This window comes from Zhenhengia sp. (genome assembly GCF_046966505.1).
Lineage (GTDB): Bacteria > Bacillota > Clostridia > Lachnospirales > Cellulosilyticaceae > Zhenhengia > Zhenhengia yiwuensis.
Map to the genome: position 1 here is coordinate 1 of NZ_JBKVCH010000014.1, position 95,291 is coordinate 95,291.

The window sequence follows — 95,291 nt, forward strand, 5'->3', positions numbered from 1 at the left end:
CCGGACCCACGCCTTAGAAGGGCGTTGCTCTATCCAGCTGAGCTATGGATACACAGAGCGGGTGATGGGAATCGAACCCACGTGGCCAGCTTGGAAGGCTGGTGTTCTACCATTGAACTACACCCGCATAACTTTTGGATTTTAATGCGTCGGCCTCAACCGACAAAATGTATTATATATAAATTCCTTCCATACGTCAACACCTTTTTTACATTTTTTTATAATTTCCTATGAATCTCTCCATTCCCAAGGGTTTGCATCAATCCTATATCTACAATTTCACCCTTTTTAATCTCGATAATTGCAAAGGATGGAAGGTTTTCATCCTTAGGTAGTGTCATACTTCCAGGGTTTAACAAAATAATGTCATCTTTACGCTCTAAGTAAGCAATGTGCGTATGCCCAAACACAGCAAGCTTAGCTTCATGTGCTATAGCATCAATCCACATCTCTTCATAGCTTTCTTTTACATGTTGCCTATGTCCATGAGTAATCATAATAGGTACATCATCTATATATTCTAAGATAGTACCTCCTGCCCCATAACCATCGCAATTACCAGCTACTTTATACATAACAAGTTCTGGATACAGATGCTCTATATATTTAGCATCTTCTATACAGTCACCACAATGAATAATATGAGTAAGACCATGCATTTTAAGACGTTCAATAAGTTGACACACATGGCTTGTACGGCCATGTGTATCACTGATAACAAGTACTTTCATCTCATTCACCTATTATTTCTTTTAACTTTTCTTTCATAGCATTTAAAGCTTTAGCACGGTGACTGATAGCATTTTTCTCATCTGGTGTAAGTTCTGCTGTAGATGTACTAGTCCCTTCCACATAGAAAATAGGATCGTAACCAAAGCCATTTGCACCTCTTGCCTCATGACCAATATAGCCTTCTATAGTCCCAAGTGTAGTCATAGTTTCCATATCTTTGCCTGCTGCTGCAATAGCACATACGAATCTAGCCGTACGATTCTCTTGCTCTACGTCTTTTAACCTATCTAAGATAATTTGATTCTTTACTTCATATGGTGTATCTTTCCCTAAATATCTAGCAGAATATACGCCTGGTTCTTTATTTAAACAGTCAATTTCAAGTCCTGAATCATCAGCTAAAATAATAGCATCTGTATAAACTTTTAACGCCTCTGCCTTAATGACTGCATTTTCTTCAAAAGTTTTTCCGTTCTCTTCAATCTCTATATCAATTCCAGCCTCATCCATTGTAAGAACTTCTACTGGCATACCTTCTAATATTTTTTTAATTTCTTTTACTTTACCTTGATTCTGTGTTGCAAATATTATTTTTTTCATCAATAGTACCCTCATCTTGTTCTGATAGTTTTGGTAAAATAAATGTCTCATAGTCCTCTCTCATATAAAGTGTATACACTCCTCCTTCTGGGAACCGATTCATCTCTCCTTCAATTAGAAGTGTTATATAATCTGCATTTGTTCTTTGAAATCCCCAGTCAAGTAGTGTATAAGCTACATAAGCTTCTGCAGCATTGCCACCCTTATACGCTGTAAGTTCTTGTGATAAATCTATTGTTAAGACATTCTCTTCATATTTTAAGTCTAAAATTTTAATTTGTGAAGAGTAGTTTAATGCTTCTTCTATCTCTCTAAGTTTTTCTTCTAGCCCCTGCTCTAAAATCTTATCAAAAACTTCTTCCTTATTCTCTAACTCAACATTGACTGTATAACTAGGTACATTTAAACCGCCTATAGCTACGCATAACATTACAAAAGACACACTTAGAGCTTTTAACATTTTTTACCAATCCCCCTTTCTTTTATTGTATTTTCATTTAGGAGGCTTGGCAAGAAAATCTGTTCAACAAAAAAAGTAGTAAGTCTCCACACTTACTACTTTTTATTTATAATTTTTATCTAAATGACATAGTTTCAAACATTTCGATAATAGCATCACCTACTGCTCTTGCATAATTCTGCGTAAATACAGATGATTTTAATAAAGCTGCTTCTGTAGGATTTGAAATAAAAGCCCCTTCAAGTAAAATAGCTGGCATCTTACTTGTATTGAGAACAACTAGTTCTGGTCTTGCCTTAATCCCTCTATTATAGGTGCCGCATTCTTTAACAATATAATCTTGGGCAATTTGAGCCATTTGTTTACTTCTTATATCTGTTGTACTTGGGTAGTAAAGTACTTCTGTTCCCTTACTTACTGCATTATGTGAATTGTTATGTACGCTTACAAATATATCTGCCTCAATTTCATTAGCTAAATCTGTTCTGCCAGTAAGACTTGGATAAGTATCTTCTTCTCTTGTTAGATAGATTTTAATATCTGAATGGGTATTTAAATAATCTGCTATAGCAAGTGTTTGTCTTAAGTTTACTTCTTTTTCTACAACACCATTTCCACTTGATCCACTATCATGGGCACCATGACCTGCATCCAGCACAAGAATCTTATCATATTTTTCTCTTGGCTTTACAAGCTCAATAATAAGACTTCCATTACGTTCATTTACATTTACAGCACGCACAATTTGCTCTTTAATTTTAAGATGTGTCGTCACACCATTTTCTACGGTAATCGATTCTACAATACCATCACCAATTGTCATGGTTCCATTACTAAAGACATCTGAGTAATCATCTCCAAGGTCCACAAGAATGGTCTTATCTCTATATACATCTGTTACAGTAATATCTGCTAATGAGAAATCTGATGGCATTTCCAGTTTAATAGTATTGCCAAACGTCCCATTATACTCCATAAATTCAAAGAGTGGCTTGCCAAAACGCACAAGTGTATTCCCATTTACATTCTCTGTCGTATGCATAAATTTCATATCTTCTTGTACTCTAATCACAATCTCGCTATCATTACCTGACTCTCTTGTAGTGACTGCATCAATATAAGTACCTCTTATACGGTTCCACTCTACCATTTCAGAAATAGTTGTATTGAAGAGCGTAATAATAATTTCATTATTATCTTTATCTTCTTCTACATACATTTGGTCCGGTGTAATTCCTTCAATAGCCACATATTCACCCTTGTAATCTTCTCCTAAAGCTAAAGCAGATAATTCTTCTTGTGTAAACTGAACAACTATTTCACGTCTATCTTCACCTAATGATACAAAGGCCTCTGCTCCTGACTTTAGGTCAAATACAACACGAGTTGTATCTGATGCAAATTGACTTGTACGAATTTGTTTGATAAAAGTATTATTTGGTACTGTAATGGTAGAACTTAATCTATTTTTACTGTTTTTAATATCAATAACGAGCTTGCCATTATACTTACTTACCTCAATATCTGTAATAGGTGTACTTGCTTCAATAAGAGCTGTTGCATCTATACGTCCTGGCAATACTGTAACACCATCTACTGTTGTCATATTGAAATTTTGCATAGAGCTATCTACCATTAAACTTATGCTATCCCCTTGATAGAATTTTAAAATACCATTTAACACATTTTCTAACTTATTTTCTTCACTTGGTAAAACTGGTATTGGATTAGATTCTGGCACATCTTCAATATCTGGTTTTTCTTCTGGTTTTTCTTCTGGTTTTTCTTCTACATCTGGTAGCTCTTCTGTTTTCTCTTCCGGAAGTGGCTCTGGAGTTGGCACGTCAGGTGTTGATTCCCCTTCTGTAATATGTACGGAACGATCTTCGCCCTTCCATTCTACCCCTAATCCTATATTTTCCCCTATAAAACGTAGTGGCACCATAATTTTGTCATTAATAATCTTAGCTGGTACATCTAATGTTACAGTATTTCCATCTAACCAGACTTCTTGCTTATCTGGCTCTAAAATCATAAGTGAGTCTTTATAGCTCACATAAATTTTCTTTTCATAACTTTTCCATTCTACAGCTGCCCCCAATGGTTCAAAGACTTCTCTTGCAGGTACAAGTACACGGCTATCAATTTGTACAGGTGGCATAATTTTTGTTTCTACTACTTCTTCATTTACATATAAAGTAATAGGCGCTAGTGTATAGTCATGCTTTTTCCCATCATAGACAAGTTCCATAGAGTACGCATATATTGGATTCACGCTCATTAAAGCTATGCATGTACTTACTAATAACTTCTTTGTAGTTTTGCGCATAAATTCCTCCTAAATGTCATATTTTGCTTAATGTATATCCATATTATAACAAAATATTTAAGAGGCATTTTAATTCCTTATGTTTCTTAACAAACTTGTAATATTTGCTAATATATTTAATTTTCTTTAGGGATAATAAGAAGACGTATAAAAACCAGAAAAATTTACAACAGACATGGTTACCCATTTCTCTTTGATCCCCTCTATTAACCCTAATAGTAGAGCTATACCACTCATTCTCATAAAGGCACATCGCCATCCCACTAGGTCATTTAAAAGTACCAAAGGTGACATTGCTAAAATAGTACCTAGATTTCCTATAAAAGGCGCAAGCCCTAATATCGTACTAAACTTCTCTTCTTTTATCTACCTTACAGGCCTGCTCTAATAAGCATTCTTCTAAATCAAACTGAATATAGGCATTAATAACTTTATTCATACGCTTTGCTTTTTCTAAGTAATGCCTCGTAAGATCCACACTCTTTAAACTACCTTCATCTAGTCTACTACTTAATTTACTAATGGTCATATTTGATAGTATCATAATGCATCTCCCATCTTTCTAGTGGTTTAAACATTTCAAGTGTTTGATTAATCTCATTCTCAAAATAACTTAATTCTCTTTCAGTCAAATGCATTTTAGCCTGTTTTGAAATATCTATAAGCTGCTTTCTATCCAGTCTCATATTAAGTCTCCTATCAAAAAAGAGGGCTATACGCCCCCTATACTTCGTTAATTATATTTAAAAATTCATCTTCTGTAAGAATAGGTATACCTAATTCTTTTGCTTTCTTATTCTTACTAGAACCTGATGTATTATCGTTATTAATGAGGTAATCTGTCTTCTTACTTACAGACCCAGTCACCTTACCACCGAGTTCCTCAATTTTAGCACTTAACGCCTTACGATTATCAAAATGATGAACATCACCTGTAATAACAAAAGTTTTTCCTTCTAAGATAAGGCCTTCTTTATCTTTCTTCTCTGCTTTAACAAAGTTGACCTCACGAGTAAGACGTCCCAGCATCTCTCTATTTGCTGGTAGATGGAAATAGTTACTAAGTTCTCTTGCAATAACTGGTCCTACACCTTCTATAGTCACAAAATCTTCTACCTTAGCTTCCATAATACGTTCCAAGTCATCCTCAAAGTGTTTGCATATGAGTTTAGCATTCATAGGTCCTACTTGTAAAATACCTAAAGCATAAATAAATTGATGTAATGCCACTTGACGTGTGTTTTCAATAGCTTTAATCAATTTATCATAGGACTTCTGACCAAAGCCTTCCATAGCTTTAATTTCTTCTTCATAATCTTGTAAGTGATACAAAGAAACAAAGTCTACTAAAAAGCCTTTATTTAGAAATTTTTCTACTGTAGCCTCTGATAAACCTTCAATATTCATAGCATCACGGCTTGCATAATGCACAAATGCCTGGCTTCTCTGCGCTGGGCAGTTACCATTTGGACAGTAAAGTGTTTTAGCTGTTTTATCCTGCTTTACAACAGTCTCTGCCCCGCATACCTGACAAGTACAAGGTGTATCTATAGGCCCTGATTGGGTTAGATTTTCGGCTACTTGTGGAATAATCATATTAGCTTTAAATACTTTTACTGTGTCACCTATACCAATTTTAAGTTCTTCTACAATACTTAAGTTGTGAAGACTTGCACGTTCTACTGTAGTACCTTCTAACTCTACAGGCTCAAAAATGGCTACTGGATTAATAAGCCCTGTTCTTGAAGTATTCCACTCTACTCTTAAAATATGCGTCTCTCTTATTTCATCTTGCCATTTAAAAGCAATACCATCTTTTGGGAACTTAGCTGTAGTTCCTAAGCTTTTTGAATAAGGAATATCATCATATACAAGTACTAAGCCATCTGATGCAAAGTCGCGTTTAGTGATTTCTTCACTAAAGTACTGAACTGCTTCTTCTAGGTTATCTTTTGTAACAGCCTTATACTCTACTGTTTCAAACCCAAGTGTTTTAAGCCACTGCATTTTTTCCATTTTACTTGTTAGTTCATCATTCCCCTCTACTACTGCAAATGCATACAATCTTACATGTCTTTTAGATGTAATCTCTGAATTAAGTTGTCTTACACTGCCACTACATAAGTTACGTGGATTTTTATACTTTTCTTCTGCTGGTAACTTTTCATTAATACGCTCAAAATCGCTATAGTGAATAACAGCCTCTCCTCTTATAACAAGGCGCTCTTTATAAGGAATTGTAAGAGGTAAATTGATAAAGGTTTTAGCATTATTTGTAACATCTTCACCAATTTCACCATTGCCTCTTGTAACAGCTTGTGTAAGTCTACCATCTTCATAAGTACATACAATAGTAAGTCCATCCAATTTCCAAGAAAGCATACCAAACTGACTGCCTAGGAAGCTCTTGAGCTTTTCTACTTCTTTTGTCTTATCTAATGAAAGCATACGGGATGGATGTGTCACCTTTTTTAGGTTACTAGCTACTTCATAACCTACTTTTTGTGTTACACTTCCTGCTAGAACTGTACCTGTTTCTACCTCTAAGCCTAATAATTCATCATATAATTTATCATATTCAAAGTTACTCATAATTTCTCTGTCTTCCTGCTCATAGGCATAGGCAGCTTTTTTAAGTAGGTTTACGAGTTCCTGCATACGTCTCATTTTATCTTCGTAATTCATAATTTCTCCTTTGCAACCTTCTTTTCTTTCTATTGTAATAGTTTTTCCATCTTTGGTCAAAATCCATGCAAAAAAGAAGACTAAATACTGTATCCCCATACGTATTTAGTCTTCTTTTTTAGAAATAATTTATTTGTTCTTGTTGTTGCATTTTTGCCTTTTTTAGAAAGTCTTTTTTCATAAAGGTAAGTTCATCATATTCTTCTCTAGTAATCTTACCCGTGTTATATAGCTTGTCTGCCAATTTAATAAAATCTTCTGTAATGGTTACAAGCTCTGCTAAACTTAAATCATCCTGTATTTTTTCCACAATGCTACCCCCTCATTGCCCTAAACCTTTCTAATCACATTGTACCATTTCCATTAAATACCATCAAGTGCTTTTTAAAATTTTTTACATTTTTTGCAATTTAGCAAATCTAGCACTTAGTTTTTTTGTCATACCTTTATCAAAATCAATTGTTACAAATACATCATCCTCTGTATGTTCTACAGCTGTAATCATACCTGTGCCAAACATCTTATGTTTAATTTTATCACCTTGTTCATAAGTATCTTCAACTTTTGGAAGGTTCTCGATTTTTTTACCTGCTAGACCCGTATTAGGTTTGTAGGCCTCCGCCTTATTACTTCCTATCTTTTGACGATTAAACGGCGAAAGAGGATTAGTATAAGCTGTATTAAGTCGCATCGTACCATCTTTCTGAGTTTTAGCGGCTGGTGTAGGAATGCTCAGTCTACCAGCAAAATAATCTGCTGCTGATCCTCTCATCTGCCCACTTGTACCACGTGTCATTCCACTTGTAGATGTACCTTTTGATACTGGTTGCATAGTTGGTCTAAATGGCTGCTGTCTCTTCCTCTCAAGTGCTTCTAAGTTAGTTACTTCAATAGGAATCTCTTTAATAAACCTAGAGCATACAGCACCTTGTGTACGACCGAACACAGTTCTTTGCTGTGCATAAAGCATATAGAGCTTTTCTCTTGCACGGGTAATCCCTACATAACAAAGACGTCTTTCTTCTTCTACTTTATCGTCCCCTTCTGTCATACTCATATAGCTAGGGAATAAGCCTTCTTCTACCCCCGGGATAAATACCACTGGGAACTCTAAGCCTTTGGCACTATGAAGTGTCATAAGAACAATAGAGTTACTATTAGCATCATAGTTATCCACATCTGCCACTAAAGCAATATCTTCAAGGAAAGCTGCTAAGGATGGCTCTTCACTCGTTTCCATATAAGAAGCTGCTTTCGATACAAGCTCTTCGATATTGGCAATACGCTCTAAGTAGTCTTCCCCTTCTGTCTGACGAAGGTACTCTCTATAGCTTGTCTTCTCAATAATATTTTCAAGTAGTACTTTCACATCATCTTCCCTTGCAATCTCTTTAAGCTCTTCAACAAGATTTACAAATCCAAGTACTTTTGTAGCAGGTCCATTTCCTAAAATACTCATTTCTTTAGACAACTTAGCTGCTTCATAGAAATCCATGCCTTGTACATTGGCATAACGTGTAATAGTTTCTAAGCTTGATGCACCAATACCACGTCTTGGTACATTAATAATACGTTTCATAGAAATATCATCTTTTGTATTGGCTACTGTTCTAAGATATGCAAGCATGTCTTTAACTTCTTTACGTTCGTAGAAGCGTGTACCTCCAAGTAAACGATAAGGAATATCATGCTGCATCATTTTTTCCTCTAGTACACGAGACTGTGCGTTGGTACGATAAAGAATAGCATAGTCCTTATAGTCATAGTCGCCATTTTCAATACCATTTACAATAATTTCTGAAATAGCGTCAGCTTCACGGTATTCATTATCCATTTGAAGAATACTAATACGTTCACCTTTTTCATTTTCTGTCCAAAGTTTTTTCACTTTACGACCTTGGTTATGCGCTACGACTTTATTTGCTGCGTCCAAGATATTTTGTGTAGAGCGGTAATTCTGCTCAAGTCTGATAACTGCTGCATTGTCAAAATCGCGCTCGAAGTCTAAGATATTACTAATATCTGCACCACGCCATCCATAGATAGACTGGTCATCATCCCCTACTACACAAAGGTTTTTATACTTTTTAGCAAGAAGCTGTACAAGCTGATACTGTACACCATTTGTATCCTGATACTCATCTACTAAAATATATCTGAATTTATCTTGATAAAATTCTAAAACATCTTTATGGTCTCTAAAAAGAATACATGTGTTAAGAAGTAAATCATCAAAGTCCATCGCATCATTTTCTCTTAGTTTCTTTTGATACTGTGCATAGATTTTGGCAATCATTTTATTCTTATAATCATCCCCAGCAGAAGCTGCAAATTCTTCAGATGTAATGTACTGGTTTTTCTGACTGCTGATTGTCCCCAGTACAGATGATACAGGATAATTCTTTTCATTAAGATTAAGCATTTTCATAACTTCCTTAATAACAGCTTTCTGGTCTGCTGTATCATAAATCGTAAAGTATCTGCCATACCCTAACTTCTCACTATTACGTCGTAAAATACGTACACACATAGCATGAAATGTACTAATCCACATATCACGCACTGTATTTTCTCCAACTAAGTTTCCTACACGCTCACGCATCTCTGCAGCTGCTTTGTTCGTAAAGGTAATAGCTAAAATTGACCAAGGTGTTACCCTTTTATTTTCTATTAAGTGGGCAATACGGTGTGTTAGTACACGCGTCTTCCCAGAACCTGCCCCTGCTAAAACAAGAAGTGGACCTTCTGTATGCAGAACAGCTTCTTTTTGTCTATCATTCAATCCTGATGTAAAGTCCATTCACACTCTCTCCTTTTTCCTATGAGTATTCAAAAAATAAAACAGCTCCCTCAAGCTGTTTTATTTTTTAACTCTCTCTAAAATTAATTTATAACCATCCGAACCATAACTTAAACATCTATTCACACGACTAATAGTAGCTGTAGATGCACCTGTAATCTGCTGAATTTCTGTATATGTTCTTTTCTCCTCCAGCATTTTAGCTACTTCTAACCTTTGAGCCAGTGATTTGATTTCATTAATGGTACATATATCTTCAAAAAATGCATAACACTCTTCTATATTTCCAAGCTTTAAAATAGCTTCAAACAAACGATCTGTCATATCGTCTTTTAGTTTACTATTCATCTTGCAACTTCCCCCTCTCCTATATTCTTCACCATTTTATCCTATTCCATCTTCCATTTCAATTCTTTAGAGTAATAAAGTCCAGCAATCTTTCAGGATATAGGTTTAGAATAAGTTCTTTAGGAAAGTCTACTTCTTCAAAAAGTCTAATACTTTCTTCAAACTCACCTACAGCATACGCAGTATGCGCATCTGTATTTGCTATAACAGGTACACCATGTATTTTACAATATTTAAGAAGTTCTACAAGGTTCTCTCTCACACCTGGTCTAAAACCTCCTGGTCTTAAAGAAGCATTATTCACCTCAAGTAAAGTACCTGTACGCTTAGAAGCTAATACAACAGCTTCATGGTCAAACGGATAACGGTTATCCCCTGGGTGCCCTAAAATCTTCACATAAGGATTTTCCATAGCACCAATCATAGCACGAGTTACTTCTTCTTTATCACCAAAACGAATGCATGGTGGATGAAGACTTGCAATAGCAAAATCTAAAACATTAATATAGTCTTCGTTAATATCTACTTTACCATCAAAATCAACAATATTAGCCTCTATACCACGTACTACTGTCACACCATATAATACTCTTGGAATAGCACGCATATTATGGAAGTGGAAGTCATGAGGGCCACCTGGCATACCACTACTATGATCTGTCATCGCAATAACTTTCAATCCTTTTTCAGCTGCAAATCTTGCAATTTCATCTATTGTACTATAAGCATGCCCACTTGCTACTGTATGAATATGCATGTCTGTTAAAAATTTCATGTTCTATCACCTGCTTTTCTTATCTCTTCTTATCTTACACCCTAAGACTCATTTTGACAAAATGAATTTTAACTTTTTAGTTATAAAAGCTTTTCAATCCTCTCAAACTACCTTTATAATATAATTAAACTAAAAATTATAAAATATTTAGTTTATTTTAGAAAGGAGCTGTCCATGCCCAAATTAAAATTAGATATTCAACGTACTCTTTTTATTATTATAGGAACTTTCTTAATAGCTTTATCTACAAATGCTATTCTTATTCCTAATCATCTTTTAAGTGGAGGTATTAATGGCATAGCTACTTTCTTACACCTAACCTTAGACTGGAATGTAGGTCTAATGGTCATTGTTCTTAATATTCCTTTATTCATCATCGCTATATTTTTCCTAAAAAAGCACTTTATCATATTTAGTTTCTTCGGCATGCTCATGCTTTCTTTCTGGCTTGAGGTGACTCCTTCTATTACTATTTCTACAGAAAGCCCTCTTACTGTTATTGTTCTAGGTGGACTTTTAAACGGACTTGGAAGTGGTATTATTTTTAGAGGCGATGGCTCTACGGGTGGTTCTGATATTATCGCTAAAATCGTCAACAAACACTTCTCCATTAGTATGGCTAATGTCAACATGATGGTTAATACTGTCATCATTGTTCTTTCTATTTGTTTTTTTAGTATCGACCTTGCTACTTTGACTCTTGCTACTATGTTTGTTGCTAGCCGTGTCACACACTTTGTCGTAGATGGTGTCAACTATAAACGTACACTCTTTATTATTACAGACGAAACACATTATGAGCCCATGGCTAATCATATTATGTCTGAATTGCTTCGGGGGGTCACAATTATCCCTGCGCAAGGCGCCTATACCCAAGCTAACCGCTATATTCTCTATACCACTGTTAGTATTAGAGAACTCGCTAAAATCAAATCTATTGTTGCACATCATGATCTAGCAGCTTTTGTAACTGTAACTCCAACTGCACAAGTGTTTGGAAATGGACGAGGTTTTATGCATAATATTAGTGAGTAACTTCCTTATAAATGTTATTTTTTCACAAAAAAGATGTGAAAATGCTTGTAAATGCATCGTCACATCTTTTTATTTTTAAATTCTTAGCGCACAACCGGTGGGAATCCCACTTTTTTCTGTACCTTGCGAAGTGTTTTTGTTGCAAGATAGTTAGCTGTTTCAGCATTTTTCTTAATAATACTATCAATATATGTTTTATCGCTACTTAATTCTTTAAAGCGTGCTTGAAGCGGACGAAGCTCTTCTACTACAGCTTCTCCTACTCGCATTTTAAAATCACCATAGCCTTTACCTTCAAACTCAGATTGAATTTGCTCCATAGTTTGACCTGTAATAGCTCCATAAATACTCATTAAATTGCTAATACCTGGCTTCGTTTCTTGGTCGAAACGTACACAAGCATCTGAGTCTGTTACTGCACGTTTGAATTTACGCATAATTGCATCTGGATCATCCATAAGATAAATACTTGCATTAGTATCTTCATCTGATTTAGACATTTTACTTGTTGGCTCTTGAAGGCTCATAACTCTAGCACCTACTTTGCCAATATAAGGCTCTGGCACTTTGAATGTCTCTCCATATAAACCATTAAAACGCATAGCAATATCACGCGCAAGTTCTAAATGTTGTTTTTGGTCTGCACCAACCGGTACAAGGTCTGTTTGGAAAAGAAGAATATCTGCTGCCATAAGGGCTGGATAAGTAAATAATCCTGCATTGATATTTTCTCCATGCTTACTTGATTTTTCTTTAAACTGAGTCATACGACTTAATTCACCCATATAAGTATAACAATTTAAAATCCAAGCAAGTTCAGCATGTGCAGATACATGTGATTGATAGTAAATCACGTTTTTTTCTGGATCAAGACCGGCTGCTATATATTGCATAAGAAGGTTTCTTGCATTTTTTCTAAGTGTAGCTGGATCTTGTCTTACTGTAATGGCATGCATATCTACGATACAATATAAACAATTATATTCATCTTGTAAATTAGTCCAGTTTTTGAGTGCACCTAAATAATTTCCAAGTGTGATAACCCCTGAAGGCTGCATCCCACTAAAGATGACTTTTTTTTCATTTTCCATGATTGCACCTCTTTTTTCAATCGTTTTAGTGAATTAGATTTATCATATCATATTTTCATAGAAAGCAAAACGTCTTTCAGTGTATAATAAGATTAAACGTTTAAGAAAGGATTTTGATTATGAAAAAAATTGCAAGTTTTACAGTTAATCATTTAGACCTGTTAGCAGGTATTTATGTATCTAGAGTAGATTATGTAGGTGAGCATGCTGTGACAACTTATGATCTTCGCATGAAAATGCCTAATAAAGAACCTGTACTTCAAAATGCTGAAATGCATACAATTGAACATTTAGGTGCTACTTTCCTTCGTAACCATTCAAAATGGGAAAATGACGTTGTATACTTTGGACCAATGGGCTGTCGTACAGGCTTTTACCTCATTTTAAAAGGGGACCGTTCTTCAGCAGATATTGCAACTCTTATTACTGAACTCTTTGAGTTTGTTGCAACTTTTGAAGGCGAAGTACCTGGGGCATCAGCACGTGACTGCGGTAACTATTTAGATATGAACTTACCTATGGCACGCTTTGAAGCTAAGAAATATTTAGAGGTTCTTCACAATCTTACACCAGCTCACTTAACTTATCCAGAATAAACGAAAAGGTAGAGTCCTTCTGATTCTTCAGAAAGGCTCTACCTTTTTATATAGGCATCTTTTACTTTTATATAAGTAGCTCTTCTAAAATAGCTATACCTTCATCAACTTGCTTGGCTGTCATGATAAGTGGTGGTAATAGCCTTATCACTTTCTCACCTGCTCCAATAGCAAGAAGACCCTTAGCCATACATTTTTCTAGTAAAGGTTTGACAGGTTCATTTATTTCAATACCAATCATAAGCCCCATTCCCCTTACCTCTACTATTTTCTCACTTTTTGCTTGCATTTTTAAAAGCTTATCTTTCAAATACTTACTTACGCTCTGTACATGTTCCATAAGGCCATTTTCACATAATTCCTTAAGCACTACGCTAGCCGCTGTTGTAGCTAATAAATTCCCACCAAAAGTAGTACCATGATTACCTGGTGTAAAAACATTGGCTTTGTCTGTACATAAAATAGCACCAATAGGTAATCCTGCCCCTAAGCCCTTTGCAGTCGTTACAATATCAGGTTGAAGTCCAAATTGCGAGTAGGCAAATAAACTTCCTGTTCTCCCAATTCCTGTCTGAACTTCGTCTATAATAAGCAGTGCATCATACTGTACGCATAATTTTTCTACTGCTTTAAGGTAAACTTCATCTGCTAGAATGATACCACCTTCGCCTTGAATGACTTCTAATATAACTGCACAGGTATTTTCATTGATGCAGGCTTTTATATCTTCTATATCATTGAACTGGGCATAGTAGAAGTCTGACATTAAAGGCTTAAAATCCTTTTGGTACTGCTCTTTCGGTGTAGCACTTAAAGCTCCCAAAGTACGCCCATGAAATCCCCCTTTTAAACTAATAATCTGTGTCTTTGTAGGAGATTTTTGCTTACCATATTTTCTAGCAAGTTTAATAGCACCTTCATTAGCTTCTGTTCCACTGTTGCAGAAGAAAACTTTATCTAACGAACTATAGGTGACAAGTAACTGAGCTGCTTCTATCTGCGGCTTAGTATAATAATAATTTGATATATGAATAAGTTTATCCACCTGATTTTTAAGTGCTTCTGTCAGTACAGGGTGATGGTGCCCTAAACTGTTTACAGCAATCCCACTGCCCATATCCAGATACTTATGACCTTCTTCATCATAGACATAACATCCTTCTCCATTTTCTAGCACCAAGTTAAAGCGTCCATATGTAGGCATCATATATTGTTTTTCTAACTGGCTAAACATCTTTCTCCTCCTCACCTTTATAAAGCATAGTTCCTATTCCTTTATGAGTATAAATTTCAAGAATCAGTGCATGCTGTACTCTACCATCTAGGATATGAACCATTTCAACCCCTTTATCTATAGCTTCTAAACAACAAGTCACTTTCGGAATCATACCACCTTTTATAGTACCATCTTCTAGATACTCTACTGCTTCACGCTTACTTAAATAAGAAATAAGTGAAGAAGGGTCCTCCTTATCTTTTAACACACCTTCTACGTCTGTTAAGAAAACTAACTTCTGCGCATTTAATGCCCCAGCAACGGCTACTGCTACATAATCTGCATTAATGTTATACGTATGCCCTTCTTTATCTGTACCGATAGGTGCAATAACAGGTATAAAGTCACCTTCTATTAAAGTGTTAATGAGCTTAGTATGCACCTTTGTAATCTCGCCTACAAATCCTAAATCTATCCCCTCTTTTTCTAGCTTCTTAGCTTCTATCATCTGTCCATCTTTTCCAGTAAGTCCTACAGCACTTCCTCCTTGCTCATGAATCATAGAAACAATTTTCTTATTCACCTTGCCCGCAAGTACCATCTCTACTACTTCTACTGTTTCCTTAGTAGTTACTCGAAGTCCATCTATAAAGCTAGACTCTATAGCCATCTTATTTAACACCTGATTAATCTCAGGCCCTCCACCATGAACAATAACAGGCCTTAATCCTACTGATTTAAGCAAGACCATATCTTGAATAATGGTCTCGTTGATCTTAGGATCAAGCATAGCACTCCCGCCATACTTAATAACTACCACCTGATCTTTGAATGCCTGTATATAAGGGAGTGCTTCACTTAACACCTTCGCCTTTTCGATAATTTGATAATTCATTTCCCCTCCCCCTAACTTCTATATTCTCCATTTATTTTTACATAATCATAGCTTAGGTCACATCCCCATGCGGTTACTGTTTCACTACCTTCACTCATCTTTACAACAATTTTAATTTCAGCTTCCTCTAGAATATGCTTAGCTTTTATCTCATTAAATTTAAGTGGCGTACCTTGCTTAAATAGGTGAATAGAACCTGCTGCACTTTCTAAAGCAAGACTAACACCCTCCACATTAAAATCTACGCCTGCATACCCCATAGCGGCTAATATTCTCCCCCAGTTAGCATCTTCTCCAAAGAAAGCCGTTTTCACTAAACTAGATGTTAAAATACTTTTAGCAAGTGCTTTACCTGATGCAAAGTCTAAGGTATTTTGTATTTCTACTTCTAATAGCTTCGTTGCACCCTCTCCATCTTTTACAATAGAAATAGCTACATATTTAAGTGCCTCGAAAAGCATAGCCTTAAAGGCTTCATAATCTTCATTTTCCTCTGTGATACAAGAGTTCCCCCCTATCCCATTAGCTAATACGATAACACTATCATTGGTACTTGTATCTCCGTCTACTGTAATCATATTGAAGGAAGTCTCTACACACTCACTGAGTGCTTTCTGAAGCATGGTCTGTGAAATGTTAATATCTGTTGCAATAAAGGCAAGCATAGTAGCCATATTAGGATGAATCATGCCTGAGCCTTTTCCTATAGCTCCTAGCCTAATCTTGCACCCTCCAATAGTTTCTTCTAAGGCAATCTCCTTTGTAAAAGTATCTGTTGTTAAAATCGCTTCTGCTGCACTCTTTGCTGCTAAAGGTGTACGTTCCAACTTACCAGCTACCATATCTATTCCATCTAATATACAATCCATAGGAAGAGGCACCCCAATCACACCTGTAGAGCACACAAGTACTTCTTCTTTCTTAATACCTAATTGCTCTGCCGTACACTGGGCCATCTGCTCTGTATCCTGGTGTCCTTTTATACCTGTTACAGCATTAGCGTTACCGCTATTGATTACAATAGCATGAACTTTTTCCCCTGCCTTTAATACTTTTTGATCCCATATAACAGGTGCAGCTTTTACCTTGTTTTGAGTAAAAGCCCCTGCATACATACAAGGTGCTTTACTATATAACATAGCCATATCTTTTTTTTGTTTTTTTATTCCTATATGCTCTCCTACAGCTACAAAACCTTTTGCTGCTAGGATCCCTTGATTAATCAGTTTCATTTTATTCCCCCTTATTTTTATTAAGCTGGAAAAATAGGTGCATCCTCTAACCCTAAGTCTTCCTGCCATCCCATCATCAAATTCATATTCTGTACAGCCTGACCTGCTGCACCTTTTATCATATTGTCTAATGCACTCACGATAATGACTCTTCCTGTACGTTCATCTACTTTAAAACTTATATCACAGAAATTAGATCCTTTTACCCATCTTGTCTCTGCTACAGCTGTATCACCTAGCAACCTTATAAATTTTTCATCTTTATAGTATTTTTTATAAATATGCATAATGTGTTCATTTGTTACACCTGCTTTAAGCTTTCCATAAATAGTTGCTAAAATTCCTCTATTCATCGGAACTAGATGCGGTGTAAAGGTAAGTGTCACATTTTCTCCTCCAAAGCATAGAAGCTTCTCTTCTATTTCAGGTGTATGTCTATGAGTCGTGAGCCCATAAGCTTTGATACTCTCATTACATTCCGTATAATGACTTCCTATACTTAACCCTCTACCTGCACCAGTTACACCTGACTTAGCATCAATGATAATACTCTCTAAATCTATTACCTTTTCTTTAACTAATGGAATAAGACTTAGAAGACTACATGTTACATAACACCCTGGATTGGCAATAAGCTGTGCTGACTTAATCTTTTCTCTATTCCATTCACTTAATCCATAGATAGCTTCTTCTAGAAGCTCCTCACCAAAATGTTCTACCTGATACCAGTTATCATAAGCCTCCTTGCTAATACGAAAATCTGCACCCATATCAATGACCTTTGTTTTCTGCAGTAACGCCGGCGTTACAATCTTACTCGCAAAGCCATGTGGCAAAGCAATAAAGAGCACATCTGCATCTATTTTATTTAAATCATCTTCTATACATACTTCCTCTACTAATCCCTTAAAGTGCGGATAAACTTTGCTATATGATTCACTTTGATAACTATGTGAAGAAAGATGTGTAAGTTGTACTTTAGGATGTCTGTAAAGTAGCCGCACTAGCTCTGCCCCTACATATCCTGTTGCCCCTAATATTGCTACTTTCATCATTTTCATCCCCCTTAAACTATTTATCAACTTTTTAGAAAATTTATTTTATTAATTATTATACTTATATATAACTAATTATGCAACTTATTTTTAATATTTTTTTATTTTTTTGTATTTATATTCATATAACTTACAAAAAAACTGACCTCATTTTCTGTAAAACACAAAACTAAAGGTCAGTTTATTTATTATTCATTTTCCACTATATCCATAGAGGCATAGTAACTATATAACTCATCTAATTCCTCTAGAGTAAAATGCTCCTGTACCAATTGTTGTAACTTGGCACTATCTTCTTTGCTTACACCATCACTGATCATATTCCATATTTCGTTTATATTGATGTTTTGCACCTTTGACAGAATCATGTTCAGCAATTTAACTTGTTCCGCAAAAGATAAACTGCTAAACATCTCACTTATTACTGCTGCATAATCAACCTGCCCATTCTTTAAAGTATGTCCAATCTGGTCTAAAACATCTTCATCTAGCTGTAAAACATAGGAATCATACACAGTTACTTCTTCAAATTCTAAAGACTCTTCCCCTATTTCAGATGAAGGTTCTATACCACTTTCATCACTCGTATCAGCTGATACATCAGGTGCTATATCATCTTGTACTACTTCCATTGAATCTTCTAGTGGCTTTTCCTCTATTTTCTCTTCAGGTACTATAACAGAAGCTTCTATACTCTCATCTGTTATATCCGCTACCTCATTAGAAGAGCGCTTGGCCTCTTCTAGCCCTTCTCCCATACTACTTGCCTCTTGCTCTAAACTAAGAGGGGGATTCATCACTCTATCATCTTGTTCATATACACTAGGCTTTTCAGTTAGGAAGTATAAACCAAATGCTACGCATAAAAGTATAAATCCTGAACCAGCTAAAAGCCCTAATAAATGTAATAAGCAGCTATTAGTATGCTTCTTTCTCCTCATCATGCAAAGTCAAACTCCTCTCACTCATCTATCCTTTACATTTTTTAGAGTAATTGCCCTAATAGCTGCTTGTTATTCATCTATTTAAAACTTATTTCTCTACCCTAGAAAATAAGTTCTTTTAATACACGTCCATCTGCACCTGGCATTTCAAAACCTAAAAGTGCTGCACATGTTGGCGCAATATCTACATTGCTTGCTTTCTCAATAATACGACCTTTTGGAATACCAGGTCCACTTATTACAAGCGCTGGTTGAGAACCTCTTGTCGGAATATGTCCATGTGTTCCTACACTTGTACGGTAATCTTCATTAGCAACCTTTTTCTCAAATGGATCGCTTAAACGGAAGTTATAACCAACGCCTTCTTTTGCTTCTAATACATATACAAATTGACCATCTAAATTAAATTCATTTTTCACTTCATCCATTGTGAAGATACGATCGATTCTAAAACGTTCTTTATTTGCTTCTAAGTACTCACCTACTTCTTTGATAAGAGCAGGATCACTATCTTTTACATAAACTTGTGCTGAAGCTGCTGCTGAGTGTGCATAAACTTTCCAGTCTGTTACATTGAAGTCTTCATCTACTGTAATCCAGCCCTTTTTAATGAAATCTTGATTAATGTTGATGCTTTCATCGATGTTGACTTGACCGTGGTCTGAACAAATTACAAAGATTGTTTGATCATAAAGCCCTTTTTCTTTAAGTGCATCAAAAGTATAGCCAAGCATTTCATCAATAAATTTAATAGCATCTTTGATTTTTTCACTGTATACGCCATATACGTGTCTGTAATGATCAATAAGTGTCATATGCATAAAGATGACATCTGGAGTAGATTCTTCAATAAGGATTTTACTTGCAAGACCAGAGAATTTATCTGAATCATAATATTTATCTTCTTTCCATGCGTCACTGCAAAGTTCATACATTCTTTCCATAAGGCCCGGTGTAGAGTTGGCAATCATAGAAGCTTTTTTATCATCTGCAACTTGGTGAATACCTGCACGTTGAAGGTTCCAAGTTACATCAGCCCCTACCATTGTCGGCCAACTGTTAATAAGTACTTTAAGACCATGTTTTTCACATTCTTCTGGTAAGATATTCGCATGAATATCTGTACGATTTTCAAACCAATCACCAAATTTCATAAATGGATTAAAAATCTCATTATTTACAACACCATGTTTATCTGGATAAGTACCAGAAATCATAGAAGCATGTGCTGTATAAGTTAATGAAGGGTAGACTGTTTGAGAATTTTTTACAATAGATCCGTTATTTACGATAGGTCCTAAATTAGGGAGTGTTTTCATATATTCTAAGTCTTCAGAAATCATTGCATCAAGTGAAATAACTAGCATTCTTTTTTTCATAGCGTTTCTCCTTATTTTATATTTAATAGTTGATAAATGTATCAAACATTTAACTATACCATACTTATTTATAGCAACTCAAGTCTATTTATAGTTTTATCTTTTCTTAATTTTAATGTATAATAAGAATAGCTATTTAAAAGATATAAGTATCTCTATATATTATGATAAAGATACATATACTTTATTTATATTTTATTTGCATCAAGGAGACAATCTGATGAACCAAATGTATAAAAACTTAAAAGCAGAAAACAATGCTATTATTTTAGATGTTCGAGAAGATTACGAATACAAAGAAGGACACATTAAAGGCTGCCTTCATATTCCACTTCACATGCTTGAAGACCATGCATGTGAAGCATTAGAAGACTTACATCAACCTATTTACGTTTACTGTAGAGCAGGTGTAAGAAGCAAAGTAGGCTGCCATATTTTAGAAAGTCAAGGTTATGATAAAGTTTATAATCTAGGCGCTATTTCTGATTGGCCAGAAGAACTTGAAAAATAGAAAAAAATTTGCTATATAGACTTTCTCATGTTAAAATAACTTTAATTAAATACTAAAGGGAATGAAGTACTCCCTTGGTGAATGAGACCGAAACCGCTAATATTAAAGCTGATGACTTCTGCGCCTAGCAGAGTCACCAGCTTTTTTTTGCGCTTAGGCTCTTGAAGATAAAGGAGGATAAAATGTTACTTACAAGTTTAGCACTTATTTTCTTAGTAGGTTTACTACTAAGTAGTATGATGAAAAAATTAAAATTACCTGATTTACTTGGTATGCTTCTAACAGGTATGCTATTAGGTCCCTATGCACTTAATCTATTAGATCCTAATATTCTTTTAATTAGTCCTGATCTTAGAACGATAGCACTTGTGATTATTCTGCTTCGTGCAGGACTTTCACTAGACCTTGAATCCCTCAAAAAAGTAGGGCGTCCTGCACTTTTAATGTGTTTTATTCCTGCTACTTTGGAATTAATAGGTATCTTACTATTTGCCCCCCTCATCTTTCATATTTCATTTCTCGAGGCAGCTCTATTAGGGACTGTACTTGCTGCTGTATCTCCTGCAGTTATTGTCCCTCGTATGGTAAAGCTTATTGAAGAAGGCTATGGAATAAATAAAAGTATTCCCCAACTCATTATGGCAAGTGCCTCCGTTGATGATATTTTTGTTATTGTACTCTTTACTTCTTTTACAGCCTTAGCAGATGGCGGTCATTTTAATGGTTTAAGCTTTTTAAGTATTCCTATTTCTATTGTAACAGGTATTATAATCGGCATTATTCTTGGCATTGCGCTTACAGTTTACTTTAAGAGTCTCCATTTACGTGATTCTATAAAAGTCATTATTTTATTAAGCATTTCTTTTCTTTTGGTAGGTCTTGAAGACCATCTAGAAGCATTCATACCTTTTTCAGGTTTGATTGCTATTATGTCTCTAGGTGCTTTACTTTACCGTGGCCATGGCCCATTAGCACAAAGGCTCTCTTTGAAGTTGTCTAAACTCTGGATTGCTGCTCAGCTTCTACTCTTCGTATTAGTCGGTGCTACTGTTGATCTGAGTTATGCACTCAAAGCAATCTTACCGTCCCTTATACTTATTGTAATCGCTCTTATATTTAGGGCTTCTGGCGTATGGATTTCCTTATTAGGCACACCCCTGAATCCTAAAGAACGTCTTTTTTGTATACTTGCCTATATGCCTAAAGCAACAGTACAAGCTGCTATTGGTGGCATCCCGCTTAGCATGGGCCTCGCCTGTGGGCCCATTGTACTTACTGTCTCTGTTGTTGCCATTTTAGTAACAGCTCCCCTTGGTGCCTTTTGTATTGATTCTGCTTATAATAAATTACTCTCTTGCAATAACAAGGAGGCAAAACAATTTCATTAGTTTTGCCTCCTTGTTTTAACAGCCTTTTAGGTCGCCCATCACATACATCCCCTCTGGCCTAATGTGCCTTTTACTGATTTAACTGATTTAAAAGTTGATTGATTCTATCTGCCTCTTTCCTACCCATATATCTAAAATAAGAATAGATACCTATATAAATCAATGTAAATGAAATGGTTACACTAATAATATTACTTATAGTAAACTGAAACCAGCCAAACACTTTACCTAGTCCTAAATAAATAATAAGCATAATAGTGTATCCCGTTAACACATAACTTCTATAAGTCTTAAAATTTATCTTAGAAATAAAATAATCTAAGGTATAAAACAAAATAATCATTCCTAATATTTCTAGCATATACATATGATAATCACTAAAATCCCCATGCAAGGCATTAGTGATTGTCGCTGAAAGCATAGCTAGTGTAAAAACTATACAAGTTCCTGGAAAATAAAACTTCATAATTTTATGCATGCTTAAACCTCCCCATTTCTAACTTCTCTTTTAAACTACCGATATAATTACGTGTAATCACTAACTTTTCCCCACTTGCCAAAGTAGCTTCCATACGATGATTCCAAAGTGGACTGACACTTTTTAAATACATACAGTTTAAAATACAGTTCTTACTAATGCGCGTAAAAGAAGTGCTACCTAGCTTTTCTTCTAAAGTATTTAAGCGTTCTTTACTCTCATAAACTTGTTCCTGACTATATAGAAAGGTCTTTCCATCTACACAATCAATGTAATAGATATCTTCTAATGCAATACTATACACCTCATCTCCTATTCTCCCCTCTAGAGAAAAGGAGTATTGTCTAATGTAATCTATCAAATGCTGTAGCCTAGCATCTATTACATTGCAGTTAATAATAACTTCTGTCTCTCCCTGATTTAGACTTTGATTAATAGTCAGCTTCATCTCCCCATTCCTTTCATATTTTGTTTTGTAAGCTTACACTAAAATTATATGAAAAATAAGAAAATGGAACAATAGTTTTACACTTACCTGCCCTAAATAGCTCTTCAAATACCCTTACTCTATTTCTTCTATAAGCTCTAATAGAATCCCATCAGGATCTTTAAAATAAACAGCCTTACTCTTACCAAATCCTTGCATTTTTGATAAAAATCTATAGATCTTTCTAAATTAGATACAGTAACTCCTACATGTGCAATATGTTTAAGCATATTAGCCTTCCTCCTTACAAGAAGTCACTCCACATAACTTTCTTAGGTATTCAATAAACTCTAAGCTTTGAGCTAAGTAATCCTCATACTCATCTGGCTCAAGCATGACATAATCTTCACTTTCATAACGTCTATCATAGTAGCTGTCTGTTAAGAAACGAGCAATTCTTTTATATTCTATAAGCTCAGGAAACTTTTCCTCAAGCTGCGAAATCATAGCCGAAAGGCTATGACTTCTTATAATTTCATTTAAATACTCTCTTATAAGGTGCTTTAAATACTTTTCTGCACATTGCTGGCAATTGATAATTGTAGGGTCTTCCATCCCTTCTATATCTTTAATATGCTGTACAAGAGCATAGTCTGTTCCTGCAAAATCAATCATAGATCTATTCACAGCCTACCGCCTCCTTCAAAGGCATCATATATTTAGCAATCTCACTTTCAAATGAAAGCCTTGAAGCCAGCTCATAAAAACGTGCTTTGCCATATATTTTAACGTCTACCTCATAAGCATATTTAACATATTCTTCGTATTCCTCACATATATCCATACGCAAGTGCTTTGCCTTCTTAGGTGCTACAACCTCATCTATTAAAAATAATAAATCAATATCACTTGTATCTTTTATTTGTTTGCGTGCATAACCACCAAACAGATAAATCTCATAAATATCAAACTGCTTCTGGTTAAAATAGTTATACACTTCTTTTAATCTTTTCTGATAAATCTCTGGAATATCTAACATTCTCTTTCATCTCTTTTCTTATTAAAAATGCTCACCATTTTCATAATACGCCGTTTCCTGAAGCGGTATAAAATAAACCTCTAAACATTCTGCCTCATCCCCGAAGTGTTTCATCATACATTCTGCTACTTCATCTTGTACTTCTTGACCTCTATCAAACCATGCCACTTCTATAAGTGTAGGCGCTTCCACTTCTTTTCCTTCATAAATAAATGTACTATGCATACACTCTATAGTGAAATAATCTTTAGGACATCCAATAATGTGATGTAAATCTTCTACAAGTTTGCTACTTACTTGTTTTATTTTATTCATTTGAATTCCTCTTATACGAATCATTGGCATTTTGTTATGCTCCTTTACTCTTTTATCTATTACTATTTTACCTAGGGAGGTTGTATATGTCACCTTTTTATATCTTTATTTTATACTTTGCTATCTACAGCATTTTAGGATGGAGCTGCGAAGTGATTTATTGCTCTTTGCCTGCTAAGCATTTTATTAACCGTGGTTTTCTCAATGGACCTTACTGCCCTGTATATGGTATTGGTGCACTTATCGTCCTTTATCTACTGGAACCTTACAAGGCTTCTCCATTTCTTGTGCTTTTATTAGGTATTTTTCTTACAAGTTTACTCGAATATATAACAAGTTATATGTTAGAAAAGGCCTTTCATGCACATTGGTGGGATTATTCTAAGCGTAAATGTAATATTCATGGTCGCGTCTGCTTACTTAACTCTACTTTATTCGGTATACTTTCTCTTCTTATTATCTACTTAGTTCACCCAGCAGTTATGAAATTTATTCTACATATTCCAGAGAATGCTCTACCTCTTATAGTTATGGGCTTTGAATGTCTTTTCTGCATTGACCTAGTGGTAACACTTTATACCGTAAGCTCGCTAAAAGCACGAATCTATTCTATCTCAGAAATCAGCCAGCTCCTTAAAACCAAACATGATATTACCTTAAAGCCTAAAGCTCTTCGCACCGAGCTCACCCTATACTTAGAGCAAGAACTTAGCAAAAAATTATCTAAGAAAAATATTCTTCATCAACGTCTTTTAAATGCCTTCCCTCATATGCAATTTATCCATTTAGAAGAATATATGGATAAACTTCGTAAACGTCTTAAATAGTTCCTAATGTAAAAGGGACTCCCCATTTCTGGCTAGTCCCTTTTGTTTATGCTTTATCCTGCCTTAAATATTTCTTAAGTTCTTGAATATTTCCCTCTTCAAACTGTAATAACCGCTCTGCTAATGCACGAATTTCAGGGTTTACCTCTTTGTAGCTATTGAGCTGCTTACATAAATTGATTATTCCCATAGTACTCCCTTGTATCATCATTTCTGCAAAGTGAGAAGCTGAATGATTAGTTAATGTAGAAGCTTTAATCATAAGGTAAGTCCTTATTTGATCAAATTTACTAATTCCTTTTGGCTCTTCCTCACTTCCTTCCATAAGGCGTACTGCTTCTTGATTAATGACTTTATAGCCTCCTCTTTGTTTAAGTAATACCTGTTCAAAAGGTACATCTCCTGCAATTTCAATGAGTTCATCTAATGTATTTGTTCCCATCTCAGAATTTTGAAAAATAAAATTAAGTAGTTCTGTATTGGCGTCCATTTTGTCACCTCATTTTAAGCTATATTTTCTAGCTATTAGTATAGACAAAAATTTTCCTTTTACTCTTAAATACAAAAAGAGGAATACAATGAAGCGTTTATTTCTATAGGGTACCCCTTTAGAATAAACGCTTCATTGTATTCCTCTACATTTTTCTTTATAATATCTTCATATAGATAAATCTACTTTAAGGGGATGACGTATGAAAACAATTTATATTATGCTTAGTAAAACAGAAAGTATCTTTTGCTCTTTAATTACTTCCTATACCCATGAGCCTTATGCTCATGTTTCACTTCTCTTTGATGATAACTTTTCAAATGGGTATAGCTTTAGTAGAAAAAAAATTCGTAATCCCTTTATAGGTGGATTTATGAATGAGAATTATCCTAGATGGGTCGCTGCTTTTCCTAAAACAGAATGTCTCATGTACACACTTGATGTGACCGATGAATCCTATCACTTGCTTAAACAGCAAATTGAAAATTTTAAGTCTGAACAGAAAAAATATAAATATAATGCACTAGGTGTTATAAGTTATATGTTTAATGTAAAACTTCATCCTAAAAATAGCTATTTCTGCTCTCATTTCGTTTCTTACATACTTCGTGAAGCTAAAGCACTCTATTTTGACAAAGACCCTTTCTTTACAACAGCTGGAGACTTTAGAAGACATCCTGATTTACACCTTATTTATGAAGGCTATCTCAACAAGCTTGTAGATAACCCAGCTCTTGCTAGAGCCGCTTAAGTATGTGAAATCATAGGACTTAATATGCTTTCCTTATCCTTCCACGCGAAAAACTGTTTCTAAATTATTCTTTCTCTCTTTAAAATATAAAATTGTAAATAAAAAGAGCAGCCTTTTATGAATGGTTGCTCTTCTCATCATCATCTTCTGGTTGCACAGCTACAACTCGGCATCTAATCCCCGTCGCTTCTGGTTCTTCATGCCACATGGTTAAGACTTTGCATACTGTATCTGGATTGATCTGATCTAAATTCTTCATGTTTTCTACAACATAGATTCCTTTTGATTCACACATTTTATCCGCTTGTACATGTTCATGACCGCGTCTCATATCTGGTGCATCAAGTCCTATGAATCTTACTTTCGAATCAATCAGTTCCTCTATAAGTTCCCATGATAAAATCGGACTTTGTCTAAAGTATAGTCCACTACCATAAGGATGTCTCTCAATCGCTCCTGTACGAATCAGTACAAAGTCTCCTGGTTTTACATAGTCTAAATCAACATCATCACTTGTGATTTCCCCTTCAGTAACATGACTTGCATCTAAGAGAACACCTCTTGTTTGCATATAGTCTAAAGGAATATTAGGTTTATCATAAATATCAATATGTGTCCCAACATGTCCCATTACAATTTCCTTTTTAAGCTGTGTCTGTGCCCATTGATATGCTTTATTGGTCTTTCTCACGGTTAATGTTAAATCTATGTATTTCATTATAATCCATCTCTTGTTTTAATAAGATTTGTAAATTATTTACCGTCATATTATACCAATATTTTACTATTAAAGTCTACTCTAATCTTGTTTTTCTCTAAACTTTAATTTTTTTCTGCACTGTTTATAAAATTGTCTCATCATTTTTACTTCTTCTATAGAGAGTTCTACCGGGCTATACTGTGCCTTCAAATAAATTTCTGTACACATCATCATAGTAAGGAACTCTATCTCAAAAAGTTCATCCATACGACTAGCATACATTATTTCTGTTTCTCCTGGCTCTATAGCATACCCTTTACGGTAAAGTTCTTTTAAGCTTAGGTGATAGAAATAACATATAGCTCCATTGGGGGACATTTTTTTCATACGCCTATATTTATGTATATAAATACCTACTCTCAATAGGATTAAAATACCTATAATACCTCCTATGCCAGTAACATAAATTCTATAATCTAACTGAATATTTTGTCTTGGTATCGGATCTATCCTATCAACTCTAGTCCTTTCCTCTATCAGAGGCTGCACATAATATGTATCTTGCTGTGAATTCATATAACCTCTTAAATCACTTTGATAGCTAGCAGTAGGCTCAAACATAGCCCATCCCATACCTTCAAAATAGACTTCTACCCAGGCGTGTGCTTCTCTGCTTGTGACAGTATAATTATTTTCTCCGCCACTCGACTCTTCTGGTATAACGTAACCTTCTACATATCGGCTTGGTATACCTATACATCGCGTTAATACAGCCATAGCTGTTGCAAAATATGTGCAATATCCTTCTTTTATTTCGAATAAAAATTGGTCTACAAAGTCCTGTGTCCTACTTGTTTCCCCTGGCGTTAAAGTATATGTATAGTTTCCTGCTAGGTAAGCTTCAATAGCACGTACCTTTTCATAAGGCGTTTGATAATCCTTAGTAATCATTTCAGCCAGCTCCCTCACCCTATCCGTTACACTTTTAGGAAGCTGCGTATAGCGCTCTCTTATAAAATCTGCTCGCTCTATAAAAACATCCAATTCTCCTGCAAAAGGGTCTTTTCCCATTATCTTTGCTTCTTTATAAAGGCCTGGCTGACTTTTTTTCATAGCTTCCTCAAAATATGGACTTTTGTATCTCGGTATATAACTTTGTACTACATAAATAAAGCCTCTGCCATAAGGATAATCTAGAAAAAGTGTATCTTCGTTTTCACAGTAAACACTGTATCCATTACGCGATACTGCTAAATTATTCATTTTAGGCGGAACAAACAAAGACCTTGTTCTTATATCTTTATAAGTAATCCTATAGGCACTACCTTCAAAAAGTTTCTCAAAAGGCTCCTGTGATAGAAGCTTACTTCCTAAAAGCGCTTCCTGGGTATCTTTAAGCGCATGTGAACCTATGAAAAACCGATTAGCTTCTTCTTCATAATTAGTCCATCCATGACCTGTATAAACAGCCTTTGTCCCGCCTCTTAAATAAGTCTGACTTGGTGCTACTACATTTAGAATCTCCTTATCATCTAACGTTAGATCTCCACCTAATCTTCCTGTATAAGGATAATATTCGCTGTATCTGTACGTTCTACTTTCATGAGCTTCTTTATCAAATAGATTATGTAAAAAAGTAAACTTAATAGGCACTATATATGCACTAATATAGGTTAACCCCAGTACTATACTCATAAATATTCCAATGCTTTTTGCGTAACTCTTAGCCTTCGAGTGCATCTTTTCATAGTAATGATAAAAGTAATAACACAAACTCATGAAAATAAAACTTTCTATCCCCAAAGTAGGCATTGGAAACTTTTGTATAATATAAAGACCACAAAATATACTTCCTACTCCAACCGGTATGAACCATTTAATTTTTTTGATTGTAAAAAAGTATACTAACCAAGTTACTAAAAGGCTCATACCTAAAAGCATCTGATTTCTCCTTATAAAAAACACAATACGCCAATATACTGTAACCAAAAGGCCTTCACTATATAAATAAAAACCTAATACTACTCCCCCTATAACAAACACCAACAAACTTATTACAAAAGTCTTTATACTAGTTCCAAAAGCTATAGCTATCAACATACAGCCTGCTATTGTTATGAAAATAAAGCCAGGCTTTTGATCAGGCCTAATAGCATAAAGGAGGTTATAAACTAAGCTAAAGCTCATGCCTAACATAAGGCATACTAATAAACTATACTTCATTATTTTTTGTCTCATAGTTCCCCCCTACCTTATAACACTTTCTCCGGTTCATCTTCAAAACCCATATAGATGCAGACTACAGAAAGCTTATATAAAGCCTTTAATACACTCTGACACACCTCATCTTCCTCTAGTTTATCTTCATAAGGACTTACATATACCACAATGACATGGCACCCTTCTCTTACTAAGGCCTCTACTTGCTGATAAAGCCCATAAGTGACCTTAGCTGTTATAAGCACCTGATTACTTCTTATCGCCCTCTGACTAAGACTAAGGGCAATAACCTCCTCAAGAGCTATCTCTGAATCAAACTTAAGCTCGGAAAGTTCCTTATAAAGCATATGGAAGGCATTTTCTTCCCTAGCACTATATGTCATAAGCTTTTTTGTATGATAGATAAACTGTATAGGCATACTGTTTCTAAGGCAATAATAGCTCACTGCTACCATACACTCAATAAGTTTGTCCTCAATAACAGTATTCCTTTCTATATCATAAGGATGTTTAGTCAAATCAAGAAACAGATAAGTATGAGAAACAGATACACTTTGCCTTTCCTTCATCATCAGCTCCTGCTTTTTTGCAGTCATCTTCCAATGAACCTGTTTCATGCTATCGCCATAAACATAGGGACGAATACTGGAAAATAGACCTCCCCCTCCTATAGATGTCTCTCTTTCTATATCTAAATTTTGCCCATCTTGATCTAAAAGAGGAAAGTAACGAAGTGGAATAATACGGGGATAAACTGTTACAAACTTAGGATTCATCACCTTACAAGAAATTCTAAAAAGTCCTAGAAAATCTTTAACATAAATCTGTCTAATGCCTATCTCATAATAGCCCCTATATTTACATTGCACCTGGTAATCATAAGTTTTCTTCTCTCTTCCACCTATACTCATACACTTACTTTCAAAATACTGATTCAGAATACTATCTACTCCATAAAAAATTACTTCTATATCTGGATAGACCCATCTACTCTCATTATGAATACTGAATAAAAACCTAATCGATTCTCCTTTTGTAATAAATTTCTTATCCACCTCCTGTGTATAGGTAAGCGTAGCATATACCCATAACATATAAAGAAGTGAAGCAATAGGTAAGAAAATCAATGTGTAACCAAACAAGGATATAGCCGGACTCTTATAAACATAGCATAAAATCATACCTATTATGAAAACAATCCCATAGCAAATTCTATTTTTCAGCATAGGCTTTTACCTTCGGTAGTCTAATTTCCTCTAAAATATAATGAATAATATCCTCATTAGCCTTGTTTCTCAGCTTTGCTTCATGCTTAAGCTGAATACGATGAGACAATACGTATGGTGCCATTTTTATAATATCATCTGGAAGTATATAATCTCTTCCATTAAAAAAGGCAAGTCCCTGAGCCGCATGCAATAAACTTAGAGCTCCTCTTGGACTTACCCCTAGTAGGACATCTTTGTGCACCCTAGTCTGTCTTACAATCTCAACAATTAAACTATAAAGACTTTCTTCTACATATATTTTTGATACCTGCTCCTGAATTTGTAAAAGCTCTTCACTACTTATAACAGGCTGTAAAGTATGCAAAGGATTATCTGCCTTATACTTAGCTAGCATTCTCTCCTCATCTCTCACACTTGGATAACCAATACTTACCTTCATTAAAAATCGGTCCATCTGCGCTTCTGGCAAGGGGAAAGTCCCTAAGTAATCTACCGGATTTTGTGTTGCTAACACCATAAAGGTTTTAGGCATTTTATAAGTTACACCATCTACAGTAACTTGTCTTTCCTCCATCGCTTCTAATAGACTTGCCTGCGTTTTAGGCGATGTTCTATTAATTTCATCTGCTAAAATAAATTCTCCAGATAAGGTACCTGCTTTATATTCAAACTCTCCCGTCTTTTGATTATACATAGAAAAGCCTGTTAAATCTGATGGCAATACATCTGGTGTAAACTGAATACGTTTAAGTCTTCCCGATACAGATTTTGCTAAAGCTCCTGCTAAAGTTGTTTTACCTACTCCCGGCACATCTTCAATAAGCACATGCCCCCTACATATAAGCGCTATACTTAATAACTCAATAACCTCTCTCTTTCCCACTATAACTCTCTCAATATTCTCTACTATCTTTTGTACACTTCTCACGGTGCCACCCCCAAATGTAACTCTATTTTTATAATATTATATCATAATCCATATTTTCTTAAGAATCATCAAAGTAAACAAAAAGTAAGACAGTTTTATTGTAGCCTTTTCTTGTATTTGCATATTCCCATGCCTTCCATTTATTGATTCCATAGTGCGTGAGCATCCTCTATGTAGTTTTAACTTTCTTCCATTGTTTCCAATAGACCATTCTTATTCGTCGCCTCATCCATTCGTCTGTTCTAACTAGCAATTGTTTCATATCTGCTAATTGCCTTTGGATGTACCTGTAATCTCATACTCATCTTATGTTTATAGAATGAAAATCCTAGGAATTTTACCTTTCCTATGTAGGCAACCTCAGTTTTCTCTCTATAAATGGTATGATATTTCTTAAAGTACGTTCCGCACTTCTTCTACTTTTACACAGAATCATCATGTCGCCTGCGTATCTTACAAATTTATGTCCTCGACGTTCTCATTCTTGGTCTAGTTCATTAAGCATGATGTTACTCAGTATAGGACTTAGGGGGACCACCTTATGGTACACCTACTCCTATTTCTTTAAATATATGTTTCTCTACCATTCCAGCCCTCAGAATTCCATACTGTGAACTTTTCTAGTACATACCAGTCTATCTTGTTCAGTTGTTTACCTGCATGTTTTAAACCATAATAGTTCCTAAATCCTACTAGACGTCTATTCACTATCGCATTCACTCACTCTTACCTCCTCCATGGTCCTCGCCCTTATACGCAAGGCTCGACTTCCTCTTTATCTCTTTAACAAGAGTCCTTTTTAACGATACGGCAGAATTCACTTAATGTTACAACCTGCATTTTCACTAGCATTCTGATGAACACATTACCCTCACGCTTCAGACCCAACATTTCTGCTACGCCTGGTGATTAGTTACTAGGCTCCTTGGCGATTACCTAGTCAGGACTTTCACCTGCAAGCATAGTCCAGCTTTTCTGGACGCACCACATAAAAACAGGACTGCCCTTTAGGCAGTCCTTATAAAATATACGTTCCCGACTGGAATCGAACCAGCGTCCTACCGTTTAGGAGTAACCCCGATCAGGCATCAGCAAGTGATGTCTGGTATTAAAAAATCCTGTTATTTCAGGGCTTTTTCAGTGTTTCATATCCCACTGATACTACTGTGTGATAGCTCGTACAAGGGGATTTTAAGGCGGCTATCTGGCAAGTAATGAGCTGACTTCTCGAAAAACGGGTAAGGTTATGAGTGCAATTCCGAACTACACAATGCTGTGTAATGATTGCCTGTGAGTTATAATGATGCACAGTACAAATTCAAAGTGTAAATGACTTTATACCATGATTAACTCTATGTATTATAGCTTGAAATAATGGTGTTTTGTCTATACTTATAACTCCACAACACAATAAACAAGATATTTAAGGTTTTCTTATTTATTATTCCAATATCCTATATGTGGCTCGACAATTTCTTTCGCTAATTCATCATCTGCGATAGGACCGATAACTTCAATGGGTTTTTGTCCTCTTGCGATAATCTCTCTACATGGCATATCAAAAGTTGGATTTTCCGCATCACTTCCAGTTAACTCCAATAGTTTTTTCTCACTGATACCATAAACAATTCTCCCAACATTGCCCCAGTAGATTGCACCAGTACACATACAGCAAGGTTCTGCTGTAGAGTATAACGTACAGTTCCATAGAAAGTCTTTTGAATAGTGTTTAACGGCTTTTCTCATAGCTGTTGTTTCTGCGTGTCCTGTACATTCTTTATCAGTAACCTCGATGTTTCCAGATTCAATAATTATCCTACCTTCGTTATCTACAATCAATGCACCAAATGGATGATTCCCGTTTTTTAGGGATTCAATAGAAATTTCTATACATCTTTTTATGTACTTAGCATGTTCTAAATCTTTCACAATATTTCCTCCTAATACAAGTTACTAAATTCAACAAAAAAAGGTAGCCCTACCATCGGGCTACCTTTATCAATCCTTGGTTTTTATATAATAAGCCCTATGCAAGATGAGTAGCATATTCCATCTACCTAATGAGTCTCTTGCGGGCACCATTATTATGAACCATAATATTGATTTTCTGTTGTTGATTATTATAAAATATTTGAGATATAAAGTCAATAGACTGAAAACGTAATTAAGAACCTAGATCATACATTAGCAAATATGAAATCGAGTAGGAGGTAGATAATGAGTTTATCTACCGACCTCTCACACCACCGTACGTACGGTTCCATATAAAGCGGTTCTTTAGTTTACACTAACTTGTCTATAATACTCAGTGAGATATAAGTATCCTAGTTTCTTCAATGTTTGGTTGTCTATGCTACAACTTAAGATTGGGCTGTTGGAGGTTCTCCAGTACCGTCTGCCTGTATATATTCAAAAACTCTATTTTAATTTTATCTAAATTCTATTTTACTTGAAATTTCTTAGGATGATATCATCACGTTTTGGTCCGTTAGAAACAAGTGTTACAGGGTAACCTAATTTTTCTTCTACGAACTCTACGTATTTTTTAGCATTCTCAGGAAGATCATCATAGTTTTTAATACCACTGATGTCACATTTCCATCCATCTAAATAAGTAAGAACTGGCTTTGCTTTGTTAAGCTGTGGTGTCGTTGGAAATACATCTGTTACAACGCCATCAATTTCATATCCGATACATACTGGGATTTTATCAAGGTAACCAAGTACATCAAGAAGTGATAACGCTACATCTGTTGTTCCATGAAGCATACAACCATATTTTGTTGCTACAACGTCAAACCAACCCATACGACGTGGTCTACCTGTTGTTGCACCATATTCCCCACAGTCTCCGCCGCGTTTTCTAAGTTCTTCTGCTTCTTCCCCAAAGATTTCACTTACGAATGCGCCAGCACCTACTGCTGATGAGTATGCTTTAACAACTGTTACAATTTGTTTGATTTCATGTGGTGGAATACTTGCACCAACTGTTGCAAAACCTGCAAGTGGTGATGAAGATGTTACATATGGGTAAATACCATTGTCTGTATCTTTTAATGCACCAAGTTGGCCTTCAAGTAAAATGTGTTTACCTGCTTTAATAGCATCATTTAAGTAGTAAGCAATGTTTGCTACCATTGGTTCAAGGCGTTCACGATATTTAACCACTTCATCAAAAACTGCCTTTGGATCAAGAAGCTCAGTACCTTGGTAAAGAGATTTAATAGTTTGATTTTTAATTTCACAAACTTTTTCAAGTCTTTCCATTAAAATTTCATCATCAAACATTTCACCAACTTGAACACCAATTTTTAAGTATTTATCTGAATAAAATGGTGCAATACCTGATTTTGTAGAACCAAAGCTTTTATCTCCAAGTCTTGCTTCTTCTAATTGGTCAAATAATATATGGTAAGGCATAAGAATTTGCGCACGATCTGATACAAGAATATTTGGCATTGGCACCCCACGACTTGTAAGTCCATCAAGTTCTCCAAATAATTTGCTTAAATCAAGAGCTACACCTTGGCCAATAATATTTACAACATCTTTTCTAAATACACCTGATGGTAATAAGTGAAGTGCGAATTTACCATATTCGTTGATGATTGTATGACCAGCATTTGCACCACCTTGGAAACGAACGATAATGTCTGCATTTCCTGCTAATAAATCTGTAATTTTACCTTTTCCTTCGTCTCCCCAGTTGCCTCCAACAATTGCACTAACCATTTCAAGTTCCTCCTAAGATTTCAAGGTTTAATTTTCAATCACTTTACTTCTATCATAATATAAGTTTTAGTATAAGTAAAATTACTATTTATTATCCCATCTATAAGTATAATTTATAAGTATAATTTATAACTCTATTTCATTCCTGATAATGTAATCGATACAATCTCTGGTGGATTGAACACACGTGGTAAAGTTGGATAAATAGCAAGCCCTCTGCTTACTATAAAATGTGTATTGTCTTTCATCTTATAGTAACCTCCCGCATATTTAGGAAAGAATCCCTGCCCCGGAGCATACAACCCATTAAGCAAATAAGGAATCCTGACCTGTCCTCCATGTGCATGCCCAGACAGTACTAAATCATAGCCACCTTTCTCATAAAGAGGCGCATACTCTGGTCTATGAGAAAGTAAAATTTTCACACCTTTTTCTTTCTTTATAGCCTCTGCCAATTTATAAAAATGCTCTACAAAAGGGTAACGACTGTACGGATCACTTAACCCCCCTATGTTAATAGGTACCTCATTTACCATAACTTTTGCATATTCTCCCTCTAATACAGTAACACCATAACTTCTTAAAAAGGCTTTAACATTAGGTAAGCTCTTGATATTCTCTTCATGATTGCCAGTTACATAAAATATAGGCACAGTATCCTTTAAACCCTCTAGTAAAAGTTTTACTCCCTCTACTGGACGATAATCATCTACAATATCTCCCACTAACATAATAAGGTCTGGATTCTGCTTTTTTATTTGTTTAATTAGGCGCTCTTGGCGTCTACCATATTTGAAACTATGCAAATCTGTTAGTACAACTATTTTTACGCTCTCTCCACTTTTCATATTTGCCACTTGTATAGGATACTCTCTTACTACTAATCCATTGTAAAATATAATACCTATCGCACTTAAACTTACCAATAAAGTACTAATAAAATACTTTTTCTTCATGTCCTTATCACCTCTTTTTCTATTTTTATTTTAGCATCCTTCTATAAAGAGTTGGTAATATTTTCTTACCTTATAGCTTGTCCTTTTTCTTCACTTTCTACACAGACATAAAAAGTAATCCCCTCTCCATTCATTCACCAAAGTCTAAAAGACTATTTTATCATTTTATCTTAAACCAGTATTTAAATTTCTTAATATCTAAAAAGGACTGCATGTAGCAGTCCTTCTCTCTATTTATCCGTTTTTATTAGAATCTCACCTAAGCCAGCTTCAATTTCTATATTGTACTGGCTATTATTATTAACTTTCACATCACCTAAACCAAATTGGTTCATTTCATTAATAGTAATATGGCCACCACCTCTTGAGATAAAATAGTTATAGTCTTTCTCCTGCCCTACTAATTCAAGTCTTAATGATCCTAATCCTCCACCTATTTCTATATCTCCCTGAATGTCTCCTTGTATAGATACATCACCTACACCCATATTCGCCTCTAATCTATCACTTACAAGGCTTGTAACATTAAGATCACCTACCCCACTATCAAAAACAACACCTTTTACTTTAAAATCTTCTACCTTTATGTCTCCCACACCACCTGTAATATGTGCATTATTAGCGACTACATTATTAATATTCATACTGCCTACGCCATTGCTAATTTCTAACTCATTTACTGTAATTCCCTCTAAATGCCCTTCTCCTACACCTAAATTAAGTATAACCTCCTCAAGTTTTGCATCTTGGGGAATCATCACTGTTATGGTTCCATCATTTAAGTTACTTCTAAAGCCATTATTTCTTCTATACTGTTCTATATTTTTCTGCTTGATATAAAGCTTTTCTCCTCTAATATCATAGCTAAGATCTACATTAGTTTTTACATCTACCTCAATCTTATAGTCTTCCCCTATGACTACATTAAAATCAACTGTTCCAACTTCCACTTTCATTTCACTAAAACCATCTAGTTTCTCCCAACCTTTTTGCTTAACCTCACCTGTATCAAGTTTTTCTTCTCTATCCATTGTCATTCTTAATTCTGATTGTGCCTCTATTATCTTCTGGCTATATTCTTTTTCAAAAGTAGGTTCACTTAGTTCTAAAAATGAATCAAAATGTACTGAAGACTCCCCACCTAAGGCTAATCCTACTGTACTTAGGCCTATACCTCCTACAATTAAACTACCTGCTATAGCTACTATCGTTGATTTTTTTAACATGTGGCCGTTCCCCCTTTAAGGCGATTAAATAAACTAATAACTCCTTTTGCAATCATAGGTAATCCTTTGCCAATTACAATGTACATTAAAAGTCCTACTAATAGACCAACTCCAATTAAAGCTAAACACCCTCCTACCATCACAAGGCCCGTCGCTGGTTGAATAAATAACATCTTTATTCCTACAACTAAGACAATACTAGCAGCGCCAAGCAAAGCTACTGCTGTGATTACTCCCGCAAAAACAAGAGAGCCTATTGTTACAAATCCGGCAAATACTAAAATTGCTACTACAAAAGCTAGTGGCAGTGCGATTGGCCCCGCAAATAGTGCTGCAATAACAATCCATACTGCTTGAAAACTTTGCTTTGGCTTCATAGGTTTTACTTCTGCTTCCTTGACAACAAATTCTGCAAGAAGCTGCTTAGCAATATCAGATGGGCTCCCAAGTCCCCTAATCACCTCCTCTTCCCTATCTGGTCCTGCTTCATCAAAATATTCTTCATAGTATTGCATAGCTGCTAACCGTTCTTCTTCTGGCAACTTAGACAGTCTACCTGCTAGCTCTCTCATAAACAATTCCCTATTCATGTTCTACTCCTCCTACTAAAATATGGTCTACTTTTTTCTTGTAGACATCCCATTCCTTTAAAAACTCCTCATACTTCTGATGTCCTAATTCTGTAATCTGATAGTACCTTCTATTTCTTCCTTGATAAGGTTCATCATAAGCGTGTAAATACCCCTCTTTTTGTAATCTCCTTAATACGGGGTAAAGTGTGGACTCCGAAATGTCTAAGGCTTCCCTTACCTCTTGTGTAAGACGATAACCATAAACATCTTCATTACGCACAACAGCCAGTACACATGCTTCTAACAAATTACCTCCTAGTTGAATTGCCACAGCTTCTACTCCTTTGTCTGCATGATATTATTCATTCATCAATATTATACGTCGTATAATATTATAATTCAACTACCTAAACAAATTTTCTTTATATTCAAATTGTAATAACAACAAAGGGATTAAACATCTTATTTTAATGTCTAATCCCTTTACCATTATTTAAATTCAAATTTTTTGTGTAATTGCCATTTATAACCATCCCATCTATATAGGCTAATGTTATCAAACATACATTCAAAATCACAAGGATACTGATGTACATAATCCCATAGCTTGTTATACATAGGTGCTACTTTCTTAGAAGATACTGTCACATGAAAAATCTTATCTTTTCCATCTTTTTTATCAAAAATAATATAAGGTACCTCAGCCATTGCATCAATCAATCTGCTATGCATAGCTTGGCCTTCATCAGACATGTCTACATGCATGTAAACCACTCTATCATCAAAGTGATCATAGCCTTTAAGTCTAAAAGGTGCTGCATGTTCCTTATGACAAAATACTTCTAACACTTTCTCAAGGTCCTCTATAGAACCTTCATGTTCAAAAGGCGCCTTAATCGTAAAGTGGGCCGGCAATGAAGAAGATTTTACTCCTAGTTTTTCATAAACCTCTCTTCTAAGGTTATTATTAAACCGACCACCCTCACCTAGGACATCACAAACAACGACATATCTCATAAACTCCCTCCTAAAATAACCTTATTTCTTAACAGCATCCCCATAAATAGGTGATGGCATACCAAATCCACCTGCTACTTCTTGAAGTGTACCTGTAATATAAGAAGATTCATCACTTGCAAAGAAAAGTACTGCATTAGCAATATCTTGAGGATACCCTGTACGGTCAAGTGGTACATGTCTTAAGAAATGTTCTAAGAACTCCTCTGACATATTATTAAGGGCTGCATCCGTAGCAATAAGACCTGGAAGAACAGCATTACATCTTATCCCTTTTTTTGCATACTGAACTGCAATATTTTGTGTAAGCGCGTTGATAGCTGCTTTAGATACAACATAAGCAATACGTCCAAGGTCAGGGTTTACTGAACCAATTGTAGAAATGTTAATAATGCTTCCTCCACCATTTTTAATCATATAAGGTACCGCCACCTTACATGGTAAGTAAACACTTTCAAGATTTTGATTAACAATATTAAAGAAAGCTTCTGTATCTCCATGTACGAGATCTAAGTCCTTTTGAACGTCTGTTGAACCATAATTATTGACTAAAATATCTATACGTCCTTCAGCTTCAACTACTTCTTCAATCATACTCATGTGTGTCTCTACTTTAGAAGCATCAAAGTAAACAGGCTTAGCAAATCCACCTTCTGCAATAATTTCATTCGCTACCTCCTGACCTGCATCTAATCTTCTTACTGCAAGGTATACACGTGCACCTTCTTTAGCAAGTGTTTTAGCAATAGCAAGTCCAATCCCTCTTGTAGAAGATGTGACTAATGCTACTTTATTTTCTACTCTTTTCATGATTTAATCTCCTTTAACAACAATGTATATAAAAAAAGCTAGGCCTACCTAAATTAGGAAATGACCTAGCTTCTTATAGCTGAATGAACTAGTTATTTTCTACTAATTCTAAAACTTGTTTTTTGAAATTTTCTACTTTATTTGTAGCATCCTTTTCATCTTGTCCAATGATAGATACATAGATTTTCATTTTTGGTTCTGTACCTGAAGGTCTTACTACAAACCAACTACCATCTTCTAAAATAAATTTCATAACATTTGAAGTTGGAAGGAAGATTGCTTCTTCTGCCCCTTCTAATACATTGTAAGCTTTAGATAGTTTATAATCTTCAACTCTTACTACTCTTATACCACCTACTTCTTTAGGTGCATTTTCTCTTAAGTTAGAGATAATCGCTTGGATTTTCTCTTGACCATCTTTCCCTTCCATCTGGATAGATACTAAGTCTTCTCTATAGTAACCATATTGTTTGAACAGATCTTCAAGTGCTTCATAAAGGTTTTTACCTTGTGTACGGTAGTAAAGTGCCATCTCTGCAATAAGTACAGAAGCAATAACAGCATCTTTATCTCTTACGAAGTCTCCTGATAAATAACCATAGCTTTCTTCATAACCAAATACAAAGTTATTTGCACCTGTTTCTAAGAACTCTTTGATTTTCTCTCCAATGTATTTAAAACCTGTTAAAACATCCATTACTTGTGTGCCATAATGCGTCGCAATAGGTTTTACCATATCTGAAGTTACAATTGTTTTAACAATTGTATCTTGTCCACTTAAAGTACCCATTTCCTTACGTGCATTTAAGATATAGTCACTAAGTAGGATACCTACTTGGTTTCCTGTTAATACTTTATAGCTATCAGCACTTTCTTTAACTACTACACCAATACGGTCACAGTCTGGGTCTGTACCAAAGATAAGGTCTGGTGCTGTTTCTTTTGCCATTTCAATAGCAAGCTCAAATACACGTTTATCTTCTGGGTTTGGATATGGTGCTGTTGGGAAGTTTCCATCTGGGAGTTCTTGCTCCTTAACAACTGCTACATTTGTAAAACCTAATTTATTAAGCATTGTACGAACTGGAATATTACCACTACCATGGATTGGTGTGTAGATAATCTTAAGTTCTGACGCCTTTTCTTTAATAAGGTCTTTACGAATACATAAAGTTTCTACTTGATGATAGTAAGCTTTATCTACTTCTTCTGTAATGTATTCTAATTTACCTTCTTTTTCTGCTTTTTCTAATGTCATAACTTTAACATCTTCAAAGATGTCTGCTGCATCAATATAAGATAAAATCTCTTTTGCAGCTTCATCTGTAATTTGTCCACCATCATTACCATATACTTTATAACCATTGTATTCTTTAGGGTTATGAGATGCTGTGATAACAATACCTGCATCTGTTTCTAAATGTCTAACTGTAAAAGAAAGCATTGGTGTTGGTCTTAATGATGGGTAAAGGAATACTTTTACCCCATTTGCTGCAAGTACGCTTGCTGCTTGGTCTGCAAATTCTTTACTCATATTTCTTGAATCATATGCAATAGCGACACTTGGCTCAGCTTTGTGTTTTAAAAGGTATGTTGCAAGCCCTTGAGTAGCTTTACCTATTGTATAAACATTCATACGGTTGCTTCCTGCTGCAATTTTACCTCTTAAACCACCTGTTCCGAATTCAAGATTTTTATAAAATCTGTCCTCAATCTCTTTTTCATTTTCAATTGCTTGAAGTTCATTTTTTAAAGCTTCATCAACCTTTTCTTCATTTAACCAGCGGTTATACCCTTGTCTAAAATCCATCATAGTCCCTCCTCGTATATTGTCGATTATATTATGTCATTTTTTAGGAAAAAAAGCTAGTTACAATTTTATTTCATTGTTATAAGCGATACCTTATTTAAAGTATAAAAAGAGGCCTACACTTATAAAGTAGTCCTCTTTAATCTATCTCCAATATAATTAGTTCAAAAATCCTCCTTGACCAGGTCATCTATAAAGAAGATTGGGGAGTTTTATAGTCTTGACTTTTATATTCACAGGTCAAGGAGTGAGTGTATAGGTCTTCCGAAAACCTATAAAATAATTTTACTATAGTATAATTAACTTAGTCAATTGAATCCAATCATTTGATTTAATAACAGAAAAAACAGAAAAGACTTAGCAAACATTTGCTAAGTCTTTTTATATGACCCGTAGGGGAATCGAACCCCTGAGTCCACCGTGAGAGGGTGGCGTCTTGACCTCTTGACCAACGGGCCTTGTACTATATATTATAAAACTCCTATCAATTTAATTCAATACATTTTTTAAATAATTTTACACTTATTAAAATTATTTAAAACAACACATAATATATTTCCTGTTCAGACATTATGTTAAGCTATATATTTATTTTTTATACTATGATACACTATGTTTGACAATAATTTATCAAACATAAAGAGGGATATTATTATGAAGATGAAAAAACTTTTATCTACTATAGCTTGCTTAGGTTTATCAGTTTCCCTATTAACAGGTTGTGCTTCTACACCTACTCAAGTAGAAAAAGAAGTTACAACAGAAGTAACTGAATCAGCACAAGAAACTCTTACACTTGAAACAGATGTTATCGTTATCGGTGCTGGTGGTGGTGGCTTAAGTGCTGCTATTGAAGCACATGATGCTGGAGCTCATGTTATTTTAGTAGAAAAAATGCCTTTCGTTGGCGGAAATACTGCTCGTGCAACAGGTGGTCTAAACGCTGCTGGAACAACTTTTCAAAAAGAAGCTGGAATTGAAGATACTGTTGAAGTTCACTATACTGACACAATGAAGGGTGGAGAGGAACTCAACGATCCTGAACTTGTTAAATTTATGACTGAAAATGCTGCCGATGCTGTAGCTTGGCTTATAGATTTAGGTGCTGATCTTTCTGATGTAGGTTCCCTTGGTGGCGCATCTTTCAAGCGTGCTCATAGACCAACTGGTGGTGCTCCTGTAGGTGATCATTTAGTAAATGTTCTTTATCAAAATACAGAACAACGTGGTATTGATACAATGCTCAACACTGAAGCAACTGAAGTTATTTACGAAAATGATAAAGTAACAGGTATTAAAGCAATTGCTACAGAAAATGGTGAAAAAACTTCTTACATCATCAAAGCAGATGCTGTTGTTATTGCATCTGGTGGATTTGGAAATAATCCAGAACTTTACACAAAATATCAGCCACAACTTGATGGCTTTATTAGTACAAACCAACCAGGTGCAACAGGTGATGGAATTATCTTAGCTGAAGCTCTTGGTGCAGCTCTTGACGATATTGAGCAAATTCAGATTCACCCAACAGTTCATCCTGAAACAGCTGCTCTTATTACAGAAGCTGTTCGCGGTAATGGTGCAATTCTTGTAAATACTAAAGGCGAACGTTTTACAGATGAAATGTCCACTCGCGACAAAGTATCTGCTGCTGTCTTAGAGCAAGAAGATCAATATGCATACCTTGTGTTTGACCAAGGTGTACGCGAAAGCTTAAAAGCAATCGAAAAATATGTAGCGCAAGGCCTTACAACTGAAGGTGAAACACCTGAAGCTTTAGCAACTGCTCTTGGAATGGATGCGGATACTCTTAAAGCAACAATCGCTGCATGGAATGACTCTGTAAAATCAGGTATTGATGCTGCATTTGGACGTAGCGCTGGTATGGATATTGCCTTTGAAAAAGCACCTTACTATGCAATCAAAATTGCACCAGGTGTTCACCATACAATGGGTGGTATCAAAATCAATACAAATGCTGAAGTTGTAAATACAGATGGTAATATTATTCCTGGTTTATTTGCTGCTGGTGAAGTAACAGGTGGTGTACATGGCGCTGAGCGTCTTGGTGGTAATGCTTTAGCAGATATTATTGTATTTGGACGTCAAGCTGGTACTAAAGCTGCTACACTTGCTATGGCAGATGGTGGTATAGGTGCTACTACAGTTTCTGAAAAAGAAGAAGCTTCTACACCAAAAATAAATGAAACTGCTACTGCTAGCTTCAAAGATGGTGTTTACCAAGGTGAAGCAACTGGTAACAACGGTACCATTAAAGTTGAAGTAACTGTAAAAGATGGTTTCATTGATACTATCGAAGTTCTTGAACATCATGAAACATCTTCAATCTTTATGTCTATTCAAAATGATTTAATTCCAGATATTATTTATAACCAATCTACAGAAGGCATTGATGCTGTAACAGGTGCATCTAACTCAAGTACTGCTGTATTTGAAGCGGTAAACAGTGCTTTAACTACTGCTAAATAATATTATTATATAAAAAACAGCTAGAGCCTATATGCTCTAGCTGTTTTTTATATAACTTTCTATTTCTTCTAATGTTGCATAAGAACCAATAGCTCCTTTACCTTGTGTACTATAAGCTGCATAAGCATTAGCAAAGTTTAGATACTCTTTAAGTATTTCCCCAGATAAGCTAGATAATGCCTCTGCTTTTATATCTGCTGCTAAAAGTTTATAAAGGAATGCTCCAATAAAGGAATCCCCAGCCCCTGTCGTATCAATTACTTCTACTCTTCTCCCCCCTACACTTACCATACTTTCCTTAGTGTAAACTTCAGCACCATCCCCACCTTTTGTATAGATAACAAGTTGGGCATTACCTCTAAATAAAAGTGCCTTAGCTTCTTCTATTGTTTTATAGCCTGTAATAAATTCTAATTCTTCATCAGAAATTTTAATCACATGAGCATAAGGAAGAAACTCTAAAATAGCATCTCTACAAGCATCTGCTGTTGGCCATAAAGGTAAGCGTACATTTGGGTCAAAACTTACTACCCCACCATTTTTTATCATGTATTCAATAGCCTTTTTATGTGCCTTTTTCATAGGAAAATCTACTAAATCTACTGAACAAAAATGTAAACCATAGCAATCTTTGAACCAATCTTCTTCCACCTGTTCAGGCTGCATCAGTAAGTCTGCACTTGGATTTCTGTAAAAAGAGAAGTCTCTATTACCATCTGATTTTAAAGATACAAAGGCAAGCCCTGTACCTGCTTTGGTTGTACGAAGGATATACTGTGTATCTACACCAGCTTGTTGAAGCACTTCAATGATATAATCACCAAAAGCATCTTGTCCCAGCTGTGAAATAAAACCTGCCTTACCACCTAATTTAGCAATAGCTGCTCCTACGTTTGCAGGTGCTCCCCCTGCTACACGTTCAAAACTTACTACGTCTTTAAGTGAACATCCTTTTTCACTTGGTATAAAATCAATTAACGCCTCTCCAATTGCTAATATCTTTTTCATCTTCTTACTCCTTCTTAAATACGAATCACTCTAGTCCCTGCAATTAAATCATGTAAGGTCTTTCCATCTTCTCTTCTAGTCATTAAAAACTGTGAAATTAAAATCAAGATAATCCCTATAATAGGCAACGTATACATGATTTTACTTAATTCCCTTACTATAAAACGCCATACACTTGGCTGATCATAAGTATCTGTTACAATTTTCATGCCTAAAAGGTATTTCCCTAGTTGGTATCCCTTACAAAAGGTTGGGGTTAAAACACTATATAAGACAAAACCTATACTCGCTAAAATCAGGGTTCTTTCAGCTGGGTAGCCTAACTGAATAAGCGCACCTAGCCCTAATGCATATAGGACTATATTATCAAAAAGTAATGCTCCTATCCTACTTATCACCTTTGTTTTCAATAGTCATCGCCTTCATTTCCCATAGAGTTAACTTACCTTCTAACGAATGTCCTCTTAATTCAATGCTTCTTTCATCTGCCTCAGGGTAGAATCGGCTTGAGAATACTTCTTCTCCATCATTAAGAAAAACTTCTACTGAAGAAGTATCTACAAATAGACGTAGATTTCTTAATACATCTATTTTAACACTTCTCTTATCTCTTCCATAGCCACACCCATCAAATGCTAAAGTGAATAATCCCTCTGCTTTTTTATAAGTTAAGTACATACCTTTTTTAATGATAAGTTCAAAATCATCCTTTAAGAGATCTACTTTTAAATCAATTTCAAAAGTTTTTGGCGCTTCTACTTTTAATGTATCTTTTACAGCCCACTCCTGCTCATTTTGACGAAGTGCTTCGATTTCTATTACCGGCTTTTGAATAAGTTTCCCATCCTTAATCTGTAACTCCCTTGGGAGTGTTAAAGCATGCTGCCAGCCGTATGCTACTGTTGGATTGCTGTAAAGGTCATCAATATCCGGAAGTCCCATCCATCCAATTAAAATCCTTCTGCCTTTTTCATCTATAAAAGTCTGTGGTGCATAGAAGTCAAAACCTCTATCTAACTCTTCAAATTGTCCTAGTGTATAATTTGAAGTTTTAAAATCACCTTTTAAGAAGTAATAGCCACTTTGATAGATATTTTGATATTTAATCTCCTCTGCCTCTATGCCTTGTGGTGAAAGCATAAGAACTGTATATCCATCTAATTCAAATAAATCTGGGCATTCCCACATATAACCGAACTTTTCACTAGATCTTAAAGTATTAATCACTTTCCAGTTCACTTTATCAGAAGAAGCAAAAACTAAGATTTGTCCTACGTCTTCTTTATCTCTGGCACCTTGTACCATATAATAAGTATCATTTTCCTTCCATACTTTAGGGTCACGGATATGTGCTGTCATATTTGCTGGATAATCTGCATTAGTCATAAGAAGCTGTTTATGTTTAAATGTTCTACCGTCTTCACTTACGGCTAAAACAGTATTATGTTGTCTTCCTTTAATGATATAGTCATAGTCACCCATTTCCTTTACATTACCTGTGTAGTAAAGGTACATTTTTCCATCCTCAATGAGTGCTGAGCCGGAATAAACACCATGACAGTCAAAAGGTTGATCTGCATAAAGTGCTGTTCCCTCATCTTGCCAATTAATCATATCTATACTTGTATAATGTCCCCAGAATTTAGCCCCTCCCGTTGCATCGAATGGTGCGTACTGGAAGAATACATGATACTCTCCATTATAATGACAAAGTCCATTAGGATCATTAAGCCAGCCTACTTTAGGCATAAGATGAAAAGTCAAACAGTAAGGGTCTTCTTTCACGCATTGCCCTTTTAATTCTTCTAGCCATGTAGTTAGTTTTTTTAAATCTCTATTTAAAGCATTCATATTTTTTCTCCACCTCTATACCAAAAGGGACTGATAAGCAGTCCCTTATTTATTAGTTATTCTCTTCTTTCCAGCCAAGCACTAAAGTCATTACAAATGCTACGCCTAATGAGACAGCAAATAAAATAATATATTGAAGCGGTGCATGTAAGTGTAATAAGATACCAAAAACACCTGTTACACCTGTACCTGTTGCCCCTAGACCTACTACAGAAGCATAGAGTGCTCCACATGCAGCCCCGATAGATGCTGCAATAAATGGTCTAAAGTATCTTAAGTTAACCCCAAAGATGGCTGGTTCTGTAATCCCAAGCATTGAACTAACTGCTGCTGGGAAAGCAAGTGATTTAAGTTTTTTGTTTTTAGTTTTAACTGCTACAGCAAGTGCCGCGCCGCCTTGTGCTACGTTTGCTGCTGAGGCAATTGGAAGCCAATAGGTGTAGCCATACTGTGAAATTTGACCAAGGTCAATGATAGAGTACATATGGTGTACGCCCGTTACTACTGTAGAAGCATAAATACCACCCATTAAGAAACCACCGATACCAAATGGAAGCTGAATAAGTTGTTGTACACCTGTTAATACAGCATTCTCAATAAATACGAATACTGGTCCTACTAATGTTAAAGTTAAATAACCTGTTACAAAGATTGTTACAAGCGGTGTTACAAATAAGTCAAACATCTCTGGTACAATTTTATGAAGTTTAATTTCAAGCTTACTCATAATCCAAACAGAAATAACGATAGGGATAACATGACCTTGATAGCCTATTAATGGGATTTCGTATAAGCCTCCCCATACACTCTGCATAGCGTGGTAGCCTTCTGCTGATACAGTCCAAGCATTTTGAAGGTCTGGATGAATCATAATCATAGCCATAACCGCACCAAGATAGCGGTTTCCACCAAATACTTTAGCTGCACTAAAACCAATAAGGATTGGTAAAAATACATAAGCTGCATTACTAAATAGCTTTAAGAACACAAAAATTGAACCTTGTGTGTTAATATCCATAAAACCATTGTTAACACAGAAAGTAATAGCTTCTGTAAGTCCCATCATAAGTCCTCCTGCTACAATAGCAGGAATAATTGGTACGAAAATATCACCTAATGTTTTAATAAGCTTTTTAAATTTGTTTGTGTTAGCATCTGCTACTTTTTTAAGTTCATCCTTAGAAACCTCTTCGCCACCTGTTAAAGCTAATAACTCAGAATATACTTTATTCACTGTGCCTGTACCAATAATAAGTTGAAGTTGCCCTGATGCAAAGAATACCCCTTTTACACCTTCAATATTTTCAAGTGCAGCTTTATTGACTTTTTCATTAGATGCAATAACAAGTCTCAGTCTTGTTGCACAGTGCGCTGCTGATACAAGATTTTCTTGCCCACCTAGTTCTTGTAAAATAAGCTGAGCTACTTTTTTATGATCCATAATACCCTCCCTTTTTATGTTATCGATTTCACTTTTATCAAAAATTAAAATTATATACTTTTGTTTATTACTAATTTTATCTTAAAGCTGTGTATGTAATCGTTTTCACACCGTATCCATATTATAGAGGGATTCACCTTCCTTTGTAAATATTTATTTTTGCTTAAATTACTTTTTATTTATTGTGCATTTATTACAGTTTTACACATTCATTCATTTTCATTTTAAACATAAAAAAGGCAGTTACTCTGATACATTAGGTTTTAATACTTAATGTGGAGCAACTACCCGCATTTTATACTTTTTATTAGCTTAAACTTTCTCTTTGCTGAAGCTCAAATCCTAACTTCACTTTTCTTATAATAGGTTTCTCTTCCTGAAGATTTTCAAGAAGCATACGCCCCGCTGTAACACCACTTGTCTTGTAGTAATAATGCATAGAAGTAAGCTGCGGTGTGATTACCTTAGAAACTTTAGAATCTCCTATTCCTGCTATTGCAATCCCATGTAAATCCTTATATTTTTCTTTGATGGCTGTAATAGCCCCTACTGCAATATTATCTGTAGCACAAAATACACCATCTACATCGGGATGTGCATTGACTAACTCACTCATCGACTCATAACCTGATTCACTGGAGAATTCCCCTTCTCTTATAAGGCTCTCATCTATGCTCCTACCAGCTTCTTTAAGTGCATCCTCATACCCCTTTTTACGTTTAGCCCCAGCTGCTTCGTCTTGTGTAGTAACACCTATAAAAGCAATTTTACAGCAACCTTTTTCAATAAATAACTTTGTCAAACTCTTTGCTGCACCATAATCATCATGGTAAACACTAGAATAATTCTCTAACTCCTGCCCTAATAAAATAATAGGTACTTTAATCCGTCCCATTACTTCTAAGTGTTTAGGCGTTAAAATAGTAGCAATAAAAATAATACCATCTACTTGATTATTTTTAAAAATATTAAGATACTCTATTTCTTGTTCTATATTTAAGTTTGTATTTCCTAATAAAATATTATAGCCTTCTTTACTTAGTGTAGTGCTGATACCTTCTACCATACGACTTACTGCTTCTGAGCTAATTTTAGGTACAATAATACCTATTAAATTGGTTTTCTTAGTGCGTAGTGTCTTGGCGTGTGCAGACGGAATATACCCGGTTTCATCTATAATCTTTTGGATTTTGTCTCTATTATCTTGACTTACATAGCCATTATTTAAAAACCTTGAAACAGTTGCATTAGATACGCCTGCCAGTTTTGCAATTTTACTGATATTCATACGTTCACCTTGCTTTACTTTTGCTTTTCCTTTAGCCTATCATAAGGTTTAGGTATTGACAAGTTGAAGTACCTACTCCATATTCTCAATTAAATCCCCTACCTTTTCCAATCCTACCGAAAACCTTACCCCTTAAATATAAAACATTATAGGTTCACATACTTCTTCCTGCTGCGTTTGCACCGCAAGTTCTTCAAGTGTAATTTGACTTAAAAAATCATATAGTCGCTCATCAATCGTCTGCCATACAAGTTCTTGTACACATTCTGCGATAAACGTACTTTCTTTACCTTGTTCCACAATGGATATTGGTCCTTCCAAAACTTCTAAAACCTCGAGTACCGTTGTTTTTTCTGCTGGTTTAGTAAGTTTATAGCCTCCCTTTGGTCCCTTAATACTTTCCACAAGCTGTGCTTTTTTTAGAAGTGCAAAAGCCTGCTCTAAATAATTTACCGATACACCTTGCCTCTTTGAAATACTACTTAAAGCCGTAGATGCTTCATGCTCATGCAGGACTAAATCTACCATGGCCCTAAGACCATATCTCCCCTTTGTTGTCATTTTATAAATAATAATCAACCTCCCCATAGTGCTTTATAAGTTTTAACCTATACTCTTGTATTAAATCTTCTAAATTCATGTTATCCACAGTGTTATCGAGTACCTTGCCTAATCTTTCCCATAACTTTCTCGTACTACAGCTCTCCCTAATCCCATAAGTACATGCTTTTTCCCCATTAATACATGGCACGGGAATAAAATCCTTCTCTACACTCCTTATAATGTCCCCTATAGAAATATCTCTAGAAGACTTAGCAATTAAGTAGCCTCCCTTAGCTCCTCTTACTGTCTCTACTAGCTGTTTTTTCCTAAGCAAGAACAAAATTTGTTCTAAATACTTTTCACTTACTTTAAGCGCCTGAGCCACTACTTTTACACGTAGCGGTCCTTGCCCTGAAAAATAGGCGATATATAACATGGCTTCTACTGCATACTTACCCTTTGTAGAAATATTCATTTTCTACCCCCTAGCTTTTTAGTAATATTTCCATAAACCCTCTTACTTTTCCTATGTAATTAAAGATTATTATTTTTTTATTTCCTACTTTTATAGTAAAGATTATATTTTTCGTTTTTCAAATTGTCAATAAATATCTTTATTGTTCAGAATTTCACTTTAAACAATAAAAATACCGTATCTCCTTATAGATATTCCGGAAATACGGCATAGCTTATTATTCACGTGTAAAAATAAAATGGTTTTGGGTAGATAAAATCTCATTAAACCTATACCCGTCTTCATCAAATGCTTTAAGTTCATCTATCTGATCAATTTGCTTAGTTGTTATATAACGAATCATCTGTCCCCTAGCTTTTTTCGCATACATACCTACGACTTTGTACTGTCCATTTTTATAATCTTTAAAGCTTATCTCAATAACAGGATAATGTTTTTGAATAACTTTTAAGTCAAGTACTTTACTATACTCTTCAGAAGCAAGTTGAATAAGTGCTTTATCTCCACTGGTTTCTGAAAGTAATTGTAAAAAATACTTTGTTAGATGCTCTTTCCAGTACTTATAAAGATCTTTTCCCTTTGGATTGGATAGTTTAGTCCCCATCTCTAAGCGGTAAGGTTTAATACACTCTAAAGGCCTAATCACCCCGTAAAGCCCTGATAAAATACGTACATGGTCATTCAAATATAAAAGCTCCTCTTGTCCTAGGCTCTGTGCATCTAATCCCTTATAAGCCTCTCCATAAAAATATAATATAGCTTCATAGGCCTGCATTACACTTGTATCTTCAAATGTATGATTTCTCTGTTCATTTACTTTAGCCAAATCGAGTGACATTTTCATAAGCTTAGCAAGCTCTTCCTGCGAATAACTTTGAAGAATCCTCATAAGTTCTAATGTTTGCTCATGAAATTGTAGTGGCTTATAGCTCTTAAGCCTACCTTCTTCTACCATACTAAAGGTTTTGGCTGGAGATAAAATAGCTAACATAGTAACGCCCTCCTTTTTTTCTATTATACAAAATAAACTTACTACTTTACAAACATTAAATTCTATATGATAATAATTATTAGATATACTTCAGATAAAACCAAGGAGGTTTGTAAGATGGAAAATGTAATTTTAGAAGTTGGTATGAAAGCCCCTGACTTTGTTCTTATGGGGTCAGATAATAAAGAACACCGTTTAAGTGACTACTTAGGTAAAAAAGTTATTTTATACTTCTACCCTAAAGATAATACACCAGGCTGTTCTAAAGAGGCTGAAGCTTTTAGAGATAACTTTGAGCACTTCTCAAAAGAAAATGCTGTTATTTTAGGTGTAAGTCGCGATACATTAACTGCACATGCTAAATTTATTGCCAAATATGACTTACCTTTCGTACTTCTTTCAGATAAAGAAGAGGTAGTATGTAAACTTTATGATGTGTTAAAGGAAAAAACTATGTGTGGACGTACAGGTATTGGTATTGAAAGAAGTACTTTTGTTATTGATGAACAAGGTATGCTTACAAAAATCTACCGCAAAGTTAAAGTTGCAGGTCATGTTGACACTGTAAAATGCGAACTAGCCTAGTCCATAAAACCGATTTATAAAAACATGCAAACACCTACCTTATAAATGCCAAAAAGAGTCTATTCTCATCATTTGAGAGTAGACTCTTTTTGTATGTCCTCTATAATTCTACTTACCTTCTAGTAAACGACTTGCCATACATGCCGCTTCTTGCCAGGTTAATTTATCATTAGGTCTATAGATGGTATTAGGCGCTCCTAATATACCTCTTCTTACTGTAAACTTAATATTTTCTTGATCTTTAGCTGACAAACTTTCTATATCTGGAATAAATGGCATCCCCTCCTTAATTTCGAAGAAGCATGCATACTTATCTGTTAAATAGGGCATAAGTCTGGCTATCTGTAATCGAGTTAAAGTCTCCTCTTTTTTTAATGATTCCCCTAGTACACCCCCTATTTCCTCTAAGGTAATACGTTCTTTCCCCCCTATGGCTACATTAAGCATATAAATAAGATGCTGTACTGGTATAGCCTCCTTATAATTTGCTCCTTTTTCAGTAATCCATTTATTCTTAAGAGCACTATCTATATAACTTTGTGCCCAAGGAGATGCTGTCTGATTGATAAGTTCATATCCCCTTTCTCCGTCTTGGCTCACCTTGAAGTATTCCTGTCCATACTCAAATAACTTATTAATGTCTTCATACTGACCAGGACTTTTAACTTTCATGACAACTGCTATGAGTTCCATATCTCCATAGATAGCTTTAGCAACAAGTGTCTGCTGTGCATCATCATGAAAGCCTGTTTTAGCCGCAACCACATGCTCATTGTAATAAGGTGTATTGCTATCAAGTAATCGATTCTTATTAGTTACTGTAATAGTTCTATTAGTATTTAGTACTTTTACAGTATATTTTGTAGTAGCTGCCATCTTAATAAGCTCTGGAACACTAAAGGTTTCTCTTGCAATCTGCGCTAAGTCATAAGCCGTTGTATAATGATTTGGATCGTGATAACCATGAGGATTAGTAAAATGGGTATTTAAGGCTCCATAGTGTTTAGCCTTTTCATTCATTCTGGATGCAAAATTGTCTATACTCCCTTTAGAAGCAATGGCTAAATCATGTGCAATAAAATTATCTGAGCCTACTAAGAGTCCATAGAGAGCGTCTTTCACACTAATGCTGTCCCCTACTGCAAGGCCAATATGACTACTGTCTGCCGGCACTATGTTAACACTTCCCTGTGACTTCGTTAAAGTACTGTTTTGATTCAGTTCCTCCAGTACAATCATAGCTGTTAAAATTTTTGTTGTACTGGCTGGATATAATTTTTTATGCTCATTCTTTCCATAAAGCACAGTATTTGTTTTAGGTTCAATTAAAATAGCCCCTTCAGATTGAATCTGGGGCATAGCTGTATTTGCAAAGACAGAAATACAAATTGAAAAATAGCAAATGATAAACCAGACTACCTTTTTATACATTTTCTCTCCTCCCGTAAAAATTCCTTAACTTTATTATAGGACATTCTGGAAATTATTGTAAATAGTTCAGTTTTATTTTTACAGTTTTTCAATAAAAAAGCTATTACAAAACACTTCCTCACTCTATTAAAGTTTAGGAGTGTTTTGCAATAGCTTTCTCTTTACTTATTCATATAGTTGCCAATATTAGCCTCTTCGTTAATAATGCCTTCAATCATAGGGGTTTTACTTACCATAATCGTTGTAATACCAGGTCCATGCCCTGCCTTTATACAATCACTATGTACAACAACCCCAATGCTTACTGCACCTTTAAGGTAACCACGTCCATAGCTGTTGTCACAGTCTTGAAGAAGTACTAGGTCACCAAATTTTAACCTATCAAGACCTAATCTCTTAATTTCTTCTGTATCCTCTGTCATAATGTCATAGTCTCCACTATAACCATTACCTGATCCAATTCCTGAGCCCATAAGGTATGGTGGTACCTTTGCTACAACTGGCACTTGCAATTTACCATCTACTTCTGTAACACCTAATTTTTCAAATAAATTAGGGTCAATACTCATCATATGTACATCTGGATAATCTGTTAGCTGAAGTCCTTGCCCATAAGCCTTAATTTGAATTTTATCATCAATAGAAAGATTTTCTAAAGTCTCCTCATCAAAGTACACAAGTACATGGTCAATACCACCATGCATACCTGTTACATAACCCTTAGCACCTTTTGCATCCCCTGAAATAATTTTTGCTTCATTCCCAATGCATGCAAAAGTCATAAGTGCTGCATTTTCATTAGTATTTTCATTACGCATAGATACACCTGGCTCTACATGGTCGCCAGCCCAGCCAAAGGCACTATCTCCAATTTTAACATTATAAGATATACCACCTGTAGCTGGTAAAATCATAGGCTTGCCTTCGTGGGTAATACGGTATGTCCCACCGGTAGGATGATGTACTTTCCCTTGAACAGACCATTTTACAACTTTGTCTTTATTTGTTTTTAACATTTCTGGTCACTCCTTTAATCGTTCAATCTACTTATTCATTATAAGAGTTCTTTTCTTCTTATTCAAATAAGATTTTTCTTTTTTGTAGAAAAATCCAAAATAAATAATAGTTATAATGAGAAGCAGTGTGCAAATAAGTCCACCTTCTATTCCAAAAGCACCACCATTTAATAAATTATCTTCTACTCGAATACTTTTTATTAATCCTCTTCCATAAGCTGAGCCACTTACTTCAATATTAAAGATATTCCCTTGGAAATAATTCCAAGTAATATGATAACCTATAGCCATCCAGAGATTACCACTCTTATAGGTCATAATACCAAATACAATACCTACTAACGCTATATTCAGTGCAGCTATATAGGATATATTAGGGTTTAAAAAATGCATAACAGAAAAAATAAGCGCAGGTATTATAATAGCCCATGCAATACCATGTCTGTAGTAAATAATATGCTGGAAGCATCCTCTTACTAAAATTTCTTCTACAAATCCTACACTAATAAAAAGAATAAGACCTAATAGTAAATCCCAAGTTATATGTACCTCATTAAAGCGTGTATCTCCCATTATATAATTAATACCTATAATAAGGGTGATAGATGCTGCCCCTAATAATAAGCCTATTAGAAGGTCTTTATAATCTCTTTTAACAGGCGTAAGCCCCATATCTTCTGTCGTTTTCCTATTCATCACTTTAAATAAAATAATGATTGCTACAATACTGATTAGATTACAAAGAGCAATAGTTATAGACTGATAGGCATAACTTGTCAAAAATGCCTCTATACCTGATACATCTCCTCTAGTAGATTGTATGCCTATGATAATACCTAAAATTATATTAATAGGCATTATTAAGGCTAGTTGTGCAATATTCATTCCCAAATACAGTAAAACCATCTGCCATCCTGACCTAATACATCCATCAGATCCTATAAATAGTTTTTTCATTTCTCCATCCTCCCTTTTTCATTTAGTCTTATCATAACATAATTCTGTTTAAATTTTTAAAATATTTCATCTTATATTCTTATACTTTTTTTATGTTAGGATATTAAGTATACATAATTTCACTGGAGGTTAACTATGTCTATCAAAAAACATACTACATTCTTAAAGCTTATAAGCATAGGCTTACTTACCTTATTAGTCGGCTGTACTAAAGTAGAAAGCTTGCCTAAAGTCGAATCATCAAATGAGACTCAAAGCAATTTAGCCGAAATACATTTTATTGATACAGGTAATAGCGATAGTATTCTTATTAAAGAAGGTCAAAAGGCTATGCTGATTGATGGTGCTGATAATGATGATGAAAAGAGCCTTGTTGAGTATATTAAGGCTCAAGATGTAACTGAATTAGAATATGTCATTGCAACACATCCACATGCAGACCATATTGGCGCTTTAGATTCTGTTATCCGAAGTTTTCCTATTCAGCATCTCTTTGTCGCTAATGGCGATGCTGATACAAAAACCTATAGAGATTTTATTCAGGCTACTATGGATAAAAACCTTACACCAAGTGTACCTTTAGAAGATAAAAAGTTTATGCTAGAGGAAAGCTACTTTGAAGTATTCAATACGAACGGTGGAGAAGATACAAATGAACAGTCTCTTGTAATCCTGTATACAAATGGTGAAGATAAAGTTCTTCTAACTGGAGATGCTGAAAAAGGAACAGAAGCTGAAATCCTTCCAAAAATGTCTAAAGTAGATATTCTTAAAGTCGGTCATCACGGTTCTCATAGCAGTACAACAGATGCCTTTCTTGAACGTGTAGACCCTGAGTACGCTATTATTACAGTGGGTACTGATAATAAATATGGCCACCCTCATATAGAAACTGTAGATAAACTCAAAAAAGCTGATATTGAAGTACATAGAACAGATGAATGTGGGGATATTATCTTCCAATCAACAGGTAACGGACTTACTACAACTTGCGCTCCTGGTAGTTATAATCGAGGAAATCAAAGTAACAGTAGTACTACTTCTGCATCTACGCCACAAGCTGATTCAAGGCCTGTATCTTCTTCTCAAGTAAGTAATAATACCGTTTCTCAAGCAGCACCTACTCAGTCTAGTAATGTTAAAACAGTCTACTGGACACCAAACGGCAAAAGCTATCATACGACAGATAGCTGCTCTGCCCTTGCAAAAAGTAAAACGATTTTAAGTGGCACTATTGCCGAAAGCGGTAAAAACGATCCATGTGATCGTTGTCACTAATAAAAAATTTAAAAATAAAAGGACTGTTATAGTGTATATAACGGTCCTTTTATTTTTAAATTTTATCTATATAACTTCCATAACCTTCCTCTTCCATTCTATCTTTAGGGATAAAACGAAGTGCCGCTGAGTTAATGCAATATCTAAGCCCTCCAAGCTCCCTTGGTCCATCTTCAAAGACATGGCCTAAATGAGAATCTGCATGACTACTTCTTACTTCTATTCTATGCATACCATGGCTTGTATCTTCTTTATCATAAACGACGCTCTGCATAATAGGTTTACTAAAAGCTGGCCATCCACATCCTGAATTAAATTTATCTTTAGAAGAAAATAGAGGCTTACCACTTACAATATCTACATAGATGCCTTCTTCAAAATGCCCATCATATTCATTAATAAAAGGAGCTTCTGTAGCATTTTCCTGCGTCACTCTATATTGCAAGTCATTTAATCTTTTCTTTAATTCCTCTTTATCATAAGGATTTCTATACCATTTATCCTTAATGAACTTTTCTCTTCCTGAGCCTTTGTAATAAAGTCTATAGCGCAGCGGATTTTTCTTATAATAATCTTGATGATACTCTTCTGCCTCATAAAAAGGCATAGCTGGCTTAATAGGCACTACAATAGGCTTGTCAAAATAACCTGTCTTCTCTAATTCTTTTTTATATTTCTCGGCAACTTCTTTCTGCACCTCATCTTGATAGAAAATAGCTGTATGATAAGTTTCTCCTCTATCATGAAATTGTCCCTCTGGGTCAGTAGGGTCTATACTTCTAAAGAAAATTTCTACTAACTCTCTATATGGCATTTTATCTTCATCATATGTGATTTCTACAGCTTCAACATGGCCTGTACTATGTGCACATACTTCTTCATAAGTAGGATTTTCTATATGTCCGCCCGTATAACCTGCTACAATACTTATAATGCCTGGTAATTCATCAAAAGGTTTCACCATGCACCAGAAACATCCTCCTGCAAAAATGGCTTTTTTAATAGCACTCATCTTATAACCTCCTTTTTAGCTAGTTTAACTTATTTCATGTTTAGTATACTACACAAAAAAGTTAGAGGGATATTCTGCCTTGAAAGAATATCCCTCTAACGCTTTCATTGCTTCATTATGGCTGATCTGGCCAAAATAAAGTCGCTTTTACCATTTCTTCTGATTCACCAATAAGTCGAGCAATCTGCTCTACTGTTAAACCCATTTTGTGTAAGTAAAAGATGTTCTCTTCACTGTTCATACTACACCTCCTACATCTATCTCCTACTCCTATTATATTGCCATAAGCTTATTACTTCTTATTATTTTTGAATTCTTTCCAATCTCCATGCGGAATATACTTTCCTGCTTTTTTAGCTACCTTTTCATCTACATAAATATAAACCCAGCACATCTGCTGGCTACCATCTTCTAGATGCACCTTCTGCTTAACACGGACATAAAGATTCTCTTCTCCTTCTCCCATATAGCCTTCTAATAGATCAAGGCTTTTTAGGATTTTATCCTGACTTAACGTTATCACTTCACCATACACAGTCCCTTCCCCGAGGATAACTGCTGGATAGCCTGCTGGCAAATGATATAAATCCCCTTTAATCTGCCCTTTTTCAACTTGTCTTACTCTATTTTTAAGTACCTTATCATAATTCCAAAAATCAGTCCTTAGCGAGCCATATACAAACACTTTTTCCATGTTGTCACTTCCTTAGCTGTCATCATTTTTGAATATAAAAAGAGGTTATTGCCTACTGCAATGACCTCTTTTCTTTAGTAAAAATAATTAACAGATTGTACCTGCTGCTACTTTAATATCATCCTTAGTTTCGCTGATTACCTTAATACAGATTTCTAAGCCTCTTGTAATATCTTCGATTGACATAGAAGGTGTATTAGCTTTAGTCGCTACTTGCTGTGTAATATATGGCACATGAATAAATCCACCACGCATATGAGGATATTTCTTATTAATCATATAGAGTACACCATACATAACATGGTTACACACAAAGGTTCCTGCTGTATTAGAAAGAGATGCTGGAAGACCTGCCTTCACCATTTCAGCGACCATTGCTTTCACGGGTAAGTTAGTAAAGTAAGCATTTTCTCCATCTGCAAACACACTTGTATCTACAGGCTGATTGCCTTCATTATCCTGAATACGTGCATCATCAATATTAATCGCTACACGTTCAGGTGTAATGCCAAATCTTCCTCCTGCTTGTCCAATAGATACCACTACATCTGGATTATGCTCTTTAATAGCTTCTTCTATCTTTTCTAAACTTTTATTAAATACAGTTGGAATTTCTAAAGTAATAACTTCAGCATTTCCAATCTTTTTATTTAACTTTTTAACTGCTTCTAATGCTGGATTAATTGGCTCTCCGCCAAATGGATCAAATCCTGTAACAAGTATTTTCATGTCGTTCCTCCTTATATTATAAATTTAAAAGGCCCAGAAATACATCAGTAATATATGGATGATGAGTAAAGGAATAGCAACAAATGCTTGATGCTTAATCACTGCATTCTTATCCTTTGTCTGTAAGAGTACAACTGGAAGTACGTTAAAGTTAGCTGCCATTGGTGTAAGGAGCGTACCACAGTAACCCGCTGTTAAAGCAAGCGTAGATGCAATAAGCACATTCCCACCTTGCGCAAATACAAACGGTACACCAATTCCTACTGTAATAACAGAGAAAGCTGCAAAAGCATTTCCCATAATCATAGTAAACGCCGCCATACCTACGCAGTATGCTACAACACCAAGGAAAATGTTCCCTTCTGGAATAACAACTGCAATACCTTTGGAAATGACATCACCTACACCAGCTGCTGTAAAGAGGGTACCTAACGAAGCGAGAAGCTGTGGTAATATACTCATAGCCCCAATAGCTTGAAGCATACGGTTACCATCTTTAGCTACCATACTTATAGGTGCTTTTGTCAGCATAAGTGTAAAGACTAAAGTAACACAAGCTGCAATACCAATTGCTACTACACCGCTAAAGCTTGTAAACTTAGCTACACATACAACAATAAGTGCAATAGCTAAAGATGGTAGGAAAATTTTATTCCCTAGTTTCTTAGCCTGCTCTACTGTAAAATTATGATCTGGCATATCTACTTTACCTGTATTCACTTGTTTCGTTGCCGTGAGTACACCAATTACGAGCAACATAACCCCAACAACAGTTCCTGGAAGGTAGCTTCCGAATACAAATATGCTCCCTAGAATAACCCAAAATGCTGTTGTACCAAAGCGTGTTTTATGCGTAGTATCTCTAAATACAAAGAAACCTACCATATACATTAAAAGTCCTACTAATATATAAAAAAGTTCTAATAAGAAGTCACCCATTATTTGTCACCTCTCTTTTTTGCCATTGTTTTTCTAATAGTTCTGTCTAAATGTAGATTTTGGATTACACCAAGTACAAGTGCAATAATCGCTACTGGAATGGCAATCTGTACAATTTGAAGTGTATCTACTTGATATCCTAACTCTTCAAGTGTACCTGCTATAAGGAGTACCCCAGAGTTAGCCATGAAAATATTCTGCGCAAAGAAATTCCCATAGTTATCAGCCGCTGCTGAAGCTGCTTTAATTTTCTCTTCTACCTTTTCGTCTAATTCACCATATTCACTTACAGCTGCCCCATTAGCCATAGGCTCAATAAGTGGTCTAACAAACTCTGTTTGTCCACCTAATCTTAAGCCCAAAGCAATCGCAACTTCACGAATAAGTAAGTATAAAGATAACACTTTTCCTGTAGAAAGGTTTTTTATATTTTTAATCAGTTCAATAGCACGTTGTTTAAGCCCATATCTTTCTGATAGCCCAATAATTGGCAAGATCAATAAGAATAATGCCATATGTCTTTGTTTAATGAACGTATCGCCTATTGTGCCTAATATCTCCGCTATACCCATGCCTGCTGCAAGCCCTGTAGCAAGCCCTGCTGTTAGTACAACTGCAATAGTATCAAACTTTAATATAAAGCCAACAATAACAATCACTATACCTATAAGTTGCATGATGTCCCTCCTTGTAAGTTAACTTATTTTATTATACACATTTTATAATCCAGTAACTACCTTTTTTTACAATTTGTTTTAATTTTCCTCCATTATAGAAGTTTGTAATACGTACAAGCCAAGACGGATATGATTAATTAGGGGGGGAGGTGTTTGTATGAGTCTTATTATTGCATTAAGTTCTACTTTTATCATAACTTGTCTACTTTTTACGAATAAAAAATATAAGATTTCCTTTAACAAAATTGCCGTAGGTATTATTATATTGGAGCTTTTTGCAACAGTAGGTGCTGCTTTTATAAGCCTCTTCTTAGAAAGCCCTTTAAACTTTTTCTTTACACCTGGTACACACCTTTATGTCCTAGTAGAAAATATCTTCACAGTAGGTCTTATTGAGGAACTTGCTAAATTTATTGTTATTTATATCTGTACATATAAACTTACCAAATTAAAACGCGTTGAAGACTTAATGTTTTACTTTATCCTATCTGCCTGCACCTTTGCAGCACTTGAAAATAGTCTCTATATGCTTGTCTATGATATGGATCTTCAACTTGCCTTTATGCGCAGTTTTATCTCTGCCCCATGTCATATTTTTTACTCTATTATTTTTGCTTTTTTTTATATGTGTTATCTAGAAGAGGTCTCAAAAAAGAAATTTACCTTTTTACAAGGTGTATTTTTTTCTTCTCTTTTTCATGGTTTCATGAATTTTTGTTTAGGTTATTCTAATCCTAGGTTCTATATACTTGGCACCTTAGTTTCTTTCTTTATGCTCTCTGCCTATATGATTATAGGCTTAGTTTTTATTAAAAATCATTTTTCCAGACTTCATTGTAGCTACTGTGAAAATTCCATTATTCCTGAAGCACACTTTTGTATTTATTGTGGTACTCCCCTTATTTATCCTTCATACTTAAAAGATGAAAAACGTGTTATTTATACGCTCGCTACCTTTATAGGTATCCTAATGTGTATACTTTCTATTTTTTAGCAAAAAATAAAGGTGATGCTTAAGATTCCACGCGTGGCCTCTTTGTCATCACCCATTCTCTCTTCTTTTAATTAAAAGAACGCTTCTTGAAGTTGTCTTTCAACACTTTCTTCATCCTTATTATCAATTACAACAACATCTTTGTTTGTTGGTTTGCTATTATCTTTTGTTTTTACATATTCATCCCAGTTTTCAAGTTTCCAAGTATCTCTATCAGATGCTCTTTCAATCATACGTGCATGAATTGTTTCAAGATCACAGTATACCCAAACCATAACAAGCTCTGTATCCATGTCAGCAAGTTTTGCTCTAAGTCCTGCAATATATTCTTGATTGTTGAATTCTTTTGTAAATGGTGCATTAACAATAACATTATCGTTGAATTCTAATGCTTCGAAAGCTACGTCAAGAATAGCAATGTACTCTGGATCTCTTAAATATGTATTAAAGAATTCTGAATCCCTATTGTATGGCTCGTTTGCTGCTAAATAAGCTGCTTTAGAGAGTGGGATAATTGTATCTTTATCAAGATACACTGGATTATTTAATTTTGATGCTAATTTTTTTGATACATAAGTTTTGCCACTTGCAGGTGGAGAACCTACTAGAAATAATCTTTTTTTCATTATAATTCTCACTTTCTTATTTAAACTTGTGTCAAATTCATGAATGACACACTTATAAGGAATAGGATATTGTAATACTTCTACCTTTTATAGGTATTCTTCATATTACTACATATTGTCATTTTTTTCAACATTTCTTGTCTATTTACGCAAAAAAACGTTTCTGCATCGTATGTTCTTAGCAGAAACGTTTTGTATCTCTTCTTACTTAGTTCATTTTATTCACAAGATTCAACGCGTACCATGAAATGTCCTGTAGCATTTCTTGGATTGGCTATATACAGATTTCTAAGCGCTTCATACTCTGTAATCACGCCATCCTTTATGCCTTCATATCTAGTGATATTCGTATTATTAGGTCCTTTCTGCTTAACATCGAAACAAATATCTGTATCCCCCATTTTGGAAATAACACGCCATTTAAGATGTCCTTCATTAGGTAATTGATTGACTCCAAAATTCCTACTTGAACGCCTATCCTCACCCTCTTCACCATAAGGCAAACAAGCTATAGTTGTTGCTACTCCCATACAAACACTCCTTTCAATATACCCCTAGAATTTTGCAAAACAAAATTTATATTTATATTATAATACTTTTTATTAAAATATATATTATTTTTAAAATAATATATCGTATACATTGTCAGTTTAGATATTTCTAATTATTTTATAGTTTATTTTTTGTGCATAGTGTTTATTCACTCTATTAATTAACTTACTTTTATTAACACACTAAGTAACATCTGTCTATTTTTAATTGACTTTGGCATAAAAAGTCGATATACTTACTCATGTCAGATAGTTAACACTAATAAAACAATTTCCACTATCATTTGCAACATTACTATTAAAACGAGTTTTGCCCCAAAAACTCAAATATTAGCATTACCCCCCAAAAGGCTAACACATAAATTCTTCACTATGTGTTAGCCTTTTCCCTGTCATTTTTATCATTTTAAAATAAACCTTTATACTTTCGCATAGATTAATAGTGATAGTACTATAGAAAGGAGCACAGTTATAATATGACTCCTATAGACTGTTCTAATCTCCAACAAGCTCTGTGCACAGCCAATCAACTGCTTTTTAAGCCTCATCTAAATAGGCTTTCAAACTGCTCTTCATTATCTTCAAATGATAAACTAGACCCAAAATGTTTTAAACTTATTGAAATTACAAGCTTTACCTGTTCTTCTTCAGATCTTTCAAGCTTTGCCTATACTTTAAGTGCTTTACATAGATTGCAAACAACTCTTTATTATATACTGGATGTTTCACCTACTACCATTACCCCCTATATTGGTCTTAGATCACTTCATAATCCTTGTATTGCTCTAGACCTTATTATAGCCGGATTAATGAAATTGGACCCCACACTTCAGTATGAATATATAGAATACACTGATTTTATAGATCTTTCTACTCTTTGTTCCGTCTCTTCTGCCACATTTACACCTAGCTTACCTGATTCTATTACTTGCAGTACGCCCCTTTTATCCGCTTTTGTACAATCTATGAAGGGAGCTTCTTATACGCTTATTCTTATAGCAAATCCTATAACACTTGAATGTTATAGACAAGAACAAATAACTTTACTAGGCCTCCATACCGACCTTTTTCCTTTTACTGATATTAACCATAATATACAGCATCATAAACATAATAACTGCACACATACTACTAATTGCAATCATACTTGCCTTGATACTCATACACTAACTAAGTCTAACGGCAACTCCTGCTCTACAACTGTATCCCAAAATACTACAGATTCTTTCTCTACTTTTTTTAAACCTTCAGATTCAGCTAACTTCACTAAAAGTAACAATGAGGCCTGTAATAATTCACGTAGTGAAACATGTAATGATAACTGTTCTGATACGCAAACCAACCAATGCACCAATAGCAAGGGGACGACCCATACTGAAACCTGCATAACCATTGATATTAACCAAGAAAATTTTAGAACACGTGATGAAGAAGTAGTAAGACTGCTTGAAACCATTACAACTGCTCTTGCACGTTATACAGCAACCCTGTATTTGCCTATCTTCAACTTTAATACTTACTTTACCTCTTGCAATAGTGCAACCAGTCTCCTTGCTGCCACAACTTATATGGGACTTCTTACAGCCTCATCCCCCGCAAATGCACCACGTTTCATTAATTACTGGGATGACTGTAATAATTGTTTTATACCTCTTATAGAACAATTAAAGCAATTAAAAACGCCTTCTTTTTGTGTAGAAGGCTGTTGTAATGAAATTATTCCAGGAATGCCTATTACGGCTAATGAACTGAATCCGTTCATTGTTCCTATTCTTTTATCATCAAGTTTGGGGAACTAGAAAAGGTATTTCTTCCATACCAAACATATCGTTACTTTCCAGTATAAACGTTGGGTCGACAGGTACATCATCTACTCTTAGTTCATAATGTAATAAGGCTTTTGTGGCATCACCACTATCTCCTGAAAAACCTATAACATCGCCTGCTTTAACCACATCCCCTGTGCGTACTGTATAGGTACTTAAATGCATATAACGTGATTGAACCCCATTGCCATGATCAATAAAGACCATATGTCCACCACCTGCATCTACTCCCTTTGAATCCGGTGCTGCTTTAATAATCTTACCATCTTCAATTGCATAAAGTGGTGTACCAAATTCAACTTCTAAATCAATCCCCTCGTGTCTATAACTTCCCCTTAATTCATCAAAAGGTGCTAAAAGTTCTGTCTTACATTGTACGGGACTTACAAAAAATCCATCTTTTCTTTCAAACGGGAAAACTAGGCTGTCATCTAGAATAATATAATTACTAGCCTGAAGAGATAAAGTTAAAGTTAGAGCAATACCTCCTGCTATTTTCATCCATTTCCTATTGATCATTTGTCTGATCCTTTCTTTATCTTATGTATTTGTATAACTTAACTATAATACATTTTTATTTAAAGGTAAACTTTAATTCCCAAAAAGAGACAGTCGCTTTCCATAAAAAAGGACTGTCTCTTTTTATTTTAATAAAAACTTTGACGCTTATGACAAATCTCTACCACTTCATCAATACGTCTTTTGGCTTCATCTCCCGTGCTCGCCTCTTTAATATATTGAATCAAATGTTCTTGCTGTACTTTAGGTAATGTAGCAAAATAACTCATAGCATCTACATCTTCACCAGCTGCATTGTAAGACCTAATGGCAAACCATCATCTTCTTCTTCAAACCTATTCATCTTTATACCTCCTTTTTTAAAAATGCTTATTCCTATTTGTTATGTGCTTATTCATAAGTTTTTATTACTTATATGCATGCCGCCTCTAATCCCTATCCTAAGGTCAAACTTGAAAATCATTTTAGGCATTGTAGCTTCACTGCTGCAACTGTCTATTGAGCAAAAAAATATTTTCTATTTCTTCACCTTGCTCATTATAATACTTCATTTCATCCCCTGTTATATAGCCTTTAGTATTACGGTCTAAGACACTTCCCTGTATTTTAAGTAATGCCTCTTCAGACATAGGAAGCTCTACCTCTCTTGTTTCATAGTCTCTTTGACATACCATCTTGACTTTCATCTATCCAGCTCCTTTTGGCTTATTAGCCTCATAGTAGCTTTCATAGTTGTGAAAATCAAGGTACCTCCTCCTGTGGGATTATAGAAATTCTATTACTTTATTAATCTCACATAACTTCCCATAGTTTACGTTTTCCGCAACAAATAGTCCTTTCTCTGAATGGTTTGTTTTTATCTAATTGTATATACCAGCTGCTTCCTTGTCTTCTAGAACTCCATCTCCTACTCCATCTATTTCACCTGCTGCTTTAAAGGCCTGTTTAGCTAGAAAGACTGCAATGATTTCATTAATAACTGCTGCTGCTGCAATGGTTCCTTGAATAATGGTTGCACTTTCTGGGTCAGGCCCTATAAGCACATTTACTGCTAAGCCTGTAAAAATAAGTGATACACCTGAATGAGGAAGTAGTGTAAGACCTAAATATCTCTTAACTGTTTTAGGTGCCTTGGATAAAACCGCTCCTGTATAAGCTCCTCCTATCTTTCCTAGGGCACGTGCCACAATATAAATAACTGTAAATACACCTGCTCCTAGTATAAGATGATAATCTAATGGTGCACCTAAATTTAAAACAACTATAATCATAAAGAGGCCAATAACAGGCATATTCGTTTTCATAATGTCCTCTACACGTTCTTTCGGCATCATATTAGCAAATGTTGCTGCGAATGCAACACCTACTATCATAAGATTGAGAACTGGTTTAGGCATGATATAATTATTTACAAAAATTCCTACTGCTGCTGTTACACACATACATACCATCGTACTTAATAATGTCATCCTCTTAGACATTTCTCTCTTTAAAATATGACCCGCGATAAAACCTGTCACCCCACCAATAAGGACTGGAATCACAATCATAAGAGGTACAAAATAAAGAGGAATTCGCACATCAGAAATCATACTAGATACTACCCCTATGACTAAGAAGAATACAACTAAGGCAATAATATCATCTAATGCCGCTAAAGGAATAAGTGCCTTTGTTACAGGCCCCTTTGTTTTATATTCATTAACAATAGAGATAGATGGTGCCGGTGCTGTCGCTAGTGCAATAGCTCCAAATACAACTGCTAAGTATAATGGAATCCCCATGAAACTAAAGATGAGTCCAAATGCACATGTTACTACTAAAAAAGTCCCTAATGCTTCTGTTACACATATGGTTATAATCTGCTTTCCTGACTGCTTTAAATCTTTCCATATAAGTTCTGTTCCTATTAATAGACCTACAGAAACTTCCCCAATATTAATCAGTATATGGAACCAATTATTATTCATTATTTCATCATTAAACCACCCTAATGCATGAGGGCCTATGATCATACCTGCTACTAACCAGCCTAATATAGCTGGTAGCTTTACTCTTGCTACTAATTTCCCTGCTATAAAAGCTATTCCTATAAAACAAATTAAAAGTAATATACCTTTTAACATGACTACTCCTTCTTTCTTATTTTATTTTACAATCCCATAAAAGAGTATTAGAATCATATCTTTTATATCCTTGCTATGCTGCATCACGATTTGATGCTTTTCTTCTTGGTTTTCTAAACAGCTTCCTTTATATTTCATATGAATATAATGGCTCATATCACTAAGAAGCTCTATAATACTAGACTTTTCATAGTCTTCCTTTAAAACCACATAATCTAAAAGCTTAGTTAGATAATGCCTATTGAAAGCATTCATGGCTTCCCTACGTTCTGCAACTGCATCTTTTAGATGGCTCGGTGTATTGATGACTGCTGTGTAAAAGATTTGCTCATAAAAGGGGTTAGCTTTAAAAAATTCAAATCTAGCCTCAAAGTACTTGTTTAGCCCCTCTTTGGCATCCTCTACATTCTCTGGCAAATTTTCCTTCAAATATTGTGCTAACGCCTCAAAGCATTTGCTGACACATACTAGGAATAACTCATCTTTATTTTTGTAGTGATGGAATAAGAGCCCCTTTGAAATATCATGATTTTTACACATATTATTTGTAGAAGCTGCTACATAGCCATTTTGTCCAAATTCTTCTAAAGCTGCTTTAATAATCCTTTCTTTACTATTTTCACTTTTCTCTTCTCTCTTCATTTAACCATCCTTTCAAAAAACAAACCACTTAGTTTGTTTCTATTCTACTCCTAAACAAACCAAGTGGTCAATTATTATTTTCTATTTATAAATTTTACTTTCTATGTCTTAGCACTCTAATCTATAGCCATATCCATATATGGTCTCCATCTTTAGACGAGGCATTTTTTTACGTAATCTGCGTACCAAATCATCTACTACACGGTCATTACCAAAGTAACCTTGCTCCCATACATGATTAAGAATTTCATCCCTTGTAAAAGGTCGTCCTAAATTTTTATAAAGTAGACAAAGAAGTTTATATTCCCTATTAGAAAGTTCCAAAGGCTCTCCCTCATCATAAACTTTATGAGTATTAAATTCTATTTGATAGTCAGCAATGGTGGCCACTTCATCCTCTCCATAACAACGTTCTAATATGCGCTTTACTCTTAGCATCAATTCTTTAGTCGAAAAAGGTTTAGTCACATAATCTTCACCGCCTTTTTCAAGGCCTAGTATGCGGTCAAAAGTTTGATCTCTAGCCGAAATGAAAATGACAGGAACCTGTGGACTTTTCGCCTTAACATCTTCCATAAAGTCAAAGCCATTTTGCCCTGGTAGCATAATATCTAGTATCCATAAATGAATTTCATAATCTAAGTAGTCCCTTGCCTCTTCTGCCGATGGAAAGGCATAAACTTTATAGCCTTCTTTTTCTAAGTAGCCTTTTACAATATCTCTTAGGTTTATCTCATCTTCAACAATGCCTATTGTAATCATGGTCAGCCTCCTATCTTTTATGTTCTTTTAATGGCAGCTAAAGCCACCTCCAAATCCAAGATTTGAGAAGGTATTACCCTCTGATGAGCGTGGCACTTCATAATCTTCTACCGGCCCATCTACAACGGTAATGGTATTACGAATCATCCCCATCCAACATGAATACATAAAAGTGCCTGCTTCATCTGGATTAAATTCTATTAAATTCTTCCCTTCTTGAAGGGCACCAAAAATCTCATATTCTGGTATATTAATAGCATAGTTACAACTTGTAAGCGCACCTGGAGCTACATTCATAATCATTCTTACAGGTATTCCTTTTTGAACAACAATATCTTGGTAGCGTCTACCTACCACATCCACCTCAATTACTTGGTAACCATTCTCCATACGGATACCACTATTACCCTTAGATACATTTTGACTGCTCCCTCCTAGACCTGTGCTTATGCCTAGTGTACTAAACCCATTCATCATCATACTGATACCTAATAATAAAATCAAGTAACCACCCATTTTGTAAACAAATACTTTTGATTTAATAGATAATTTATTAATAAAAAGTCCTAATCCTAACATAAGTGGTACAGTCCCTAAACTAAAAGCAAACATAGATAAGGCTCCTGCCATAAAGCTTCCTGTACTTAAAGCATAAATCTGCATGAGTTGAAGTGGTCCACATGGCATAAGTCCATTTAAAAGTCCCAGTACAAACGGACCTTTATCTGTACCTAATTTCCCTCTTAAAGCAGCCAGCTTAAAGTTGATTTTCTGCATAAACGGCATGCTTTCTAAAGAAAGAAGTCCGGCATTATTAAGCCCCATCATAATCATAAAGACACCTAAAATAATTGGGACAATGGCAAATACCCTATTGCCCAATGTAATTCCTGAACCAACAAACCCAACAAGCCCACCTAATACAGTATAAGATATCACTCTTCCTGCATTATACATGAGGTTTCGTTTAAAATTACTTTTATCTGCTACCACTTGTGAAAGTGCAATTCCTCCACACATGGATATGCAGTGGAAAGAAGTTGTAATGCCTATAATAAAGAGCATAATGATACTTACCTTGCTACCTTGTGTTAAAAGTAATGAGAAGTCCGGCATGATTTCATTTAATAATAAGAAGAAAACAGCTGCTACCCCAAGATATAACAATACTTTTTGCTTTTCACGGTTTTCTTCCGCTTCTTCTAATTCATAGCCCATATCTGCAAGCAACTCTTTAATAACAGTAAGTGAAATAACTTCCTCATCATAGCTTAAATAAAGCATTTTAGTTTTAAGATTCACTTCTGCACGCCAAATCCCCTTACGTCTTGATAGCTTCTTTTCAATTTTCTGTTTACAATTTTGACAGGTCATGCCCTGCACCCTATAAATCTTGTCCATAAATCCTCCTTAAATTACCTAGTAGATTTATAGTAACAAGATAATATGGGATAATTACACATGAAATACGGCATAATTATGGGATTTACAAAATAATAAAAGTAACACCTTTTTCCTCATTGCGGACTGTAATTTCATAGTTATAGAGCTCAACTGTTTTCTTTACAATAGCTAGTCCTAAACCTGTTACTCCATCCGCACCCTTTTCAAAAGGCTGGAAGATCTTTGTCTGTAGTTCTATAGAAATAGGTTCTCCGTCATTATAAATAGATAAGCTATCCTGCTCAACTCTGATGCATATCTTATGCTTAGCATAGCGTTTAGCATTATCTATAAGGTTTTCAAGGACAATACGCCATTTTTCAGGGTCTCCCTTAAATTCAGACTGGTCTGTATCAACTTCTATTGTCTGCCTTCCCTCATAATCTTTCATGTAACTTACAACTTCTTGTACCAAAAGCCCCATCTCAAACCACTGAGGTGCTTCATGTATCCCCCTAAAATACTCTAAACGATTTAGATAAAGAAGGCCCTGTACCTTTTTCTCTAAACGTTCTGCATGATTGTAAATAATGTGAGCTGTCTCCTCTACTGTGCCATAAGGATAAACACCATCTATAATGCCCTCCGCATAGTTTTTAATAACAGCAAGAGGCGTCTTTAAGTCATGGGAAATATTATGTAACATTTGCTGTTTAGCCTCTTCTTCCTCACATAACCTTTTTCTCATTCTATCTAAAGAACACATGACTTCCTGAAACTCTTCCGTATAGTTATTAGTGGGTATAGCATTTCTTAAATTATCTCCCTCTATCGTATCTAATACCCCTTGTATATCTTTTAAGTTATTAATAAGTCTACTTGTCCACTTTAAAAATACAATTAAAATTAAAATAAAAATAAATACAGCAATGCTTAATGTGTTCAGAAGTAGCTCATGAGCAAGTACTTCACTCGTATTATCCACCTTATAGGAAACGAGCATCTCCCCTGGTCTAATCTTATTAATAAGATAATAAATATGTTCATTTGGAGTCTTATACATGTGGAAACTTACCACTTGCTCCGCTTTTGTCCCTTCTCCTTTTATTCCTTTAAAAAACTCAGGATACATCATAAGATGATGTAAAATTTCCGGGTCAAGCTGTTCTTCCTCATAAAGGGGTTCGTTATCTAAAACGGTATAATGATACACATCTGTAATAGGCCCTTCCCTATAAGCCTCTTCTTCCTGAATAAAAGCCTGCTGTTCCTCTAATAAAATATGATACATTTTATGATTAACCAGGTATTTAATACTCATAGGTAGTACAATCCCAAACATGCCAAGGGTCAGGATGATAACCACAATTATTGTAATAATAAGCTGATTATTAATTTTAACCATAAACTTTGAAAGATAGTTCATATAAACTCCTTATTACTTGATAAACTAAAAAAATATACTTATAGATTTCTCCATAAGTACATTTTTACTTATTATCACATTATTTTAATATATGCACAAGCCTTTTCATCTTTTCTGTCTAAAGCTTATTAGTAACTTCCTTTAGCTGATGAAAATGCTGATTATATGCTTAGGTTATACTTGTTCCCATCCCTTAAAACATAGTATACTGAAAGTATTATGAAAGGAGTGATTGTATGCGTTCTAATCCAATGATTAGAAAAGGTTTTTCACAGGCTAATGCCTATGATGGACCTGTTATGAGTATCAAAGGAACTCGTAATAAGACCTTTTTATTAGTTGGTATTACGACACTTATTAGTATTTTCTCATTTGTATTATGTATCATGAACCTTTATAGTACAGGTTCTTTTAGCACAGCCTATGGTTTATCTACCTTTGGCTCTATTGGTGCTTTAGTACTTGCCTTAGTAACGAGTTTTAAACCTCAGCTCTCTAAAACTACAAGCATTATCTATGCAGTATTTGAAGGACTCTTAATCGGTAGTATCTCACTAGTATTTGAGCTTTACTTCCCAGGCATTATTATCCGTACTATGCTTCTTACACTACTTGCTGTTGTACTAACACTTGCTCTTTATAAACAAGATCCTAGTGTAGGTGGCCGCATCCGTAAGGGTGTTATGATTGCAACCCTATCTGTTGTAGGTGTATCTCTTATTGGCTTAGTGTTTAGCCTTTTCGGTATCCCCTTTATTTTCTGGGGTAATAATTTAGTAGGTATTGGCTTTAGCCTTCTCGTGGTAGGTATTGCGATTGCTAACCTTATTGTAGATTATGATAATATTGCACTTGGCAGTGAGTATGGTCTCCCTAAGTATATGGAATGGTACTTTGCTTTTGGCCTTCTTGTAACAATTATTTGGTTATATATTGAAATTTTACAGCTAATCTCTAAGATTGCATCAAGAGATTAATGAAAAAGGTGTATCCTCTCTTAAAACATAGGATACACCTTTTCTATTGATCTACTTTTCTATTGATCTACTTTTCTAAAAATGATACATCCCATCAGCTAGATAACCCGCTTTATATCCCTGCATATACTTCTCTCCCCTTTAATATATTTATACAGATAGAATTTAGGAGGCTTTCTATGGTTATTACGCCAGGTATTAAAGATTTACCTTATACCTATGATGAGGGTATTAAATATTTTACTTTAATTGCAGAAGAAATTGTATGGGAATTAGTTGATGGGATTTTTGTAAAAGCATGGGGCTATAATGGTTCTACGCCAGGACCTACTATACGTGTTTTCCCAGGAGACAGAGTATGTATCAGGGTTATTAATCATTTACCTGAAAGAACAAGTGTGCACTGGCATGGCTTAGAGGTCCCTAATATTATGGATGGTGTTCCTCCTATTGAGCCCTCTCCTTATATTGAGCCTGGAGAATATTTCGATTATACCTTTACCATTAATAATCCACCTGGTACTTATATGTATCATTCCCATGTCAATGTATCTATACAAGATAATGCTGGTCTTCTTGGCGGCCTTATTGTAGAAGATCCACGTATGCAAAATCGTAAGAAATATAAAGATTATCTCTGTCTTCTTCAAGAATGGGCTATCGGTGCATTGCCTTGGGGAGACTTAACGAAAGGTACTTATGATTTAACCTTTGTAAAACCTGAATTTAACTTTTTCACCATTAATGGCAAATGCTACCCTGATACGAAGCCTCTCCCTGTAGAATATGGTGATACAGTTAGAGTACGCTTTGGCAATATTCAAATGCATCATCATCCTATGCACCTTCATGGTCATCAATTTCGAGTGGTAGGTGCTGATGGTTTCCCCATTGCAAGAGACACTCAGATTTATAAAAATACTATACTTGTAGCTTCTGGTGAGACATGGGATATTCGTTTTCTAGCCAATAATGAAGGCATTTGGCCTTTCCACTGCCATATGCCACATCATGTTACTAATAACGGGACACCTCCTGTGGGCGGCATGTTTACCACAGTCAATTATCAATCCTAAACGGTGTAAAAATAAAATAGCAATTAAAGTATTCAATGTAATAACTGTATTTGCAAAGAGACACTCCTATATGAAGTGTCCCTTTTATCTCCTAGAATTTAAGTTTATTTTATCTTTTCTATAATTTGTATATAAAATTATCCACAATTCTTATATTTTTTTCTTAAGTTAGTCACCGTTACATTCATTCTTCCCCACTTTTAGTGTATAACTTATCCTTTAAGGAAGATAGCATGGTTTAATAAAGGTAAGTTCATTATAAGGAATGGTAAATTCCAATATGCCTACTGCATGTGGTGTAATAATATACTCATTACTAATAATAACAAGTCCTTGGTCAGAAAAATACCAAGTGTCTTCTGTCAGAATATCTTTTATATGTGCTTCATAATCCTCAGATAAATAATCTTTATACGCTGCTTTTTGAACGGCTTTTAATATATAGGCGTGAATGACTTCCCTTGCTTTACACTCATCTTTAGTAATATCCTTTAATGTTAGACGCATGCCTGTACAAGGATTGAAATTCTGCGCAAATCTTGTTGCATTAGGGTGTGCGCCACCCGTATATTCATTATTATTTTGAATAAAACTGATGACCTTATTATCTACTCTTCCTGTAGTATAAATCCTGCTTAAACTATATCCTGCCCAGTATTTCTTACTCTCTTTAGTCCGTGCACTATAATCCTTTTTGGCCATTTTGACATATTGTTTCTCCATCTTTTCGAAGGCCTTCTCTTTTCCTTCATAGAAATCATTTATATCACATGTAGCTTTCTTATTATTTTCTATAGTGACTACCGGGCTATTCCCCTCTACTACAAGCATAACCACACCATCTTTATTCTTAATGGTGCTATCTAAGTCTTTATACTGTATATCAATCTTAAACTGAGACTGCTTTGCACATTCCGATGGACAGCTTATCTTTTGGCTATGACTTAAAGGCCTAGCATAAGTCGTTATTGAATGAAAACTTATCACAAGCATTAAACTCAGTACTAAATATCTTTTCATATTAACACTCCTTATGAATAACTAACTTTTAAGCTTATTATGACAAAATAAAAGAGCTATTACTCCTTAATCTAAGAAGTCATAGCTCTTTTCTCTATTTAACTCATATGGCGAATTCGTGCTTTAAAAGACTTAGGACATACTCTAAGTACTGCAGCTACTAAAAATACACCAGTTAACTTATCTATGTAATCTGTTAACACCTGCGTACTAAATACACTTATCACATCGGGCACACCTAATACCTTTAAAATCTGAACGATATAAGATGATCCTGAGGATGTAATACCTCCAAATACATAAGCGGCAATACATGCGCTAATAAATGAGGTTGGTATAGTGATGATTAAAGCACCCAATGGTGTCTTTTTGCCTTGTAGCATGCCTTTCTCATACATAAGCCCCGCAATAAATCCTGTTGCTATTTGTGATGGTATAAAATAAAGTGCATAAGGATCTGTTGTAAATCCTCCTACCAAATTACTTCCTATACCTGCTAATAGGGCATACTTAGGGCCTAGTAAGCTAGCAACCATCAGTGTACCTATGGCATCTAAATAAATAGGCAGTTTAAACTGCAAGGCTATAAATCCTCCTACCATATTCATGGTAATACCTAGTGCTACCAACGTAAGTGCTCTCGTACTTACCTCTTGTTTTGTTTTGTCTTGCTTCATATCTTTTCCTCCTTAAAGATGTAATATAAGGAGAACCATACGATTTTTTTCCAATAAAAAATCGTATCTAAGGATACGACTATAGTGTCACGCTATAAATACCTTAGTTTTTTATACTGGGAGGTTCTCGAACCAGTTTTTATTTTCTTTGTTAATGGTATCATTTTATGATGTATTTAGCAATAAAATTCTATAATAGTAACACTAAAATAATTATGCTACCTTTCCATATATACCCTATATATATGGAAAGGTAGCATATTCTCTGCATTATTTATTTGTTTCTTTATTTTCTTCTGCTTTTTGAGCTTCTTCTTTTCTTGATTTTAAGATAAATGCACCTAACTTTTGAAAAGCTTCATCATAAGAGATAGGCTGTACTTCTTTTGTTTCATCTATGATTTGTTTGTTATTTTCCATCGTGCTTAAACTCCTTCTATAAAAGTTCTACCTTTATACTATACCTTTTATAGAAAAACTTGTACAGTCACTTCTTGATTAAACGATAAGGGTTACCCCGTTACCTTCTGAATCTTCTATCCCTACACCTAATAAAAGTCTCAATAAAATACAGCTGTTCTGCCGATAAATATTCAAACCTAGACAACTTGAAGTCATTCTCAATGACTGTCTGACAACGATTGCATCTTAAATACTGTACAGACTTCTCTCTTTTTATTCTTTATTTCTTTATCTTTTATTAGCTCTTATATTTCTATTGAGAGCCGCTCTTATGTTTGAAAATAGCATGATTATTTTTTCCTTAAAACCAATAGAACCCTTTGGCTTTCTATCGCTTTTTATGAATTATGATTCATTTAATTTAATTTTATTTTTATTTTCCCTCCCCTAAACTAGGTAAAATTATTGACCAAGGTGTAATCTCATTATGCATAAATTTAAATATTTTATTTTTTTAAACTTTTTATATACCCTTTATATTCTTATCTCTTTATCCTATTTAACTTTTTTGCTCTTATGTATTTTCAAATTTTCTTTAATTCCTAAACGTTATTTATCTATTTCTTTTAGATTTTTTATGATTTCATTGCAATTATTTTTTATTTTAATTTCTATTGACTTTAACTTTTTACAGGAGTAGTATTTTGGACTGACAGTAAATGTACACAACAAGGAGTATCATCATGGCACATACACTAACTCATAAACCACACTTTATATCTATAAAAAAATTAAGTCACTCAGAGGTGTTTCCCAGGCTTACTTCTTATGGGGGCAACACTTATCTCTTTATTTATTGCAAATAGCCCTTTAGGTAAAGCTTATCATTATCTTTTAAGTGAAGTTGACCTATTAGGTAATTTCAATTTACATATGCTCGTTAACGATTTTCTAATGGCAATCTTCTTCTTATCTGTAGGGCTCGAAATTAAACATGAAATGCTTTATGGAAATTTATGTAGCATAAAAAAAGCTTCATTCCCTGTCATTGCAGCTTTAGGCGGTGTTATGATTCCTGCACTTATTTTCACCCTTTTTAACCTTGGTACACCTTTTATCCAAGGTGTAGGCGTACCTATTTCTACAGATATTGCCTTTGCTGTTGGGGTATTTATGCTCTTTAGAAAAAAATTCAATCCGTCCCTTAAAATCTTCTTATTATCTCTAGCTGTAGTAGACGACCTTATTTCTATTTTAGTCATCGGCCTTCTCTATTCTTCTGATATTAACTTTATAAGCTTAAGTATTGCACTCTTATTAGTAGGCGTACTTATGGCTATGAATAAAATTTTTAAGGTCAATAAAGTGGCACCTTATATGCTCGTAGGACTCATTATGTGGTTTTTCATCTACTTAAGTGGGGTACATGCTACCATTAGTGGTGTATTACTTGCCCTTACTATTCCAACTATCACCTTTAAAGATGAGAAGGAATCTATGGCACATCATTTAGAACACAGCCTAAGCCCACTTTGCAACTTTTTAATTCTACCGCTGTTTGCCTTAGTAAATACAGCTATTATCTTTTCTAGCAATATAGACCTTAGCTCCTCTAGCACTTTAGTCCTAGGTACTGTAGTAGGTCTTACTGTAGGTAAACCTTTAGGCATTATGCTCTTTACAACACTAGCTACTCGCCTTGGCTTAACCGAGAAACCTAAAAACGCTTCATGGCTTTCTGTTTTCTCAGTTTCTTTACTTGCTGGTATTGGTTTTACTATGTCTATTTTTGTATCAGAGATTGCCTTTAATAATGCACCAAATCTTGTTAATATTACTAAGATCTCTATTCTCGGAGCATCTATTATTTCTATCCTTTTAGCTTATACAGTTGCTACATTAACCTATAAATCTAACGAACAAAAGCGCTCACAATAGGGGCGCTTTTATTTATCTTTCTTGGTATTCTATTTTCAAAGCTGTTATATGCTCTAATGCAATAGAGTCTAAAATGCTTTTTTCTATATCAGTTGCTTCCACTTTTTCTTTAGGACAATCTTTAATAGCCCTTATAATCTCTTCATTTAACCTTACAACTACAGCTCCCCTATGAATATAGCAAGGATCTGGATCGCTAAAAAAGTCAATGCTCTTTTGAATAATGACCTCCTCCTTAATAGGAATATCTCCTAAATCATAACTCCTATTACACGCTCCATCATTATACCAAATGACTGTAGTTTCTTTTATGCGCCTTTGCTTTTTCAAAAACATTTTGTTCTCCTTTATCTACTCTACCAACTTCCCCTATACTAAAATACTCACAATTTAAAATTAAATTGCGAGTATTTCTTATTATTTATTTTAATTCTACCTCAATAACTGTATCTATGTCATCTGGCATTTGAGGATTTGGCCCAAAAGAAACAAAAACTACGTCTGGATAATTACTTGTAACCCAGCTATCTGCTATCTTAAGCTCTGTTCCCGTTGCAAGTAAACGTATCTTTTTAATGTCTTCTTTCTTAAGTCCATGTAATGCTACGAAACCAATAGGATTTTCCATAACATGATAGTAAATTTTATTACCATTACGCGTAATACGCCCATATTCTGGTTTATCCATACCTGAATTGTCACAGCCATAGATGCTTAAATGGTTCCCTTTCATCCATTTCCCTACACGTCTTAATACATCTACAGATTCTTGTGGTACATTTCCTTTAGCATCAGGACCTATATTAAGAATCATATTCCCCCCTTTACTTACACACTCTACTAATTTCTTCACAATCATATCTGGAGATTTAAAGAATTTATCACGTTCATTATATCCCCAGTTATTATTCATTGTAATACAAGCTTCCCACATAACCGGTCTACCCGCCTCATCTCGAATACCTTCTAATGGAATAATTTGCTCTGGGCTTACAAAGTCTCCTGAATAAACTTGTGGGTTATTCGTCGCTAAAGAGCCATATCCTTCCCCACTTACTTCAAGACGATTGTCCATGATGACATTTGGCTGCAATTCACGAATCATATTCACAAGTTCTGTGGCACGCCATGCCTCTCCTCTTAAATGGTCATAAGAGAAGTCAAACCAAAGTAAATCGATTTGACCGTAGTTAGTGCATAATTCTCTTACTTGCTTATGCATATAGTCAAGATAGTTATCAAAGTTATGTACGACATCTTTATAGGCTTCATTATTACGCATTGGATGCTGTCTATCCCCATAATGAGGGAAATCTGGGTGATGCCAGTCAATGATAGAATAATATAGTCCTACCTTAAGTCCTTCAGCTCTTACCGCATCTACATACTCACGGATTAAATCTCTCCCTGCTTTGGTATTGGTAGCCTTATACTCTGTATATTGGCTATCAAATAAACAGAAACCGTCATGATGTTTGGCAGTCAGGACGACATATTTCATCCCTGCTTCTTTAGCCATTCTTGCCCACTCTTTTGGATTGTAGTCTACAGGATTAAATTCATCAAAGTACTCTTGATAATCTTCTATACTCATCTGCTCTGTTGAGCGTACCCATTCTCCCCTTGCAGGAATAGAATAGAGCCCCCAGTGAATAAACATCCCAAACCTTGCTTCTTTAAACCATTCAATTCTCTTATTATATGCTTCTCTATCAAACATACTCTTTCTCCTTTATTCTTCTTTTATTTTTAGCCTTTTAAAGCCCCAATCATAACACCTTTAACAAAGTATTTTTGTACAAATGGATAGATACAAAGTACTGGTACACTAGCAACTACAATAACAGAATACTTAAGCAAATCTACAAGCCCTTGCTTTTGAAGCATAGCCTCCACATCTTGCATCATAGTTGGGTCTATATTATTCATAATTAATATATTTCTTAAAATAAGTTGTAATGGGAATAAATCTTGATTATTTAGGTAAATCATAGCACTAAAATAAGTATTCCAATGCGCTACACCATAATAGAGGACAAGTACCGCAAGAATTGGCTTAGATAATGGCATAACAACCTTACAGAAGAAGCCTATAGGTGAGCAGCCATCAATTTCAGCTGCCTCATAGAGTGTATCTGGAATAGTATTTTGAAGATACGTTCTAGCAATAATCATATTCCACACAGACATAGCTGCTGGAATAATCATAGCCCATCTCGTATTTAACAAACCAAGTTTTTGAATGAGCATATAGGTAGGAACAAGTCCACCACTAAAATACATAGTAAAAACAAAGATACCTGTTATCACATTTCTGCCTACTAACTCTTTACGTGAAAGTGGATAAGCACAAAGCATGGTCATAATAAGATTAATAAAGGTCCCACATATCATGTAAATAAAAGAGTTCTTAAACCCTACTAAAATTTGATTATTCTTAAATACAGCTTCATATCCCATTAATGTAGGTTCTACTGGAAATAGCCATACTTCTCCCCCAATAACAGCCTGAGGACTACTAAAAGATGCACTCACTACATAGATGATAGGATAGAGTACAATGACTAATACAAATGCTAAAATAATATAATTCCCTATGATAAAAGCCTTATCTGCTTTTGATTCTTTAATTAATTTATTTGATGTCTTCATGGTTTATCCCCCCTTCTACCAAATGCTAGTATCTGAAAACTTCTTAGCTAACCAGTTTACACTTATTAACAGTATGAACCCTACAACGGAATTAAATAATCCTACTGCTGTTGAGAAACTATAGTCTGCATTAACTAGCCCTATTTTATAAACAAAAGTTGCGATAACCTCTGACTTAGACATATTCATGCTATTTTGCATTAAATAAACTTTTTCGAAGCCTATACTCATAATAGAACCTACATTGAAAATTAATAAGATAATAATCTGTGGTCTAATGGCAGGTAAATCAATATGCCAAATACGTTTTAATCTAGATGCCCCATCTACAATTGCTGCTTCTTGTAACTCTTTACTTACACCTGCTAAGGCAGCAAGATAAATGATTGCTGAGTAACCAGCTGTTTGCCAGATTCCTGACCATACATATAAAGATGGGAATAAATCTGGGTCCCCTAAAAAGTTAATAGGGTCTTGTCCAAATAATTGTAAGATATTATTGATGATACCTGTACGCATATCTGTTACTTGCATAATGAGACCAACCATAACAACTGTTGATATGAAATAAGGTGCATAAGTAACCATCTGCACAACCTTTTTAAATTTTTGATTTCCTACCTCATTGAGCGCAATAGCTAATAAGATAGGAATAGGAAAGCCTGCAATAAGACTATAAACCCCTAGTGCTAATGTGTTCCATATAACATCTAAACTAGAAGGTGAGCTTAAGAACTGTATAAAATGTTTAAATCCTACCCAGTCACTTCCCCAAATTCCTTTAGATACACTATAATCCTTAAAAGCCATTACAATTCCACCCATCGGAATATAGCTAAAGACAATAACGTAAATAAGTGGTAGCAGTAACATCAGGTAAAATTGCCACTGTGTCAATGCCTTTCTGCATGTCTTTCTTAGTCTTGCCTTTCTATCTAATGGTTCACCTAGGAAAACTTCTTCCTGTTCTATTATCCCTGCATTGGTTTTAGCCATCTATGATCCCCTTCCTCTATATCTATTCTTCGTACTTTTTATAAATCCTCTCACACTTCCCCCATCTTATCCTCTTTTTCATAAAGTCTTACTTATAATAAATGAAGAGTAGAGACTCTAGCTTTTATAGCTCTACTCTCTACTCTCATCCTTTACTTATACTGTCTTGTATAGGCGTTATTGTATACTTCTATATATTTTGAGAGTTGAAGTTTTTCTAAGCCTTTAATATAATCATCCCACTCTGCATCAATGTCTTTAGTACCACTAATGAAAGCAACGCGCATTTCTTCTGCATATTTTTCTAACTCAACAGATATAGTTTGGATTTCTGTTGATTCTTCAGCAGTTAACTTAATAGCAGGTAAAATATCATAATTTCCTTCTGGCTGAGGATAGGGTTCATAGTTATTCTTTGTTTCTTGAAGAAGTAATTCTTCAATACCTTCTGGTGAGCCTACATCTCTACCTTCTTCTGTTGCAGCACCCATTCTCATATCTGCAGTTCTGTAAGATACACCGACATCTTGCCAGTCTTTGTTTTGTGGTTCTGAAGAATATGCTGTTAAGATTTCATAAGTAGCAGGTCTACCATCAAGTCCAACTTGACCTTCTTCTGCATACTTCCAGTCTTCCCCTTCAAATCCAAACTGTGAAGTCAGTGTCCCTTCTAATGTAAACATATAGTCAATCCATCTTAATGCTGCTTCTGGATACTTACAATCTTTTGTAATGGCAAAAGATGTTGCACCAATTCCTGCATGTTTGTAATATGTCGCCTGTCTTAAACCACTTGGTCCTTCAATAGGTGCAATGGTTTTATAATGGCGATAAGTTTCATTATTAGATACAGAGTCTATTACATCCGAGATAGTACCTGCTGGTACAAATAATACAGGTTCACCTTCTTGTGCCATAAGGTTCCTTAACTGACCTGAGTTTTGGGTAAAGGTCCCTTCGTAAATAGCTCCCATTTCATATAATTCATTAAGGAATTTTAACCCTTCCTTATACTCATCTTTATTCACAATAACATCTACATTACCTTCTGGATTTAAAACCAGTTTAGGGTCTGTGTCATAGCCTGGGTCTAAAATAAAGGCATTCATTAAAAATGGTGTTGGGTCTTGGAACCATCCATCATTAGAGCCTGCAATCGCTACACCCTTAGGATTAATTTCTAAGAATTTTCTACATACTTCTTTAAATTCTTCTGTGGTTGTAGGAACATCCATTCCCATTTTTTCAAGCCACATTGTATTTACCCACATCTTTTGAGCATATGTACAGTGGTAGCATTGGTTAACAGTAGCAATATTATAGATATGCCCATCTGTTGCTGTTGTTCTACCTTTGATAGCTGGAACCTCTTCCATAGCTTTCTTATAGTTTGGCATATTCTCTTCAATTAAATCTTCAATTGGTAAGAGTAGCCCTTCTTTTACCCCAAATTTGGCTTCATCTGGTGTATCGAAAATAAATACATCTGGAGGTGTACCACCAGCCATGAGCAAGTTAATCTTCTCCGTTACAGCATCAGATGTAGCAGACTCAAATTTCCAAGTAATATTCGTTTTCTCCTCCATATACTTCGTAAATTCATTGGTACTATAATCAATAATATTAGGTACGATTCTTTGGAACATGGTCATTGTAATCGGCTCATTTGTGATAGGGTAAGTTCCTACTTCTGTATAAAGTGCATTCTTTTCCTCTTCAGTTAATTGTGTATTTGCTTCTTTTGAGCCGCCCCCATTAGAACAGGCTGTTAATGTAAGTGAACCCATTAAGCCTAATGCCAACCATTTCATCCATCTTTTTTTCATATTTAATCCTCCCTATAATTTTGATATAGTATATCTTATCATAACATTTTAATTTTTTCATTATTTTTATATAAAATTATAATATTTATAATATTTATTTTTATTTTATGTGCAATTTTACCATTAAATTATTAAAAATAGTCTCTTTATACCTCATATATACTTCAATCACCTCTACACAAAAATAAAACCTGATTAAATAGGTTGGTTTTAACCCCTCTACTTAATCAGGTTTTATTTACTCTTTCTCTATATAAGATTATTAATTGAACTGCTTATTAGAAATTGATAGCATCTGGATTAATACCTGCTCCACCACAGAATGGGATAGCATCAATAATTGCCATATCCTCTTCTTTAATTTCAAAATCAAATACCTCTGTATTTTCTATAATTCTGCTTTCTGTTATAGACTTTGGAAGTGGTAAGAGCCCATGTTGAAGGACCCATCTAATACAGATTTGAGCGACTGTTTTGCTATATTTTTGAGCCATCATTATAAGGGTTTCATTGTTTAACACATTTCCTGTCCCTAACGGGCTCCATGCTTCTACTAAGATGTTATGTGCTTTGCAGAAAGCTACAGATTCTGCTTGCATAAACCCTGGATGGTATTCAATTTGGTTCACCATTGGTACAACTTTAACTCCTTCAAGAAGAGCTTCTAAATGGTGCGGTAAGAAGTTACTTACACCAATCGCTTTAACCTTACCTTCTATATAAAGCTCTTCTAATGCTCTCCACGTCTGAGCATTAATCTCTTTCCAGTTTTCAAACTGATTAGCAGCCGCTGGCCAGTGAATAAGATATAAATCTACATAGTCTAAGTCTAACTTTGCCATAGTCGTCTCAAAAGCTGCTAGTGTTTTTTCATAGCCTCTTTCTGTATTCCATACTTTACTTGTTACAAAAATTTCTTCTCTTGGCACACCTGATTCTTTAATGGCCTGTCCCACACTTGCTTCATTACCATAGCAAGCCGCTGTATCAATATGCCTATAGCCTGCTTTTAAAGCTGCCTTTACTGAGTTTATAGCTGTTTCACCATTCGGTGTCTGCCATGTTCCAAATCCTATGCAAGGGATTTGCACATCATTAGCTAGTGTATACGTATCTTGTAAATTCTTAAATGTCATACGATCACTCCTTTCCTATACCTTATTATACCCTAAAATTTAGATAACAAAAATCTTAGAGTGTTTGTAAACTACCTCGGGTTTGTTTTGTTTCTTACATGTACTCTATAGTCCTATGTAAGCATTTTTCTTTATTTCTTTAGGAAATTTTTAACTTATTTTAAAACTTATATATTCCCTATATTATGTTAATCACGCTTTGTCCCCCAACGTTTACAGCGTAATAACTTTGTAACATTTTATATCTATTTTATTTTTATAGGCTCTAAAATCGCACTAGCATCACTTGCAAAATATTATAAACTATGTATAATAAATGTTACAGAGTTGTTACACGTATCATTTACACATGAAATAAATACGTAATAACTTTGAATCCGAATTGAATTAAGAGGAGACAAAATTATGAAAGCAAAACAACTATTTACAAAAGCAATCTCAAAATCTACAGCATTCCTTATGATTGGAGCAACTGTTATAGGATCAGGAGCTGGCGCAACTGTTTATGCCAAAGATATTAATGAAACATGTAATGTAAAAGTAAATACATATAAATTCTCTTGTAACAACATTGTTAATCTAGATTGTGATTTTGATAATTTATGGAATCCAGGGAACTGCATACCAGGTAATGGAACATCTAAACCTGAGAATAAACCATCTACTCCAGATAACGAAACTTCAAAGCCTGAGAATAAACCATCTACTCCAGACAATGAAACTTCAAAGCCTGAGAATAAACCATCTACTCCAGACAATGAAACTTCAAAACCTGAGAACAAACCATCTACTCCAGATAACGAAACTTCAAAACCTGAGAATACACCATCTACTCCAGATAACGAAACTTCAAAACCTGATACAAATGTATCTACACAAACTCAATTTGAGAACAGAGTTTTAGAACTTGTCAATGTTGAGCGCCAAAAAGCAGGTCTTAGTGCACTTCAAATGGATGAAAGTGTAAGAAATGTAGCAAGACTTAAATCTGAAGATATGCGCGTTAATAAATACTTCGACCACACAAGCCCAACTTACGGTTCACCATTTGATATGCTCAAAAAATTTGGCATAAGCTATAAAAGTGCTGGTGAAAACATCGCTCAAGGTTACAGCACACCAGAAGCTGTTGTAAACGGCTGGATGAATAGTAGCGGACATAGAGCAAACATCTTAAATGCAAGCTTCACACATATGGGCGTTGGCTATGATGCTAACGGACACTACTGGACACAAATGTTCATTGGAAAATAATCTTACATACACGAAAAAGCCAGCGGTAAGTTCATACTTATCGCTGGCTTTTTCATAATCTCTTTCTTATTCTCCTACTACTGCTTCTCAAAATCACACCTTATATAATTTATACTTTACTACTATTCTACACTGACTATCTAATAGTCTCTTATTTATTTTATATTCATATAAGGTATCTATATTGTAAAATAACTAGGTAAGTTACATACTAATTAAGAGGGATATACACGATATATACAAATAGAAAGGATTGATTTATGATTGCACTTATTGTAGCCCACTCTAGGAATAGAGTTATCGGCAATAAAGGCCATATGCCTTGGAACTTAAAAAATGAGCTTAAGCGTTTTAAAGCATTAACTACAGATCATGTAGTCGTTATGGGAAGACGCACCTATGAATCCATAGGCCATCCTTTGCCTAACCGTATGAATATTGTTATATCATGCACACAGAACTTTGATGACGAAAACTGTATGACGGCTCACTCATTAGAAGAAGCTATACATTTAGCCCAAGTTAAAGCTCCAGGTAAAACTATCTATATTACTGGTGGTGAAAGATTATATAAAGAATCTCTTCATCTCGTCAATACTATGTATATTACCCTTATTGATGCTTATATCGAAGGTGATACCTTCTTCCCTACTTTTAATGAAGAGGATTTTACTAAACAAATAGATGCTGTTTTCCATGAAGAGCTTACGTATACTTATATGACTTACAGACGCAAATAAGGGTAAACCCAGTGGGCTTACCCTTTATCTTTTATAATTTAGCAATTGTTTCTTCGCTTAAAGTTTTAATATATTCTACGGCTAACTCTATAGATGCTTTATAATCTTTCATAGCTGCGTAGCCATAATGTGTATGGGCATAACGTACTGGTACGCCTAATACAAGGCACGGAACTGCTGCTAATTCTAAGTGAATTGGTCCTGCATCTGTACCACCACCGCTACGTACGGCACATTGGTAAGGAATCTCTTTTTCACGTGCTACTTTTTTCACCTCTTCAATGAGCCTTGGGTTAGCAATAAAACTTCTATCAAAGTGTCTAATTTGTGCACCTTTTTTAAGGCACCCTTGAGCCTCATACTTATCCATAAAAGTATCATCTGCTGGGGATCCTTCAAATATAATAGCTATATCTGGCTTAATATTCTTCACATTAACTTTAGCACCCCTACATCCTACTTCTTCTTGTACAGAGATAGCCCCTACTACATCTACATCAAGCTCTAATCCTTCAAGGGCAAGTAAAGTCTCAATAACGCATCCGCAGCCTAATCTATTATCAAAAGCTTTCCCTAACATGATTTCAGTGGTTTTATTGTAACTAAAAGTGGTATCTGGTACAACTGGTGCACCTACTTCTATCTTGAAAAGGTCTACCACTTCCTCATAACTTGTAGCCCCTACGTCAATAATCATATCTTCTAACTTCTGACCATCTCCCCCGCCAAAGTGTGGTGGTCTCGAACCAATAATGCCTTCTATGTAATCTCCTTCACTATTTTTAATAAGTACTTTATGTGCTGGCACAGTCTGCGTTACCCAGCCACCTAAAAGTAAAAATTTAAGGGTTCCATTGGGTCTAATGCTTTGCACAATAAAAGCAACTTCATCTGAGTGCCCATCTAACATAATAACAGGCTTGTTGCCTGAGTGGTTTTTTCTATAAATTAAAAGGTTGCGCATGCTATCTTCTTGAATAGTGAACTGCTCACCGTATTTCTCTTTAATAAGATTTACGACTTCATCTTCAAAACCAGGTGCACCCTTTGCATTAGATAATGCTTCAATTAAAGCAATAGATTCTTCTTTTGTATAGTTTATCATATGTATTTTCTCCTTTTTACTCTATTTTTCCTTTATAACCTACGCCCCAAATCTTTAACCTTTAACTTGTTTGCCTTGATTGACTGACGCCAACCCAGCTGCCCTGCCCATTTGTATAAAAACCTTGGAAAGTTTATGGATAGATAGATATTGTCAGCTGATGTACCAGCTAGTATATGAGTCACTAATTGATTGAATGCAGTACCTAAATTTTTCTTAGGTCCCTTGCCTAGTGGCACCTTCCCTAAACTTGAAAGTGCACCACCACCACCTACACCTATCCCTTGTCCCCATATAAGTCCTACTTTCTCACACCAGTTTTGCATAATATGTAAAGCATTTCTATTTTGCTTTCCTTCATAGAAACCACAGTTCGCTATAGCATAGACGTGTATCGCTTTGTTTTCTATACCATAAGTCTCTATTTCACATAGGCAAGATAATAAATGTGAAGGTATGCCATCTACATATAAGGGAAATGCAAAAACAAGGGCATCAAACTGATTGAATTCCTCTATTATATCTGGAGACATGGTACTCACTCTTAAATCATAGTCTATAAAGCTTATTTCTTTTGGAAAGCATGTTTTTAAATCCTTCAGCAGTGTAGTACTGGCGCTATCAGACTTCTTAGGACTTCCATTAATTACTGCAATTTTCATAGACTCATCCCTCTCAGTTCATCCCTACTCTTTAGAAATACAACTTTTTGAACTAGCCCATCATAATTCACTGCATTGGCTTTCGCAAGATTTCGAGCTGTCTCTTTTTCCTGCTCACTCATAACCTCCCCATAAAAGTAAACCTTCATTATAATACTATTATCATAGCGTCTCTTATGATGCATTTCACCTTTACGTATTACAAAATCAGGATGGATATAGGAAATCGCCCTGTCTAAAACATTTTTTACAAATGGGCTATAGCTCCCATAAGTACATTTACTTACTATAATGAGTTCATTGCATTTTCCAAGTTTCTCTCCTGTATCACTGTAATCATCCTTAATGATACATCTTCCTGGTGTCTTCACCCAACATCCAAAACATCCTATACAAGGATGGATATGTCCATTATTTTCAATGATAATATCCTCATCCTTTAGGTTTAACAACTTACTTTCTACATCGGAAATAATAAGTGCCACCGCTTACCTGTTCCCCCTTTATGGAATTAATAAAATTTTTATTATTTCTATTATACTATAATTTATTTTATACTTATAGCTTTCCATTCCCAATAACGAGTGCAAGGTAACCCCATTCCCATATCACTTCTTCAAAACTATTTTCTAGGTACTCTCTAATATCACTTTGTTCATAACCTGTGACTCTAGAAATAACAGATATATAATCTCTTACCATTATATAGTCGATCTCACCCTCACCATTCATCAGCCATTTTAGGAAGAGAGCTTGCTTAAGTACGGCATACTCTAAGGTAATCCACTGGAATCCCACTACTACATCTTCTAACTCCATTTCAGGCATAAGACAGTTACCAAAGATTTCGCTGATTAAGTAATTTTTTAAGAGATCTTCATAAGGCTGTAAGGCTCTTTCAAAGTTTTTAGCTTTCTCTAAGATAACCTGTTCTGTATAGACTGCCTCTAACCCTTCAGCTGTAACTGAAATAGGTTCTAGATAATCTACATAAAGCTTTTGCTTACGATAGTTATGCACAACATCTAGGAAGAGTTCATTACCTTCCCAGAAGGAATCCAAACGGTTAAACCTCATTTTTCTGATAGCTTGCACCAATGGTTGAATGTGCCCACCATCTGTATATTGATGAACTTGTTTAGCTGTGATTTCATCTTGCTCAAAGAGTTCTAACAGAGCATAGAAAATAATCATCATACGCTCTGTTAGTGTATAATTTTCATCTTGAATCAGCGTAAGGATCATCTCACGTACATTATATAAAAGGTCTGGATTTTTAGCTCCTTCTTTAACAAAATGGATAGTATTCAGATTTTGATTAAGTAAATCTACGACTGCTGGGCAACCTGTATCAAGAGAATATTCTACTCGGTTCTCAAAAGTATTGATTTGGCGTGGGAAGGTGGTACACGTTTCAGATAAGTAATCTTCACCTAACTCTGTTACTAGCCTACATAATTTATCTTGATTAAGAAATGGGCATTTCTTCTCTTTATTTAAAGTAATCACATGTCCTGATTCGTCTGATTTAACATGGCTACATAAGTGTATCCCTAATTTATTTTCACCATCTTGGTTATTAGCTTTTAAATTTACACCTTGCCATTTTTGAAGCGTGTGATCATCTACCCCTATTCGCCACTCCTGGCAGCAAGTTAGGGGACAATCCCCCGCAATGCATTTGAATGTATCATAATAATTCACTTTAATGTTATCGCTCATAGTTCCTCCACAAGTAAGTTCTAGCTTCTTTCATTTATCTTTTGCTATTATAATATAAAAATAAGTAAAAACGCCACTTCCAATATTCAACTATAAACGGCGGATGTAAATTCTAAAAACGCTTAAACAGCAAAATTAGTATCTTACTCAATAAAAGCCCTATACTATAGCTAAGTAGCTCACAGTATAGGGCTTCTATTTATAAATTATTTACTTACCATAATCCATGTTCCTTCTGCACAAGGTGTCCGCTCTGGTAAGGTTAAAATATTCTTTTTGATACATTCTTCAATAATATCACTTACAAGTCCGCAGCTTGTAACCATTGTAAACATATGATATTCACTCATTAAATGTTTAGGTACGAATTTCTTAATGAATTTATAGAGTTTATCTGCTGCGTCCTCTACTAAATCTTTAAATTCCTCTTCAATATCGAGTGCTAGGCTTTGGAAAGCATTGGCCTCTTCTATATCCATTACAACAACTTTAGGATATAAATACCCTTCTTCAACTTTTAAGTAGCCTGCCTCAATAGCTTTTGCAGCGGTTTCTTGCTCATCTTGTGTTAATTCACTCCGTTTGATACCCTTTTAATCGCTTGAAGTGTTAAACGTAGTAGCAGGTCATTGGAGATATCGTGCCCACAAGCAAAATGTTGCTGGATACGCTCACCATAAAGGTTAAAGGCAGACACAGCCTTATAGCCACAGATATTATAAGCACTTATGCCATCACATCCGTAAAATTGAATATCCAGTGCATCATTGGTCCCAATAACTATTCCAAAAACAAGATACTTCTCTTCTCGTTTTTGAATAGCTTTAAAATATTTCTCTTCTAGACATTGATCAATTCCCTTGCTATAAGACCATACTAAGAGGTTTATTAATGACCAAGCAATAAATCTTCTATCTGTTTGTTTATTTAAGAACGGAAAACCTAGAATGTCCTTTTCACGTCTTTGTAAATAAGCGCCTATCCTCTCAGCAAGGATTTCTATTTTTTCCTCATACATTTTATTTATTTCTCTAAAATGCTCTAACTCCAACATAATAAAATTAGAGATATACTTACCATTTTCTAATCTTTTCAATAAACCATAATCCCCATTTATTCCTGCACATTGAATTTCGAGCTCTTCTTCTATAAAAGGCATAGGCACATTGAGTAGTTTTGAAAGTTCTTTTGCGCTTCTAGCTGTATCTTTACATAGATAAACAAGATTTTGAGACAACATGCGCTCTGCCTTTGATGAAGGGTCATTCCCTACAGGTTCTCCCTTGCCAACAAATTGCATATGAATTGGTTTTAAACTTAAATCTTTACTCTCCATTTTTCCTACCTCTTTCTTAAGGGTATTACGTGCTGAGAACAGGCGTTGTTTTACTGTAGTTTCACTAAGTCCAAGGCATATTGCGATTTCAGACACTTTCATTTCATCTAAATAATACATGACCATGACCTCTCGGTACATTTTTGAAAGAAAGGTAATCTCTTTTTTAATCCGTTTAAGGTACAAGGCATCGCTCTCTTCTTCCATATACACTTCGATAGGGTGTGTCTCTAGATTTCGGACTTCCTCGTTATAGGCTTCCATAATAAATCTTTCTTTTTGCTTGGTGCGTTTCTCACAGTAATCTGCATACGTACGATGTGCAATGGTCCATGCAAAACTATAGAAATTTTCAATAGTAGGATTTTTACGCGCACCTTTAAGAATGTTTAAAATCATCTCTGAGCATAAGTCCTCGGCCTCAGGTGAATTATTACAGCGTTTATAGGCAAATCCATAGAGCTTATCTAAAAAATTTTTATCTATCATTTGTTCTATTGTAAGTCCTGTTCTCATAGTTCCCCTCAACATTAAAATTTGTTTCTTACACCTATATAGTCGGTAGAAAAATGGTTTGGTTAGATAAATTAATCTATTTATTTTTGCTTTTACCTTCTAGTAGGCTTATCTCTCCATTTTGGAGCCTGGCCTCTATTCATCTCTTTATTCTTTCGGTTGATCCACTCTGTAGAAGCATCCATTGCAGCACGACAAGCTTTAGTCTGGTCTAAAGTATTAAGCATAACAAAGTCATGAATGATAGCCTGGAAACGTATAGCTGTTACATCTACTCCAGCTTTTCGTAATTTTCTAGCATACTCTTCCCCCTCATCCCTTAGAACATCTGCTTCTCCATTTAAAATCATAGCATCTGGAAGGCCTTCTAACTCTTCTAGTGTGGCCCTTAAAGGAGAAGCTGTTATCTCATTACGTTCTTTATTACTCATAGTATACTGGTTCCAGAACCACATCATACCAGCTCTATATAGATAGTAGTCTACTGCAAACTTATAGTAGGATTTAGTAGAAAAGCAAGCATTGGTTACTGGATAATATAAAAGCTGTTTATGAATCTTAGGTCCTTTTCTATTCTTAGCCATAATAGTCATTACAGTTGCCATATTCCCGCCTACACTATCTCCTGCAACTGTTAAGGTATTTAAATTGGCACTGCAACCTATTCGTAATAATAAGCTAGGAAGCATACACATAACTTCATAACACTGTTCAATAGCTGTAGGGTATTTTGCTTCTGGTGAGCGCGTATATTCTGGAAAGACTACTATGGAATTCGTACGAGCTGCCAGTTCACGTACTAGTTTATCATGCGTATGCAAACTTCCAAATACCCACCCTGCTCCATGAATGTAATAAATGACATTAGGTATATCGACTCTATTAGTAGGTATTATTGCATACACATTAATTGTTCCCCAGTTACTTGTGGGGAATGGTATGGTCTTAATTTCTGCTGGATATTTATAAACAGGGGCATCTTGTGCCTTTTCCAAAACTTCACGCCCCTCTTTTGGAGGAAGCTGAAAAATTAAAGGCGGCTTAGAGGCATTATCACAAACCTGCTCCGCTTGCCACTCCAAAGGTATTGATCTTCTCATATATTGATTCTCCTTCATATCTTTTTTAAAGGTTCTATAATGCTATTTACCTATGCTATAAGGGTTTAAATACTATATTTCTAATATATGATCTGATCTCCAAAAATTTACTGTCTATTTCTCTATTGTATAATGCTCTTCCTATCCTTTTTATAAGATTTTAAAAGCTTATTGGGAAATATAAAAAGTCCCAATAAAGAGCTTACTCTCACTGGAACCTTTTATTTTCACCCTATCCTTACTCTAAATTTAGGTGTTTCTTTAGAATATAAGTTGTACCTTCAAACATAACGACTATAAAAATTATCGCCATTATATTTGCTATAAATAAACTCTTAGTAGGATCCATATTCGCCCCTGTATATAGACTTCCTAACATTGTCATTCCTGTTATCCAATTGATTGCCGTATTAATAACGAAGAAAGCTATAAATGATGCCGCCGTACGATGTTTTTGGAAACTTGGGAACTGTCCTATTGCTAAAGATAAGTAGATTAAGACTACAAATTGTATATACATCAAGAATGTTGCAAGTGCAAATTGGGTAATGACAAATAGGCCCATTCGACCTACTTCATCTTGTAGCATAATCATCATTCGTGGTATGAATATGGAAAACATCTGCCCCACTTCGGCAAAGAATTCTCCGGTAGCAAATAAAACGATAAATGTTATCACCCCAACTATTCCACTTAAAATAACCCATGTTACTGCTACAAGCATTTTAGTAATAATTAAACTTCTTATTTTAACAGGTAAGGTAAACATTAAATACCCTTCATCTGATAGCAGATTTTTTTGGAAACGTTGAATCGTTACAATTAAAGTGATGACAACTAATGCTATAAATAATCCAACTAATGCAAGGGTTGTAAAGTTACCTAGTGTATTAAGCTCTTCAAATACCCCCTTATTGCTTCTTCCTAAAAATCTTTGAATGAGTGCAACGAGCAAAATAGCGCCATACAGAGGTAAGAAAGTTCTTCCTGTCGCTTTAAATTCATATTTAATTAATTTTCCTAACATCTAAATACCTCCCTAAATAATGCATCTATAGATTGACCTTTTTCCTGTCTAATGTCATCTACGTTACCTTGTAACCTAACTTCTCCATAGCCTAGGAAAATAATATCATCCTTGAATTTACAATCTAAGTGCAACACCTAAAAAAAATATGACTCATAAGAGAAAATCCTAGTAAAATAGTGTTTGCGAAGACTACTATTGAAAGGATTAATCTTATGAGCCATTACACACATTTTACCATAGCTGAGCGAGAAAAAATATTATTTTTCCTTGCTCAATCTAAATCTTTAGGTTTTATCTCAAAGGAACTTAATAGAAGCAAATCATCTATTTCTAGAGAAATTAAAAGAAATTCAGATGCTAACGGGATATATTCTCCATCTGATGCTCAAAGAAAATATCTAAAAAGACGTGAAAATTGTAGGGCTAAAAAGATGCTAGTGGATGAATTGATTCATGATAAAGTTCAGGAACTTTTTCTTCAGCACCAGTGGTCTCCTGAACAAATTTCAAATCGATTAAAGTTAGAGAACAATCCTATAGCCATTAGTTATTCAACTATCTACAGAGGCATATATGCTGGTCTTTTAGAGGAAAGTCCTCTGCTAAAAGGTCAACGAGGAGTTGCTCGTAAACTTAGGCATCGTGGAAAAACACGACATACAAAGGGGCATGTTGAAACACGTGGAAAAATTCGTATCAGCTATCCTATAGAAGAACGTCCTGAGATTGCAAATAATCGTGAACGTATAGGTGATTGGGAAGCTGATACTGTTGCTGGTCAAACAGGTAAAGCTTGTCTTGTAACCCTCACAGATAGAAAAAGTAGGTTTCTCTTATGTGAAAAAGTAGCTAAAAAAGCTTCTCATGAAGTATCTGATAAAATGATAAAAATGCTATCAAGTCAACCTAAAGAAACAATTACACCAGATCGAGGCAAGGAGTTTGCCCAACATAGCAAGATTACTAATGCGTTAGGAGGCATTCCTTTCTATTTTCCAGCACCACATCATCCATGGGAACGTGGTACAAATGAAAATACGAATGGACTTCTACGAGAGTATTTTCCTAAAAGTATGGATATAACGGATACTCCCGATAATGTCATTCAAGAAAAAGTATTAGAGTTAAATAAACGACCTCGTAAATGCTTAAACTGGAAAACACCCTATGAAGTATATTATGAAAAGGTGTTGCACTTAACTTGACAATTCGCCATCACAAATATTTTCTACTTCTTGAATGAGATGGGTTGCTATAATGACAGAGCT

The 95,291-nt window shown here is 35.0% G+C and carries 97 protein-coding genes, 2 tRNA genes, 4 pseudogenes and 2 riboswitches; of the genes and pseudogenes, 17 read left to right on the forward strand and 86 right to left on the reverse strand.

Going from position 1 to position 95,291, the window contains the following annotated elements:
• Window positions 1–56: 56 nt before the first annotated feature.
• From ACLTBU_RS13780 to ACLTBU_RS13835, 12 genes are all read right to left on the reverse strand, one after another.
• Window positions 57–127, reverse strand: a tRNA-Gly gene (locus ACLTBU_RS13780).
• A gap of 91 nt (window positions 128–218) precedes the next feature.
• Window positions 219–731, reverse strand: coding sequence for a YfcE family phosphodiesterase (locus tag ACLTBU_RS13785; RefSeq protein ID WP_249331383.1), 513 nt, complete (start codon window positions 729–731; stop codon window positions 219–221).
• 1 nt (window position 732) lies between these two features.
• Entirely contained in the window at window positions 733–1,332 is a 600-nt protein-coding gene (locus tag ACLTBU_RS13790) for an XTP/dITP diphosphatase (protein ID WP_412219473.1), read from the reverse strand.
• Window positions 1,295–1,792 carry a GerMN domain-containing protein gene (locus ACLTBU_RS13795; RefSeq protein WP_412219475.1) on the reverse strand — a complete coding sequence of 166 codons (498 nt, stop codon included), beginning with the start codon at window positions 1,790–1,792 and terminating at the stop codon, window positions 1,295–1,297. The genes ACLTBU_RS13790 and ACLTBU_RS13795 overlap by 38 nt, the downstream gene beginning before the upstream one ends.
• 115 nt (window positions 1,793–1,907) lie before the next feature.
• Window positions 1,908–4,121: an N-acetylmuramoyl-L-alanine amidase gene (locus ACLTBU_RS13800; RefSeq protein WP_412219477.1), complete on the reverse strand. Its 2,214-nt coding sequence runs from the start codon at window positions 4,119–4,121 to the stop codon at window positions 1,908–1,910.
• A gap of 346 nt (window positions 4,122–4,467) precedes the next feature.
• Entirely contained in the window at window positions 4,468–4,665 is a 198-nt protein-coding gene (locus ACLTBU_RS13805; RefSeq protein ID WP_412219478.1) for a hypothetical protein, read from the reverse strand.
• Window positions 4,640–4,807 (reverse strand): hypothetical protein, encoded by a 168-nt coding sequence (locus ACLTBU_RS13810; RefSeq protein ID WP_412219479.1) that lies wholly within the window; start codon window positions 4,805–4,807, stop codon window positions 4,640–4,642. Before ACLTBU_RS13810 ends, ACLTBU_RS13805 begins: the two co-directional genes overlap by 26 nt.
• A gap of 37 nt (window positions 4,808–4,844) precedes the next feature.
• Entirely contained in the window at window positions 4,845–6,806 is a 1,962-nt protein-coding gene (gene ligA, locus ACLTBU_RS13815) for an NAD-dependent DNA ligase LigA (RefSeq protein ID WP_412219573.1), read from the reverse strand.
• 118 nt (window positions 6,807–6,924) lie between these two features.
• Entirely contained in the window at window positions 6,925–7,116 is a 192-nt protein-coding gene (locus ACLTBU_RS13820; RefSeq protein WP_412183517.1) for a hypothetical protein, read from the reverse strand.
• Window positions 7,117–7,200: 84 nt separating this feature from the next.
• A complete protein-coding gene (locus tag ACLTBU_RS13825; protein ID WP_412219481.1) occupies window positions 7,201–9,606 on the reverse strand; it encodes an ATP-dependent helicase in 2,406 nt (801 codons plus the stop codon).
• 60 nt (window positions 9,607–9,666) lie between these two features.
• Entirely contained in the window at window positions 9,667–9,954 is a 288-nt protein-coding gene (locus ACLTBU_RS13830) for a YerC/YecD family TrpR-related protein (protein ID WP_412219482.1), read from the reverse strand.
• 58 nt (window positions 9,955–10,012) lie between these two features.
• A complete protein-coding gene (locus ACLTBU_RS13835; RefSeq protein ID WP_249331376.1) occupies window positions 10,013–10,729 on the reverse strand; it encodes a phosphatase in 717 nt (238 codons plus the stop codon).
• A 174-nt stretch (window positions 10,730–10,903) separates the two neighbouring features.
• Between ACLTBU_RS13835 and ACLTBU_RS13840 the strand changes: the two genes are divergently transcribed.
• A complete protein-coding gene (locus ACLTBU_RS13840; protein ID WP_412219483.1) occupies window positions 10,904–11,764 on the forward strand; it encodes a YitT family protein in 861 nt (286 codons plus the stop codon).
• Window positions 11,765–11,847: 83 nt separating this feature from the next.
• On the opposite strand, the gene trpS is transcribed toward ACLTBU_RS13840, so the two are convergent.
• The gene (gene trpS / locus ACLTBU_RS13845) at window positions 11,848–12,855 is read right to left on the reverse strand and encodes a tryptophan--tRNA ligase (protein ID WP_412219485.1); all 1,008 of its coding nucleotides are present in this window, start codon (window positions 12,853–12,855) and stop codon (window positions 11,848–11,850) included.
• Between the two features lie 119 nt (window positions 12,856–12,974).
• Here trpS and ACLTBU_RS13850 point away from each other — a divergent pair, with 119 nt between their 5' ends.
• Window positions 12,975–13,451 (forward strand): S-ribosylhomocysteine lyase, encoded by a 477-nt coding sequence (locus tag ACLTBU_RS13850; RefSeq protein ID WP_249331374.1) that lies wholly within the window; start codon window positions 12,975–12,977, stop codon window positions 13,449–13,451.
• Window positions 13,452–13,518: 67 nt separating this feature from the next.
• On the opposite strand, the gene ACLTBU_RS13855 is transcribed toward ACLTBU_RS13850, so the two are convergent.
• From ACLTBU_RS13855 to ACLTBU_RS13880, 6 genes are all read right to left on the reverse strand, one after another.
• Window positions 13,519–14,685: an aspartate aminotransferase family protein gene (locus ACLTBU_RS13855; protein ID WP_412219487.1), complete on the reverse strand. Its 1,167-nt coding sequence runs from the start codon at window positions 14,683–14,685 to the stop codon at window positions 13,519–13,521.
• Window positions 14,678–15,562, reverse strand: a complete 885-nt coding sequence (argB, locus tag ACLTBU_RS13860) for an acetylglutamate kinase (RefSeq protein ID WP_177670983.1) — start codon at window positions 15,560–15,562, stop codon at window positions 14,678–14,680. Before argB ends, ACLTBU_RS13855 begins: the two co-directional genes overlap by 8 nt.
• Window positions 15,563–15,573: 11 nt before the next feature.
• On the reverse strand, window positions 15,574–16,794 hold the full coding sequence (gene argJ, locus ACLTBU_RS13865; protein ID WP_177670984.1) for a bifunctional ornithine acetyltransferase/N-acetylglutamate synthase: 1,221 nt from the start codon (window positions 16,792–16,794) through the stop codon (window positions 15,574–15,576).
• Between the two features lie 20 nt (window positions 16,795–16,814).
• The gene (gene argC, locus ACLTBU_RS13870; protein ID WP_249331371.1) at window positions 16,815–17,849 is read right to left on the reverse strand and encodes an N-acetyl-gamma-glutamyl-phosphate reductase; all 1,035 of its coding nucleotides are present in this window, start codon (window positions 17,847–17,849) and stop codon (window positions 16,815–16,817) included.
• Window positions 17,850–18,037: 188 nt separating this feature from the next.
• A complete protein-coding gene (locus ACLTBU_RS13875) occupies window positions 18,038–18,793 on the reverse strand; it encodes a hypothetical protein (RefSeq protein WP_412219489.1) in 756 nt (251 codons plus the stop codon).
• A 101-nt stretch (window positions 18,794–18,894) separates the two neighbouring features.
• Window positions 18,895–20,172, reverse strand: coding sequence for an alkaline phosphatase family protein (locus tag ACLTBU_RS13880; protein WP_177670987.1), 1,278 nt, complete (start codon window positions 20,170–20,172; stop codon window positions 18,895–18,897).
• A gap of 220 nt (window positions 20,173–20,392) precedes the next feature.
• On the opposite strand from ACLTBU_RS13880, the gene ACLTBU_RS13885 reads away from it, so the two are divergent.
• Together ACLTBU_RS13885 and ACLTBU_RS13890 are read left to right on the forward strand one after the other, a co-directional pair.
• Complete coding sequence (locus tag ACLTBU_RS13885) at window positions 20,393–20,683, forward strand: rhodanese-like domain-containing protein (RefSeq protein ID WP_412182869.1); 291 nt, start codon at window positions 20,393–20,395, stop codon at window positions 20,681–20,683.
• Window positions 20,684–20,731: 48 nt separating this feature from the next.
• Window positions 20,732–20,811: riboswitch (Fluoride riboswitch) on the forward strand.
• Window positions 20,812–20,865: 54 nt separating this feature from the next.
• Window positions 20,866–22,071: a cation:proton antiporter gene (locus tag ACLTBU_RS13890; protein WP_249331369.1), complete on the forward strand. Its 1,206-nt coding sequence runs from the start codon at window positions 20,866–20,868 to the stop codon at window positions 22,069–22,071.
• Window positions 22,072–22,141: 70 nt separating this feature from the next.
• Here the strand turns inward: ACLTBU_RS13890 and ACLTBU_RS13895 are convergent, their stop codons facing one another.
• The 5 genes from ACLTBU_RS13895 to ACLTBU_RS13915 form a co-directional block, all read right to left on the reverse strand.
• Complete coding sequence (locus tag ACLTBU_RS13895) at window positions 22,142–22,549, reverse strand: DUF3021 family protein (protein WP_412219492.1); 408 nt, start codon at window positions 22,547–22,549, stop codon at window positions 22,142–22,144.
• Window positions 22,542–22,997: a LytTR family transcriptional regulator DNA-binding domain-containing protein gene (locus ACLTBU_RS13900; protein ID WP_177670991.1), complete on the reverse strand. Its 456-nt coding sequence runs from the start codon at window positions 22,995–22,997 to the stop codon at window positions 22,542–22,544. Before ACLTBU_RS13900 ends, ACLTBU_RS13895 begins: the two co-directional genes overlap by 8 nt.
• A gap of 270 nt (window positions 22,998–23,267) precedes the next feature.
• Entirely contained in the window at window positions 23,268–23,663 is a 396-nt protein-coding gene (locus ACLTBU_RS13905; protein WP_177670992.1) for a HEPN domain-containing protein, read from the reverse strand.
• Window positions 23,656–24,015 carry a nucleotidyltransferase domain-containing protein gene (locus ACLTBU_RS13910; RefSeq protein WP_177670993.1) on the reverse strand — a complete coding sequence of 120 codons (360 nt, stop codon included), beginning with the start codon at window positions 24,013–24,015 and terminating at the stop codon, window positions 23,656–23,658. The genes ACLTBU_RS13905 and ACLTBU_RS13910 overlap by 8 nt, the downstream gene beginning before the upstream one ends.
• Before the next feature lie 21 nt (window positions 24,016–24,036).
• Entirely contained in the window at window positions 24,037–24,360 is a 324-nt protein-coding gene (locus tag ACLTBU_RS13915) for a DUF1904 family protein (protein ID WP_412219494.1), read from the reverse strand.
• 56 nt (window positions 24,361–24,416) lie between these two features.
• Between ACLTBU_RS13915 and ACLTBU_RS13920 the strand changes: the two genes are divergently transcribed.
• A complete protein-coding gene (locus ACLTBU_RS13920) occupies window positions 24,417–25,157 on the forward strand; it encodes a putative ABC transporter permease (protein ID WP_412219496.1) in 741 nt (246 codons plus the stop codon).
• A gap of 46 nt (window positions 25,158–25,203) precedes the next feature.
• Here ACLTBU_RS13920 and ACLTBU_RS13925 read toward each other — a convergent pair whose 3' ends face one another.
• On the reverse strand, window positions 25,204–25,647 hold the full coding sequence (locus ACLTBU_RS13925; protein ID WP_412219499.1) for a hypothetical protein: 444 nt from the start codon (window positions 25,645–25,647) through the stop codon (window positions 25,204–25,206).
• Between the two features lie 202 nt (window positions 25,648–25,849).
• On the opposite strand from ACLTBU_RS13925, the gene ACLTBU_RS13930 reads away from it, so the two are divergent.
• Window positions 25,850–26,398 carry a hypothetical protein gene (locus ACLTBU_RS13930; protein WP_412219501.1) on the forward strand — a complete coding sequence of 183 codons (549 nt, stop codon included), beginning with the start codon at window positions 25,850–25,852 and terminating at the stop codon, window positions 26,396–26,398.
• 115 nt (window positions 26,399–26,513) lie between these two features.
• Here the strand turns inward: ACLTBU_RS13930 and ACLTBU_RS13935 are convergent, their stop codons facing one another.
• From ACLTBU_RS13935 to ACLTBU_RS14010, 16 genes are all read right to left on the reverse strand, one after another.
• Window positions 26,514–27,116: a cyclase family protein gene (locus ACLTBU_RS13935; protein WP_177670998.1), complete on the reverse strand. Its 603-nt coding sequence runs from the start codon at window positions 27,114–27,116 to the stop codon at window positions 26,514–26,516.
• A gap of 81 nt (window positions 27,117–27,197) precedes the next feature.
• Window positions 27,198–29,336: a transglutaminaseTgpA domain-containing protein gene (locus tag ACLTBU_RS13940; protein ID WP_249331363.1), complete on the reverse strand. Its 2,139-nt coding sequence runs from the start codon at window positions 29,334–29,336 to the stop codon at window positions 27,198–27,200.
• 14 nt (window positions 29,337–29,350) lie between these two features.
• The gene (locus ACLTBU_RS13945) at window positions 29,351–30,544 is read right to left on the reverse strand and encodes a DUF58 domain-containing protein (protein ID WP_412219503.1); all 1,194 of its coding nucleotides are present in this window, start codon (window positions 30,542–30,544) and stop codon (window positions 29,351–29,353) included.
• Entirely contained in the window at window positions 30,531–31,475 is a 945-nt protein-coding gene (locus ACLTBU_RS13950; protein ID WP_177671001.1) for an AAA family ATPase, read from the reverse strand. Before ACLTBU_RS13950 ends, ACLTBU_RS13945 begins: the two co-directional genes overlap by 14 nt.
• Before the next feature lie 169 nt (window positions 31,476–31,644).
• Window positions 31,645–31,737: a group II intron maturase-specific domain-containing protein gene (locus ACLTBU_RS13955; protein WP_412219506.1), complete on the reverse strand. Its 93-nt coding sequence runs from the start codon at window positions 31,735–31,737 to the stop codon at window positions 31,645–31,647.
• 302 nt (window positions 31,738–32,039) lie between these two features.
• Window positions 32,040–32,195: a hypothetical protein gene (locus tag ACLTBU_RS13960; protein ID WP_177671002.1), complete on the reverse strand. Its 156-nt coding sequence runs from the start codon at window positions 32,193–32,195 to the stop codon at window positions 32,040–32,042.
• 714 nt (window positions 32,196–32,909) lie between these two features.
• Window positions 32,910–33,404, reverse strand: a complete 495-nt coding sequence (locus ACLTBU_RS13965; protein ID WP_177671003.1) for a nucleoside deaminase — start codon at window positions 33,402–33,404, stop codon at window positions 32,910–32,912.
• A 516-nt stretch (window positions 33,405–33,920) separates the two neighbouring features.
• Window positions 33,921–35,207, reverse strand: a complete 1,287-nt coding sequence (locus ACLTBU_RS13970; protein WP_249331360.1) for an adenylosuccinate synthase — start codon at window positions 35,205–35,207, stop codon at window positions 33,921–33,923.
• A gap of 134 nt (window positions 35,208–35,341) precedes the next feature.
• On the reverse strand, window positions 35,342–36,163 hold the full coding sequence (locus ACLTBU_RS13975; RefSeq protein ID WP_412219509.1) for a metallophosphoesterase: 822 nt from the start codon (window positions 36,161–36,163) through the stop codon (window positions 35,342–35,344).
• 230 nt (window positions 36,164–36,393) lie between these two features.
• Complete coding sequence (locus ACLTBU_RS13980) at window positions 36,394–37,389, reverse strand: DUF4097 family beta strand repeat-containing protein (protein ID WP_177671006.1); 996 nt, start codon at window positions 37,387–37,389, stop codon at window positions 36,394–36,396.
• Window positions 37,383–37,979, reverse strand: a complete 597-nt coding sequence (locus tag ACLTBU_RS13985) for a DUF1700 domain-containing protein (protein ID WP_412219511.1) — start codon at window positions 37,977–37,979, stop codon at window positions 37,383–37,385. Before ACLTBU_RS13985 ends, ACLTBU_RS13980 begins: the two co-directional genes overlap by 7 nt.
• Window positions 37,972–38,292 carry a PadR family transcriptional regulator gene (locus ACLTBU_RS13990; protein ID WP_177671008.1) on the reverse strand — a complete coding sequence of 107 codons (321 nt, stop codon included), beginning with the start codon at window positions 38,290–38,292 and terminating at the stop codon, window positions 37,972–37,974. Before ACLTBU_RS13990 ends, ACLTBU_RS13985 begins: the two co-directional genes overlap by 8 nt.
• A gap of 158 nt (window positions 38,293–38,450) precedes the next feature.
• Complete coding sequence (locus ACLTBU_RS13995; RefSeq protein ID WP_412219513.1) at window positions 38,451–38,978, reverse strand: 2'-5' RNA ligase family protein; 528 nt, start codon at window positions 38,976–38,978, stop codon at window positions 38,451–38,453.
• A 21-nt stretch (window positions 38,979–38,999) separates the two neighbouring features.
• Window positions 39,000–39,788 (reverse strand): SDR family NAD(P)-dependent oxidoreductase, encoded by a 789-nt coding sequence (locus ACLTBU_RS14000; RefSeq protein WP_320649833.1) that lies wholly within the window; start codon window positions 39,786–39,788, stop codon window positions 39,000–39,002.
• 88 nt (window positions 39,789–39,876) lie between these two features.
• Window positions 39,877–41,598 carry a phospho-sugar mutase gene (locus ACLTBU_RS14005; RefSeq protein ID WP_249331355.1) on the reverse strand — a complete coding sequence of 574 codons (1,722 nt, stop codon included), beginning with the start codon at window positions 41,596–41,598 and terminating at the stop codon, window positions 39,877–39,879.
• Window positions 41,599–41,984: 386 nt separating this feature from the next.
• Window positions 41,985–42,056, reverse strand: a tRNA-Glu gene (locus tag ACLTBU_RS14010).
• 196 nt (window positions 42,057–42,252) lie between these two features.
• Between ACLTBU_RS14010 and ACLTBU_RS14015 the strand changes: the two genes are divergently transcribed.
• Window positions 42,253–44,088 carry a flavocytochrome c gene (locus ACLTBU_RS14015; RefSeq protein WP_412219515.1) on the forward strand — a complete coding sequence of 612 codons (1,836 nt, stop codon included), beginning with the start codon at window positions 42,253–42,255 and terminating at the stop codon, window positions 44,086–44,088.
• A 36-nt stretch (window positions 44,089–44,124) separates the two neighbouring features.
• Here the strand turns inward: ACLTBU_RS14015 and ACLTBU_RS14020 are convergent, their stop codons facing one another.
• The 8 genes and pseudogenes from ACLTBU_RS14020 to yaaA all read right to left on the reverse strand — a co-directional run bounded on the left by ACLTBU_RS14020 (window position 44,125) and on the right by yaaA (window position 51,685).
• Complete coding sequence (locus tag ACLTBU_RS14020) at window positions 44,125–45,096, reverse strand: carbohydrate kinase family protein (protein ID WP_412219518.1); 972 nt, start codon at window positions 45,094–45,096, stop codon at window positions 44,125–44,127.
• A 14-nt stretch (window positions 45,097–45,110) separates the two neighbouring features.
• Window positions 45,111–45,506 carry an RDD family protein gene (locus ACLTBU_RS14025; RefSeq protein WP_412219519.1) on the reverse strand — a complete coding sequence of 132 codons (396 nt, stop codon included), beginning with the start codon at window positions 45,504–45,506 and terminating at the stop codon, window positions 45,111–45,113.
• A complete protein-coding gene (locus ACLTBU_RS14030; RefSeq protein WP_412219521.1) occupies window positions 45,484–46,947 on the reverse strand; it encodes a glycoside hydrolase family 32 protein in 1,464 nt (487 codons plus the stop codon). Before ACLTBU_RS14030 ends, ACLTBU_RS14025 begins: the two co-directional genes overlap by 23 nt.
• A 76-nt stretch (window positions 46,948–47,023) precedes the next feature.
• Window positions 47,024–48,388: pseudogene (locus ACLTBU_RS14035) on the reverse strand (PTS transporter subunit EIIC); the annotation flags it as partial.
• A 307-nt stretch (window positions 48,389–48,695) separates the two neighbouring features.
• The gene (locus ACLTBU_RS14040; protein WP_412219524.1) at window positions 48,696–49,676 is read right to left on the reverse strand and encodes a LacI family DNA-binding transcriptional regulator; all 981 of its coding nucleotides are present in this window, start codon (window positions 49,674–49,676) and stop codon (window positions 48,696–48,698) included.
• A gap of 132 nt (window positions 49,677–49,808) precedes the next feature.
• Window positions 49,809–50,255, reverse strand: a complete 447-nt coding sequence (locus ACLTBU_RS14045; protein ID WP_320650471.1) for an Rrf2 family transcriptional regulator — start codon at window positions 50,253–50,255, stop codon at window positions 49,809–49,811.
• Complete coding sequence (locus ACLTBU_RS14050) at window positions 50,239–50,694, reverse strand: RrF2 family transcriptional regulator (RefSeq protein ID WP_249333338.1); 456 nt, start codon at window positions 50,692–50,694, stop codon at window positions 50,239–50,241. Before ACLTBU_RS14050 ends, ACLTBU_RS14045 begins: the two co-directional genes overlap by 17 nt.
• A 217-nt stretch (window positions 50,695–50,911) precedes the next feature.
• The gene (yaaA, locus tag ACLTBU_RS14055) at window positions 50,912–51,685 is read right to left on the reverse strand and encodes a peroxide stress protein YaaA (protein WP_412219527.1); all 774 of its coding nucleotides are present in this window, start codon (window positions 51,683–51,685) and stop codon (window positions 50,912–50,914) included.
• Window positions 51,686–51,814: 129 nt separating this feature from the next.
• On the opposite strand from yaaA, the gene ACLTBU_RS14060 reads away from it, so the two are divergent.
• Window positions 51,815–52,270, forward strand: a complete 456-nt coding sequence (locus tag ACLTBU_RS14060; RefSeq protein WP_334299086.1) for a peroxiredoxin — start codon at window positions 51,815–51,817, stop codon at window positions 52,268–52,270.
• Window positions 52,271–52,378: 108 nt separating this feature from the next.
• Here ACLTBU_RS14060 and ACLTBU_RS14065 read toward each other — a convergent pair whose 3' ends face one another.
• From ACLTBU_RS14065 to ACLTBU_RS14075, 3 genes are all read right to left on the reverse strand, one after another.
• Window positions 52,379–53,701, reverse strand: a complete 1,323-nt coding sequence (locus tag ACLTBU_RS14065; RefSeq protein WP_412219530.1) for a D-alanyl-D-alanine carboxypeptidase family protein — start codon at window positions 53,699–53,701, stop codon at window positions 52,379–52,381.
• 161 nt (window positions 53,702–53,862) lie between these two features.
• Window positions 53,863–54,717: a DUF4438 domain-containing protein gene (locus ACLTBU_RS14070; protein ID WP_412219531.1), complete on the reverse strand. Its 855-nt coding sequence runs from the start codon at window positions 54,715–54,717 to the stop codon at window positions 53,863–53,865.
• A 27-nt stretch (window positions 54,718–54,744) separates the two neighbouring features.
• On the reverse strand, window positions 54,745–55,674 hold the full coding sequence (locus tag ACLTBU_RS14075) for a CPBP family intramembrane glutamic endopeptidase (protein ID WP_412219533.1): 930 nt from the start codon (window positions 55,672–55,674) through the stop codon (window positions 54,745–54,747).
• A 135-nt stretch (window positions 55,675–55,809) separates the two neighbouring features.
• On the opposite strand from ACLTBU_RS14075, the gene ACLTBU_RS14080 reads away from it, so the two are divergent.
• Complete coding sequence (locus ACLTBU_RS14080; RefSeq protein WP_412219534.1) at window positions 55,810–56,952, forward strand: ComEC/Rec2 family competence protein; 1,143 nt, start codon at window positions 55,810–55,812, stop codon at window positions 56,950–56,952.
• A 45-nt stretch (window positions 56,953–56,997) separates the two neighbouring features.
• Here the strand turns inward: ACLTBU_RS14080 and msrB are convergent.
• From msrB to ACLTBU_RS14110, 6 genes and pseudogenes are all read right to left on the reverse strand, one after another.
• A pseudogene (gene msrB / locus ACLTBU_RS14085) lies at window positions 56,998–57,964 on the reverse strand (peptide-methionine (R)-S-oxide reductase MsrB); the annotation flags it as partial.
• 115 nt (window positions 57,965–58,079) lie between these two features.
• Window positions 58,080–58,205: a hypothetical protein gene (locus tag ACLTBU_RS14090; protein ID WP_283246232.1), complete on the reverse strand. Its 126-nt coding sequence runs from the start codon at window positions 58,203–58,205 to the stop codon at window positions 58,080–58,082.
• A 51-nt stretch (window positions 58,206–58,256) separates the two neighbouring features.
• On the reverse strand, window positions 58,257–58,658 hold the full coding sequence (locus tag ACLTBU_RS14095) for a gamma-glutamylcyclotransferase (RefSeq protein ID WP_177671026.1): 402 nt from the start codon (window positions 58,656–58,658) through the stop codon (window positions 58,257–58,259).
• Window positions 58,659–58,745: 87 nt separating this feature from the next.
• On the reverse strand, window positions 58,746–59,387 hold the full coding sequence (pcp, locus tag ACLTBU_RS14100) for a pyroglutamyl-peptidase I (protein ID WP_177671027.1): 642 nt from the start codon (window positions 59,385–59,387) through the stop codon (window positions 58,746–58,748).
• A gap of 24 nt (window positions 59,388–59,411) precedes the next feature.
• Entirely contained in the window at window positions 59,412–60,326 is a 915-nt protein-coding gene (locus ACLTBU_RS14105; RefSeq protein WP_412219536.1) for a DUF979 domain-containing protein, read from the reverse strand.
• The gene (locus ACLTBU_RS14110) at window positions 60,326–61,003 is read right to left on the reverse strand and encodes a DUF969 domain-containing protein (protein ID WP_177671029.1); all 678 of its coding nucleotides are present in this window, start codon (window positions 61,001–61,003) and stop codon (window positions 60,326–60,328) included. Before ACLTBU_RS14110 ends, ACLTBU_RS14105 begins: the two co-directional genes overlap by 1 nt.
• Window positions 61,004–61,160: 157 nt before the next feature.
• On the opposite strand from ACLTBU_RS14110, the gene ACLTBU_RS14115 reads away from it, so the two are divergent.
• Window positions 61,161–61,997: a PrsW family glutamic-type intramembrane protease gene (locus tag ACLTBU_RS14115; RefSeq protein WP_177671030.1), complete on the forward strand. Its 837-nt coding sequence runs from the start codon at window positions 61,161–61,163 to the stop codon at window positions 61,995–61,997.
• A gap of 71 nt (window positions 61,998–62,068) precedes the next feature.
• Here ACLTBU_RS14115 and ACLTBU_RS14120 read toward each other — a convergent pair whose 3' ends face one another.
• Complete coding sequence (locus ACLTBU_RS14120; RefSeq protein ID WP_177671031.1) at window positions 62,069–62,623, reverse strand: AAA family ATPase; 555 nt, start codon at window positions 62,621–62,623, stop codon at window positions 62,069–62,071.
• Window positions 62,624–62,841: 218 nt separating this feature from the next.
• The gene (locus tag ACLTBU_RS14125) at window positions 62,842–63,153 is read right to left on the reverse strand and encodes a DeoR family transcriptional regulator (protein WP_177671032.1); all 312 of its coding nucleotides are present in this window, start codon (window positions 63,151–63,153) and stop codon (window positions 62,842–62,844) included.
• Window positions 63,154–63,650: 497 nt separating this feature from the next.
• On the opposite strand from ACLTBU_RS14125, the gene ACLTBU_RS14130 reads away from it, so the two are divergent.
• A complete protein-coding gene (locus ACLTBU_RS14130) occupies window positions 63,651–64,973 on the forward strand; it encodes a hypothetical protein (RefSeq protein WP_412219538.1) in 1,323 nt (440 codons plus the stop codon).
• Here ACLTBU_RS14130 and ACLTBU_RS14135 read toward each other — a convergent pair.
• The 8 genes from ACLTBU_RS14135 to ACLTBU_RS14170 all read right to left on the reverse strand — a co-directional run bounded on the left by ACLTBU_RS14135 (window position 64,956) and on the right by ACLTBU_RS14170 (window position 71,858).
• Complete coding sequence (locus ACLTBU_RS14135; RefSeq protein WP_412219540.1) at window positions 64,956–65,519, reverse strand: M23 family metallopeptidase; 564 nt, start codon at window positions 65,517–65,519, stop codon at window positions 64,956–64,958. The two genes, ACLTBU_RS14130 and ACLTBU_RS14135, sit on opposite strands and share 18 nt — an antisense overlap.
• 128 nt (window positions 65,520–65,647) lie before the next feature.
• Entirely contained in the window at window positions 65,648–65,788 is a 141-nt protein-coding gene (locus tag ACLTBU_RS14140; RefSeq protein WP_412219541.1) for a hypothetical protein, read from the reverse strand.
• Window positions 65,789–65,998: 210 nt separating this feature from the next.
• Window positions 65,999–66,205 (reverse strand): hypothetical protein, encoded by a 207-nt coding sequence (locus tag ACLTBU_RS14145; RefSeq protein ID WP_412219543.1) that lies wholly within the window; start codon window positions 66,203–66,205, stop codon window positions 65,999–66,001.
• 174 nt (window positions 66,206–66,379) lie between these two features.
• On the reverse strand, window positions 66,380–67,645 hold the full coding sequence (locus ACLTBU_RS14150) for a cation:proton antiporter (RefSeq protein ID WP_412219545.1): 1,266 nt from the start codon (window positions 67,643–67,645) through the stop codon (window positions 66,380–66,382).
• A gap of 21 nt (window positions 67,646–67,666) precedes the next feature.
• On the reverse strand, window positions 67,667–68,287 hold the full coding sequence (locus tag ACLTBU_RS14155; RefSeq protein ID WP_412219546.1) for a TetR/AcrR family transcriptional regulator: 621 nt from the start codon (window positions 68,285–68,287) through the stop codon (window positions 67,667–67,669).
• A 108-nt stretch (window positions 68,288–68,395) separates the two neighbouring features.
• Window positions 68,396–69,049, reverse strand: coding sequence for a response regulator (locus ACLTBU_RS14160; RefSeq protein WP_177671040.1), 654 nt, complete (start codon window positions 69,047–69,049; stop codon window positions 68,396–68,398).
• Window positions 69,050–69,076: 27 nt separating this feature from the next.
• Window positions 69,077–70,450 carry a sulfite exporter TauE/SafE family protein gene (locus ACLTBU_RS14165; RefSeq protein ID WP_412219549.1) on the reverse strand — a complete coding sequence of 458 codons (1,374 nt, stop codon included), beginning with the start codon at window positions 70,448–70,450 and terminating at the stop codon, window positions 69,077–69,079.
• 85 nt (window positions 70,451–70,535) lie between these two features.
• A complete protein-coding gene (locus ACLTBU_RS14170) occupies window positions 70,536–71,858 on the reverse strand; it encodes a sensor histidine kinase (RefSeq protein WP_412219552.1) in 1,323 nt (440 codons plus the stop codon).
• A 236-nt stretch (window positions 71,859–72,094) separates the two neighbouring features.
• Here ACLTBU_RS14170 and ACLTBU_RS14175 point away from each other — a divergent pair, with 236 nt between their 5' ends.
• Window positions 72,095–72,835, forward strand: a complete 741-nt coding sequence (locus ACLTBU_RS14175; RefSeq protein ID WP_177671043.1) for a Bax inhibitor-1/YccA family membrane protein — start codon at window positions 72,095–72,097, stop codon at window positions 72,833–72,835.
• Window positions 72,836–73,014: 179 nt separating this feature from the next.
• On the forward strand, window positions 73,015–73,911 hold the full coding sequence (locus ACLTBU_RS14180; protein ID WP_177671044.1) for a multicopper oxidase domain-containing protein: 897 nt from the start codon (window positions 73,015–73,017) through the stop codon (window positions 73,909–73,911).
• A 219-nt stretch (window positions 73,912–74,130) separates the two neighbouring features.
• On the opposite strand, the gene ACLTBU_RS14185 is transcribed toward ACLTBU_RS14180, so the two are convergent.
• The 4 genes and pseudogenes from ACLTBU_RS14185 to ACLTBU_RS14200 form a co-directional block, all read right to left on the reverse strand.
• Entirely contained in the window at window positions 74,131–74,931 is an 801-nt protein-coding gene (locus ACLTBU_RS14185; RefSeq protein ID WP_412219554.1) for a DUF3298 domain-containing protein, read from the reverse strand.
• A gap of 98 nt (window positions 74,932–75,029) precedes the next feature.
• The gene (locus tag ACLTBU_RS14190; RefSeq protein ID WP_177671046.1) at window positions 75,030–75,608 is read right to left on the reverse strand and encodes an ECF transporter S component; all 579 of its coding nucleotides are present in this window, start codon (window positions 75,606–75,608) and stop codon (window positions 75,030–75,032) included.
• A gap of 97 nt (window positions 75,609–75,705) precedes the next feature.
• Window positions 75,706–75,750, reverse strand: a riboswitch (PreQ1 riboswitch).
• 128 nt (window positions 75,751–75,878) lie between these two features.
• Window positions 75,879–76,028: a hypothetical protein gene (locus tag ACLTBU_RS14195; protein ID WP_177671047.1), complete on the reverse strand. Its 150-nt coding sequence runs from the start codon at window positions 76,026–76,028 to the stop codon at window positions 75,879–75,881.
• Between the two features lie 121 nt (window positions 76,029–76,149).
• Window positions 76,150–76,287 (reverse strand): annotated as a pseudogene (locus ACLTBU_RS14200) (DUF2089-like zinc ribbon domain-containing protein); the annotation flags it as partial.
• A gap of 542 nt (window positions 76,288–76,829) precedes the next feature.
• On the opposite strand from ACLTBU_RS14200, the pseudogene nhaA reads away from it, so the two are divergent.
• Window positions 76,830–77,948, forward strand: a pseudogene (gene nhaA / locus ACLTBU_RS14205) (Na+/H+ antiporter NhaA); the annotation flags it as partial.
• A gap of 12 nt (window positions 77,949–77,960) precedes the next feature.
• Here nhaA and ACLTBU_RS14210 read toward each other — a convergent pair.
• The 6 genes from ACLTBU_RS14210 to ACLTBU_RS14235 all read right to left on the reverse strand — a co-directional run bounded on the left by ACLTBU_RS14210 (window position 77,961) and on the right by ACLTBU_RS14235 (window position 84,558).
• Entirely contained in the window at window positions 77,961–78,284 is a 324-nt protein-coding gene (locus tag ACLTBU_RS14210; protein WP_412219556.1) for a hypothetical protein, read from the reverse strand.
• Window positions 78,285–78,369: 85 nt separating this feature from the next.
• A complete protein-coding gene (locus tag ACLTBU_RS14215; RefSeq protein ID WP_320650485.1) occupies window positions 78,370–79,668 on the reverse strand; it encodes an alpha-L-fucosidase in 1,299 nt (432 codons plus the stop codon).
• A 29-nt stretch (window positions 79,669–79,697) separates the two neighbouring features.
• Complete coding sequence (locus ACLTBU_RS14220; RefSeq protein ID WP_177671051.1) at window positions 79,698–80,600, reverse strand: carbohydrate ABC transporter permease; 903 nt, start codon at window positions 80,598–80,600, stop codon at window positions 79,698–79,700.
• A gap of 15 nt (window positions 80,601–80,615) precedes the next feature.
• Entirely contained in the window at window positions 80,616–81,596 is a 981-nt protein-coding gene (locus ACLTBU_RS14225; protein ID WP_177671052.1) for an ABC transporter permease, read from the reverse strand.
• 152 nt (window positions 81,597–81,748) lie between these two features.
• Window positions 81,749–83,422: an extracellular solute-binding protein gene (locus ACLTBU_RS14230; protein WP_412219559.1), complete on the reverse strand. Its 1,674-nt coding sequence runs from the start codon at window positions 83,420–83,422 to the stop codon at window positions 81,749–81,751.
• Between the two features lie 278 nt (window positions 83,423–83,700).
• A complete protein-coding gene (locus ACLTBU_RS14235; RefSeq protein WP_412219561.1) occupies window positions 83,701–84,558 on the reverse strand; it encodes an aldo/keto reductase in 858 nt (285 codons plus the stop codon).
• A 405-nt stretch (window positions 84,559–84,963) separates the two neighbouring features.
• Here ACLTBU_RS14235 and ACLTBU_RS14240 point away from each other — a divergent pair, with 405 nt between their 5' ends.
• Window positions 84,964–85,812, forward strand: coding sequence for a CAP domain-containing protein (locus ACLTBU_RS14240; protein WP_320650563.1), 849 nt, complete (start codon window positions 84,964–84,966; stop codon window positions 85,810–85,812).
• Between the two features lie 260 nt (window positions 85,813–86,072).
• A complete protein-coding gene (locus ACLTBU_RS14245) occupies window positions 86,073–86,552 on the forward strand; it encodes a dihydrofolate reductase (protein WP_337528418.1) in 480 nt (159 codons plus the stop codon).
• Window positions 86,553–86,583: 31 nt separating this feature from the next.
• Here the strand turns inward: ACLTBU_RS14245 and ACLTBU_RS14250 are convergent, their stop codons facing one another.
• The 8 genes from ACLTBU_RS14250 to ACLTBU_RS14285 form a co-directional block, all read right to left on the reverse strand.
• Window positions 86,584–87,657: a M42 family metallopeptidase gene (locus tag ACLTBU_RS14250; protein ID WP_320650561.1), complete on the reverse strand. Its 1,074-nt coding sequence runs from the start codon at window positions 87,655–87,657 to the stop codon at window positions 86,584–86,586.
• 32 nt (window positions 87,658–87,689) lie between these two features.
• Entirely contained in the window at window positions 87,690–88,319 is a 630-nt protein-coding gene (locus ACLTBU_RS14255; RefSeq protein WP_320650560.1) for a hypothetical protein, read from the reverse strand.
• Window positions 88,316–88,804, reverse strand: coding sequence for a flavodoxin family protein (locus tag ACLTBU_RS14260; protein ID WP_412219563.1), 489 nt, complete (start codon window positions 88,802–88,804; stop codon window positions 88,316–88,318). The genes ACLTBU_RS14255 and ACLTBU_RS14260 overlap by 4 nt, the downstream gene beginning before the upstream one ends.
• A 73-nt stretch (window positions 88,805–88,877) precedes the next feature.
• Window positions 88,878–90,041, reverse strand: coding sequence for a flagellin lysine-N-methylase (gene fliB / locus ACLTBU_RS14265; protein ID WP_249333367.1), 1,164 nt, complete (start codon window positions 90,039–90,041; stop codon window positions 88,878–88,880).
• 206 nt (window positions 90,042–90,247) lie between these two features.
• A complete protein-coding gene (locus ACLTBU_RS14270) occupies window positions 90,248–90,520 on the reverse strand; it encodes a hypothetical protein (RefSeq protein ID WP_412219566.1) in 273 nt (90 codons plus the stop codon).
• Window positions 90,521–90,609: 89 nt separating this feature from the next.
• A complete protein-coding gene (locus ACLTBU_RS14275) occupies window positions 90,610–91,893 on the reverse strand; it encodes an RNA polymerase sigma factor (protein ID WP_412219568.1) in 1,284 nt (427 codons plus the stop codon).
• Window positions 91,894–91,985: 92 nt separating this feature from the next.
• Window positions 91,986–92,993 (reverse strand): alpha/beta hydrolase, encoded by a 1,008-nt coding sequence (locus ACLTBU_RS14280; protein ID WP_412219570.1) that lies wholly within the window; start codon window positions 92,991–92,993, stop codon window positions 91,986–91,988.
• A 238-nt stretch (window positions 92,994–93,231) separates the two neighbouring features.
• On the reverse strand, window positions 93,232–94,020 hold the full coding sequence (locus ACLTBU_RS14285; RefSeq protein ID WP_249333370.1) for a hypothetical protein: 789 nt from the start codon (window positions 94,018–94,020) through the stop codon (window positions 93,232–93,234).
• Window positions 94,021–94,235: 215 nt separating this feature from the next.
• Between ACLTBU_RS14285 and ACLTBU_RS14290 the strand changes: the two genes are divergently transcribed.
• Entirely contained in the window at window positions 94,236–95,228 is a 993-nt protein-coding gene (locus ACLTBU_RS14290) for an IS30 family transposase (RefSeq protein ID WP_337528535.1), read from the forward strand.
• Window positions 95,229–95,291 lie beyond the last annotated feature (63 nt).

Excerpts from the sequence above, each read along its gene's own strand:
- ACLTBU_RS14240 (WP_320650563.1), top strand. The coding sequence starts at position 84,964 with ATGAAAGCAAAACAACTATTTACAAAAGCAATCTCAAAATCTACAGCA.
- ACLTBU_RS13940 (WP_249331363.1), bottom strand. The coding sequence starts at position 29,336 with ATGAGACAAAAAATAATGAAGTATAGTTTATTAGTATGCCTTATGTTA.
- ACLTBU_RS13810 (WP_412219479.1), bottom strand. The coding sequence starts at position 4,807 with ATGAGACTGGATAGAAAGCAGCTTATAGATATTTCAAAACAGGCTAAA.
- ACLTBU_RS13885 (WP_412182869.1), top strand. The coding sequence starts at position 20,393 with ATGAACCAAATGTATAAAAACTTAAAAGCAGAAAACAATGCTATTATT.
- ACLTBU_RS14220 (WP_177671051.1), bottom strand. The coding sequence starts at position 80,600 with ATGAAGACATCAAATAAATTAATTAAAGAATCAAAAGCAGATAAGGCT.
- fliB (WP_249333367.1), bottom strand. The coding sequence starts at position 90,041 with ATGAGCGATAACATTAAAGTGAATTATTATGATACATTCAAATGCATT.
- ACLTBU_RS14230 (WP_412219559.1), bottom strand. The coding sequence starts at position 83,422 with ATGAAAAAAAGATGGATGAAATGGTTGGCATTAGGCTTAATGGGTTCA.
- ACLTBU_RS14115 (WP_177671030.1), top strand. The coding sequence starts at position 61,161 with ATGAGTCTTATTATTGCATTAAGTTCTACTTTTATCATAACTTGTCTA.
- ACLTBU_RS13935 (WP_177670998.1), bottom strand. The coding sequence starts at position 27,116 with ATGAAATACATAGATTTAACATTAACCGTGAGAAAGACCAATAAAGCA.
- ACLTBU_RS14040 (WP_412219524.1), bottom strand. The coding sequence starts at position 49,676 with ATGAATATCAGTAAAATTGCAAAACTGGCAGGCGTATCTAATGCAACT.
- ACLTBU_RS13985 (WP_412219511.1), bottom strand. The coding sequence starts at position 37,979 with ATGAATAGGGAATTGTTTATGAGAGAGCTAGCAGGTAGACTGTCTAAG.
- ACLTBU_RS13785 (WP_249331383.1), bottom strand. The coding sequence starts at position 731 with ATGAAAGTACTTGTTATCAGTGATACACATGGCCGTACAAGCCATGTG.
- ACLTBU_RS14190 (WP_177671046.1), bottom strand. The coding sequence starts at position 75,608 with ATGAAGCAAGACAAAACAAAACAAGAGGTAAGTACGAGAGCACTTACG.
- ACLTBU_RS13830 (WP_412219482.1), bottom strand. The coding sequence starts at position 9,954 with ATGAATAGTAAACTAAAAGACGATATGACAGATCGTTTGTTTGAAGCT.
- ACLTBU_RS13795 (WP_412219475.1), bottom strand. The coding sequence starts at position 1,792 with ATGTTAAAAGCTCTAAGTGTGTCTTTTGTAATGTTATGCGTAGCTATA.
- ACLTBU_RS14030 (WP_412219521.1), bottom strand. The coding sequence starts at position 46,947 with ATGAATGCTTTAAATAGAGATTTAAAAAAACTAACTACATGGCTAGAA.
- ACLTBU_RS14075 (WP_412219533.1), bottom strand. The coding sequence starts at position 55,674 with ATGAAAAAACTATTTATAGGATCTGATGGATGTATTAGGTCAGGATGG.
- ACLTBU_RS13895 (WP_412219492.1), bottom strand. The coding sequence starts at position 22,549 with ATGCATAAAATTATGAAGTTTTATTTTCCAGGAACTTGTATAGTTTTT.
- ACLTBU_RS14020 (WP_412219518.1), bottom strand. The coding sequence starts at position 45,096 with ATGAAAAAGATATTAGCAATTGGAGAGGCGTTAATTGATTTTATACCA.
- ACLTBU_RS13955 (WP_412219506.1), bottom strand. The coding sequence starts at position 31,737 with ATGAAACAATTGCTAGTTAGAACAGACGAATGGATGAGGCGACGAATA.
- ACLTBU_RS14170 (WP_412219552.1), bottom strand. The coding sequence starts at position 71,858 with ATGAACTATCTTTCAAAGTTTATGGTTAAAATTAATAATCAGCTTATT.
- argB (WP_177670983.1), bottom strand. The coding sequence starts at position 15,562 with ATGAATTATCAAATTATCGAAAAGGCGAAGGTGTTAAGTGAAGCACTC.
- ACLTBU_RS13840 (WP_412219483.1), top strand. The coding sequence starts at position 10,904 with ATGCCCAAATTAAAATTAGATATTCAACGTACTCTTTTTATTATTATA.
- ACLTBU_RS13920 (WP_412219496.1), top strand. The coding sequence starts at position 24,417 with ATGTCACCTTTTTATATCTTTATTTTATACTTTGCTATCTACAGCATT.
- ACLTBU_RS14015 (WP_412219515.1), top strand. The coding sequence starts at position 42,253 with ATGAAGATGAAAAAACTTTTATCTACTATAGCTTGCTTAGGTTTATCA.
- ACLTBU_RS14290 (WP_337528535.1), top strand. The coding sequence starts at position 94,236 with ATGAGCCATTACACACATTTTACCATAGCTGAGCGAGAAAAAATATTA.
- ACLTBU_RS14050 (WP_249333338.1), bottom strand. The coding sequence starts at position 50,694 with ATGAATATTTCTACAAAGGGTAAGTATGCAGTAGAAGCCATGTTATAT.
- ACLTBU_RS14090 (WP_283246232.1), bottom strand. The coding sequence starts at position 58,205 with ATGAACAGTGAAGAGAACATCTTTTACTTACACAAAATGGGTTTAACA.
- ACLTBU_RS13975 (WP_412219509.1), bottom strand. The coding sequence starts at position 36,163 with ATGAAGAAAAAGTATTTTATTAGTACTTTATTGGTAAGTTTAAGTGCG.
- ACLTBU_RS13850 (WP_249331374.1), top strand. The coding sequence starts at position 12,975 with ATGAAAAAAATTGCAAGTTTTACAGTTAATCATTTAGACCTGTTAGCA.
- ACLTBU_RS14275 (WP_412219568.1), bottom strand. The coding sequence starts at position 91,893 with ATGAGAACAGGACTTACAATAGAACAAATGATAGATAAAAATTTTTTA.
- ACLTBU_RS13925 (WP_412219499.1), bottom strand. The coding sequence starts at position 25,647 with ATGGACGCCAATACAGAACTACTTAATTTTATTTTTCAAAATTCTGAG.
- ACLTBU_RS14235 (WP_412219561.1), bottom strand. The coding sequence starts at position 84,558 with ATGACATTTAAGAATTTACAAGATACGTATACACTAGCTAATGATGTG.
- ACLTBU_RS13800 (WP_412219477.1), bottom strand. The coding sequence starts at position 4,121 with ATGCGCAAAACTACAAAGAAGTTATTAGTAAGTACATGCATAGCTTTA.
- ACLTBU_RS14195 (WP_177671047.1), bottom strand. The coding sequence starts at position 76,028 with ATGGAAAATAACAAACAAATCATAGATGAAACAAAAGAAGTACAGCCT.
- ACLTBU_RS14245 (WP_337528418.1), top strand. The coding sequence starts at position 86,073 with ATGATTGCACTTATTGTAGCCCACTCTAGGAATAGAGTTATCGGCAAT.
- ACLTBU_RS14150 (WP_412219545.1), bottom strand. The coding sequence starts at position 67,645 with ATGTTAAAAGGTATATTACTTTTAATTTGTTTTATAGGAATAGCTTTT.
- ACLTBU_RS13915 (WP_412219494.1), bottom strand. The coding sequence starts at position 24,360 with ATGCCAATGATTCGTATAAGAGGAATTCAAATGAATAAAATAAAACAA.
- ACLTBU_RS14140 (WP_412219541.1), bottom strand. The coding sequence starts at position 65,788 with ATGAGTTATTTTGCTACATTACCTAAAGTACAGCAAGAACATTTGATT.
- ACLTBU_RS14070 (WP_412219531.1), bottom strand. The coding sequence starts at position 54,717 with ATGTTAAAAACAAATAAAGACAAAGTTGTAAAATGGTCTGTTCAAGGG.
- ACLTBU_RS13980 (WP_177671006.1), bottom strand. The coding sequence starts at position 37,389 with ATGTTAAAAAAATCAACGATAGTAGCTATAGCAGGTAGTTTAATTGTA.
- ACLTBU_RS14165 (WP_412219549.1), bottom strand. The coding sequence starts at position 70,450 with ATGGACAAGATTTATAGGGTGCAGGGCATGACCTGTCAAAATTGTAAA.
- trpS (WP_412219485.1), bottom strand. The coding sequence starts at position 12,855 with ATGGAAAATGAAAAAAAAGTCATCTTTAGTGGGATGCAGCCTTCAGGG.
- ACLTBU_RS13890 (WP_249331369.1), top strand. The coding sequence starts at position 20,866 with ATGTTACTTACAAGTTTAGCACTTATTTTCTTAGTAGGTTTACTACTA.
- ACLTBU_RS13880 (WP_177670987.1), bottom strand. The coding sequence starts at position 20,172 with ATGAAAAAAAGAATGCTAGTTATTTCACTTGATGCAATGATTTCTGAA.
- ACLTBU_RS14160 (WP_177671040.1), bottom strand. The coding sequence starts at position 69,049 with ATGATTACAATAGGCATTGTTGAAGATGAGATAAACCTAAGAGATATT.
- ACLTBU_RS13970 (WP_249331360.1), bottom strand. The coding sequence starts at position 35,207 with ATGGTTAGTGCAATTGTTGGAGGCAACTGGGGAGACGAAGGAAAAGGT.
- ACLTBU_RS14270 (WP_412219566.1), bottom strand. The coding sequence starts at position 90,520 with ATGGATATAGAAGAGGCCAATGCTTTCCAAAGCCTAGCACTCGATATT.
- ACLTBU_RS14065 (WP_412219530.1), bottom strand. The coding sequence starts at position 53,701 with ATGTATAAAAAGGTAGTCTGGTTTATCATTTGCTATTTTTCAATTTGT.
- ACLTBU_RS13875 (WP_412219489.1), bottom strand. The coding sequence starts at position 18,793 with ATGATGAGGAGAAAGAAGCATACTAATAGCTGCTTATTACATTTATTA.
- ACLTBU_RS13805 (WP_412219478.1), bottom strand. The coding sequence starts at position 4,665 with ATGATACTATCAAATATGACCATTAGTAAATTAAGTAGTAGACTAGAT.
- ACLTBU_RS13855 (WP_412219487.1), bottom strand. The coding sequence starts at position 14,685 with ATGTTTAGCCAGTTAGAAAAACAATATATGATGCCTACATATGGACGC.
- ACLTBU_RS14180 (WP_177671044.1), top strand. The coding sequence starts at position 73,015 with ATGGTTATTACGCCAGGTATTAAAGATTTACCTTATACCTATGATGAG.
- ACLTBU_RS14110 (WP_177671029.1), bottom strand. The coding sequence starts at position 61,003 with ATGCAACTTATAGGTATAGTGATTGTTATTGTTGGCTTTATATTAAAG.
- yaaA (WP_412219527.1), bottom strand. The coding sequence starts at position 51,685 with ATGTTAGCTATTTTATCTCCAGCCAAAACCTTTAGTATGGTAGAAGAA.
- ACLTBU_RS14125 (WP_177671032.1), bottom strand. The coding sequence starts at position 63,153 with ATGGGAGTAGCAACAACTATAGCTTGTTTGCCTTATGGTGAAGAGGGT.
- ACLTBU_RS14105 (WP_412219536.1), bottom strand. The coding sequence starts at position 60,326 with ATGGGTGACTTCTTATTAGAACTTTTTTATATATTAGTAGGACTTTTA.
- ligA (WP_412219573.1), bottom strand. The coding sequence starts at position 6,806 with ATGAATTACGAAGATAAAATGAGACGTATGCAGGAACTCGTAAACCTA.
- ACLTBU_RS14080 (WP_412219534.1), top strand. The coding sequence starts at position 55,810 with ATGTCTATCAAAAAACATACTACATTCTTAAAGCTTATAAGCATAGGC.
- ACLTBU_RS14285 (WP_249333370.1), bottom strand. The coding sequence starts at position 94,020 with ATGTTAGGAAAATTAATTAAATATGAATTTAAAGCGACAGGAAGAACT.
- ACLTBU_RS14185 (WP_412219554.1), bottom strand. The coding sequence starts at position 74,931 with ATGAAAAGATATTTAGTACTGAGTTTAATGCTTGTGATAAGTTTTCAT.
- argJ (WP_177670984.1), bottom strand. The coding sequence starts at position 16,794 with ATGAAACTGATTAATCAAGGGATCCTAGCAGCAAAAGGTTTTGTAGCT.
- ACLTBU_RS13835 (WP_249331376.1), bottom strand. The coding sequence starts at position 10,729 with ATGAAATTTTTAACAGACATGCATATTCATACAGTAGCAAGTGGGCAT.
- ACLTBU_RS14000 (WP_320649833.1), bottom strand. The coding sequence starts at position 39,788 with ATGAAAAGAGTAGAAAATAAAGTAGCATTAGTCACATCTTCTACAAGA.
- ACLTBU_RS14120 (WP_177671031.1), bottom strand. The coding sequence starts at position 62,623 with ATGAAAAAAAGATTATTTCTAGTAGGTTCTCCACCTGCAAGTGGCAAA.
- ACLTBU_RS14280 (WP_412219570.1), bottom strand. The coding sequence starts at position 92,993 with ATGAGAAGATCAATACCTTTGGAGTGGCAAGCGGAGCAGGTTTGTGAT.
- ACLTBU_RS13825 (WP_412219481.1), bottom strand. The coding sequence starts at position 9,606 with ATGGACTTTACATCAGGATTGAATGATAGACAAAAAGAAGCTGTTCTG.
- ACLTBU_RS13910 (WP_177670993.1), bottom strand. The coding sequence starts at position 24,015 with ATGTTAGATATTCCAGAGATTTATCAGAAAAGATTAAAAGAAGTGTAT.
- ACLTBU_RS14225 (WP_177671052.1), bottom strand. The coding sequence starts at position 81,596 with ATGGCTAAAACCAATGCAGGGATAATAGAACAGGAAGAAGTTTTCCTA.
- pcp (WP_177671027.1), bottom strand. The coding sequence starts at position 59,387 with ATGAAAATACTTGTTACAGGATTTGATCCATTTGGCGGAGAGCCAATT.
- ACLTBU_RS14130 (WP_412219538.1), top strand. The coding sequence starts at position 63,651 with ATGACTCCTATAGACTGTTCTAATCTCCAACAAGCTCTGTGCACAGCC.
- ACLTBU_RS14155 (WP_412219546.1), bottom strand. The coding sequence starts at position 68,287 with ATGAAGAGAGAAGAGAAAAGTGAAAATAGTAAAGAAAGGATTATTAAA.
- ACLTBU_RS13900 (WP_177670991.1), bottom strand. The coding sequence starts at position 22,997 with ATGAAGCTGACTATTAATCAAAGTCTAAATCAGGGAGAGACAGAAGTT.
- ACLTBU_RS13930 (WP_412219501.1), top strand. The coding sequence starts at position 25,850 with ATGAAAACAATTTATATTATGCTTAGTAAAACAGAAAGTATCTTTTGC.
- ACLTBU_RS13995 (WP_412219513.1), bottom strand. The coding sequence starts at position 38,978 with ATGAGATATGTCGTTGTTTGTGATGTCCTAGGTGAGGGTGGTCGGTTT.
- ACLTBU_RS14215 (WP_320650485.1), bottom strand. The coding sequence starts at position 79,668 with ATGTTTGATAGAGAAGCATATAATAAGAGAATTGAATGGTTTAAAGAA.
- ACLTBU_RS13945 (WP_412219503.1), bottom strand. The coding sequence starts at position 30,544 with ATGCTGAAAAATAGAATTTGCTATGGGATTGTTTTCATAATAGGTATG.
- ACLTBU_RS14255 (WP_320650560.1), bottom strand. The coding sequence starts at position 88,319 with ATGAAAATTGCAGTAATTAATGGAAGTCCTAAGAAGTCTGATAGCGCC.
- ACLTBU_RS14145 (WP_412219543.1), bottom strand. The coding sequence starts at position 66,205 with ATGAAAGTCAAGATGGTATGTCAAAGAGACTATGAAACAAGAGAGGTA.
- ACLTBU_RS14005 (WP_249331355.1), bottom strand. The coding sequence starts at position 41,598 with ATGGATTTTAGACAAGGGTATAACCGCTGGTTAAATGAAGAAAAGGTT.
- argC (WP_249331371.1), bottom strand. The coding sequence starts at position 17,849 with ATGATGAAAGTAGCAATATTAGGGGCAACAGGATATGTAGGGGCAGAG.
- ACLTBU_RS13790 (WP_412219473.1), bottom strand. The coding sequence starts at position 1,332 with ATGAAAAAAATAATATTTGCAACACAGAATCAAGGTAAAGTAAAAGAA.
- ACLTBU_RS14135 (WP_412219540.1), bottom strand. The coding sequence starts at position 65,519 with ATGATCAATAGGAAATGGATGAAAATAGCAGGAGGTATTGCTCTAACT.
- ACLTBU_RS14210 (WP_412219556.1), bottom strand. The coding sequence starts at position 78,284 with ATGTTTTTGAAAAAGCAAAGGCGCATAAAAGAAACTACAGTCATTTGG.
- ACLTBU_RS14250 (WP_320650561.1), bottom strand. The coding sequence starts at position 87,657 with ATGATAAACTATACAAAAGAAGAATCTATTGCTTTAATTGAAGCATTA.
- ACLTBU_RS14175 (WP_177671043.1), top strand. The coding sequence starts at position 72,095 with ATGCGTTCTAATCCAATGATTAGAAAAGGTTTTTCACAGGCTAATGCC.
- ACLTBU_RS14095 (WP_177671026.1), bottom strand. The coding sequence starts at position 58,658 with ATGGAAAAAGTGTTTGTATATGGCTCGCTAAGGACTGATTTTTGGAAT.